A 111,813-nucleotide genomic window follows, 5' to 3' on the forward strand; every position below is an offset into this window, starting at 1 on the left:
TGCGACGCCGCGCCCGAGGAACTGGATGTCGCGATCGCGATCGACCGGTTCGAACAGGTGGTCGACTGGCGCGTCGCGGCGGTCGAGCGCAGCTGGGCGGGGCTGCGCAGCTTCGCGCCCGACCGGTTGCCGGTCTACGGGTTCGATGCGCGGGTGCCGGGCTTCTTCTGGTGCGCGGGGCAGGGCGGCTTCGGCATCCAGACCGCGCCCGCGGGCGCCGCGGTGGCGGCGAGCCTGTTGCTCGGCCGGCCGTTGCCGGACGGATTCGAAGGGGTCGATCCGGAGCGCTACAGCCCGGCGCGGTTCGGGCGGGAATAGGCTGGCGCGCGATCCGGATGCTGCTACCCTCGTGGTATCGCCACGAGAAGGAGCAGGACATGCCGCACAAGTTCGTGATCGAGAAGAACAAGGCCGGCGATTACGTCGCCAAGTTCAAGCACAACAGCGAATTGATCTGGTGGACCGAAGGCTATGAAAGCCGCGCCTCCGCACGCAATGCCATCGCCTCGATCCTGAAGAACGGGCCGGAGGCGCCGGTCGAGGAGGAGTGAGGGGGGCTGGTCGCCCGGGCCCCTTGCCGACCGTAGCCCGTCGTCTCCGAACGGGGCCGGGGTGGGTGAACCCGCCCCTCAGCGGGTAACACGGCTCACAGCGTACCGCGGCCCGCCGCGACGGCGGCGTCGCTCGCCAGCTTGTCGACGCGTTCGTTGTCGGCGTTGCCGGCATGGCCCTTGACCCAGATCCATTCGATATCGTGCTTCTGCGTCTCCGCGAACAGCGCCTGCCAGAGCTCGGCGTTCTTCACCGGCTTCTTGTCGGCGGTGCGCCAGCCGTTCTTGCGCCAGCCGTGGATCCAGCGGGTCAGGCCGTCCATCACATATTTGCTGTCGGTCGACAGCCTGATCTTGCACGGCCGCGTCAGCACGCGCAGCGCCTCGATCGCCGCGGTCAGCTCCATCCGGTTGTTGGTGGTCAGCGTCTCGCCGCCGGACAATTCCTTTTCGTGGCCGCCGAAGCGGAGCAGCGCGCCCCAGCCGCCCGGGCCGGGATTGCCCTTGCACGCGCCGTCGGTCGAGATCTCCACCAGCTGCGGGGCGGGGTCGGTCATGCGAAAACCTCCGGATGCGCGTCGTACCAGTCGAGCCGGCGCAGATAGGCGAGCGGGTCCTTGCGCGTCACCAGCGCGTCGGCGGGGGTGTTGAGCCAGTCCCACGCGCGGGTCAGCAGGAAGCGGATGCAGGCCCCCTTCGCCAGCACCGGCAGCGCGGCGCGTTCCGCATCGGACAGGCCGAACGCCCGCATATAGCCGGCGAGCAGGGCAGGGCCGACGCCGTCGAGCGGCGCGCCCAGCGGATCGAACGCCCAGGAGGTGTGCATCACCGCGACGTCATAGGCACGGATGTCGCGGCAGGCGAAATAGAAATCGATGAGTCCGGTTACCTCTGCGCCGAGCATCAGCACGTTGTCGGGAAACAGGTCGGCGTGGATGACGCTGGCGGGCAAGGCGTGCGGCCAGTTCGCCTCGACCACGGCGAGCGCGCCGTCGATACGCGCGAACAGGCCGGGGGCGATCCGGTCGAGGTCGCTGCCGCAGCGGTCGAGCAGGGGCCGCCAGTCGGCGATGCCGAGGCTGTTGGGTCGATCCCCGGCGAAGTCGGCGAGCGCGGCATGCAGATCGCCGAGTGCAGCACCGGCGGTGGCGGCCTGTGCGGGCGTCGGCTGGGTCAGCGACACGCCGTTGAGGAAGCGGATCAGGCAGGCGGGGCGGCCCTCCAGCTGCTGGATCGCGACGCCGTCGCGGTCCTTGATCGCGGGCGGCACCGGCAGGCCGCGCGCGGCGCAATGGTCGAGCAGGGCGAGGAAGAAGGGCAGGTCGCCGGCATCGACGCGCTTTTCGTACAGCGTCAGGATAAAGCGGCTGGTGGTGGTGTCGACGAGGTAGTTGCTGTTCTCGACCCCCTCCGCGATGCCCTTGGCGGAGACGAGTTCGCCGACGTCGTCATAGCGGCGCAGGAAGGCGGTCAACGCCTCGGCGGACACCTGTGTGTAGACGGCCATGCTGTGTCCTGTCCGGTTGGTCGGTGTTGGGTGTGTTCACGCGAAGACGCGAAGACGCAAAGCAGATGTTCGCGCGAAGGCGCGGAGGCGCGGAGATGTCGGGTCCCAGCGTGGAGCGCCTTTCGAGCCGACGTCCCGGAGGACGATCGAAGATGCTGCGCGACTATCTTCCCAGCGTCCTCGGCGCGCATCCTCTTATCTTCGCGGGACAATCAGTCCTTCAAGCCGCCGCTTCCAGCCCGCGCGGCAGCTTGAAGGCGATCGTCTCGCGCGTCGTCTCTTCCTCGCGCTCGGTCACCGCGAAGCGTGTGGCGAGCAGGTCGACGAGTTCGCGGACCAGCAGTTCGGGGGCGGAGGCGCCCGCGGTGATCCCCAGCGTGCCGACGCCGTCGAGGAACGCCCAGTCGAGATCGGCGGCACGCTGGATCAGCCGCGCGGGGATGCCCTCGCGCTCGGCGACCTCGACCAGCCGCACCGAGTTGGACGAATTGGGCGCGCCGATCACCAGCATCGCATCGCATGCCGCAGCGATCGCCTTCACCGCCGCCTGACGGTTGGAGGTGGCGTAGCAGATGTCCTCGCCACGCGGCGGCTGCATGTTGGGAAAGCGGCGTTGCAGCACCGCGACCACCGCGGCGGTGTCGTCGACCGACAGGGTCGTCTGCGTCAGGAAGGCGAGATTGTCGGGATCGGGCGGCGTGAACCGCTCCGCATCCTCGGCCGTCTCGATCAGCGACATCGCGCCCTCGGGCACCTGGCCGAAGGTGCCGACCACCTCCGGGTGGCCGGCGTGGCCGATGAAGACGATGTGACGGCCCGCCGCGACGAGGCGTTCGGCCTGGCGATGGACCTTGGAGACCAGCGGGCAGGTCGCGTCGAGATAGTCGAGGCCGCGGTTCTGCGCCGCGGCCGGCACCGATTTCGGCACGCCATGCGCGGAGAAGACGACCGGCGCGCCGTCGGGCACCTGGTCGAGTTCCTCGACGAAGATCGCGCCCTGCGCCTTCAGCGTGTCGACGACGAACTTGTTGTGGACGATCTCGTGCCGGACATAGACGGGCGCGCCATGCTTTTCGATCGCGAGTTCGACGATGCGGATCGCGCGGTCGACGCCGGCGCAAAAGCCGCGGGGGGCTGCGATCAGCAGCTCGAGGACCGGCTTCGCGCCGTCCACCTGGGAAAGAGAGGCCATGATGCAGCGCTCCTACGCGATTGGACGCGCGCGCGGAAGTCCGCGATTGGGCAAGCGCGCGGGAGCACGCGATTGCTTGCACCCGCGACAGCCGGTTCCTATGCTGCGTGCCGCACCGTCGGAGCCGTCCGGCGCCGCATCCCGTCCGTTCGACAAAGGTACGCGTCTCCGTGAAAACTCCGCTTCTCGGCCTCACCGCCCTCGGCCTGATCCTCTCCGGGTGCGCCGGCAAGGGCGAGATCGTGGAAGGCGGCATCACCGCCGTGCGCTCGGCCTGCCCGACGGTCGGCGTCGCCGCCGGCACCGGCGACATCACGCTGTTCGATCCCGTCACCAGCCGCGATGCGAGCGCGATCGACGTGGTGGCGAACATGACCAACGTGCGCGGCACCTGCAACGACGCGGGCGACCAGATCGCGACCGCGGTGACCTTCGACGTCGCGGCGCGGCGCGCCCGCACCGACGGTCCGCGCGATATCGTGCTGCCTTATTATATCGCGATCGTCCGCGGCGGGTCGGCGGTGACGGCGAAGCGCAAGGGCCAGATCGCGATCCACTTCGACGCCGGGCAGGCACGCGCGCAGGCGAGCGGCACCGCCTCGACGCAGATCGCGCGGTCGGCGGCGACGCTACCCGACGAGGTGCGCGAACAGCTGACCCGCAAGCGCAAGGCGGGCGACGAGGATGCCGCGACCGATCCGCTGTCGCGGCCCGAGGTGCGGTCCGCCGTCCTGCGGGCGAGCTTCGAGGCGCTGGTCGGGTTCCAGCTGACCGACGAGCAGCTGAAGTATAACGCGCAGCGGTAAGGTCGCGGCGTAAGCCTCCGCGTCGTTGGTCATCCCCGCCTGCGTGGGGATGACGACGGTTACGCGTGGGTGTCCGGCGGGCTGGTGACGCCCGGGCGTACCGCTCGCCTCGCGTTCGACGGCGTCCGTATCGCGCGCACGCGACCCACCCCCGGCCCCTCCCTGCGAGAGAGGGTAGGATGGGCGTCTTTCCCGATTGACTAAGCCATGCTGCGCCGCCACAGATCGCCGGGTCGATGCCGGGCAACCGGCATGGGCGCGCGCGGGAGAGAGCCTCTTCACAAGGAGGCCGCCGAAGGAGCAACCACCCCGGAATCTCTCAGGCACCACGGACCGCGCGCCGCCTCATCGACACTCTGGAAAGCGTTCCTTTGAGGAGCCACCGAAGGGGTAAGCCCGGCGTTTCGCGACATCGGGTCAAAGCTCTCAGGTCACCGTGACAGAGGGGGTATGACGGATCGGATGCGGCCCCCGGCCGCGCTTCGGTCGCGTGCCTTTTTTGGAGACGGTTGATGAGCGATACGCTGCCAGACATTCTCGCTGAGACGTTAGTCGGGGCCGACCCGCTCGACGACCTGAACGAAGGCGACGAGCCCGCGATCCTGCAACTCCCGCTCGACGCCTGGCACCGCGCCCGCGGCGGCCGGATGGTGCCGTTCGCCGGCTATGAGATGCCCGTCCAGTACGACGGCATCATGGCCGAGCATCTGTGGGTGCGCGAATCGGCGGGCCTGTTCGACGTCAGCCATATGGGCCAGGTCGGCTTCACCGGCGACGGCATCGATGCGGCGGGCGTCGCCAGGGCGCTCGAAGCGGTGCTGCCGGGCGATATCGGCGGCCTCGGCCCCACCAAAATCCGCTATTCGCTGCTGCTCAACGACGAGGGCGGCATCCTCGACGACCTGATGGCGACGCGGCTGCCCGAGGAGGGCGCGCATCCCTTCGGCGAGGCGAGCTATTACGTCGTCGTCAACGGCGCGACCAAATATGACGATCTGTCCTATCTGCTCGACGTGCTGCCCGACGCCATCACGATGAACCTGATGGAGGATCAGGCACTGCTCGCGGTGCAGGGGCCGAAGGCGGTCGCCGCGGTCGCGCGGCTGATCCCCGGCGTCGAAACCCTCGTGTTCATGACCGCGGGCGCGTTCGACTGGAACGGCCATGCGCTGTGGATCAGCCGCTCGGGCTATACCGGCGAGGATGGCGTCGAGATCTCGATCCCCGCCGAGGCCGCCGCCGACTTCGCCGACGCGATCTGTGCCGAGCCGGAAGTGAAGCCGATCGGCCTCGGCGCGCGCGACTCGCTGCGGCTCGAGGCGGGGTTGCCGCTGTATGGCCACGACCTCGATCCCGAGACGACGCCGGTGATGGCCGACCTTGGGTTCGCGCTGTCGAAGCGCCGCCGTGAGGCCGCCGACTTCGCCGGTGCGGCGCGCATCCTCGCCGAGCGTGCGGACGGCGCCGCGGTGAAGCGCGTCGGCCTGTCGGTCGCCGGGCGCCAGCCGGTGCGCGAGGGCGCGAGCGTCGTCGATGCGGATGGTGCGGTGATCGGCCGCGTCACCAGCGGCGGCTTCGCCCCCAGCGTCGGCGCGCCGATCGCGATGGCCTATATCCCGACCGCGCTCGCCGCCGCCGGCACGGCCGTGCAGCTGGTCCAGCGCGGCAAGATCCATGCGGCGACGGTCGTGCCGATGCCGTTCGTTCCCCACCGCTACGTCCGGCAGCTTTGAACATCCTGGGAGGCAAGTGAGATGAGCCGTTACTTTACCGAAGATCACGAATGGGTCGACGTGGATGGCGACATCGGCACCGTCGGCATCTCCGAATATGCGCAGGGCCAGCTCGGCGACATCGTGTTCGTCGACGTGCCGGAAGACGGCAAGCAGCTGGCCAAGGGCGACGAGGCCGCGGTGGTCGAATCGGTCAAGGCGGCGTCGGACGTCTATTCGCCGGTGTCGGGCAACGTGATCGAGGGCAATGCGGCGCTGGTCGACGACCCGTCGCTGGTCAATTCGGATGCCGAGGGCGAGGGCTGGTTCTTCAAGATCACGCTCAGCGACCCGTCGGAGCTCGAATCGCTGATGGACGAAACCGCCTACGCGGCGTTCGCCTCGAAGCTGTAAGTCTTTGCCCCTCTCCTTCGGGGGAGGGGTCGGGGTGGGGCCTGTCCGCAGGCGCTGGTCTCGATGAGACCTCCCCCACCCCTTGCTCCTCCCCCGAAGGGGAGGGGTTTAGGGAGTAATTGATGCGCTACCTGCCGCTTACCCAGCCCGACCGTGATGCGATGCTGTCGGTCATCGGTGCCGCCAGCATCGACGACCTGTTCGTCGACGTGCCCGAATCCGCCCGTCTCGACGGCCCCGTCCACGGACTGCCGAACCACGCGTCCGAGCTGGCGGTCGAGCGGCACATGACCGCGCTCGCGCGCCAGAATACGGTCGCCGGCGAGGTGCCGTTCTTCCTCGGTGCGGGGGCGTACCGGCATCACGTGCCGGCCAGCGTCGATCACCTGATCCAGCGCGGCGAGTTCCTGACCGCCTATACGCCGTACCAGCCGGAAATCGCGCAGGGCACGCTGCAGATGCTGTTCGAATTCCAGACGCAGGTCGCGCGCCTGCTCGGCACCGACGTCGCCAATGCGTCGATGTACGACGGCTCGACCGCCTGCTGGGAGGCGATCGGCATGGCGCGGCGGATCACGCGGCGCGGCAAGGCGATCCTGTCGGGCGGGCTGCACCCGCATTACGTCAGCGTCGCCAGGACGATGGCGAAATACACCGGCGACGCGCTCGAAACCGCGCTGCCGACGCTGGGCGCGGACACCGATATCGACGCGCTGATCGCCGCGATAGACGGCGACACGTCGTGCGTCGTGGTGCAATATCCCGACATCCTCGGCCGCATCGCCGACCTGACGCCGCTCGCCGACGCCTGCCACGCCAACAAGGCGCTGCTGATCGCGGTGGTGACCGAGCCGGTCGCGCTGGGCGCGATCCGGTCGCCGGGCGAGATGGACGCGGACATCGTCGTCGGCGAGGGTCAGTCGCTCGGCGTCGGCCTCCAGTTTGGCGGGCCGTATGTCGGGCTGTTCGGCTGCAAGGACAAATATGTCCGCCAGATGCCGGGCCGGCTGTGCGGCGAGACGGTCGACGCCGACGGCAAGCGCGGCTTCGTGCTGACGCTGTCGACCCGCGAGCAGCATATCCGCCGCGAAAAGGCGACGTCGAACATCTGCACCAATTCCGGGCTGTGTGCGCTCGCCTTCTCGATCCACATGACGTTGCTGGGCGAGAAGGGCCTGCGCCAGCTTGCGGCGATCAACCATGTCGGCGCGGCGGCGGCGGCGGCGCGGCTGGCGAAGGTGCCGGGCGTCGAGCTGGTGACGGACACCTTCTTCAACGAATTCACGCTGAAGCTGCCGGTCGAGGCGCGCCCCGTCGTGCGGACGCTGGCGGATCGCGGCATCCTGGCGGGCGTGTCGCTGGGCCGGCTCTATCCGGACCAGGCGGCGCTGGCGAACGGGCTGATCGTCGCGGTCACCGAAACCACCACCGCGGAGGACGTCGAGACGCTTGCCGCGGCGCTCGAGGAGGTACTGGCATGAGCATCAACCAGAGCGGCTGGCGCCCCGAGATGAACGCCGGCACCGGCACGGCCGCCCCGACCTTCACCGGCAACAAGGCGCTGATGCTGGAAGAGGCGCTGATCTTCGAGATCGGCTCGACCGAGACGACCGGCGTGGACTTCGCCGACCGCGGCGAGATCGGCACGGACAACCGGCTGGGTGGCCTGTTCCGCGAAAGCGCGATCGGCCTGCCCGGCCTCGCCGAGCCGGAGGCGGTGCGCCACTACACCCGCCTCAGCCGCCAGAATTACGCGATCGACCTCGGCCTGTTCCCGCTCGGCAGCTGCACGATGAAGCACAATCCGCGGCTGAACGAGAAGATGGCGCGGCTGCCCGGGTTCGCCGACGTCCACCCGCTCCAGCCGGTCGATACCGTGCAGGGCGCGCTGGCGGTCATCAACGAACTGGCGGTGTGGCTCATCAAGCTGACCGGCATGCACGGCGTCGCAATGAGCCCGAAGGCGGGTGCGCATGGCGAATTGTGCGGCATCCTGTGCATCAAGGCGGCGCTGGAAAAGCGCGGCGAGGGGCATCGCAAGGTCGTGCTGGTGCCGGAATCGGCGCACGGCACCAATCCCGCCACCGCCGCCTTCGCCGGCTTCAAGGTCGAGGATATTCCCGCGACCGCGGAAGGGCGCGTCGACACCGCGGCGCTGAAGGCGCGGCTGGGGCCGGACGTCGCGGCGGTGATGATCACCAACCCCAACACCTGCGGCCTGTTCGAGCGCGATCTCAAGGAGATTTCGGACGCGGTCCATGCGGCGGGCGGCTACGTCTATTGCGACGGTGCCAATTTCAACGCGATCGTCGGGCGCGTGCGCCCGGGCGACCTCGGCGTCGATGCGATGCACATCAACCTGCACAAGACCTTCTCCACCCCGCATGGCGGCGGCGGTCCGGGGTCGGGGCCGGTGGTGCTGTCGGAGGCGCTGGCGCCGTTTGGCCCGCTGCCCTTCACCGCGCGGATGGCCGACGGCCATATCCAGCTGATCGAGGAAGAGACCGCCGGTGACGACCATCCCGACACGTTCGGGCGGATGGTCGCCTTCCACGGCCAGATGGGCATGTTCACGCGCGCGCTGACCTATATCCTCAGCCACGGTGCCGACGGCCTGCGCCAGGTCGCCGAGGATGCGGTGCTCAACGCCAATTACGTGTTGCGCTCGCTGGAGGATACGCTCGACGCGCCGTTCGCGGGCGCGGGGCCGTGCATGCACGAGGCGATCTTCTCGGATGCCAACCTCGCCGACGGCTTCTCGACGCTGGATGTCGCCAAGGGGCTGATCGACGAGGGCTTCCACCCGATGACCGTCTATTTCCCGCTCGTCGTCCATGGCGCGATGCTGGTCGAGCCGACCGAGACCGAATCGAAGGCGGCGCTGGACCAGTTCATCGGCGCGCTGCGCTCGGTGGCGGAACGGGCGAAGGCGGGCGATGCGTCGCTGAAATCGGCACCGCATTTCGCGCCGCGCAGCCGGCTCGACGAGACGCTCGCCGCGCGCAAGCCGGTGCTGGTGTGGAAGGACGCGCCGCTCGCCGCCGCGGCGGAGTAAGCAGCCGTCAGCCCCATTCTCGCCGTCACCCCGGACTGGTTCCGGGGTGACGTGTCGATTGGGCAGGGTCTGCGGTTCCCCTTTCGCCCCGAGCGCTGCCGCGTTACCCTCACGCCCGGCGGGTAGGGGGACGGCATATGCAGGTACAGCAGGTGGGCGGATGGATCAGCTATGCGATCCCGCTGGTCGTCATCGCGGTGGTGATGGCGATCCGGTGGAAGCGGATGAGTCGCGTGCGGCCGCTCAAGCTCGAACGGCTGTGGATCCTGCCGACGCTCTATGCGGTGGTGATCGGTTTCACCTTTTCGCGCTTTCCGCCGCAGGGCTGGGGGTGGCTGTTCTGCCTGATCGCGCTGGTGCTCGGCGCGGGGCTGGGGTGGCAGCGCGGCAAGATGATGCGGATCACGCTCGATCCCGACACGCATCGGCTGGGGCAGACGTCGTCGCCCGCGGCGTTGCTGTTCATCCTGCTGCTGATCGCGGTGCGCAGCGGCGCGAAGGGCGCGATCAGCTACGCCGGGCCGGCGGGACTCGACCCGATGGCGCTGACCGATATCCTGATGGCGCTCGCGCTCGGGCTGTTCACCGCGCAGCGGCTGGAGATGTATCTGCGCGGGCGGCGGATGCTGGCGACTGCGAGGTCGGGGGCTCAGGCGACCTCGGCGACCGCCGCCAGCGTTTCCTGACGACGGCGGACGGCCTCGCGCCAGACGATCACCAGACCGCTGGCGATGATGACCGGCGCGCCGATCCAGGTCGCGGCGGCAGGCAGCGTGTCGAACAGCAGCCAGCCGAGCAGCGCCGCCCATAACAGGCTGGAATAATCCATCGGCACGACGACCGAGACGGGGCCGAGGCGCAGCGAATTGGTCATCGCGATCTGCGCGCAGCCGCCGAGCGTGCCGACCGCCGCCAGCGCCGCCCAGCCGATCGGCCCATGCGCCTGCGCGGCGGGCGCGTAGAGGACCGACAGCGGCACGAGGGACAGGACCGAGAACCAGAAGACCGTCGTCAGCGCCGCCTCGGTCTTGCCGATCTGGCGCAACAGGATGGTGACGCAGGCGGTGCCGAACGCGCCCGCCAGCGCGAAGCCCGCGCCACGCAGCGGGAAATGGTCGCCGCCGGGCTGCGCGACGATCAGCACCCCGGCGAAGCCCACCGCCACCGCGCCCCAGCGCCACGCGCCGGTCGGCTCACGCAGCACCGCGGCGCCGAGGATGGTCGCGAAGATCGGCACGGTGAAGCCGATCGTCGTCGCCTCGGCGAGCGGCAGCGCGACGATGCCGTTGAAGGTCATCGCCATCGCCGACAGGCCGACCACGGCGCGGACGATATGCGCGGGCAGCCGCCGCGTCGCGACGGAGGGCAGGCCGGGCCCGGCGAGGATCACGCCGGAGACGAGCAGAGCCGCGCCGAACTGGCGGAAGAACAGGATCTCGACGACGCTCGCGCCCGCCTGTTCGGCAAGCTTGATCGCGGCGTTCATCAGCGCGAAGAACACCACCGACAGCAGGCGCAGGCCGATCGCGGGCAGGATACGGTCGTTCACGCTGTCATCGCCATGCCGGATATGCCCCGGCGTTCACCCTTTCCCGTGCGTCGCATGAGCCGCGCATGCGTGGCAGACCGCCATGGGGCAAGTCCGCAGTGGCGAAATATCCGGAATATGGATATTTGGCCCCCCATGAAGCATGCTCTCCCCGTCACGCGCGACGCCGATTTCGCCGCCTGGTATCAGTCCGTCATCGCGGAGGCCGACCTCGCCGAGGAATCGGGCGTGCGCGGCTGCATGGTCATCCGGCCGTGGGGCTATGGCATCTGGGAGCGGATCCAGCGCCTGCTCGACGACCGGATCAAGGCGACCGGCCACGAGAATTGCTACTTCCCGCTGTTCATCCCGCTCTCCTATTTCGAGAAGGAGGCCGAGCATGTCGAGGGCTTCGCCAAGGAGATGGCGGTCGTCACGCATCACCGGCTGGTGAGCGACGGCAAGGGCGGGCTGATGCCCGATCCGGCCGCGAAGCTGGAGGAGCCGCTGGTCGTGCGGCCGACGTCGGAGACGGTGATCGGCACCGCCTTCGCGCGCTGGGTGCAGTCGTGGCGCGACCTGCCGGTGCTCATCAACCAATGGGCCAATGTCGTGCGCTGGGAGATGCGCACCCGCATGTTCCTGCGCACCAGCGAATTCCTGTGGCAGGAAGGGCATACCGCCCACGCCACCGCCGACGAGGCGCGCGAGGAGACGCTGAAGATGCTCGAGGTGTACCGGTCGTTCGCGGAGGATTGCCTCGCGCTGCCGGTGGTCGCGGGCGAGAAGCCGGAGAACGAGCGCTTCCCCGGCGCGGTCGCGACCTACAGCATCGAGGCGATGATGCAGGACGGCAAGGCGCTGCAGGCCGGCACCAGCCACTTCCTCGGTACGAACTTCGCCAGGGCGCAGAACATCAGGTTCCAGAATGCCGGCGGCGAGTTCGAACTGGCGAACACGACGAGCTGGGGCGTCAGCACGCGCATGGTCGGCGGCGTCATCATGGTCCATGGCGACGACGACGGCCTGCGCGTGCCGCCGCGGATCGCGCCGTGGCAGATCGTGATCGTGCCGATGCTGCGCGACACGCCCGAGGATGACGCGCTGATCGCCTATGCGAAGGATATCCAGTCGAACCTCGCGGGCCTGTCGGCGCTGGGCGAGCCGGTGCGCGCCTTGCTCGACCTCAAGCCCGCCAAGGCGGCGGCCAAGCGCTGGGGCTGGGTGAAGAAGGGCGCGCCGATCGTCGTCGAGATCGGCGGCCGCGACATGGCGGGCGGCAACGTCTCGGTGATCCGCCGCGACCGCCTGTACCGCGAGGACGGCAAGCTCGATTCGCAGGTCATGCCGCGCGGCGATTTCGAGGCGGACGCACCGGGCCTGCTCGCCGCGATTCAGACCGCGCTCCACGAACAGGCGCGCGAACGGCTGCAGGCGAACATCGTGCCGGCGGCCGACTGGGCCGCGGTCGAGGCGCATTTTGCCGAGGGCGTGAAGACCCCCGGCTGGGTCGAGGTGCAATGGTCGAAGCCGACCGGCGCGGCGCTGGATGCGGTGGTCGAGCGGCTGAAGGCGCTCAAGCTGACGATCCGCAACGCACCGTCGGATGCGGGCGCGGCCGAGGGTGCGTGCGTGTTCACCGGTGAGCCGGCGGTGGAGCGGGTGCTGCTCGCGCGGGCGTATTGAGGGCGCGAACCCTTCCCGGGGATGACGGCAGGACATGCCGCATCGACGGGAGGAGCTTGATCCCCCTTCCGGCAAAGCGCATGACGTTCGCGTAAAGCAAGGGAGAGAGCAATGCGCGACTATGACATCATCGTCTATGGCGCGACCGGCTTCACCGGGCGCCTCGTCGCCGAATATCTGGGCCGGCAGGGCGTCACCCGCTGGGCGATGGCGGGCCGCAGCCGCGCCAAGCTGGAGGAGGTGCGCGACCTGATCGGCGCGCCCGCCGACACGCCGCTGGTCGTCGCCGACGCCGACGATCCCGCCAGCCTGACCGCGATGGCGCAATCGACGCGGGTCGTGCTGACCACCGTCGGCCCCTATCAATTGTACGGCGCGCCGCTGGTCGCCGCCTGCGTCGCGGCCGGCACCGCCTATGTCGACCTGTGCGGCGAGCCCGCGTGGATGCGACACATGATCGACGCGCACCATGCCGCCGCGCAGGCGAGCGGCGCGCGCATCGTCTTTTCCTGCGGCTTCGATTCGATCCCCTTCGACCTCGGCGTGCTGACCCTGCAGGAGTGCGCGATCGCCAGATACGGCCACCCCGCGCCGCGGGTGAAGGGCCGGGTCCGTGCGATGCAGGGCGGCTTTTCCGGCGGCACCGCCGCCAGCCTGAAGGCGACGCTGGCCGCCGCGGCGCGCGACCCGTCGCTCCTCGGCCTGCTCGCCAGCCCGTTCGCACTGACGCCGGGGTTCAGCGGCCCGCACCAGCCGACCGGCCTGCTGCCCGAATTCGATGCGACGCTGAACACCTGGGTCGCGCCGTTCATCATGGCGGCGATCAACACCAAGAACGTCCACCGCACCAATTTCCTGCTGGGTCACCGCTACGGCACCGACTTCGTCTATGACGAGATGATGGTCGCCGGGCTGGGAGATATGGGCAAGGCCGCGGCGGACGCGATCGCCCGGATCAACCCCTTCGCCGGCGATAAGGGCCCCAAGCCCGGCGAGGGGCCGAGCCAGGAGGAGCGCGACAACGGCCATTACGATCTGCTGTTCGTCGGCCTGATGCCGGACGGCGCGCGCTTCGACGCGGTGGTGACGGGGGATCGCGATCCCGGCTACGGTTCGACCAGCAAGATGATCGCCGAAACCGCGCGCTGCCTGTTGGAAACCGAAGGCGCGGGCGGCGTATGGACCCCCGGCGCGCTGCTCGGCACGACGCTGCGCGACCGGTTGCAGGACAAGGCCGGGCTGACCTTCACCGCGGGGTGATTGCGGGGTGATTGCGGGGTGACGGCCGGCATCGCGGCGGATAGCGTCGCCGGTGGCATGCTGCCGCCGCCGGAGCCGCCCTTTCCCCGCCCCGGAACGGCGGTTCAGCTCCGGTAGAAGAGAAGCGCGACGGCGGCGACCAGCAGCGCCACCATCAGCAGCACCGGCACGCGCCTCGCCCGTCGCGCCGCGGCGGCGGCCTCATAGGCGGTCATGTCGAACCAGAAGCGCCCCGGCGCCGCCACCCGGATCGACCCGTCCGACAGCATCGCCGCCAGGGCCTTCGCCTCGCGCGCATCCGCCGGCACGAAGGCGATGGCATCGCCCACGGTCACCGCATGCGCCGCGACGAAGCGCGGCGCGATCGATCCGCGTACCAGATAGGAATCGCGCACGCTGCCCTGCGGCTCGACGCGGGTCAGCCGCCTCACCGCCGCCGCCTCACCGCCGCCGCCTCACCGCCGCCGCCTCACCGCCGCTTGCCCTGATGGCGGATGTTCTGCGGACGGCCGCGATGTTTGATGACGCGATCCTTGCGCCCCGATCCGACATGCCGCGGCCCGGGCGCCGCACCCTTGCCGCCGGGCAGTTCGAAGCGCAGCGCGCCCGACACGGGGTTCGCCTCCGCCAGCCGCAGGTCGATGCGCTGGCCGAGCGCATATTCCTCGCCGGTCTGCTCGCCGATCAGCTTGCGCGCCGCCTCGTCGAAGCGGAAATATTCGCCGCCGAGGTCGCGGACCGGCATCAGCCCGTCGCCGCCGATCCCCTCGACCGTGGCGAAGAAGCCGTAATTCTGCACGCCGGTGATCCGCGCCGACAGCGTCTCGCCGACCTTTTCCGACAGGAAGGCCGCGACATAGCGGTCGATCGTGTCCCGCTCCGCCTCCATCGCGCGGCGTTCGAGGCCGCTGATCGTCGTGCCGATCTGCTCCATCGCCTCGGCATCCGCACGGGTCAGCTCGCCCGGTCCCAGCGCATAGGCCGCGACCAGCGAGCGATGGACGACGAGGTCGGCATAGCGCCGGATCGGCGAGGTGAAATGCGCGTACGAGCCGAGGCTCAGTCCGAAATGCCCTTGGTTGGCGGGCGCGTAATAGGCCTGGGTCTGCGTGCGCAGCACCTGCTCCATCACCTGCGGACGGAAATCGGCGTCGCCGACGCGGGCGAGGACATGGTTGAACGTCGCCGGGCGGATCACCTGCCCCAGGGCGAAGGGCACGTCGAACGTCTCGAGATAGTCCTTGAGCGCGACCAGCTTCTCGCGGCTCGGCGGTTCGTGGACGCGGTACATCACCGGCGCCTTCTTCGCCTCCAGGGCCTTGGCGGCGGCGACGTTGGCGGCGATCATGTAATCCTCGATCAACCGGTGCGCATCGAGCCGCTCGCGCGGTGCGACCGACATGATCCGCCCCTGCTCGTCGAGCACGACGCGCCGTTCCGGCAGGTCGAGATCGAGCGGCTCGCGCGCGTCGCGTGCCTTGGCGAGCGCGCGCCAGCAGGCCCAGAGCGGCTTCAGGACGGTGTCGGTCAGCGGATGCGACAGCGTGCCGTCGATCGCCGCCTGCGCATCCTCATAGGCGAGGTTCGCCGCGATCCGCACCCGCGCACGGGTGAAGCGCCAGCTGTCGAGCGTGCCCGATTTGCCGATGCGCAGATGGCAGACCAGCGCGGCGCGATCCTCGCCCTCCTTCAGCGAGCATACCTCCGCGGACAGGATCTCGGGCAGCATCGGCACGACGCGGTCGGGGAAATAGACCGAATTGCCGCGGCGGCGCGCCTCGCGGTCGATCTCAGAGCCGGGGCGGACATAGAAGCTGACGTCGGCGATCGCGACCACCGCCTGCCACCCGCCGGCGTTGCCCGGATCGTCGTCGGGCGCCGCCCAGACCGCATCGTCGTGGTCGCGCGCGTCGGCGGGATCGATCGCGACGATCGGCAGGTGGGTCAGGTCCTCGCGCTCCTCGCCCAGCGGCAGCCGCGACACCCGCTCCGCCTCGTCCAGCGATTCACCTGAAAAGACGTCGGGGATGCCCAGCTTGTGGATCGCGATCAGCGAGAAGCTGCGCGGCGCGAACGGATCGCCCAGCCGCTGCACCACCCGCACGGAAAGCCGCGGCGGCCGCCCGGTGATCTCGGTCATCACCAGATCGCCCGCCTCCGCATCGCCGACGTCGGACACCGGGAATTCGCGCCGGTCCTTCTTCTCGACCCCGGTCAGCCAGAAACGGTCGCCGTCGCGCCGCAGCACGCCGAGCACCTGTTCGGAGGCCTTGGCCAGCACCTTCATCGGATGCGCGATCCAGCCCGCGCCCGCTTCCTCGGTCCGCGCGAGGATGCGCTCGCCGATCCCCAGCGCGCCGCGCTTGCGCTCGCGCACCCGCAGCCGCGGCGGCGGCGTTTCCGCCTCCCAATGCTCAGGCACCGCCCAGACGTTGCCGCCGTCGTCGACGTCGGCGATGCGCAGCACCGTCACCCTGGGCAGACCGCCCATCTTGTGAAAGGCGCGGCCGGGCGCCGAGTCGATCAGCCCCTCGTCCGCCATGTCCTTGAGCAGCGCTTTCAGCCCGATCTTCTCCTGCGCGGTCAGGCCGAACGCCTTGGCGATCTCCCGCTTGCCGGCGGGGACATCGGAATTGGCGATGAAGTCGAGGATCTGCGCCTGCGTCGGCAGGCCGGTTCTGGGTTTCTTTGGCACGGACGGGAGATAGGGACTGCGCGGGGCCGCGTCATGTGCGAACTTTGCGCGCGCGACGGCCAGCGGCTACAGGGCGGCATGTTCCGCGTCTGTGCGCTCTATCGCTTCACCCCCTTCGCCGACCCCGCCGCGCTGAAGCCGCCGCTGCTCGCCGCCTGCGAGGCCGCCGGGGTGCGCGGCACGCTGCTGCTCGCGCACGAGGGGATCAACGGCACGATCGCCGGGCCGGATGCGGGCATCGACGCGGTGCTCGCGCATATCCGCGCGCTGCCCGGCTGTACCGCGCTCGACGTCAAGGATTCGCGCGCCGCGACGATGCCCTTTCACCGGACCAAGGTGCGGGTGAAGCGCGAGATCGTGACGATGGGCGAACCCGCGATCGATCCGCTCGACGCGGGCCATTACGTCGAACCGGCGGACTGGAACGCGCTGATCGCCGATCCCGCGACGGTGCTGATCGACACGCGCAACGATTACGAGGTCGCGGTCGGCACGTTCGCGGGTGCGGTCGATCCCGACACGCGCAGCTTCCGCGAATTTCCCGCCTGGTTCCGCGACCATCGCGACGACCTGCTCGCCGGCCGCACCCGCGTCGCGATGTTCTGCACCGGCGGCATCCGCTGCGAAAAGGCGACCGCTTTCCTGAAAGCGGAGGGCGTCGACGACGTCTTCCACCTCAAGGGCGGCATCCTCAAATATCTGGAGGAGGTGCCGGCCGCGGACAGCGCATGGGCGGGCGAATGCTTCGTCTTCGACGAACGCGTCGCGGTCGGCCACGGCCTGACGCCGGGCACGCACGGCCTGTGCCGCGCGTGCCGGATGCCGGTGTCGGAGGCGGACCGCGGGTCGCCGCTCTACGAAGAGGGCGTCAGCTGCCCGCGCTGCCACGCTACGCGCGACGACGCCGACCGCGCGCGCTACGCGGAACGGCACCGACAGGCGCTGCTCGCAGAAGCGCGCGGCGAGGCGCATGTCGGGCGGCGCTACGGGGACGAGGGGTAGCTCGCCCGGCCCCAAACGTCCGTCGGGGTGAGGCTTACGCCGCTTCGCTGAATTGCAGGCTCGCCAGTCGCGCGTACAGGCCGCGGTGGCCGATCAGGCTGGCGTGCGTGCCCTCCTCGACGATGCGGCCCTGGTCCATGACGACGATCCGCCCGGCGGCGCGCACGGTGGCGAGGCGATGCGCGATGACCAGCGTCGTGCGGTTCTCCATCAGCCGTTCCAGCGCCTGCTGGACCAGCCGCTCGCTCTCCGCATCCAGCGCGCTGGTCGCCTCGTCGAGCAGCAGGATCGGCGCATCGCGCAGCAGCGCGCGTGCGATCGTCACCCGCTGGCGCTGGCCGCCCGACAGGCGCGCACCGCCCTCGCCCAGGTTGGTGTCGAGCCCCTGCGGCAGCGCGCGCAGGAAGTCGGCGGCATTGGCGGCCTCGGCGGCGGCCCACAGCTCGTCGTCGCTCGCCTCCCACTGGCCGTAGCGCAGATTGTCGCGGGCGGACGCGCCGAAGATCACCGTATCCTGCGGCACCATCGCGATCTGCGCGCGCACCGCGGCGGGATCGGCTTCGCGCAGGTCGACGCCGTCGAGCAGGACGCGGCCCGCGGCGGGGTCGTAGAAGCGCTCGGCGAGCTGGAACAGCGTCGACTTGCCCGCGCCCGACGGGCCGACGACCGCCACCGTCTCGCCGGTCCGCACCGCGAGCGAGAAGCCGTCGAGCGCCGCCACCTCCGGCCGGGTCGGATAGTGGAAGCGCACGGCGTCGAACGTCAGCGCGCCGCTGACCGGGACGGGCAGCGGGATCGGCGCGGCCGGGCGCGTGATCTCGGGCTGTTCGGCGAGCAGCTCGGCGAGGCGGCTGGCGGCACCGGCGCCGCGCAGCAGGTCGCCATAGACTTCGGTCAGCGCGCCGAACGCGCCCGCGACGATGCCGCCGGTCAATACGAAGGCGGCGATCGCGCCGCCGCTGATCCGCCCCGCGGCGACGTCGGTCGCGCCCTCCCACAGCACCAGCGTGATCGACCCGAAGATCAGGAAGATCATGATCGCGGTCATGAACGCCCGCAGCGCGATGCGCGTCTTGGCGGCGGCGAAGGTCGCGTCGACCGCGGTGTGGAAGCGCTGCGCCTCGCGCGGCTCCTGGCCGAACGCCTGGACGATCTTCATCGCGCCCAGCGTCTCGGTGACGAGCGAGCCGACGTCGGCGACGCGATCCTGCGAGGTGCGCGACAGGTTGCGGATGCGGCGGCCGAGGATCGTCACCGGCAAGATGATGAGCGGGATGCCGAGCAGCAGCATGCCCGCCAGCTTGGGCGACAGCGCGAACAGGTAGATCATGCCGCCCACCCCGGTGAAGGTGTTGCGCAGCGCGATGCTGACCGTGCTGCCGACGACGCTCTCGATCAGCGCGGTGTCCGACGTCAGCCGCGAGGCGATCTCCGACGGGCGGTTTTCCTCGAAGAAGCGCGGCGTCAGGCCCAGCAGGTGCGCCTGCACCCGCGTGCGGATATCGGCGACGACGCGCTCGCCCAGCCACGACACGAAATAGAAGCGGATCGCCGTCGCCACCGCCAGCACCGCGACGATCATCAGCAGGTAATGGAAGGAGGAGGCCACCGTCTCGCCACCGCCCGGCGCGAAGCCGCGGTCGATCACGCGCTTGAACCCGTAGGGGATCCCGATCGTCGCGGCGGAGGTGGTCGCGAGCGCGGCGAGCGCGATGGCGAGGTGCCGCGGATAGGCGAACACGCGCTCCACCACGAGGCGAAGGTCGCCGAGACGACGATTGCTGGGTACGGGAGGTTTGGCCATCGCCGATGCGCCTAGCAGGCGGGGGAGGCCGGCTCAACGCCAGGCGGGGACGGGGCAGGGGTCCTGTCGGCCGTCTCGGGCGTTCAGACCGATTGAACGGGCCGTGATTTGCGTTACGACCCTGGCAACCTGTCTGATGTAAAGATGCGAACCATGCTCTACGACGCCTATGAAATGCAGCGCTCCATGCTCGCCGGGGCGAGCGCGATGGCCACGTTCGGGGCCGACTGGATGCGCAATCCCGCCAACCCCTGGTCCTATGCCGGCGGCGGCCAGATCGTCAGTTCGGCGCTGGAGGTGTTCGCCCACGCCTCGGCGACGCGCGGCAAGCCCGCCTTCGGCCTGACCCACACGACGATCGACGGGCGCGAGGTCGCGGTGCACGAGGAGATCGTGCTCCAGAAGCCGTTCGGCCAGCTCAAGCGCTTCCGCCGCGACGGCGTCGAGGGCGGTCCGAAGCTGCTGATCGTCGCACCCATGTCGGGCCATTTCGCGACGCTGCTGCGCGGCACGGTCGAGCGCATGCTGCCGAGCGCGGACGTGTACATCACCGACTGGCGCGATGCGAAGCTGGTGCCGCTGTCGGACGGGCGTTTCGACCTCGACGATTACATCGATTATCTGATCGCATTCATGGAGGCGATCGGCCCCAACGAGGGGCAGGGCGGCGCGCACATGCTCGCGGTCTGCCAGCCGTCGGTGCCCTGCTATGCCGCGGTGGCGCTGATGAGCGCGGACCGGCACCCCTGCCGCCCGCGGACGCTGACGATGATGGGCGGCCCGGTCGACACGCGCGAGGCGCCGACCGCGGTCAACACGCTCGCGACCGAGCGGCCGCATGCGTGGTTCGAGCAGAATGTCGTGGTCAAGGTGCCGGCGATGTATCCGGGTGCGGGCCGCAAGGTCTATCCGGGCTTCCTGCAACTCGCCGGCTTCATGTCGATGAATCTCGGCAACCACATGATGTCGCATTGGGAGATGTTCAAACATCTCGTGCAGGGCGACGGCGAGAGCGCGGACGCGACCAAGGGCTTCTACGAGGAATATCGCTCGGTCTGCGACATGACCGCCGAATTCTATCTGCAGACCGTCGATCTGGTCTTCCAGACGCATGCGCTGCCCAGGGGGGAGATGATGCATCGCGGCCGCCGGGTCGATCCCGCCGCGATCACCGATGTTGCGATATTGGCGATCGAGGGCGAGCGGGACGATATCTCGGGCCTCGGCCAGACCCGGGCGGCGCTGACGCTCGCGGCGAACTTGCCCGACGACAAAAAGCGGTACCTGATGGCGGAAGGCGCCGGCCATTACGGCATCTTCAACGGCTCGAAGTGGCGCAACCACGTCGCGCCCGTGGTCGAGGAATGGATGGCGGCGAACGCCTGACACCAAAAGAGCGGCTCCCGACGGGGCCGCTCTTCTGCCTGCTATAAAGGGGCGGCGCGGACCGCCCCTTTTTCGTTTCAGGCGACCGAATCGACCACCGCGTGGCTGCTCGATTCGTCACCGCGGATGGTGCCGCCGAACAGCATCTTGACGCGGCCGGAGATCGAGATGTCGGTTTCCCACAGCTCGGCGCTGTCGATGTCGAAGCGCAGCAGCGCGAGATTGGGATCGTCCTTGCCGTTCGGAAACCAGGCATCGACCTGGTTATTCCACAGCTTGTCGATCTGGGCGCGGTCGTCGTCCCGGCTGACGGTGCCGGCGAGGCAGGCGAAGAAATCGTGCCCCTTGCCGACGAACTGCGCCATCGCGTCGCCGCCCTTGGCGATGCGATTGTCCTTGCCGGCGAAGAAGAACAGCGTGTTGGGCTGATCGTCGTCGATCTGCGCGGTCATCGGTTCGGAATGGCCGCCGTCGTGCAGGCCGATCATCACGAACGGGCTGGATTTCAGCGTGTCGAGAAATTTGGCGGCGATTTCCTGTGGGCTGTCGTGATCGGCCATGCATCGTCTCCTGTGCGGGTGTTGGCGGGAGAACGAGCGCGATGGGGGTTGGTTGCGCGATCGGGCCGCATCGGTCACGATCAACGACGGCGGCAATCCCGCCGTCACCACAAGGAGGATACCGCAATGACGGTGGCCGACTTGTGTCGGATCCTGGGCGTCATCATCGCCTTTGCGGCTCTGACCGTGAAGATCGTCGATAGTCGCAACAGGTAAGGCACACGGGCGGGGCTCGGGTAGCAGCTCGAGCCCCAAACGTTTTGGGCCCCGACCGTAGCAGCGGTCGAGGCCCACACAAGGAGGACACCAATGACAATGTCCGCCGTCTAAATATCCCCGAAAGGGGTGAAGTTCAAGTTCACAGCACCTCGAACAGGCCGGCCGCGCCCATGCCGCCGCCGATGCACATCGTGACGACGACGTACTTGGCGCCGCGCCGCTTGCCCTCGATCAGCGCGTGGCCGGTCATGCGGGCGCCGGACATGCCATAGGGGTGACCGATCGAGATCGCGCCGCCGTTGACGTTGAGCAGTTCGTCGGGGATGCCGAGCGTGTCGCGGCAATAGAGGACCTGGACCGCGAACGCCTCGTTCAGCTCCCACAGGCCGATGTCGTTCATCGTCAGGCCGTTCTTCTCGAGCAGCTTGGGGATCGCGAAGACCGGGCCGATGCCCATCTCGTCGGGCTTGGTGCCGGCGACCGCCATGCCGACGTAACGGCCGAGCGGGGTGAGGCCACGCGCCGACGCGACGCTTTCCTCCATCAGCACCGAGGCGGAGGCGCCGTCCGACAGCTGGCTGGCATTGCCCGCGGTGATGACGCCGTCCGGACCGACGACGGGCTGCAGCGCCTGCAGGCCCTCCAGCGTGGTATCGGCGCGATTGCCCTCGTCCTTCGACAGGGTGACGTCCTTGGTGCTGACCTCCTTGGTCACCTTGTCGACGATGTTCATCGTCGCCGCCATCGGCACGATCTCGTCGTCGAACTTGCCCGCCGCCTGTGCCGCGGCGGTGCGCTGCTGCGACTGGAGGCCATAGGCGTCCTGCACGTCGCGACCGATGCCGTAGCGCTTCGCCACCGTCTCGGCGGTCTGGAGCATCGGCATGTAGATGTCGTTGTGCATCGCGATCAGCTGCTTGTCGGGGGCGACGCGCATCTGCGGGGTCTGGACCATGCTGATGCTCTCGACGCCGCCGCCGATCGCGATGTCCATGCCGTCGACGATGATCTGCTTGGCCGCGGTCGCGATCGCCATCAGGCCGCTGGCGCACTGGCGATCGAGCGACATGCCCGATACCGAGGTCGGCAGGCCTGCCCGCAGCGCCGCCTGGCGCGCGATGTTGCCGGCCTGATGCCCCTGCTGCAGCGCCGCGCCGAAGACGACGTCCTCGACCTCCGCCCCCTCGATTCCGGCGCGCTTGACGGCATGTTCGATGGCATGGCCGCCGAGCGCCTGCGGCGTCGTGTTGTTGAAGGCGCCGCGATAGGCGCGGCCGATCGGGGTGCGGGCGGTGGAGACGATGACGGCGGAGCGCATGGTGATTTCTCTCGGCTGATGATGGAACGGTTAGACGAAGATCTGGCTGATCCATTCGGCGATCATCGCGGGCTTCGGCTGCCCTTCGATCTCGACGGTGAATTCATTGGTCTGCTGGAACTGGCCGGGGCGCTTCTCGTCGAATTCGAGCAGTTTGAAGCGTCCGCGCACTTTGCTGCCGGAGCGGACGGGCGTGAGGAAGCGGACTTTGTTGCCGCCGTAATTGACGCCCATCTTCACGCCGTCGAGACGGGGCGCGTCCGGCACCTTCGACGCGAGCAGCGGCATCAGCGACAGGGTGAGGAAGCCGTGCGCGATCGTGCCGCCGAACGGTGTCTGCGCGGCCGCGACGGGATCGAGATGGATGAACTGGTGATCGCCGGTCGCCTCGGCGAACAGGTCGATCATCGCCTGCGTCACCTCGACCCAGTCGGATACGGTCTCGGTGCCGATCCTGGCCTTCATCTCGTCGAGGGTGATCGTCGCCACGCGTTTCTCTCCTTGGCCTCTGGTCCCGGCTTTTGGCGCCTGCCGTTTGGCGCTAGACGCGGGCCATTCTGTAGGCGCGGGAGGGTGTTCCTCGCAAGCCTCGACCGACCGAAAGCTTGAACATGTCCTCTGCCGTAACGTCTGCCGCCCGTAAATCCATGGCGCAACTGTATCGCGCCAGCGAACCCGATGTTCTAAAATTGCTGCTGGACCGCGCATCCACGTCGCCCGACTCGCGTCAGCGGATCATGGGCCATGCGTCAGGACTGCTGGCGGACCTGCGCGCCGCGCAGAACCGCGGCTGGGTGAACCAGTTCCTGCAGGAATATCGGCTCAATTCGTCGGAGGGCGTCGCGCTGCTCAGCCTCGCCGAGGCGTTCCTGCGTGTGCCCGACCCGGAGACGGCGGACCTGCTGATCGCCGACAAACTCGGCGATGCCGACTGGCACGCGCATGCCGGGCGGTCGAACAGCAAGCTGGTCAACAGCGCGACCTGGGGCCTCGTCGTCGGTCGCGTGCTGGTCGGGGAGGGGCCGTCGGGGCCGCTGCGCCGCCTCATCAGCCGCGCGGGCGAGCCGTTCGTGCGGCAGGCGGTGGGCGCGGCGATGAAGATGATGGGCGAGATCTTCGTGATGGGCCGCACCATCGACGAGGCGATGCGGCGGATGAAGCGCGGTGAGAACAAGGGCTTCACCGCCAGTTTCGACATGCTGGGAGAGGCGGCGCGGACGTTCGACGACGCGGGGCGCTATTTCCAGGCCTATGTCGGCGCGATCGACGCGGTCGGCAGCGATCCCGCCGCGGGGCATTCGGTGTCGGTCAAGCTGTCGGCGCTGCACCCGCGCTACGAGGTGGCGCGGTGGAGCGAATGCGTGCCGGCGCTGACCGAGATGCTGGAGGCGCTGGCGGTACAGGCGGCGGCGAAGAACATCGCGCTGACCGTCGATGCGGAGGAATCCGAGCGGCTGGAGATGAGCCTCGACATCATCGGCGCGGTCGCGGCGCTGCCGTCGCTGAAGGGCTGGGACGGGTTCGGCATGGCGGTGCAGGCCTATGGCAAGCGCGCGCGGCCGGTGGTCGCCTGGGCGAACGGGCTGGACCGGGTGATGAACGTCCGGCTGGTCAAGGGCGCCTATTGGGACAGCGAGATCAAGCGGACACAGGTCGAGGGGCTGGGCGATTACCCGCTGTTCACGCGCAAGGCGGCGACCGATGTCTCCTATCTGGCGGTGGCGAAGGACATGCTGGCGGCCGAGAATATCCGCCCGGCCTTCGCCAGCCACAATGCGTTGACGGTCGCGACGATCCTGGAATGGGCGGGCAACAGCCGCGATTTCGAATTCCAGCGGCTGCACGGCATGGGCGACGGCCTGTACGAGCGGCTGGTGCGCGAGAACGGCTATCATTGCCGCATCTATGCGCCGGTCGGCGGGCATCGCGACCTGCTCGCCTATCTGGTGCGGCGCCTGCTGGAGAATGGCGCCAATTCGAGCTTCGTCCACCAGTTGGCGGATGCGCGGCTGAGCGAGGACGAGATCCTCGCGGACCCGGTGGCGAAGATCGCCGCGGTCGGCGGCACGCGGCATCCGAGCATTCCGTTGCCCAGGGACCTGTTCGCGCCGGGGCATCGCAATTCGAGCGGGCTCGACCTGAGCGATGTCGCGACGCTGGAGGCCGCGGTGGCGGCGGTGAAGGCGCCGCTCGGTCAGGCTGATCCTGCTGCGGCCGAGATCGAGGGCGGGGAGGCGCGCGTGTCCGCCGCTGTCACCCGCGCGCACGCCGCCTTTCCCGCATGGTCCGCCACGCCGGTGGACGAGCGTGCCGCCTGCCTCGAACGGCTCGCCGACCTGCTGGAGGAGAATCGCGACCGGCTGATGGCGATCTGCGTGCAGGAGGCGTTCAAGACGATCCCCGATGCCATCGGCGAGGTGCGCGAGGCGGCCGACTTCTGCCGCTATTATGCGGGCGAGGCGCGGGCGCGGTTGCGGCCGGTCGAGCTGCCCGGGCCGACCGGCGAGCGCAACATGCTGCATATCGAGGGTCGCGGCGTGTGGGCGACGATCGCCCCGTGGAATTTCCCGCTGGCGATCTTCCTCGGCCAGACGGTCGCGGCGCTGGTCGCGGGCAATTGCGTCGTCGCCAAGCCGGCGCCGCAGACGCCGGAGATCGCGCGCTTCGCGGTCGCGCTGGCGCATCGCGCGGGCGTGCCGGCGGATGCCTTGGTGCTGGTGACCGGCGGGCCGGAGGTCGGCGCGGCGCTGACCGGCGACGTGCGGGTGGCGGGCGTCGCCTTCACCGGATCGACCGCGACCGCCAAGCGGATCGCACGGACGCTGGTGGCGGACGACGATCGTCCGATCGTGCCGCTGATCGCGGAGACGGGCGGGATCAACGCGATGATCGTCGATTCGACCGCGCTCCCCGAACAGGTCGTGGCGGACGTCATCACCTCCTCGTTCCGCTCGGCTGGGCAGCGCTGTTCGGCGCTGCGGCTGCTGCTGGTGCAGGAGGATGTCGCCGACACCGTCATCCACATGCTGACCGGTGCGATGGAGACGCTGCGCCTCGGCGATCCGGCCGATCCGTCGACCGACGTGGGACCCGTGATCGACCAGGCATCATACGACAAGCTGATGGCCTATAGGACAACCGTCACGGACCGGACGCTCAAGACGCTCGACGCCCCGGCGAACGGGCTGTTCGTGCCGCCGACGCTGGTCAAGCTCGATGCCATCGAGCAGCTGGATCGCGAATGGTTCGGCCCGATCCTGCACGTCGCGACCTGGGAAGCGGGCAAGCTTGCCGAGACGATCGCCCGGGTCAACGCCAAGGGCTATGGCCTGACCATGGGCCTGCACAGCCGCATCGCGCGCGCGGCCGAGGTGACCGAAGCGGCGGCGGCGGTCGGCAACCTCTACATCAACCGCTCGATGATCGGCGCCGTGGTCGGATCGCAGCCGTTCGGCGGCGAGGGACTGTCGGGCACCGGCCCCAAGGCGGGCGGCCCGCATTACCTCTACCGCTTCTGCGCGGAACGCGCCGTGTCGGTCGACACGACCTCCGCCGGCGGCAATGCGACCCTGCTGAGCCTCGACGAAGGCGGGATCTAGGCGGGTCGGGCGGCCATGCCGTCGGTAAGCGGATGGTCACCGTAGCGCTGCTGACTTGTGCATGTCATCGTATGGGTGGAAGACTGGCGGCATGGACGGCGAAGCGGGGGAAGCATGACGGTCTTGCAGGGGTTTGCCTTGGCAGCTCTGGTATCGCAACAGGCGGTGCCGCCCGTGCTGCCCCAGCCGTCGTCCGCGGTCGCAAGCCAGCAACGCATTGCGCAAGCCGCCAAAATCGGTGGGCTGCTACATCTGTACGATCGTGCGGCTTGGGTGAGTTCGGATGCCCTGGCGGCCAAGGTGGCCAAGGATCAGCTCATCGGAATCGGTGGTTATGTTGTCGAACCGATCGACGGGCAGGGGCTTCGAGTAACCTATTTCCGCGGTAAGGGCGCCGATGCGCGTGCCTTTTTCCACGCGGACGTTCGAAACGGCAAGGTTGTCGACAGTGATCTGGCGGTGACGCCAATACCGCTGACGCCGGTGCAGTCTTTGTTAGCGAAAGCCCGCGAGAATGCGGCTGCAGCAGCCGTAAGGCTGGGTTACAAACCCTGTACCGCTGCTCCGTTCAATACGGTCGTTCTGCCGTCACCTAACGGCGGCCCGATCATCGTCTACTTACTGTCGGCGCAACTGGATTTGAAATCCTACCCGATGGGCGGAAACTATCGCGTGATCGTCGGCACTGACGGCGGAATAGTGGCGAACCGGCCCTATAGCGTTGCCTGCGTCAACGTCCGAATTCCCAATCTTCCCCCGGGGGCTAAACCGGTTGGCGTCATCGTCAATCACCTGCTCGACCCCGTACCCACCGAAATCCACGTGTTCGCATCTTATAACCTCCGCATGCCCGTGTTCGTCGAAACACCGGATCGGCAGATCTGGAAGGTCGCAGGCCAGACGATCACACCAGCGGACGTCAAGCGATGACGCACGGCCGATCGCGCTACGCCGATGCCGTTCGCCCCTCCACCGGCACGGCGTACGGCATCACCAGCGTGCCGTCGGGCGCGGCGGTGTAGGTGGTCTGCGTCGGATAGGGGATGACGATCCCTTCGGCGGCGAAGCGGGTCATGATGCCCACCATGATGCGGTCGCGCATCGGGTGGGCGGTGGCCCAGTCGTCGCCGGGGATGTCGAACTGGAGCGCGAAGTCGAGGCTGGAGGCGCCGAACGTCTCGAATCCGCTGCGCGCGACCTTGCCGCCCTCCGCCTCGACGATCTCCCTGAGCAGCGCGGGGATGCGGGCGAGCGTGTCGGGCGGGGTTTCGTAGGCGGCGCCGATCGTGAAGCTGATGCGGATATGGTCGCGGACGCTGGTGTTCTGGATTTCCTTGTCGAGCAGCTGCTTGTTGCTGATGACGCGCAGCTCGCCGGTGAAGGCGCGGATGCGGGTGCTCTTGAGGCCGATCGATTCGATGACGCCGCTGGTGGTGCCGTAGCTGATCTTGTCGCCGCGGCGGAACGGGCGGTCGAAGATGATCGCGAGCGCGGCGAACAGGTCGCCGAAAATGCCCTGCGCCGCCAGACCGATCGCGATGCCGCCGACGCCCAAGCCGGCGATGAGGCCGTTGACGTTGACCCCCAGATTGTCGAGCACGACGACGAGCGCGATCGCGAAGAGCGCGACGGTGACGAGCAGGCGGATGAGGCCCATCGCCGAGAGCAGCGCCTCGCCGCTGTAATGTTCGCTGCTGGTGCGGTGCTCGATCGCGCCGAGGATCAGCTCGCGCGCCCAGATCGCCGCCTGGAACACCGAGGCGACCGTCCACAGGAAGTCGACCGTGGTCGACACCTGGCTGGGCGCGCCGGCGTAACCGACGACCAGTTTCGCGGCGAGCATGACGATGAAGAAGTTGCTGGTGCGGGTGATCGCCCGGCCGACGATCGTCCCCCAGCCGCGCCGGGCGAGATCGCCCGCGCCGAGCGGCGTGTCGCACAGCCGGTTGCCGAGCCGGCGCAGGCCGTGCAGCGCGATGACGATGACCGCGCCGACCGCGAAGGCGATCAGGATCTGCAGCCAGTGCGTGTGCAGCCACAGCTCGCTGGCGACGTAGAGGTCGGACACCTGGTCCTGGACGTTGTCGGCATCGAAGATCGACGCCCGGGCGGCGGTGGTAGTGCTGTTGGCCATGGATACCCTTGTCAGGCGGCTGCCTTCATATCCGGCAGGGTCGCGGGCGTTCCGGCTTCGAGGAACGCGATGAGGCCGCGTTCGGCGCGGCTGAGATAGCGGGCGGAGCGCGGCAGGCGCAACGCCTTGCGGAAGGTGCTCTGCCCCTTTTTCACGAGCGCGATGAGCGCGGGGTGAACGTAGCTTTTGCGCGCGATCGCGGGGGTGTTGCCGAGCCGGGCGACGACCGGCTCGAGCATCGCCTTGAGGCTGAGGTCCGCCTCCGCACTCGCCAGCGCCTCGAACGCGGTGACGCTGGCGCCCCAGGTGCGGAAATGCTTGGCGGTGAAATCGCTGCCGGTGGTGCGCCGGATATAGTCGTTGACGTCGGACGAGGTGACCGGATGCGCGTCGCCGTCCGCGTCGACCCAGGCGAACAGATGCTGTTCGTCCAGGTCCTGCATCTTGCGGACCGTCGCGGCGAGCCGCTTGTCGGTGATCTTCATGTCCCGCTCCTTGCCGGATTTGCCCCGGTAGCGGAGCCGGAGCGTGTCGCCGCGGACGACGCCATGGTCCTTGCGCAACGTGGTCGCGCCGTAACTGTCGTTCGCCTCGGTGTAAGCTTCGTTGCCGACGCGGATGTGGCCGATGTCGAGCAGGCGGATGATCGCGGCGATCGCGCGATCCTTGGGCAGGCCGCGGGTGGCGAGATCCTCGTCCACCTGCTTGCGGATCTTCGGCAGGCAATGGCCGAAATCGGCGCATTTCTCGTATTTCGCCGCCTCCTGCGCCTCGCGGAAGCCGGTGTGGTAGCGATATTGCTTGCGGCCCTTCTCGTCCCATCCGATCGCCTGGATATGGCCGTTGGGCCGCGGGCAGAACCACGCGTCGCGATAGGCGGGGGGCAGGCCGATCGCATTCAGGCGGTCGATTGCGTCGCGGTCGGTGATGCGGTCCCCGTCGGGTGTGTAATAGGCCCAGCCGTTGCGGACCTTGCGGCGGGTGATGCCCGGTCTCGAATCGTCGCAATAGGTAATCCGCATTGCCACCCGGCGCATCCTTTCAGCAGTTTATCCGAAATGCGCAGGACCGATGGTGTGTTCCGGGAACGGGCGGGTCGATGCGGGGGTTAAGGCCCGGCATTCCCCAATCACAGGAGTTACCCGTCATGGCCGACCTCGCCCAAGCCCGCGTGCTGATGATCGCGACCGACGGTTTCGAGCAGGACGAATTGTTCAAGCCGCGGCAGGCGCTGATCGACGCGGGCGCGACGGTGACGCTGGCGTCGATCGCGACCGATCCGATCCAGGGCGTCGTCAACGACAGCGAAAAGGGCGAGAGCGTCACGCCCGAGCTGACGCTGGAGGACGTCGACACCGACGATTACGATGCGCTGGTGCTGCCGGGCGGCGTCGGCAACCCCGACAAGATGCGGCTGGACGAACGGGCGATCGAGATCGTCACCGAATTCATGGAGGACGACAAGATCGTCGCCGCGATCTGCCACGCGCCGTGGCTGCTGGTCGAGGCCGACGTGGTCGACGGACGGCGCGTGACGAGCTGGCCGTCGGTCCGCACCGATCTGGAGAATGCCGGCGCGGACGTGGTGGACGAGGCGGTCGTGGTCGACGGCAACCTCATCACCAGCCGCAAGCCCGACGATATTCCCGCCTTCAACGCGGCGATCATCGCGGCGCTGGAAGAGGAACTGGCCGAAGAGACCGAGGACGCCTGAGCCCCAGGTGCTAGGCTTTAGCCGGCCGGTACGAACCGGCGGCGGATCGACAGCACGTTGATCCGCCGCTGCGCCGGGCGCTCGACCAGATGGTAGAGCGCGACGGAGGCGGCGAGGACCAGCGCCAGATAGCCGGCGATCAGCCATGGCGGGAGCGTTGCGGCGGCGAGGGGGAGCCGGAACGCCTTCCACAGCAGGAAATGCGACAGATAGGTCGCGTAGCTGATCTCTCCCAGATAATGGATCGCGCGTCCTTCCAGCGGATGGCCGGGCCAGCCCGCGGTGCGGGCGAGCGTCAGCAGCAGGCATGAGAAAGTGGCAGGCGCGGCGAGCGTTTCGGGCGCGCCGAGCGCCCATGCGGCGACGGTCGCCACCGTCGCGAGCACCGGGATCGCGATGCTGCCGCGCCCCTCTGTTCGCAGGAACAGCGCGGCGAGGATCGTGCCGGTCGCGAATTCGCACAGGCAGCGGATCAGGCCGAAGCGGGGAATGTCCGTGCCGAGCGAGGGTGCGCCCTGCATCGCGGCATGCAGCGCGAGCAGGATCGCGGCGGCGATGCCGGTCAGCGCGAGCGTCGGCAGGCGGCGCCAGTCCACCGCCATGACCAGCAGCGGGAACAGCAGATAGGCGGCGAGTTCGCAGCTGATCGACCAGGATGGATCGTTCCAGCGCAGCGCGTCGGTAAGCCCCCAATTGTGGACCAGCAGCAGGTGCAGCGGCAGCTCCGCCAGCGGAAACGCAGGGTCGTCGCGGCCGGTGGCGCGCAACAGCAGTGCGAGCGCGAGGCCGAAGGCGAGCATCACCGCATGCAGCGGCCAGATGCGGGCGATGCGCCGTTGCAGGAAGCGCCACGGCGCACCGGGCGCGCGCAGGCGATCGTGCCACGTCAGCCAGATGACGAAGCCGGACAGCAGGAAGAAGAAATCGACCGCGAGATAGCCCCGGGCGAGCAGCGCCTCGACGCCGGTGGGCAGGCCGGCGATCGCGCCGCGGATATGGTAGAGGACGACCAGCCATGCCGCGATGCCGCGGACGCTGGTGAGGGCGCGAAGCTCGCCGGTCACGCCGCGAGCGCCGCTGCGGGCCTCGGCTTGCGCATCGGCAGCTTCTCTGTCTCCGCGCGGCGACGGGCGAGATAGGAATCGAGCCCGATCTGCGCGCCGATCAGCATGTAGACGAACGGCTGGAAGGCGATGGCGATGAACGCCGCGCCGAGCAGGTAGACCAGATGCGCCGTCTGCAACGCCGCGGCCAGGGGGCCGGCCCAGCCGAATTCACCCTCCGCATCGCGGTAGCGGCGGCGCAGCACCTCCATGCGGAACAGGCCGATCAGGCTGATCGCGAGCCACAGCGCGAGGCCTAGATAGCCCTGTTCGCCGAGCATCTCGAAATAGGCGCTGTGATAGCCGCGCGCCTTGTCGGTCACCGCCTGATCGGCGACCGCGGGGGCGGGGCCGGCGCCGTCGGTCCGCTTGATCTCATAGCGGATGCGGTTGCCGCGATACGCCTCGAACCCGCCACCGAAGGGATGCGCCCGGGCATAGTCGATCGTCCATTGCCAGACGGCGAGCCGGGTCGAGGCGGATTCGTCGGCATCGTGGCTCTTGATCGTGCTCATCCGGTCGGTAAAGCTCGCCGGCAGGAAGGGGATGCTGGTCACCGCCACCGCGCCGATCATCGTCAGATAGAGCAGCTTGCGCTTCGCGTTGCGCAGCGACAGCAGCGCGACGAGGACGATGCAGAGCAGGCCGGTGCGGGTCGAGGTGCCGACCGGGATCAGCAGGCAGGCGAAGATCAGGCACAGGCAGAAGCCCTTCACCTTCCAGTCCGGGCGAAAGATCGTGCCGTGGCGCATGAACCAGGCGATCAGCGGCACGATCGCGATCGCGACGGTGGAGATGGTGCTGCCTTCGTACAGGCCCGAATTGTTGTTCACCATCAGGTCGAGCTGGCCATAGCCGCCGCCGCCCGCCGCGGTCTTGATGCCGCCGACGATGATGATCGACGCGGCGGACAGGATCATGAACAGCAGCAGCGCCTCGATCCGCAGGCGCGTGCGCAGCGTCAGCGGCAGGAAGGCGGCGAAGGCGAGGCATTTCCACACCCAGTCCCATTTGTCCTTCGCGTCGAGCGGGAAGTCGGCACCCGTCGTGGTCGCCCAGCAATAGAGGAGGAGGACGACGATCAGGCCCTGGCGGGGGGTGAAGCGGCTGTCCGACTTGTCGTCCATCAGCAGCCAGCCGCCGACCGCCAGCGCGACCGCGATCAGCGAGATCGGCACGGTGTTGAGCAGGATGTAGGTCAGCCGCTGCGGCGAGACGATGTCGATATAGACATAGGCGAGCACGAGGATGAACGGCCGGCGCAGCCCCATCCCGAAGATCGCGGCGAGGAAGGCGACGAAGACGAGGTCACGCACCGGGCGGCGGGTCCTGCGGCCGCGTCCGTGCACGCCAGTGGCGTGGCGGCGGCGCTTCGGAATCGAGATCGGGGCGCCGGAGCAGCAGCCACGCGGCGAGCAGCATCAGCCCGTGGGTGAGGCCCAGCGACAGATTGTCGATCATGGTGTCGCCGCTCCTTTCCCGCGCCGCCATAGGCGGGGAGGGGTTGATGCGGCGTTAAGTGACGGGGTGGCGCCCCGCCGCGGTCATTTGCGCCGGCACGGGAAGGCGGCGCGCAGCGCGTCGCGGACGACGAAGGCGGGGGCGCCGGTCGCCTTGTTCCCGCGCTTGCGCAGATATTTGCGCACGCCCGCGACCATGTCGTTGGTCGAGAGGCGGGTGGCCGTGGGGCAGATCTGGCGCGTCTGCGACAGCGTGTCGAAGGCGCCGACGATATAGCCGGAGCAGAAATTGGGCGTGGGATCGTCGTCCTTGCCGCGGCATTGCTCGACCAGCTGCGGCGTGGTCAGCGAACTCACCACCACCGGTCGGTCCGCCGCGGCGAGCAAGGCGAGCAACAACGGCATCATCGCGGGGGAATCCTTTTCGGGCGACCTTAGCCGCTGGCGGCGGTGAGATAGGGCAGCAGGCGGACGCGCGGGAAGACGTCGTCGAGCGGCCGCGTGTCGGGCAGGACGTAGACGATGCCACCCTTCCGCCGGAACAGCGGACTCAGCGTGGCGGTGTAGAAGCGCGTGGCGACGTTGATGCAGCCGAAGGTGATGCGATTGTCGTCGGGCGAGGGCGACAGCAGCCGCGCGACCCGGCGTTCCTTCGGATGGGTGGTGATGACCGCGTGCAGCGCGACCGAATTGGCATAATCGACCCAGAGCACGCGCTGGCGGCCGAAGGCACGGCCGAATCTGGCGACGAAGCGGCCTGCGGGTGTCGTCCGCTCCGCCGGTCCGATCTCCGACAGGTCCTTGGCGCCGACGCCCGGGGACGAATCGTCGCCGACGCCGACGCCGAGCAGGATCGGGACCTCCCCGCGCAGCGCGCCGGTCGCATCGAACAGGAACAGCGTCGCGGTCTGCTTGTCGACGACCGCATAGGGCAGGCCGGCATTGTCCTGCGCCGCGGCGATCCAGGCGATCATGCGGCTGGCGGCTTCCGATCGCGGCATCACCGGCGGCACCGGCGGTGGCGCGTCGGCGACCTTGGCGGCCGGCTTGCGCGTGCGCGGCGCCGCCGATGCCGCGGGCGGCACGAGCAGCGCAAGCGCGAATGCGGCGTGGCAGGCGATGCGGAACGGCTCCGCGAACATGATTGTCCTGTTCAGCGGAGCCGTCCGTCCGTGCTGGTGTGCGATGCGGTCAGGCGATCAGCCGCGCGGCTTGCGCTGCCGCTGCTGCGCCTGTTGCTGCAACTGCTGCTCCAGCCCGTCGACGCGGCCGTTGATCTGGTCGATGCGCTGGCCGTTCTGCTGCGCCTGGCCGGCGGCGGCCTGGGCCTGGGCGAGTGCCTGTCCCGACGTGCCCTCGACGGTGCGCAGGCGCCCGTCCATGCCGTCGATCCGGGTGTTCACGGTCGCGATCTGATCGCGGACGAAGCCCTTGGTGGCGCAGCCGCCGAGGACGGTCGAGCCGGCGAGGATCATCGCGACAGCGGCATATCTGGGGAACGTGGAACGCATATACTTACCTCCGAAAACAGGTGCCGCGCAGTCAGCGCGGCGCCGGCGCGGCTGACAATCGATATAAGTCGAAACGTGTGCGTAACGCGGCGGAGGCGCCGGGTTCCGGCCGCCGGCGGCGCGGTTGACGGCCTATTAAGCGGCGGCGTGCGAAGGCATGCGGCATGCGCATCCTCCACGTCCTCGACCACGGACTGCCGCTGCAGAGCGGCTATACCTTCCGCACCCGCGCGATCCTGAAGGCGCAGGAACAGCGCGGCTGGCAGGTCGCGGCGGTGACCGGGCCGCGGCATCACGCGGATCGCGGCGACGCGGTCGAATCGATCGACGGGCTCACCTTCCACCGCACCCGCGCGACGCAGCGCGGCGGCGTGCTCGGCGAGCTTGCGGGCATCGCGGCATTCGCACGCCGAATCGACGCCGCAGTCGACTCATTCCGGCCGGACATCCTGCACGCGCATTCGCCGGTGCTCGATGCGCTGGCCGCGCTGCGGGTCGCGCGACGGCGCGGGCTGCCGCTGGTGTATGAGATCCGGGCGTTCTGGGAGGATGCGGCGGTCGGCAACGGCACGGGCCGCGAGGGATCGGCGAAATATCGCGCGACGCGGGCGCTGGAGGGCTGGGCGGTGCGGCGCGCCGATGCGGTGGCGGTGATCTGCGACGGGCTGCGCGGCGATCTGGTCGCGCGCGGGATGGCGGCGAATAAGATCGTGGTGTCGCCCAACGGCGTCGACCTGACGCTGTTCGGCGAACCGGTGGCGCGCGATGCCGAACTCGCGCGCGAGTTCGGGCTGGAGGATTGCGAGACGATCGGCTTCATCGGCAGCTTCTACGATTACGAGGGGCTCGACGATCTGATCGCGGCGATGCCGGCGCTGGTCGCGGCGCGACCCTGGGTGCGGCTGCTGCTGGTCGGTGGCGGGCCGATGGAGGCGGCGTTGCGAGCGCAGGCGGCGGCATCGCCGGTGGCGGACGCTATCCGCTTCGCCGGGCGCGTGCCGCATGCCGCGGTGGAGCGTTATTATGCGCTGGTCGACGTGCTCGCCTATCCGCGCAAGGCGATGCGGCTGACCGAGCTGGTCACGCCGTTGAAACCGCTGGAGGCGATGGCGCAGGGCAAGCTGGTCGCGGCATCGGACGTCGGCGGCCATCGCGAGCTGATCCGCGACGGCGAGACGGGGACGCTGTTCCGCGCCGACGATCCGGGGGCGATCGCGGCGGCGCTGGCGGGCCTGCTCGCCGATCGCAGCGGCTGGGAGGCGCGGCGCGCGCGGGGGCGGGCGTTCGTCGCGGCGGAGCGTAACTGGTCGTCAAACATTTGTCGTTACGAACCGATTTACCAGCGGCTGAAGGCAGCCGCGACAGTGGATGGATCATGGCAGCGTTCACCAGCCGGAATTTGACCCTTCCCCGGGCGCCCGCATGGATCGCACCGGGCGGCGCGATCGTGGCAGGGCTTGCCGCGGCGGCGCTGTTCGCACTGCTGCCGCAGACGCTGCTGGAGGATTGGGTATGGCAGAGCGGGCTGCCCGGGCTGACCGCGGTGGCGGAACCGCCGCTCGGCACCACGGCGCGGGCGGTGCTGGCGCTGGGGGCGGGGGCGCTGGCCGCGGCGGTAAGCTGGTCGGCGCTGTTCCTGCTGGTCGGTCCCGAGGGCGTGTTCGCGCCGTGGCCGGTCGCGCAGGAAGGCGTGCCGGTGCTGCGTCGTGCCGATGCGCATCCCGATGCGCCCGCACGCAAGCCTCTGTCCGCCGCCGATCTCGGCGTGCCGATGCCGCCCGCGCAGGACGATGCCGATTCGTCGCCGGTGCTGGTGGTGCAGGCGATCCCGGCCGACCTCGACACGCCGCTCGCCGCCTTCCACCCCGAGGCGCTGCCCGCGGTGCCGCGCGAGCCGGTGCGGCCGGTCGCGTCGCTGCGCCCGGTCGCGCTGGTCGAGGGTGAGCGGATCGCCAGCGTCGAGCTGCCACGCGCGCCGACCGAAGCGGCCGGCGCGCCCTCGATCGAATCGCTGCTGCGGCGGCTGGAGCAGAGCACGCGGCGGCCGCTGCGCGCCTGAACGGCCCAGCAACACTTTAGAATATCGGGTATCGTTTTCGGGCTTACCGCCCCATTCGCCGTCTGTTAGCCTTCGCAAAACAGAACGGAGAGGTTGATGGCGCATTCCGCCCCGCAAGGTCTGGCCGCGGACGAGCAACAGGCGTCGCGCTACGCCTGGTACGTGCTCGGCATCCTGTTCCTCGTCTACGTGCTTAATTTCATCGACCGGCAGGTGATCTCGATCCTGGCGGAGGACATCAAACGCGACCTCAACCTGAAGGACGAGGATCTCGGGTTCCTGTACGGCACCGCGTTCGGCGTCTTCTACGCCTTGTTCGGCATTCCGCTGGGGCGGCTGGCGGACAGCTGGCACCGGGTGCGTCTGATGACGGTGGGGCTGGCGCTATGGTCGTCGATGACCGCGCTGTCGGGCTTTTCGCGCACCGGCGGGCAGCTGGCGGCGGCGCGGATCGGCGTCGGGATCGGCGAGGCGACGGCGAGCCCGTCGGCCTATTCACTGATCTCCGACTATTTCCCCAAGCGGCTGCGCGCGACCGCGCTGTCGATCTATTCGGCCGGCCTGTACGTCGGTGGCGGCGTGTCGCTGTTCATCGGCGGACTGATCGTACAGGGCTGGAACAAGGCCTATCCGGGCGGCGGACCGATGGGGCTGGTCGGCTGGCAGGCGGCGTTCCTAGCGGTCGGCCTGCCGGGGTTGCTCGTCGCAGTCTGGATCGCGACGTTGCGCGAGCCGATCCGTGGGATGGTCGAGGGGCTGCCCGAGCCCGAAAAGCACCCCGCGCCGTTCCGCGCCTTCTTTCAGGAGCTGTTGACGATCATCCCGCCGCTGACGCTGATCGGCGCGGCGCGGGGCGGCACGCGGGCGCTGCTGATAAACCTGACCGGTCTGGCCGCGGTCGTCGCGGTGGTGACGCTGCTGATCGGACTGGGCGAGCCGAAGCCGCAATGGTTCGCGGTCGGCATCGGCGTCTATGCGGTCTTTTCCTGGGCCTGTGCGCTGAAGCGGCGCGATCCCGCCACCTTTGCGCTGATCGTCGGCACGCCGGCGTTCCTATGCACGGTGGTCGCCTATGGCCTCAATTCCTTCCTGAGCTATGCAGCGAGCTTCTGGGGCGCGCCCTATGTACTGCGCGAACTGGGCGAGACGCCGGCGCGCGCCGGACTGCTGTTGGGCAGCAGCGGTGCGCTGGCGGGGTTCCTGGGGCTGACGATCGGCGGCGTCGTCGCCGACCGGTTGCGGCGGACCGATCCGGCGGGGCGGCTGATCGTCGTGATCTTCGGCGCGACGGTGCCAGTGCCGTTCCTGATCGGCGCGTTCACCGCGAGTAGCGTCTGGGTATTCTATCCTTGCCTGTTCCTGTCGGGCCTGACCGCGAGCGGCGCGCTGGGATCGGCGGCGGCGACGACACAGGACCTTGTGCTGCCGCGGATGCGCGGCACGGCGACCGCCACCTTCTTCATCGGCACGACGCTGATGGGGCTGGCGATGGGGCCGTATCTGGCGGGGCGAATCTCGACGCTGTCGGGCAGCCTGTCGGTCGGCATGCTGTCGTTGCTGGCGGTGATGCCGATCACGCTGGGCTGCGCGATCGCGGCCTACAAGCTGGTGCCGAAGGCGGAGGCGTCGCGCGAGGCGCGGGCGCGTGCCGCGGGCGAGGTGATCTGAGGGAATGCCCGTGCTCCCGCCCGCCGCGGGAGCACGGGCGGGTGATCAGGCGGGGGCAAACACGCCGCAGGCGATGCGGCCGCCGCTGTTACCGGCGGGGTCGGACATCAGGTCGTCGGGACCGGCATGGACGACGATCGCAGCGCCGTCGGCATCGAGCAGTCCGGCCATGGTCGCGCCCGGGACGGTGGCGCCCAGCGTGCCGCGGCCGTCGGAGCCGATCGTCAGGTTGGGCAGGTCGCCCTCATGCGGGCCCTGCGGGTTCATGCTGCCGTGTTTCATCGTCGTCGGGTTCCAGTGGCCACCCGCGGTGGTGAAGTCGGGGCGGTCGCAGCGCCCGGTGGTGTGGATGTGCGCGCCGTGGATGCCGGCGGGCAGGCCCTTGACGTCGAGCGTGTAGCGGATGCCGCCGGCGACCTCGGTCGCGGTGGCGCGGCCGACGTCCTGACCGGTGCCGGTCCTTAGCGACGCGGTCGCACGCGCGCCGCCGGCGGTGGGCGAACCGACCGCCACCTCCTCCGTTTTGGTACAGGCGGCGAGTGCCAGCGTGGACAGGCCGGCGAGGACGAGGATGGCGCGCATGATTCTTCTCCCTGAAGTGCGTTACGAACCCGGCACTGGCGCCGCCGGTTCCAGCGGCCAGCGGGCCACCGGTTCATAGGCGGCGCCCGACCGGCCGAGGTGGCTGTGATAGAGCAGGATATGCGACATCGGGAAGGCGGCGCTGGCGAGGCCGGCGTGGACCGCGAGCCAGCCCTCGATCTCGCGTGCCATGCCGGCGCCGCGCGACAGGCGGGCGAGAGTGATGTGCGGCAGATAGGCCCGGCGTTCGGGCGGCAGGCCGGCGCGGATACAGGCCTGGTCGACCTTGCGCGCGAGGTGGCGGAGGGCGTCGTGCGGTGCGAGGCCGGCCCAGAGCGTGTCGGTCCGCCCCTTGCGTTCGAAGCGGCCGACGCCGGCGATGCGCACCGTCGGCGCCTCGGTACGTATGGCTGCGAGCGCGGCGGCGACATCCTCGGCCTGCGGGCGATCGACCTCGCCGATGAAGCGCAGGGTGCAGTGCAATTGCGCGTCGTCCTGCCAGCGGGCGGCCGGGACGCCGCCCATCGCCGCGATCAGCTGCTGCCGGATAAGGCGGTGGACGCAGGGCGACGAACAGGCGCATGGCGGGCGGATCATCCTTGTGTAATGTTCTGTTGCCACGGAACGGAAGCCCGCCCGGTTTCGCTTGAAAACCGACGGGCGCAAGCCGATATTTCGAGGAACCGACATCAGGTCGGCAAAGGAGTTCTGGATACCATGGCTAACTGGTCTGACCCCCGGCCGGGCGCCGCGCCGTTCGGGGCCGCGCGCACCGATACAGCGCGCAGCGGCGCATACGACGCGGGTCTGCGCTCGTACATGCTGTCGGTCTACAATTACATGGGCTCGGGCGTGCTGCTCACCGGCATCGTCGCGTTGCTGTTCGCCTGGGGCGGCGCCTCGTCGCCGGCGGCACAGGTGTTCATGGGCGGCGGCATCCTGCGCTACGTGCTGATGTTCGCGCCGCTCGGCATCGTGTTCGCGATGAGCTTCGGCCAGGGCCGGATGAAAACGTCGACGCTGCAGCTGCTGTTCTGGGCGTTCGCCGTCCTGATGGGCCTGTCGCTGTCGACCATCTTCCTCGTCTACAGCGGCAATTCGATCGCGGGTGCGTTCTTCGCCACCGCGGCGGGCTTCGCCGGCCTCAGCCTGTACGGCTATACGACGAAGAAGGACCTGTCGGCGTTCGGCACGTTCCTCATCATCGGCCTCGTCGGGCTGATCGTCGCGAGCCTCATCAACCTGTTCCTCCAGTCGGGCGTGATGCAGCTGGTCATCAGCGCGGTCGGTGTGCTGATCTTCGCGGGCCTCACCGCCTATGATACGCAGCGTACCAAGAGCCTGTATTTCGAGGTGGCGGGGACGGACATGGTCGGCAAGGCCGTCATTATGTCGGCGCTGTCGCTCTATCTCGACTTCATCAACATGTTCCTTTTCGTCCTCCGTCTGTTCGGCGCATCGCGCGACTGACACCCGGAAACGGACGTCATGTGATGGAGAGCCCGGTGGCCGATGCCGCCGGGCTCTTTGTTTTTGCCCGTGTTTGCCGCCTGTTACCCCATCGCTCCTCTCCCCAAGGAATTGACGCTTATGCGGCTCTCGATCGCCGTTGATCTCGACTATGCCATCATCGGTCCGCCCGCCGACGTGCTGATGCAGATCGAGGTCGCGGCGATGCCCGATCAGCGGGTCGAGGCCGAGGCGCTGAACATCTGGAGCGACAATCCGATCGCGGCGGTGCGCGGTGAGGACGGCATTGGCCAGCGCTGCTGGATCCGCGCCGAAAACTGGTTGAAGGCCGAATATCGCGCCACCGTCGAGGTGGTGCGCGACGGCGTCGATCTGGCGGCGCTGGGGGCGACGCCGGCGCGGGCACTGGACGGGGCGCTGGTGCCGTATCTGCTGCCGAGCCGCTATTGCCAGTCGGACCGGCTGGAGGGCTTCGTCCGGCGCGAATTCGGCACCTTGCAGGGCGGGGCGCTGGCGGCGGCCCTGACCGACTGGGTGGCCGATGCGCTCGACTACCGCGCCAATACCAGCAGCGGCGAGACGACCGCGCTCGACACCTTCGCCAGCCGGGCAGGCGTGTGCCGCGACTATGCGCATCTGCTGGTCGCGCTGGCGCGCGCGGGCGAGATTCCGGCACGCTGCGTCGCCGCTTATGCGCCCGGGGTCGATCCGCCCGATTTCCACGCGGTGGCGGAGCTGTGGCTGGAAGGCGCGTGGCGGCTGGTCGATGCGACGCGGATGGCGACCGCAGAATCGATCGCGCGCGTCTGCGTCGGCCGCGATGCGACCGACATCGCGTTCATGACGGTGTTCGGCAACGCGCAGTTCGTCCGGCAGGAGGTGCGGGTCACCCAGCTATGATCGGCGGGGGCAGGAACGGAAACGATACAGCAATCGTTCTGCCCCTGTAATCACAGGAGGGTGTTACTATGACCGGTATCGACGAAATGGCGCTGGACAGCCTGTCGGTCGCGCCGACCGACGGCGATCAGGAGCGCGACCCGCGCCAGGACGCCGGCCAGGACAAGTCGATCAACAAGCGTCTGGAAAAGAACCCGGAAAGTTCGGACGCGCGGCTCGATGCGGGACTCGACGAATCGATGGACGCCAGCGATCCGCCGTCGTCGACGCAGCCCGTGCACAATCACGGGCCGGCGCCGTCATCCGGATATGACGAGGAGGCTGAGCGCGCACGCCAGAAGTAGGGTCCGGATGGACGACGACAGGCGGCGGTCCATTCGCGGGGGCCGCCGTCGTCGTGTGCGGGCATGGCACATGTTGCGTAACTGTCTCACTCGGCGACGTTTGCGACCGGATCCGTTCGGTTCGTCGCAACGCTTGTTGCAGCGCAACAGCTTTCGTGATGCTTTCGTGACCATCGCGGGACTACGGCGTTAAGGCGGCTGTTAACCATCTTGTGCCATGGTCCCGACGGTGTTCACTGGCGGGGGCGGGGTAATGAGCATGGGTGCCAAGATGAGACCGGCCGAGGGCGCGATGACGCTGGCCGAGATGAAGGAATTCGCGAGCTTTCCGAGTGCGACGCAGCGCTACATCCGGCGCAGCCTCGACATCGGCCTCGACCGCGACGATGCCATGGCACGCTGGTCGCGCGATGTCGTCGAGGCGGCGAGCATCCGGGCGCAGGCGCGGCTGTATCGCGCGCTTCCCGAATTGCGCCAACTAGTGCCGGACGATGCCGACCTTGCCGCGGTCGAGCCGTTCCTCGCGCCGCTCGTCACGCTCGTCGGTTTCGATCTGGGGCAGGGGCGGCTGACCAGCTTCTCCGCGTTCCGCTTTCTCTACGAACGGTTGATCGGCGCGGAATCGCGGCCGTGGCTGCCGAGCGCATTCTGTGCGGCGGCGGCGCTGCCGCACCTCCATCCCGAATTGCGACGCAAGCTGCTGCAGTCGATCAGCGAGGCCGCGGCGACTGCGTCGGGCTGGTCGAACCGCCAGCCGGCGTTCTTCCCGCATTGGGTGGAGAAGGTCGACAGCGGATCGGCGGCGCTGCCTAACTGATCCCGGCGAGCTGACTCGATCGGGGCGGATCAGCGGCAGGCGCGCCAGCCCATGCTGCCGCGGTTCGCCTGGTCGAGGTGTAGATGGTCGCGGTGCGCGGCGTTGTAATCGGGCGACAGCGTCGTCGCGAACAGCGTGCAGGCGCCGTCGCGCACCTCACGGAGGAAGGCGGCCTTCGCCGTGTCGCCGCGCCAGTCGCCGACCACCGTGACCCTCGTCCCGTCCGCGAGGCGGAAACCGGCGATATCGACCGCGTCGGCGGTGGAATGCTCGCTCCAGGTACCGGCATCGCGGCCGTAGATGCGGCGGCACGAATAGCTGCCGAAATGGTCGATCGCGACGACGCGGCTGCCGAAATGGCGTTGTGCGGCGGGTTGCACGACGTCCCATTCCCACATCGCCAGCGCCGCCGCGACCGGACAGGCGATGCCGAGGCCGGCGGGGCGGAAATCGATGCGCCGCGATCCGCCTTCGGTGAAGCGAACGGCATCGGCATAGCCGCACTGGCCGCCGTCGCGCCGCTCCGGCAGGGCGGTGTAGCGGACGCCAGCCCGATCGAGCAGCGCGCGGCATTGCGGGAAATCCCCGGTCAGCGCGGTGAGCTTGCGTCCCGTAAACATGCCGACCGGTTCGCCGAGGTTGAGCGGCGTCCATGGCAGGTCCTGCGGCCGCCCCCTTGCGAACGCCCATAACAGGAACGCCGCCGCGCCGATCGCCAGCAGGGCCGTGATCCAGCCGATCGTCCGTCGCAGCGCCCGCACCGCCGGTCAGCCGCGCATCGCCGCGTGCATCGGCTCTGCGGTGACGGGATAGCCGAGGTCGTCGGGGATGCAGAGATGGGGCGTTCCCGCGCGATCCTCGGTGAAGGGTGTGATGGCGCGCACCGGATGCGCCAGCGCCTGCGCGACTGCCGCGTCATAGCCGGCGAACAGCGCCAGCCGTTCGAGATTGCGGCGGGTGGGGTAGATGATCGTCGCCCGCCCCGCATCTGCCTCGGCGAGCAGATCGGCCGCGGTCGTCCAGGTGAGGCGGACGTTCTCGGTCGCGTCGACGGTCGCGTCCGCCCCGTCGGGCGCGCGGGCGAGGAAGAACAACGTGTCGAAGATGCGCATCCGGGGATGGGCGGGCAGCCAGCGGGCGAACGGCACCAGCGTTTCGAGGTCGAGCGCGATGCCCTCGTCCGCCAGGATCGCGCCGAACGCCTCACCGGCGTGCAGGCGTGCGCGCATCGCGGCGAGGCGGTCCGATGCGGGCGGGGGCGACAGGCCGACGGCGACACCGGCCTCCTCGATCGTCTCGCGGATCGCGGCGATCCGGGCCGCCCCGTCCGCGGCCGCGTTGATCGCCTCGGCGAGCGCATGGTCGCCGGGATCGATCCGCCCGCCCGGAAACACCATCGCGCCGCCGGCGAACGCCATCGCCTTGGCGCGCTCGACCATCAGCAGGTGCGGCGGGCCGTCGGCGCGGTCATGGAACAGGACGAGGGTGGCGGCGGGGATCGGTGGGTTGGCCATGGCCTGCTGTAACGCGCATCGGCGTGGTTGGTAGCAGCGGATCGTCAGCCATGTCGCGGGGTGGTGGTGGAGCTGAGGGGAATCGAACCCCTGACCTCTGCAGTGCGATTGCAGCGCTCTCCCATCTGAGCTACAGCCCCGCACCCCGACCGGGCTATGCCCGGGAGCGTCGCCATTAGCGGGCTCGCGAAACGGATGCAACAGGGCGCGCTTCCAGCCGCGCGAAATTCTCCTGCGACGGAACGCCCGCCCCGTGCGGTGCAAAGTCGTTGCGAATCCACAACAATCGGAACGAAGCGAGGGCTTGTCCTTTGTTAGCGCAGGAGCAGGGGCGCGCGAAAAACGACGCGCCCCGCACCCGCAGGACGATCATGCAGGAGACGATCATGGGCTATGAACGCTATCCGCGCGGTACCAATCCGCAGGGCGACGATTACGGGCGCACCGATCCGCAGGACGATGGCCGCGACTACGGGTCCGGTCGCGACTACAGTTATTCGAGCGCGCGCGATTATCAGGCCGCGGGCCGTTTCGGCGACGACGACCGGACCGGCTATGGCAGCCGCGACTATGGCAATCAGCGCTATGGCCAGCGCGACCAGGCGCGCGGCAGCGTCGGCGGGCGTGACTATTACGGCGTCCGCGATGACCAGAACCGCGGTGGCGGCTATGGCGAGCGCAGCCCTTACGGCGCGGATGCCGGCCGCGACCAGCAGCGCGAGTATCACGGCAGCTACGGATCCGGCAGCCGCCGCTTCGAGGATTTCGGCCGGACTGCGCATGCCGACGACGACAATTACCGCGGCAACCGCGATCGCCAGCAGCCGTACGGCCGGTCGCAGCAGCAGGGCTATGGCCGTCAGCCGCAGGGCTATGACTATGAGGATCGTGGTTTCTTCGCACGCGCGGGCGACGAGGTCCGCTCGTGGTTCGGTGACGAGGATGCCGAGCGGCGTCGCGAGTACGATTCGCGAATGGACGATCGCTACGACACCGATCGCGACAAAGACTATCACAGCTGGCGCCGCGGCCAGATTCAGTCGCTCGACCGCGATTATGACGAATACCGCCGCGAGAACCGGTCGAAGTTCGAAAACGAATTCGGCGCGTGGCGCTCAACCCGACAGACACAGCGCGATGCGCTGAACGCGGTCGAGGAGCATATGGACGTAGTCGGCAGCGACGGCGAGCATGTCGGCACCGTCGACAAGGTGCGCGGCGACCGTATCCTGCTGACCAAGAACGACGCCGACGCCGGCGGCCGCCACCATTCGATCCCGTCGAGTTGGTTGCAGACGGTCGACAGTAAGGTGACGCTGAGCAAGTCGGCCGCCGATGCCAAGAAGGCGTGGCGCGACGAGGAGCGCAATCAGGCGATGTTCGGCGACGACAGCGACACGCGTTCGCGGCCGACGCAGGCGTACAGCCAGTCCTCCTCCTCCGCGACCGGCAGCCAGTCGACCGCCGGCGGCACGGCGGGCGACGGCAAGACGCTGAACAAGAGCTTCTCCGGCACCTACTGAGCCGCGAAGCGCGACGCATGACGAAGGCCCGGGCCGAACGCCCGGGCCTTTTTCGTTGCAGTCTGCAACTGACATGGCCAAGCTGTGGCCAAAGCAATCGGGAGAGTGAGTGATGGCACGTGCGTGGAGCCTAAAGTCGCGGCCGCAAGGCATGCCGACGGCGGAGCATTTTGAGCTGGTCGATCTCGGCACGCGCGATCTGAAGGACGGCGAGGTCCGCATCGCCAACAGCTGGCTGTCGGTCGACCCCTATATGCGCGGGCGGATGAACGATGTGAAAAGCTACACGCCGCCATTCGAACTGGGCGCACCGATGCAGGGCGGCGCCATCGGAAAGGTGGTCGAGAGCCGTTCCGACACGTTCAAGGACGGCGATACCGTCCAGCATTTCGCGGGCTGGCGTGACGAGGCGGTGCTGCCCGCCGATCAGGTGCAGGCGCTGCCGCAGCTCGACGTCGATCCGCAGGCCTATCTGGGCCAGCTCGGCATGCCGGGAATGACCGCCTATTTCGGCCTGCTCGAAGTCGCGGGTGCGAAGGAGGGCGATACGGTGTTCGTCTCGGCCGCGGCAGGCGCGGTCGGATCGACGGTGGTGCAGATCGCCAAGGCTAAGGGGTGCCGCGTCATCGGTTCGGCCGGCGGTGCCGAGAAATGCGCTTGGGTCGAATCGCTCGGCGCGGATGCGGTGATCGACTACAAGAGCGGCACGCCCGTGGTGAAGGCATTGGGCGAGGTCGCGCGGACCGGGATCGACGTCTATTTCGACAATGTCGGCGGCGAGCATCTCGACGCCGCGTTCGCGCACGGCAATCAAGGCGCGCGGTTCGCGATCTGCGGGATGATCGACGTCTACAATAGCGGCAAGGCGACCGAACTCCGCTATCTCGCGCGGCTGATCGGCATGCGCATGCGCGTGCAGGGCTTCATCGTCAGCGACTATATGGACAGGGCCGCGGAATTCTACCGCGACATGGGCGGCTGGTTGAAGGACGGCAAGCTGAAGCGTAACGAGACGGTGTTCGAAGGGCTCGACACGATGCCGGACGCGTTCCTCGGGCTGTTCACCGGCGGCAATACGGGGAAGATGCTGGTTCGGGTGTAAGGGAAAGGGGCGCCGTGTGCGGGGATCGCATGCGGTGCCTCCCCGGGAGGCTGCGGCACCCGCCCGTCACGTCTTGATCGGGCGTGCCCCGTCGCGCTAACCGTGCCACATCGACCGAGTGGCAACTAGGGTTCCGGGCGGGCACCGCCGCTGGACCGAGCGTTGCAGAGACCGCGGGCGTTCTGCGGCTGCACCCAAGGGATAGAAGCCCAGGGGAGGAGACGTCGAGACCAACAGCGCGTCTGCGCGAAAGGGGTCTCCATGACGCTTGCCTCGCTGCTCCTCATCGTCCTCGCCGCCGTGATCCACGCCATCTGGAACCTGCTCGCTAAGCGGGCGGCATCGGTCGGCCCGGTCTTCGTCTTCGCCTATAATCTGGTCGCGTGCGTCGGCTACGCGCCTTGGGTGCTGTACCTGCTGTCGGGCGGAAAGGTCGGCTGGACGGCGGAGGGCATCGGCGTCGTGCTGCTCAGCGGTGTGATCCATCTCGCCTACAGCCTCTGTCTCCAGCGCGGCTATCAGGTCGCGGATCTGTCGGTCGTCTATCCGGTCGCCCGCGGTACCGGGCCGATGCTGTCGACGATCGGCGCCATCCTGTTGCTCGGCGAGGCGCCGACCGGCCGGAGCCTCGGCGGGCTCGCGCTCGTCGTGATCGGCATCGGCCTGATCGCGACCCGAGGCGACCTGTCCGCCTTCCGACGGCCCGGCGGTCAGTTCGGGGTGCGATGGGGTGCCGCGACCGGCGGTCTGATCGCCTGCTATACGGTCGTGGACGCCCATGCGGTGAAGGCGCTCGGCATCATGCCCGTGATCCTCGACTGGTTCTCCAACTTGCTGCGCTTCGCTCTGCTGGCGCCGATCGTGGGTGCGAACCCGCGTCGGGCGATCCACGCCATGAAGGGCTATTGGTGGCTCGCGATCGGCGTCGGCCTGCTGTCGCCGCTATCCTATATCCTGGTGCTCGCCGCACTACGGAGCGGCGCGCCGCTCAGCCTCGTCGCGCCGATGCGCGAGATGTCGATGATGGTGGGCGCCGTGCTGGCGATGGCGGTCCTGCGGGAAGCCGTGGGCGTCTGGAGACTGGCAGGATGTGGCGTGCTGATCGTGGGCGTGATCGCACTGGCGGGCGCCTAGCCGCGCTTTCCGATGCCCCTGCGATCGGATGGCGGCCGAAGCGCGAGGACACCGCAGATGGGCTCCGGCCGGACCTGTTGAAGCCCGGTTTCACGCACCGGACGCCTGTGAAAGCGAGCCCTTCGACTGACGTAAGGCGAACGATAGGTTGGGGGGCAGTGCCTCGCCATACCACCGCCGGACGCCGTGCGACGGGATACGTCCCGCAACGGAAAACCCCCTCCCGCTCGGGTGAGCGGGAAGGGGGTTCGTCGTTGCGGCTCAGGCGCCGAAGGTGCGTTGCCACCAGCCGCGGCGGGGGGCTTCGCCGTCTTCCGACGAGGTGTCGTCGGTCGGGGCGGTGCCATCCTGTGCCGCCTGAAGCGTTGCCTCGGGCGGCGGAGCGGGCTCCTCGACCGGGGCCGCTACCGTGTCCGCAGGCGCGGCGTCGGCGGCGGCGGGCTTGCGGGTACGGCGACGCTTGGGCTTGTCCTCGGCCGCGGGGGCTTCGGCCGGAGCCTCGGCGACCACGTCCTCGACCGCAGCGGCCGCAGTCGCCTTCTTGCGGGTCCGCTTCGGCTTGGCGGGCGCCTCTGCTTCAACCGCAGGCACTTCGGCGACGGGCGCTTCGGCAGCAACCGGTGCGTCCGCGACCGGTGCCTCGACCGCCGGGGCGGCGGCGCGGGCGCGGGGACGGCGGCGGGTCTTCGGCGCCTCGACCGGGGCGTCGTCCTCGACCGCGGCCGGGGCGGGCGCGTCAAGGCCGGTGGTCACCGGGCCGGCATCGCCGGCTTCGGCGATCGGTTCGAGCTCAGCGGGCTCGCCGTCGGCATCGTCCGCCGGGAACTGCGGATCGCCCGCAGCTTCTGCCTCGTTGCCCTCGACCTGATCGCCCGCCTGGCGACGGCCGCCACGGCGACCGCGACGGCCGCGACGACGGCGGCCTTCGCCCTGCGGCTGCTCGCCGACGAACTCGCCGCCGTCCGTGCCGTTGCCCTCGACGTCGTCGGTATCGACGTCGCCGGTTTCGACGGTTTCAAGCTCGTCGCCCGCGACCGCGTCACCCTCGACGCCGGCCTCGTCCTGCACGACGTCGCCATTCTCGTCCTTGCGACCGCGACGGCCGCGACGGCGGCGACGGCGGCCACGACCGCGGCCTTCGCCGTCGTCGTCGCTGCGCTCTTCGCGATTCTCGGGACGACGACCGCCTTCGCGCGGTTCGCGACGCGGCTGCTCCTCGGCCTCCTCGACGATCTCTTCTTCTTCCTCGTCCTCGATCTCCTCAGGGACGTCGTCGTAATCCTCCTCGATCAGCGCCTCGATCTTCGGCGCATAGGCGGGCGGCGGGCCGGACACCTCGACCGACATGCGGGCGCCCTCCTCCTCGCGATCGGGGATGATCTCGACCTGCACGCCGTAGCGATCCTCGATCTCGGCGATGTCGGCGCGCTTGCGGTTGAGGACGTAGATCGTCGCTTCCTGGCTGGCGCGCAGCGTCAGCAGCGAGCCGCGGCCGCGTGCGGCCTCGTCCTCGATCATGCGCAGCGCCGACAGGCCCGCCGACGAGGCGGTGCGGACGAGGCCGGTGCCCTCGCAATGCGGGCAGGCGCGGGTGGATGCCTCGAGCACGCCGGTGCGCAGACGCTGGCGGCTCATCTCCATCAGGCCGAACGACGAGATACGGCCGACCTGGATGCGGGCGCGATCGTCCTTCAACGCCTCCTTCATCGCCTTCTCGACCTTACGGACGTTGGAATTGTTGTCCATGTCGATGAAGTCGATGACGACGAGACCGGCCATGTCGCGCAGGCGCAGCTGGCGGGCGATTTCCTTGGCCGCTTCCAGATTGGTCGCGGTCGCGGTCTGTTCGATATTGTGTTCGCGGGTCGAACGGCCGGAGTTGATGTCGATCGACACCAGGGCCTCGGTCGGGTTGATGACCAGATAGCCGCCGGACTTGAGCTGGACGACCGGATGGTACATCGCGGCGAGCTGGTCCTCGACATGCGCGCGCTGGAACAGCGGTACTGCGTCGGCGTACTGCTTGATGCGCCGGCCGTGGCTGGGCATCAGCAGCTTCATGAATTCCTTGGCGTGGCGATAGCCTTCCTCGCCCTCGACGATCACCTCGTCGATGTCCTTGTTGTAGATGTCGCGGATCGCGCGCTTGATGAGGTCGCTGTCGCCATAGATCAGCGCCGGCGCCGCCGAGCCGAGCGTCGCCTCGCGAATGCCGTCCCACAGGCGGGCGAGATAGTCGAAGTCGCGCTTGATCTCGACTTTGGTGCGCTGCAGGCCCGCAGTGCGGACGATGCAGCCCATCGACGGCGGCAGCTGCATGTCGGCCATGATCGACTTCAGCCGCTTGCGATCGGCGGCATTGCTGATCTTGCGGCTGATCCCGCCGCCATGCGACGTGTTGGGCATCAGGACGCAATAGCGGCCGGCGAGGCTGAGATAGGTGGTCAGCGCCGCGCCCTTGTTGCCGCGCTCTTCCTTGACGACCTGCACCAGCAGCACCTGACGGCGGCGGATGACGTCCTGGATCTTGTAGCGGCGGCGCAGGTTCATGCGGCGCTGGCGTAGGGCCTCGACCTGATCGTCGTTCGCGGTGCGCGGCTTCTTCGACGTGCCCTCGCCATTGGCGGCGCCATCGCCGTGGTCGTGATCGCCGCCGTCGTGATCCGCGTCGTCGCCGTGATCGGCGTCGTCGTAATCGTCATGCTCGTCGCCGTCATGGTCGGCATGATCGTCGTCGTCGCCGTCGTGCTCGGCACGCAGGGCGGCTTCCTCGGCGGCGTGCTCGGCTTCCTCGCGGAGCAGCGCGTCGCGGTCTTCCTTCGGGATTTGATAGTAATCGGGGTGGATTTCGCTGAAGGCGAGGAAGCCGTGGCGGTTGCCGCCGTAATCCACGAACGCCGCCTGCAACGACGGTTCGACGCGCGTCACCTTGGCGAGGTAGATGTTCCCCTTGAGCTGCTTGCGCTCAGCACTCTCGAAATCGAACTCTTCGATCCGGTTATTCTTGACGACGGCGACCCGGGTCTCTTCCCGGTGGCGTGCGTCGATCAGCATACGCGTGGTCATTGGATAGTCTCCGCGCGCGTGGCGCTCCTGCGGCTGGTCCGACGAGGGACGGTCCGGAGGGCGCGCATGCGCGTTGATAGATGGCGCCGGGCGAACCGGCGCGGGTGTGTGGCAAAGATGCGTCTGCTCGCCCGGCACATCGGGGGGCTCGGCCCTCCCACACGCCCGACACGCCGCCGGCCGAGGCCGGGCGGTGTCGAACGTTGGAAAAGTGCGTCATGCGAGCGTCAACCTGGTTAAACCCGCCCCAGGAAGGCGCGGGGACCTGTGCTTCGCGTCTTACGGGTAGCGCGCGACGCACGGGTGCAATCCGTCGGTAGCATCGGACCCCGCACACCGCAACTGGCAGGGAATTGCCGCCCCGGCCGGCAAAAACATGCCGAATCGCGGATTAACCCTGCCGGGCAACGCCGCGTTCGTACCCCCGGATCTAGAACAACCCGCGGCGATCGCAGGAGAATCGCCAGAAGGGGTTGGCCATGGCTTTTTGCTGGACCCGCGTACCCTCGGCGCGGCAAGAACGCCGTGTGTTCGTGGTATTCGCCCTGATCGCCGGCTGGCTGACGAGCGCACCCGCATGGGCGGCGACCGCGATCCGCAGCGTCGCTGTCCACGAGGGCCGGATCGTCATCCGCTTCGATGGGCGGGTCGGGGATGCGACCGGCGTGATCCTAGACGGCAGCCGCCAGATCGCGATCGACGTGGCGGGCGCCTTGCCCGGCGTGCTCGCGGCGGCGGGCGGGCCGGTGAGCGGCGTGCGCCAGCTGCGGCAGGGCGGCGGCACGCGGCTGCTGTTCGATCTCGCGCGGCCGGCGATCATCGGGGACGGCGGGTTCGATGCCGACGGCCGGCGCCTGACGCTGTCGCTAGAGCCGGTCAGCGCCGCGCGCTTCGCGGCGGCGAGCGCGGCCGGGCCGCTGAGTTTCATGGCGTTCGACTTCGGGGACTGGGCGGCGCGGCCCAAATACAAGGTATCGATCCCGGTGCCGCCGCCCGCCCGCGGCGTTGCGCTGCCGCGCATCCGCGGCGACGACAGCCGGCCGCTGGTGGTGATCGATGCGGGGCATGGCGGGGTCGATCCGGGCGCGATCAATCCGGAAACGGGGCTGCGAGAGAAGGACGTGACGCTCCGCATCGCGCGGGCGATCCGCGACGAACTGCTGGCGAGCGGGCGGGTGCGCGTGGCGCTGACCCGCGACGACGACCGCTATCTGGTGCTGCGCGAACGCTATGGCATCGCGCGGCGGCTGAAGGCGAACCTGTTCATCTCGATCCACTGCGACAGCGTCGGCAGCGGCGATGCCTCCGGCGCGTCGGTCTATACGCTATCGGAGGTCGCGTCGGACAAGGAGGCGGCGCGTCTGGCGAGCCGCGAGAACAAGGCTGACGTCATCTCCGGCATCAATCTGGGCGAGGCGGGGGCGGACGTATCGTCGATCCTGATCGACCTGACGCAACGCGAGACGATGAACACCTCCGCCAGCTTCGCCCGGTTACTGGGGCGCGAGGCCAAGCCGCGGATCCCGACCAAGCCGCTGTTCCACCGTATGGCGTCGCTGATGGTGCTGAAGGCGCCGGACATGCCATCGATCCTGTTCGAGACGGGATACATATCGAACCCGGTCGATGCGGCGTTCCTCGACAGTCGTGACGGACGCGAGCGGATCGCGGAGAGCGTCACCAAGGCGGTCGAGGTGCATTTCGCCCGGCAGCTCGCGAGCCGGTAGGGCCCCTCCCCGGAGGGAGAGGCGTGAGGTTCGTCAGATCGCGCCGGAGAAGGTGTCGCATTGCGCCGGGTCGCCGGTCCGCAGGCCGCGTTGCAGCCATGCCTGACGCTGGGCCGAAGTGCCGTGGGTGAAGCTGTCGGGGACGACGCGGCCCTGGCTCTGCTTCTGCAGCGTGTCGTCGCCGATTGCCTGCGCGGCGGTCAGCCCCTCTTCCAGATCGCCCGGCTCCATCCGGCTGCGGTTCTGCGCCGCCCATACGCCGGCATAGCAATCCGCCTGCAATTCCAGCCGGACCGAGGCGGCGTTGCCTTCCGTCTCGCTGCTGCTGCGCTGGATGCGCTGGACCTGTTCGGAGGTGCCGAGCAAGTTTTGGATGTGATGGCCGAACTCGTGCGCGATCACGTAATTCTGCGCGAAATCGCCCTTGGCGCCGAAGCGGTTGGCGAGTTCGTCGAAAAAGCTGGTGTCGAGATAGATGCCTTGATCGGTCGGGCAGTAGAAGGGTCCCATTGCCGCCTGCGCCGCGCCGCAGCCCGACTGGCCGTTGCCGCCGTAGAATTGCAGGCTGGGCTTCTGGAACTGCTGGCCCGACTGCTGGAAGATCGCGGTCCAAGTGCGCTGCGCGGACTGGAAGGCGTTGCAGGCCGCCTTGCTCTGCGGATTGGCGGTGCAGGCGGCGGTGACCGCCTGCGGCCCGTCGGCCGATGCCGCCGGGCGGCTGCTGACGCCGCTGCCACTGCCGCCGCCGACGAGGCTACCGAGATTGCCGAGCCCGCCGAACACCGCGAGCAGCAACAGCACGACGATGATCCCGCCGCAGCCGAAGCGGCTGCCGATTAGCGGCAACAGGCCGAACAATAGCCCGCCACCACCGCCGCCGCCACCGAACCCCCCGCCGGATCCGCGCTGGTCGCCGACGTTGATGTCGTTGGGGTCGAAATCGTCGAGGCGCATGGCAGGCTCCGTTTAGCTTGCGTTACGAATGCCCGAACCGACCCCCCGGTTGCAACGTTGTGCACGACGACGCAGGACGAAGGCGTCATCAGGAGAAGAGACGCATGTTCCTCAAGGGCAAGACCGCGATCGTGACCGGCTCCACCTCGGGCATCGGCCTCGCCTATGCGCGGGCGTTCGCGGCGGAGGGCGCGGCGGTGGTCATCAACGGCTTCGGCGACGCCGACACGATCGAGGCGCTGCGTGCCGAACTGGCGGCGACCAGCGGCGCGGCCGCGCTGTACGATGCCGCCGACATGACGCAGCCCGACCAGATCGCGGCGCTGGTCGATCGCGCCGTGCGCGAAACCGGCCGTGTCGATATCGCGGTCAACAATGCCGGCATCCAGCATGTCGCCCCGATCGAGAGCTTCCCCGACGACCGGATGGAGGCGATCATCCGCATCAACCTGCTGTCGGCATGGTATGTCGCCAAGGCGTCGATCCCGCATATGAAGGCGGCAGGCTGGGGGCGGATCATCACCACCGCGTCCGCGCACAGCCTGATCGCGAGCCCCAACAAATCCGCCTATGTCATGGCCAAGCACGGCATCGCCGGGCTCACCAAGACGCTGGCGCTGGAGACGGCGCAGCATGGTGTCACCGTCAATTGCATCTCGCCTGGCTATGTCTGGACGCCCCTGGTCGAGGCGCAGATCCCCGATACGATGGCCGCGCGCGGGATGACGCGCGAGCAGGTGATGAACGACGTGCTGCTCGCTGCGCAGCCGACCAAGGAATTCGTCACGCCCGAGCAGGTGGCGGCGCTGGCGCTGTTCCTGTGCCGCGACGAGGCGAAGGCGATCACCGGCGCGAACCTGTCGGTCGACGGCGGCTGGACCGCGGCGTGAGGGCGACCCGGATCGCCGCGGTGGCGCTCGCCGGCGCGATGCTGGCGACTGCCGCGGTTCGCGCGCAGGACGAGGGCAACGTCGACTGGCGCAAGGTCGCGACGCGGCAGGATCGCGAGCGGCTGCGCAACTGGCGCGATGCCTGGGTACAGGCACTCGCCCGCGTCCGCGCGACGCCGGAGGGGGCGGCGGGGCTTGCCGCCGACCCGGCCCTGTTCGACCCCGATCGGATCGTCCAGGGCGCGGCGCTGCGGCCGGGGGCCTATCGCTGCCGGATGCACCGGCTGGGCGGCATCGGTCCGCATGCCCGCCCGCTGCTGCGCGGCGCGTGGACCGGGTGCCGGGTGGCGGAGAGCGGCATCGTCCGCCAGTTCGTCACCGACGGGGATCAGCGGACCAGCGGCAACCTGTTCGACAGCACCGATTCGCGCACCGTCTTCCTCGGCACGCTGGCGCTCGGCGACGAGGACCGGCCGATGCGCTACGGCCGCGATGCGCGGCGCGACATGGCGGGGCTGGTCGAGCGGGTCGCCCCGGCACGCTGGCGGCTGGTGCTGCCCTATCCGGGCTTTCAGTCGACGCTGGATGTGATGGAGATCGTGCGGGCCTGATCGCCCGCGCGCACCCCCGTCTGCGCCTCACTGCGCCGGTACGAGATCCGCTGCCGTCCGGGTCGACGCCACCGGCATCGTCGCCGGGGACACGACCATCACCGGCGTGGCGGCGAGCGGCGGCAGCGAGGCGAGATAGGCCTTGCCGCGCATGTTGACCGGTGTGACCAGTCCGGGATTGGCCGCCGCCACCGCCTTCAGATAGGAGCGCGGCTTCTTCATCAGTTTCGGCTGGTCGAGCCCCAACAGGCCGATGATCCGCGCGGCTTCCTTGACGAAATGGACGCAGTTGCGGCTGTTGAGGTTGTAGCGGCCGTCGCCGGTCTTTTCGTCCCAGGCGGCGATCAGCGCCATCACCTGTGCATATTGCGCGTCGCTGAGCACGACCGCGAACTGCGCATCGCTGCTTGCGATGTAGAAGGGTTTGGAGACGTCGAGCCGCCCGCCGACGGTGCCCATCAACAGCCTGGGCGTGATCGCCTTGGCGGTGAAGCCGTAATTGACGTCGACCGGGGCGCCGCCGGCATCGGGCGTGCCGCGTAATGTGAAGAAGGCGTGCGGGAAGCTGTTGCCGAGCTCATGGCTCCAGAAGGTGATCGTCACCGCCGCCCAGGCCGGTGCGGCGGCCGTGAGCGATCCGACCAGCAGGAGGGCGGCGAGCAGCGGTCGCAGGAACAGGCGGTGCATGGCGACGGATGGTATCGGCGCGCGCCGGTTTATGGAACCATGTTGTGCGACGGTTCAGGCACTTGGGCCGCTGGTCAGCGTCGCCGCATTCTCCTGCTTTTCTGGGCGGATGTAGATCGAACTCAGCGCCGGCACCGCCGCGCGCAGCGCATCCTCCAGCTGTTCGATCAGCGTCTCGCCTTCGCCGAGCGTGATGGTGTCGACGAAATCGGCGCTGACCGCGACGAAGATTGCATCGGGTGCCGTGTGGATCGTGCGGACATGGTTGACGTGGGTCACCGCCGGATGCGCGGCGATGATACCGCGCACGGTCTCGACCACCTGAGGATTGGCGCGTTCGCCAATCAGCAGTCCCTTTGCCTCCCGCGCCAGCAGCACCGCGACGAGGCCTAGGATCAGTCCGATCAGGATCGAGGCGACGCCGTCGATCCGCGGATCGGCAAGGGCATGGCTTGCCCAGATGCCGATGCCAGCGATGACGAGGCCGGCGAGCGCCGCCGAATCCTCGAACAGCACGATGAAGCCGGCCGGGTCCTTGCTCTGGCGGATCGCGCGCCACCAGCCGGTGTCGCCCTTCGCCTTGCGGAATTCGCGCATGGCGATGAACCACGACGATCCCTCGAGCGCGAAGGCGATGACGAGGACGATGTAATTGACCAGGGGGTCGGACAGCTCTTCGGGGGCGATGATGTGGCGATAGCCCTCGTAGACCGAGACGCCCGCGCCGACCGCGAAGATCAGGATCGCGACGACGAACGCCCAGAAATACAGCTCGCGGCCATAGCCGAAGGGGTGGGCGACGTCCGGCCGCCGTCTGGCGCGGTGCTGGCCGTAGAGGAGCAGGATCTGGTTGCCGCTGTCGACGCAACTGTGCACGCCCTCGGTCAGCATTGACGACGACCCCGTGATCCCGGCCGCGACGAACTTGGCGATACCGATCCCGAGGTTGGCGGCAAGCGCGCCATACAGAACGATATTTTCGCGGATGCGGGCTGTCAGTCCGTGGCTCATGCAGGGTCCTTGTCAGCGATCGTGACGACGCCGGGGGCGATACGCGCGAACGGCTGGTGCGGGTCCGGCGAGGATGTTATAACGGGCGTATGAACAAGCCGGTCGATATCACCGCCGCGCAGCATCTGCGCATCATCAAGATCGGGAATTCGCAAGGCGTGATCCTGCCAAAGGAGATGCTGGCAAAGCTCGGTGTCGAGCAGGGTGACGTGCTCGACGTGGTCAGCAAGCCGGACGGCCTGTTTGTCCGCAAGCATGACGCGGGCTTCGCCGAACAGATGGCGGCGGCGCGCGAGGTCATGCGGCGGCGGCGGGACGCGCTGCGCGAACTCGCCAAATGAGCGACTGGGTGTGGGTCGATATCGAGGTCGCCCTCGCCGCGTATGACGAGCAGTTGCTCGAACACGGCGGGGCCGCGGGAATTCGCGACCGTTCGATGCTGGAAAGCGCGTTGGCGCGGCCGCTCAACCTGATCGCGTACGAAGACCCGGACATCGCCGATCTGGCGGCGAGTTATGCCTTCGGGATCGCCAGCAACCATCCGTTCGTCGATGGCAACAAGCGCACTGCCCTGGTGGTCAGCGAAACCTTCCTGCTGATTAACGGCCATGAACTGACCGCGTCGAATGCGGAGGTGGTCGTCGCAATCCTGGCATTGGCGGCTGGCGAACTCGACGTGCCGGCGCTGGCGGACTGGTTCCGCACGCACATCGCGTGATGCAGGGCATTGGCCCGAAAACGGAATGACCGCCGGCGCACGAAGCGCCGGCGGTCACCTTTCCTCCCCAGGAAACTCTTGAAAAGTCCGTTAGCTAGAGAGTCGGGCGGGGGGCAGTGGGGGGTGACCCCCGGCCGTGGTCATCGTGTACACCCCGCAGACAGGCGCATCAGTCATGCTGTGAAGAATTGACAAACCGCCTTCCATACCTGAACCTCAATCTTCACGAGGAGCGACGATGGCGGAGCGTAAATTGTTTGCCGGCCACGCCGTGCGCCGGTTGCGGCGTCAGGCGGGACTGACCCAGGCGGCGATGGCGGAGGTGCTGGCGATTTCGTCCAGCTATCTCAACCTCGTCGAGCGCAACCAGCGGCCGCTGTCGGCGGCGTTGCTGGTCAAGCTGGCCGAATCCTACGACTTCGATCCGCGTGCGCTGACCGCGGGCGAGCCGGGCGGTGGCGAAGCGGCGATGCGGCGGCGGCTGGCGGACCCGATCTTCGCCGACCTGGAAATCGACCGTAACGAGGTGGGCGAATGGCTCGCCGGTGCCCCCGGGGGCGCGGAGGCGTTCGCGCGCGCCTATGACCGGCTCGGCGCGGGTGGCGGCAGCGGCGAATCGGATGGCGTCGATCCGGTGGCCGCGGTGCGGCGCGAGATCGAGCGGTGGCGCGGGCATTTCGCCGACCTCGACGGTGCGGCGGAGGCACTGGCCGACGAGCTGCGGCTGGGAGCGGGCGACCTGTACGGCGCGATCGCCGAACGGCTGCGGGTCAAGCACCAGCTGACGATCCGCATCCTGCCGGTCGACGTCATGCCCGACCTGCTGCGGCGGCTCGATCTGCATGCGCGGCAAGTGCAGCTGAGCGAGGTGCTCGATTCGGCATCGCGGACGTTCGCGGCGGCGTATCAGCTGGCGCAGATCGAGGCGCGAGCGGAGATCGATGCGCTCGCCAAGGGCGCCGCCTTTGCGGACCGGTCGGCGGAGCGGTTGTTCCGCCGGCATCTCGCCAGTTACTTCGCCGCCGCGGTCATGATGCCCTACGCCCGTTTCCTGCGCGCGTGCGAGACGACCGGCTACGACCTCGAGCTGTTGCAGCGCCGGTTCGGCGCGGGGTTCGAACAGGTCGCGCATCGGCTGACGACGCTGCATCGGGTCGGCGCGCGGGGGTTGCCGTTCTTCCTGATCCGGATCGACCGGGCCGGGCAATGTTCGAAGCGCTTTTCGGGCGCGAGCGCGTCGCCTCTGGCGGAGGCGGAGGGGCGCTGTCCGCTGTGGCGGCTGCACCATGCCTTCGACCGGCCGGGGTCGCTGGCGGTGCAGCTGGTCGAGCTGGAGGATGCGGCGCGCTGGCTGACGATCGCGCGGACGGTGACGCCGCAGCGCCGCCGCTATGGCGGGGTGCTTGCTGAGTTCGCGGTCGGGATCGGCGTCGCAGCGGAACTGGGCGGCGCGCTGGCGGTGGCGCGGGGCGTCGACCTGAAGGGCGACGCGACGCCGATCGGACTCGGTTGCCGTGCCTGCCATCGCACCGACTGCCCGCAGCGCTCGGCACCGCCGGCAGGGCGCGCATTGCTCATCAACGAGCGGGATCGCGGCGTATCGGGCTTCACCTTCGCTGGAGACTGATCCTGTAAATAATAACACATTTATACACGCCACACCGACGAAGTGTGACATGATAACGCGGTTGCTTCCCGGTAAAGGGCTGTCAGGCGTGTCAACATCAGTACAGACCGTCTCATTCGGTACAGAGTGAGGGACGTGACATGACCTACCAACAGCAGATCGGCGCCGCCAGCCAAGTGATCGGCGGCCAGGCGACGTGGAGCGGTATCGATGCGGAGTCGGTTGCGCGGATGCGATTGCAGAACCGCTTCCAGACCGGGCTCGACATCGCGCGTTTTACCGCCGCGATCATGCGCCGCGACATGGCGGCCTATGACGCCGATCCGGCCGCCTACACCCAGTCGCTCGGCTGCTGGCACGGGTTCATCGGTCAGCAGAAGATGATCTCCATCAAGAAGCATTTCGGCACGACCGACCGGCGCTATCTGTACCTGTCGGGCTGGATGGTCGCGGCACTGCGCAGCGATTTCGGGCCGCTGCCCGACCAGTCGATGCACGAGAAGACGAGCGTTCCGGCGCTGATCGAGGAACTCTACACCTTCCTGCGTCAGGCGGACGCGCGCGAGCTGGGGCTGCTGTTCCGTGATCTCGACCATGCACGCGAGGCGGGCAATGCGGTCGAGGCGCAGCGCATCCAGCATGCGATCGACAGCCACCAGACGCATGTCGTGCCGATCATCGCCGATATCGACGCGGGCTTCGGCAATGCCGAGGCGACCTATCTGCTCGCGAAGAAGATGATCGAGGCCGGCGCCTGCGCGCTGCAGATCGAGAACCAGGTCAGCGACGAAAAGCAGTGCGGCCATCAGGACGGCAAGGTCACCGTGCCGCACGAGGACTTCCTCGCGAAGGTGCGCGCCTGCCGCTACGCCTTCCTCGAACTGGGCGTCGAGGACGGCATCATCGTGACGCGCACCGACTCGCTAGGCGCGGGCCTCACCAAGCAGATCGCGGTCAGCAAGACGCCGGGCGACCTCGGCGACCAGTATAACAGCTACCTCGATTGCGAGGAGGTGACCGACCTGTCGACGATCAACGGCGACGTCATCATCAACCGCGACGGCAGGCTGATGAAGCCCAAGCGGCTGCCGTCGAACCTGTTCCAGTTCCGCGAGGGGACCGGGGCCGACCGCTGCGTGATGGATTGCATCGCATCGCTGCAGAACGGCGCCGACCTGTTGTGGATCGAGACGGAAAAGCCGCACATCGAGCAGATCGCATCGATGGTCGATCGCATCCGCGAGGTGATCCCGAACGCCAAGCTGGTCTATAACAACAGCCCCAGCTTCAACTGGACGCTCAACTTCCGCCAGCAGGTGTTCGATGCCTGGGTCGAGGCGGGCAAGGACGTGTCGGCCTATGACCGCGCACGGCTGATGTCGGTCGATTACGACGGCACCGCGCTGGGCGACGAGGCGGACGAGCGCATCCGCACCTTCCAGAAGGATGCGGCGGCGCGGGCGGGCATCTTTCACCACCTCATCACGCTGCCGACCTATCACACCGCGGCGCTGTCGACCGACAATCTCGCCAAGGAGTATTTCGGCGAGGCGGGGATGCTCGGCTACGTCAAGGGCGTGCAGCGCAAGGAGATCCGCGAAGGGATCGCCTGCGTGAAGCACCAGAACATGTCGGGCTCGGACATCGGCGACGACCACAAGGAGTATTTCGCCGGCGAGGCCGCGCTGAAGGCGGGCGGCGCGCACAACACGATGAACCAGTTCGCGGCCTAGGGCCGATCGACATTCGGAAGATGACGTGCCGAAAACGGTGGTTTTGCGTGACCCGGAGCGCAGCGTACTATCGGTACGTAAGCACCGGAAGCACGCGAAACCGCCGTTTGCAGGCCGTCAGGGCTGAATGTCGATCGGTCCCAGGCCGTCTTGCGGCGCAAGCGTCCGATAGATCGGTAATCCCGATCCCCGGCAGAGGCCGCGGTCCAGTGTAGCGAGGTTGGTGACGGGCGTTGCGTGTCACCAACCGGGGATCGCGCAACTGGGCCCCGGCCTTCGCCGGGGAACAGGAACGTATGCGCCTTCCTCGGTCTTCGACTTTTCGAAATACTCACCGGCCTTTGCCGGGGAAGCGAGACCCTACGCCCCGGCGGCGTCCAGCCGGTCGAGCTGGTCCTTGGTGAGTTCCAGCTCCATCGCGGGCAGCAGGTCTTCCAGCTGGTCGACCCGCGTCGCGCTGGCGATCGGGGCGGTGACGCCCTCCTGCGCGATCAACCAGGCCAAGGCGATCTGCGCCAGTGTCGCTCCGGTGTCCTCCGCCACGCCGTCCATCGCTGCCAGCACCGCGGCGCCCTTGCCGTCGAGCAGATCGCCCATCCGGCCGCCGCGCACGCTCTGGCCGAGGTCGTCCTGGCTGCGATACTTGCCGGTCAGGAAGCCGGAGGCGAGGCCGTAATAGGGCAGCACCCCGATATTCTCGGTGACGCAATAATCCTGCAATTCGCCCTCGAACTTGTGGCGGCTGACCAGATTATATTCGGGCTGGAGCGCGTGATAGCGGGGCAGGTCGCTCGCCTTGGCAGCATCGACCGCGGATTTCAGCCGGGCGGCATGGAAATTGGAGGCGCCGAGGACGCGGACCTTGCCGGCGTCGATCAGCTTGCCGAACGCTTCCAGCACCGCCTCCTGCGGCACGTCGTCATCGTCCTGATGCGCATAATGGAGATCGATGCGATCGGTGCCGAGCCGCCGTAGCGACGCCTCCGCCGCGGCGGCGATGCGGGCGGGAGCGAGCTTGTCGCCGCCCTCGCCGGGCAACATGCCGACTTTGGTCGCGATCAGCACCGAATCGCGCTTGCCGCTCGCCTTCAGCCATTCGCCGATCATCGTTTCCGATTCGCCGCCCCGATGACCGTCGACCCAGGCGGAATAGACGTCCGCGGTATCGATCATCGTCCCGCCGCCCGCGACGAAGGCGTCGAGCACGGCAAAGCTCGCGGCACGATCGGCGGTCCAGCCGAATACGTTGCCGCCGAGCACCAGCGGCGCGATCTGCAGGTCGGTGGAGCCGAGGCGGCGCTTGGCGGTCATGGCGCGGTATCCGTGTCGTTGGAGGTGGCGGCGTCGAGGTCGATGCTGTTCGCGTCGAGCATCGCGGCGGCATCGTTCAGCTGCGCGGCTTCGTCCGCGGTGACCGCGCCGGGATCGTCGCCGTCACCGCCGCGCGAACAGGCGGCGAGCAGCAGCAGGGGGAGCGTGGCCGACAGGACGAAACGCGACATGCGACCATACTCCCCCGAACGAACGGCTTAGTCCTTCAGCGTGCGGCCGGCGCGCTCCAGCGCATTGCCGGTCGCATCGGCGGCCCGATCGGCACCGTTGCTGATCGCCGCGCCGGCACGGTCCGCGCTCGCGTCGAGGCGCTCGCCGGTGCGGTCCGCCGCCGCATCGATCCGCTCGCCGGCATTGTCGAGGTTGCGCTCGGCCGAACCGAAGGCGCGGTCGGTCGCGGCGTCGACATCGCTGACGGCGTTGCGCGTCGTCGCCTCGGCATCCGCGGCGATCGCATTGCCGGCTTCGGCGGTTTCGTTCTGCGTGTTCTGGCTGCACGCGGCGAGGCCGATGGCGAGCGGGGCAGCGAGGATCAGCAGGCGCTTCATGATAATCTCCCAGGTGTCACTGACCGGCTGCAAACGCAGCATGGCCGGTTCGGGTCCGCGTTGACCTCATATAAAGATATCTTTATATGTTGATGCGACATGACCCTCGCCCTCGATATCTTTCGTGCCTTAGCCGATGCGACGCGGCTGCGCATCTTTTCGCTGCTGCGCTCGATGGAGCTGTCGGTGGGCGAGCTGGCGCAGGTGCTCGGGCAGAGCCAGCCGCGCGTCAGCCGGCATGTGAAAATCCTGTGCGACGCCGGCCTGGCGGAGCGCCGCAAGGAGGGCAGCTGGGTGTTCGTCGCGCTCGGCCGGCAGGCGGCGACGCAGCCGGTCGCCGCCGCGATCGACCAGTGGCAGAAGAGCGAGCCCGATCACTGGGCGGTGGCTGATGCCGCGCGCCTCGCCGCGGTGCGCGCCGATCGGGCGGCGAGCGCGGCGCAATGGTTCGAAGGCCATGCCGACGAATGGGACGCGATCCGTTCGCTGCATATCGCCGAGAGCGAGGTCGAGGCGGCGATGGCGGGCGTGCTAGGCGATAGCCCGATCGGCAACCTGATCGATATCGGCACCGGCACCGGGCGGATGCTCGAGGTGTTCGGCGGGCAGGCAGAGACGGCGCTGGGCATCGACCGGTCGTCGGAGATGCTGCGGCTGGCGCGCGCCAAGCTGCACGACCGGCCCAATACCGAATTGCGGCAGGCGGATCTCTATGCCCTGCCGATGGCGGACGGCGCGGCGGACGTCGCGATCCTGCATCACGTGCTGCACTTCGCGCAGCAGCCCGGCGCGGCGATCGCCGAGGCGGCGCGGGTGCTGGGGCCGGGCGGGCGCCTGCTGATCGCGGACTTCGCGCCGCACGATCGCGAGGACCTGCGCACGCGCGACGCGCATACCCGGCTGGGCTTCGCGGACGACCAGATCGCGGGCTGGTTCGGCAACGCCGGGCTGACGCTCGCGCGGACGGATACGCTCGAGGGCGGCGAACTGACGGTGACATTGTGGCTCGGACGCAAGTCCGGCGCGCATTTGCGTGAGGTGCCAGTGAAGAGCTTTGAGAAAAGGGTTGGGGCGGCATGACGATCTCGGTGAACCAGCTCGAGGAGGCGCAGATCGCGCTCAAGGCGCCGCTCTATGCGGATGTCGCGGGCGATCTCGACGTGTCGTTCGAATTCTTCCCGCCCAAGAACGAGAAGATGGAGGAACAGCTCTGGGACGCGGTGCGGACGCTGGAGCCCCTGGCGCCCAGCTTCGTGTCGGTGACCTATGGCGCGGGCGGATCGACGCGCGAGCGGACGCATGCGACGGTGGCGCGCATCCAGCGCGAGACGAGCCTTGCCGCGGCGGCGCACCTGACCTGCGTCGAGGCGACGAAGGCGGAGATCGACCAGGTCGCGGAGGAATATTGGGCGGCGGGCGTGCGCCATATCGTCGCGCTGCGCGGCGATCCGCCCGCGAGCGGCGCGAAGTTCGCCAGCCATCCCGGCGGCTACGAGAATGCCGCGGCGCTGGTCGCCGGGCTGAAGCGGCTGCATCCGTTCGAGATTTCGGTGGCGGCCTATCCCGAATGCCATCCGGATTCGCCCGACATGGCGGCCGACATCGACAATCTGAAGGCCAAGCTGGATGCGGGCGCGACCCGCGCGATCACGCAATTCTTCCACGAACCCGAAACCTTCTTCCGCTACCGCGACAAGGTGGCGGCGGCGGGGATCACCGCGGATATCGTGCCGGGGATCATGCCCGTCACCAACTTCGCCAGCGTCGTGCGGATGAGCGCGATGTGCGGCACCGAGGTGCCGGCATGGATGGCGCGTCTGTTCGACGGGCTGGAGGATCATCCGGCGGCGCGGCAGCTGATCGCGGCGACGCTGGCGGCGGAACTGTCCCGCAAATTATATGCGGGCGGGGTGAAGTCGCTCCACTTCTATACGCTGAACCGGGCGGAGCTGGCGTTCGCAATCTGCCATCTGCTCGGCGTGCGGTCGAAGCCGGTGAACGCCGCGGCGGCGGCGTAAGGCAATCAAGCCCTCTCCTGACGAAGGGGGCTTTCAAGGACAAGACATGACCATCCGCGACACATTCCTGGGCGAAGCCGCCAAGCGCATCCTCATCACCGACGGCGCGTTCGGCACCGAGATCCAGAACTGGAAGCTGTCGGAAGCCGATTACGCCGGATCGCTGGGCCTGACCCACGACCAGAAGGGCAACAACGACATCCTCGCGCTGACCAAGCCGGAGGTGCCGGCCTCGATCCATCGCGCCTATTTCGAGGCGGGTGCGGATATCGCGGAGACGAACACCTTTTCCGCGAACCGGATCAGCCAGGCCGATTACGGCGCCGAGCATCTGGTGCGCGAGATCAACGTCGAGAGCGCGGCGATGGCACGGCGGATCGCGGACGAATTCGCCGCGCGTGACGGACGGCCGCGCTTCGTCGCCGGCGCGATCGGCCCGACCAACAAGACGCTGTCGCTGTCGCCCGACGTCAACGATCCCGGCTATCGCGAGATCGACTTCGACTATCTGAAGGGCGTCTATCGCGAACAGATCGATGCCCTGGTCGAGGGCGGCGCGGACTTCATCCTGATCGAAACGGTGTTCGATACGCTCAACGCCAAGGCCGGGATCATGGCGACGCTGGATGCCGCGGAGGATCTCGGCCGCGACCTGCCGCTGATGCTGTCGATGACGCTGACCGATCTATCGGGGCGCAACCTGTCGGGCCATACGGTCGAGGCGTTCTGGCATGCGGTGCGGCATGCCAGGCCGGTGACGATCGGGCTCAATTGCTCGTTCGGCGCGGAGCAGCTGCGGCCGCACGTCAAGACGCTGAGCGAGATCTGCGACACACTCATCATGGTCTATCCCAACGCCGGCCTGCCCAACGAGCTGGGCGCCTATGACGAGGAACCGGCGACCACCGCCGGCCTCGTCGGCGAATGGGCGCAGGCGGGGCAGGTCAACGTGCTCGGCGGCTGCTGCGGATCGACGCCGGCGCATATCAAGGCGATCGCCGACATGGCGCGGGGCGTCGGTCCCCGCCGGATACCGGTGCCGCCGGTGCGGACGCGGCTGGCGGGGCTGGAGCCGTTCACGATGGCGGCGTGACCTGAAGCTCCTCCCGCTCAGGGGAGGGGTTGGGGTGGGGGACACCGCCTCCGCCGAAACGATCGCCTGATGGGACAGGCCCCACCCCGACCCCTCCCCTGAAGGGAAGGGGCTAGAAAGACCGAAATGACCACCACTGCCTCCGCTACCCAGTTCGTCAACATCGGCGAACGCACCAACGTCACCGGCTCCGCGGCGTTCAAAAAGATGATCATGGCCGGGGACTATACCCGCGCCGTCGAGGTCGCGCGCCAGCAGGTGGAGAATGGCGCGCAGGTGGTCGACGTCAACATGGACGAAGGGCTGCTCGACGCCGAATTCGCCATGACCACCTTCCTCAAGCTGATCGCGGCGGAACCCGATATCGCGCGGGTGCCGATCATGATCGACAGCTCGAAATGGAGCGTGATCGAGGCGGGGCTGAAATGCGTATCCGGCAAGCCGATCGTCAATTCGATCAGCATGAAGGAGGGCGAGGAGGCGTTCCTCTACCATGCGCGCAAGTGCATGGCCTATGGCGCGGCGGTGGTCGTCATGGCGTTCGACGAGGTCGGGCAGGCGGACACGCAGGAGCGCAAGGTCGAGATCTGCAGCCGCGCCTACGACCTGCTGATGGGCATCGGTTTCCCGCCCGAGGACATCATCTTCGATCCCAACGTCTTCGCGGTCGCGACGGGGATCGAGGAGCACAACAATTACGGCGTCGACTTCATCGAGGCGTGCAAGGCGATCAAGGCGCGCTGTCCGCACGTCCATATCTCGGGCGGCCTGTCCAACCTGTCGTTCAGCTTCCGCGGCAACGAGCCGGTGCGCCGGGCGATGCACTCGATCTTCCTCTACCACGCCATCCCTGCGGGGATGGACATGGGGATCGTCAATGCCGGGCAGCTCGACGTCTACGACACGATCGATCCCGAACTGCGCACCGCGTGCGAGGACGTCATCCTCAACCGCGATCCCGAGGCGGGCGACCGGCTGGTCGCGCTGGCGGAAAAGTATCGCGGCACCGATGCGGTCGCGGAGAAGCAGGCGGCGGAATGGCGCAGCCTGCCGGTCACCAAGCGGCTCGAATATGCGCTGGTGAAGGGCATCGACGCGCATGTCGTCGACGATACCGAGGAATGCCGCCAGCAGTTCGCGCGGCCGATCGAGGTGATCGAGGGCCCGCTGATGGACGGGATGAACGTCGTCGGCGACCTGTTCGGATCGGGCAAGATGTTCCTGCCGCAGGTGGTGAAGAGCGCACGCGTGATGAAGAAGGCGGTGGCGCATCTGCTGCCCTTCATCGAGGCGGCGAAGGAGCCGGGCGCGAAGGGCAAGGGCAAGATCGTGATGGCGACCGTCAAGGGCGACGTCCACGATATCGGCAAGAACATCGTCGGCGTCGTGCTCCAGTGCAACGGCTTCGACGTCGTCGATCTCGGCGTGATGGTGCCCTGGTCGAAGATCATCGCCGCGGCGAACGAGAACGATGCCGACATGATCGGGCTGTCGGGGCTCATCACCCCCTCGCTGGACGAGATGGTGACCGTCGCCGAGGAGATGAAGCGCGCCGGGATGACGATGCCGCTGCTGATCGGCGGCGCGACGACGTCGAAGGTGCATACCGCGCTGCGCATCTCGCCCGCCTATGACGGGCCGATCGTCCATGTGCTCGACGCCAGCCGCGCCGTCGGTGTCGCCACGACGCTGGTCAGCGACACGCAGCGCGACGCCTATGTCATCGGGATCGCGGACGAATATGAGAAGGTGCGGATCGCGCGCGCCAACAAGGGGCAGAACGACCTGTTGCCGCTCGCCGAGGCGCGAGCGCGCGGGCTTGCCGTCGACATGACGCTGAAGGCGCCGCCGGCGGCGCAGCCGGGGGTGCATCGCTTCGACGACTGGGATCTGGCCGACCTGCGCGATTATATCGACTGGACGCCGTTCTTCCGCGCCTGGGAACTCGCGGGCAACTTTCCCGCGATCCTGACCGACGCGGTCGTCGGCGAGAGCGCGACCGGATTGTACGAGGACGCGCAGGCGATGCTCGACCGGATCATCGCGGAAAAGTGGCTGACCGCGCGCGGCGTCGCCGGCCTGTGGGCGTGCCACCGCCACGACGACGACGTCTGGGTCTATACCGAGCATCGCGAGTCGCATCGCAGCCCGGATGGCGCGAGCATTCCCGAAGGGTTCCACATCCCCAACCTCGACCGCACGCAAGAGGCCACCGTAAGGCTGCCGTTCCTGCGCCAGCAGATCGCCAAGCGCGAGGGCCGGGCGAACATGTGCCTCGCCGACTTCATCGATACCGCCGGCGACTGGATGGGCGGTTTCGCGGTCGGCATCCACGGCATCGACGCGCATATCGCGCGGTTCAAGGCGGACAACGACGATTACAACGACATCCTGCTGAAGGCGCTGGCGGATCGTCTGGCCGAGGCGTTCGCCGAGCGGCTGCACGCGCATGTCCGCACCGACCTGTGGGGCTATGCGCCGGGCGAGCAACTGACCAACGAGGCGCTGGTGCGCGAACAGTATCGCGGCATCCGGCCGGCGCCGGGCTATCCGGCGTGTCCGGAACATTCGCTCAAGCGGACGCTGTTCGACATGCTCGATGCCGAGGCGAACACCGGGCTGGAACTGACCGAGAGCTTCGCGATGCTGCCGACTGCGGCGGTGTCGGGATTCTACTTCGGCCATGCGCAGGCGGAATATTTCGGCGTCGCGCGGATCGGCCAGGATCAGGTGGCGGACTATGCCACGCGGCGCGGCGTGGACGTCAAGCAGGCGGAGCGCTGGCTGCGGCCGAACCTGGATTAACTGCGCAGTCATTGCGAGCGTAGCGAAGCAATCCAGGGCGTCCTGATCCGGCTCTGGATTGCCGCGCTACGCTCGCAATGACGGGGGCGGTGCCTAGAACCCCCGCTTCCGCAACGCCGGGTCGCGTTTCAGCATCGGCGCGACGATCGGGATGGTCAGCATCGTGCTCGCCACCGCCATCAGCAGCAGCGCGGTGAACGTCTCGTTGGTGATGATGTGCTTGTCGAGCAGGATGTTGGCGAAGATGATCATGATGAGCGCCTTGGTCTGGAGCAGCCAGCCGATCGCCCTGGCGTCGCCCTTCGGCCATTTCAGGATGCGGCCCGCCAGATGCACGCCGGCGAGCTTGCCGCCGACCGAGGCGAGCAGCAGCAGCGCGGCGGCGGCGAAGACCGCGGCGCCGCCGACGCCCCATTGCGTCTTGAGGCCGGTCGACAGGAAATAGACCGGCATCACCGCGAGCAGGATGGTGCCACGGAACCGGTCCATCCGCTCCGCGCCGAACCAGCGCGCGTCGAGCACCGCGCCCGCGAGGAACGCCCCGACCATGAAGTGCAGCCCGGCCCAGTCCGCGGCGAACCCGCACGCCGCCAGCCAGATCAGCCCGACATACCAGCGGTCGTTTTCGGAGAGGGCGCGCAACAGCCGCCGGATCGCCCAGGTCGCGAACGCGAAGCCGATCAGGAAGCCCGCCTGCCGCCCGACCCGCTCCCAGTCGAGCAGGATCAGCGCGAGCACGCCCCAGATCGCGATATCGTCGAGGCTGGCATAGCGCAGCACGCGCTGCCCGAGCGGCGCGCGCAGAATATCGAGCTTCTCCATCAACAGCACGAGGATGGGAAGCGCGGTGACCGCGCAGGCCATGCCGATGCCCAGCATCACCTGCCAGTCGGCCCCGTCCGCGCCGCGCCACCCGGGAAAGCGCAGCATGACGAGGGCGGCGAGGCTGCCCGCGAGCAACGGCATGCCGAGCGCGAGGCCGGCGGTGATCCCGGTTTCCCGGCGCCGCTTCCACGCCTCCCCGACGTCGAGTTCGAGGCCGGCGACCCAGACGAACAGCATCACCGACCACCAGGCGATGCCGTTGAGCGCACCCAATGTCGGCGCGGCGAAGACGAAGGCGTAATAATCGGGGAAGAGCGCGCCCAGCACGCCCGGCCCCAGCAGGATGCCGCCGATGATCTGCACCACGACCAGCGGCGCCCAGTAATCGGTGCGCCCCAGCCGCCACACCAGCCAGGGCAGCGTGAAGATGATGAGGATCGCGAGGAGGAAGACCTCCGTCGGTGACATCGCGTGCATCGTCGGCCCTGCTCCCCGTGGCCGACCCCCCGGCCGCCATCTCGTTACGCCGTCGTCTAGTCGATGACGGCAGGGACACGCAATCGCGCGTCATTGTGGGACAGCGGCCCGTCACGGTAACCGATCGGGCCGCGCCGCGCCGGCGTTAACCGCGAAAGCCACTGGTGCCGTCGTCCCTCACCGGCGCACGATCGCGGCATGACCCGCATCCTCCTCGCCCTCGCCCTGATCGCCGCGCCCGCCTTCGCGCAGGGCGGCAAGCCCTTCACCATCGCCGAAACCGGGCAGGGATTCGACGATCTGCAGGAGGCGGTGTCGTCGGTGCGGATGGGGACCGCGACGATCCTGATCGCGCCCGGCGTCTATCGCCAGTGCGCGGTCCAGCAGGGCGGGCGCATCACGTTCCGGGCGGTACAGCCCGGCACCGCGATCTTCGAGAAGGAAACCTGCGAGGACAAGGCGGCGCTGGTGCTGCGCGGACAGGGATCGGCGGTCGATGGGCTGGTGTTCCGCGGCTATAGCGTGTCGGACGGCAACGGCGCCGGCATCCGTGCCGAGATGGGCGACCTGACCGTCACCAATGCCATGTTCCTCGATAGCCAGGAAGGCATCCTCGGCGGCGAGCCGACCGGGCAGCGGATCACGGTCGACCGCTCGACCTTTTCGGGGCTGGGCCAGTGCGACGAGGCGGTGAATTGCAGCCACGCGATCTACCTCGGCAACAAGGGCAGCGTGACGATCACCCGCTCGCGCTTCGAGCGCGGCACCGGCGGCCATTACGTCAAGCTGCGCGTGCCGAACGTCACGATCACCGACAACAGCTTCGACGACACCGCGGGGCGCAAGACCAATTACATGATCGACCTGCCCGACGGCGCACGCGGGCTGATCGCGCGCAACACCTTCGTGCAGGGGCGGGGCAAGGAGAACAGCAGCGGCCTGATCGTGGTCGCGGCGGAGAACCGGACCTTCCCCTCCGCCGGCCTCAGGATCGAGGACAATGACGCGCGGATGGCCCCCGGCGCGCCCGGCAATCCCGCCTTCGTCGCCGATCTTAGCCACCAACGACTGGCGGTGGGCGCCAACCGCCTCGGGCCGGGCATCCGGATGTTCGAGGTGCGCTGATCGACGGATGCCGATACGCGCCTTTCCGCTTTCGCCATCACTGCGGGCGAAACAAGGCAATCCAGCGCTCAGCGCGACGCGCTGGATCGCCTCGTTCCGCGCTTCGACGGCATGACACCGTCAGCGAGCAGCGCGCCGATCACGTGCCGTGGAGGATACGCTGTACCCGGCGGCGGATATAGGCCTTGTGCTCGGACGTCAGCGTGCCGCCGTCCTGCCGCAGCAGCTCGGCGGCTTCCGCGCGCAGCGTGATCGCCCACCGCAGCTTCTGATCGCGCAGGGTCGGCGTGTCGTCATACTGCCCGGGCAAGTTCAAGAACGGCATCGGCGGGTTCACGCCCATCGGCGTCGCGGCGCTGAACCGGATTTCGGGGGATTGCGCCGCGGCGAGTGAAGGAACCGCAAGAGCAAGGATGAGCAACGCCAGTTTCATGACCGATCTCCCGTCGAATGCAGTACAACAAAGCCGCAGTTGTCGTTAGGTTGCAAGGGCTGGCGGTGATGTCACTGACTACCCGCAGGATAACTGGCCGGGCCGGTCCTGTGAACGCTGCTATCGCAGCCGCCGGGGATCGATCACGACATGGCGGATGCGCGTGCGGTTGTGCGTGTAGGTGACGTGGACCAGCCCGTCGCCGGTCTGGATCACCGCGGGATAGGCATAGCCGTCGGGCACCGGCGCGCTTTCCAGCGTCAGCACGTTACGCCAGTGGATGCCATCGTCCGACAGGCCGACGTTGAGCGGCCAGCGCGGGCCATCGCCGGGTGTCTCCGGCCGGTGCGCGCTGTGGTTGTAGACGATGAGCTGGCGGCCGTCCGCCAGCGTCACCGCATCGGTGCCGGCATTGGGGTTGGGCAGGTCGATCGCGGCGAGCGGCGACCAGCTGCGGCCGTCGTCGCGCGACCAGCTCATCGCCAGCGCGCCCTGCCGGGTGCGGGCGACCAGTTCGAGGCGGCCGTCGCGATGGGTCAGGACGCTGGGCTGGATCGCCTCGATTCCCGTCGGCGAGGCGATCTCCGGCCCGACCTGCCAGCTGCGGCCGCGATCCGTCGACCGTTCCATGCGCAGGAACCAGCGGTTGCGCGCCGGCGTGCCCTGCTCGCGGCTGGAGGGCGACAGCCAGCTGCCGGCCGCGGTGACGACCGGCTTGTTCTTGATCGGACCGAGCACGCCGTCGGGCAGGCGGCGCGGCGCGCTCCAGTGGCGGCCGCCATCGGTCGAGGTGACGACCATTCCCCACCAGTCGCGCGGCGACGGGCCGACCTTGTAGAACAGGTGCAGCGGCTGGCCCTTGGGCTGGAACAGCACCGGATTCCACGTCGGATAGCGCCGGTCGCCGTCGCGGCCATCGGCGACGACAACGGGCGCGTCCCAGCCCCGTGCGGTGCGTCTGGCGAACCGGATGGTGACGTCGGGCCGGCTCTCGCCGCTGCCGCCGAACCATGCTGCGGCGAGGCTGCGGTCGGGCAGCTCGACCAGCGTCGAGGCATGCGCCTGCGGATAGGGCGGGGCGGGGTCGATGAACTCCGACGCGACGATCGACGTGGGGCGGTGTTGCGCGATCGCCGGGGTGGCGAGGGTGAGGGCGATGGCTGTGGGCAGGTGCCGGTAGAAGGAGTGTTCACGCGAAGCCGCGAAGCCGCGAGGGGAAGCCGTGGATTGGCGCGCAGAGGCGCAGAGAACACGGAGGGTCGTTTGGCACCCCGGCCGCGTCAGCGGTCGGCCTCGTTCCCGCGGCGGGTTGGTGAGCGGGACGCTCCGCGTCGATCGCGACACCTCCGCGTCTCCGCGCCTCCGCGCGAACCCCTCTTCCTTCTCTTCGCGGCGTCGCGCCTTCGCGTGACCCATCACTTCAGGCACGTATCGCCGGCCCCCGGATCGAGGTCGAGGCAACGCCCGTCGAGCCCCTTCACCGGCAGGCCGGTCGTAGCCGCCCGCATCGAGGTGGCGAGGGTGAAGGCGACGGCTGCGGAGAGGCGGCGGTAGAAAGAGTGTTCACGCGGAGACGCGGAGACGCGGAGGGATATTTGGCATCGCGGCCGCATCAGCGGCCAGCGTCGTCTTCGCGGCACATCGAGGAGCGGGACGCTCCGCGTCGGGCGCGACACCTCCGCGTCTCCGCGCCTCCGCGCGAACCCCTCTTTCTTCCCTTCGCGGCGTCGCGGCTTCGCGTGAACCATTACTTCAGGCACGTATCGCCGGCCCCCGGATCGAGGTCGAGGCAACGCCCGTCGAGCCCCTTCACCGGCAGGCCGATCGTCGCCGCCAGCGTCGGGGCGATGTCCACGGTTTCCACCGACAGCGGCTGTTCGAACCCGGCCATGCCGCGGCGCCAGAACAGGATCGGCACGCGGCGGTCGTAGTCCCATGGGCTGCCGTGGGTCTCGATGTAGCCGGTCGAGGGCTTTTCGATCGTCGTCACCCGCGGCTTGAGCAGCACGAGGATGTCGCCCGACCGATCCGCGTCGAACGAGGCGCGGGCGCGTTCCAGCAGGGTCCAGGTTTCGGGCGGGCTGGTCGGCATCGCCTGCGCGGCGATCTGCGCGCGCGGGAAGGCGGCGGCGACCTGCGGCAGCGCGGCGAAGCGGCGTTGCGCCTCGGCCGACACTTTCGCGCGGGTCGCGGCGGGCAGGCTGTCGGCGATATAGACGTCGCCCTCCGCGCCGAGCAGCACCGGCCCCTTCAGCCCCAACGCGGCGGTGACCGCGGCATCGACCGCCTTGATCGATGCGTCCGCGGAGACATGCTCCTCCATCGGCATCGCATGTTGCTGCTGGCGTTCGGTCATGTCGTGCGCGCCGTGATCGGCGGTCAGCACGACCTCGTAATCGAGGCCCCAGCCGTCGAGCGCCGCGAAGAAGCTGCCGAGGGTCTGGTCGAGCTGCTGCATCTGAATGCACATCTCGGTGCCCTGCGTGCCGAGCGAATGGCCGATATAATCGGTCGCCGACGCGCCGATCGCGATGATGTCCGTGGTTTTGCCCTGGCCGAGCTTCATGTCCTGGATCAGGCCCGCGGCGATCGCGAACACCGCGGCGTCGCTGGCGGGAGAGGCGCGGAAGCCCTTGAGGTCGCCCGCCGCGCGTTCGAACCGGCCCTGTCCGAACACCTTGCCCGCGACGGTGATCGGGCGATCCAGTGACCGGCAGAAGGCGGGGAGGGGCAGTGCCGCCTGCGGCTGCGCGACCAGCGCGGCGACCGCGTCCCGGCCGCGCTGCACCGCCCGCGGCACGGCGCGGCCGGCATAGCTGACATAGGTCTTGCCGTCCCACCACCACAGTTCGTCGACCTTGTGGCCGCCCATCATCACCGCGGCGCGATCCTTGCCCGCGACCGAGACGACGCGGGTGGCGGGGCGCGCCGTCTTCATCATCTCGCCGAGGGTCGGGACCTTCAGATGCTTGTCGCTGACCGTGTAGCTGTCGTGGGTGGAGCCGGTGACGTTCTCGTCCTCCGAGCAATAGACGATCTTGTCCGGGCGGCCGACACGCTGGTCGAGCCAGTTGTTGGCGACGATCCCGGTGTGTGCCGGGCGCATGCCGGTGAGGATCGTCGAATGGCCGGGGCAGGTTTCGGTCGCGGCATGGCTCTGATAGCCCGACGGGAAGACGACGCCGGTCAGCAGCCGCGCGAAGCCGTCGGTGAAGTGATTGCGATATTGCTGGAACAGGTCGGCGGAGAATTGATCGACCGAGATCGCGACGATCAGCCGCGGCGGCGCGACCGGAGCGGGTGTCGGCGCGGGCGTGACGGGGCCCGGTGCGGGCGCGGGCGCGGGCGCCTGTTGTGCCGCGATCGGCGCGGCGGTGGCGAACAGGGCGGCGGCGATCAGCGCTTTCATCGGGGACACTCGTGTTAGTGGGCCGCGACCGCTATGGCGGTGCGCGATGCATGGGGCAAGAATGGCAAATCGGATGACCGCGGCGATGCGCGCGCTGTGTTGCGCGCTGATGACGATGCTCGCGCTGGTTGCGACCGGGACGGGGGCGGCGCATGCCGATCTCGCGCCCGCGAACGGGCCGCCGCACCTCGGCATGACGCTGGTGCCGGACAGTGCGGCACCGCGCGCCGGGCAGACGCTGACCCTCGCGCTGGACACCCGGCCGGAAAAGAGCTGGCACGGCTATTGGCGCAATCCCGGCGATGCGGGCTTCGCGCCGTCGCTGAACTGGACGCTGCCGAAGGGCATGACCGCCGATGCCGAGCTGCAATGGCCGGTGCCGACGACGCTGCTGATCGCCGGCCTGATGAACTATGTCTACGAGGCGCCCTATGCGCCGCTGGCGACGCTGCACGTGCCGCAGGGGCTGGCGCCGGGAACGCGGCTGCCGGTGCGGCTATCGATCAACTATCTGGTCTGCACTAACGCGATCTGCGTGCCGGAGGCGCAGGACCTTGCCCTCGACCTGACCGTCGGCGACGGCACGCCGACCAATGGCGACCGGTTCGACCGCTGGCGCGCCGCCATTCCCAAACCGCTCGATGCGGCCGGGACCTATCAACTGCGCGACGGCAAGCTGCTGCTGGCGGTGCCGTTGCCCGCGGCGGCGACGGTGCGGGACGCGGCTTTCTTTCCCTACGGCCCCGACATGGTCAAATATGCCGCGCCGCAGACGGTGACGCGCGATGGCGACCGGCTGCTGATTGCGACCGACGGGACGCCGAAGGGGCGGATCGAGGGCGTGTTGCGGATCGGTCCCGACCTGGGGCTGAGCGTCCATGCCGTCGCCGGGACGGTGGCGATGCCGACCGATCGCAGCGGCTGGTCCGCGGCCCTGCTGGCGTTCGCCGGTGCGGTGCTCGGTGGGCTGATCCTCAACGTCATGCCCTGCGTCTTCCCGATCCTCAGCCTGAAGGCGCTGCATCTGGCCCGCGGCGGCGAGGACGAGCGCGCGGCGCGGATCGATGCCCTGGGCTATTTGCTGGGCGCGGTGCTGATGTGCGTCGCGCTCGGCGGGCTGATCCTCGGGCTGCGCGCCGGCGGGTCGGCGGTCGGCTGGGCGTTCCAGCTGCAGGACCCGCGGATCGTCGTGCTGCTGATCGCGCTGACCCTTGCGATCACGCTCAACCTCGCCGGACGGTTCGAGGTGCCGGTGCCGCAATTCGCCTCGCATGGCGGTGCGGTGGGGTCGGTGGCGACCGGCGCGCTGGCGGCGTTCGTCGCGACGCCCTGTTCGGGGCCGTTCATGGGCGCGGCGCTGGGCGCGGCGTTGGTGCTGCCGTGGCCGGCGGCGCTCGCGGTGTTTGCCGGGCTGGGGCTGGGGCTGGCATTGCCCTTCCTCGCGATCGGCTTCGTGCCGGCGCTGCGGCGGCGGCTGCCGAAGCCGGGCCTGTGGATGGAGCGGTTCCGTCGCGTGCTGGCGATCCCGATGGCGCTGACGGTGCTGGCGCTGCTGTGGCTGGCGTGGCGGCAGGCGGGCAGTGCCGGGCTGGTCGCAGGCATCGCGACGATGGTGGCGATGGTGCTGCTGCTCGGCTTCGGCGGGGCGCGGCAGAGGCGCGGACAGGGGTTCGGCTGGGCGCTGGCGCTTGCCGCCCTGATCGCACCAGCGGGGTTGGCCGCAGCTCTGACCGGCAATGCGGCGCGCCCCGCCAAGGTCGGCGGCGACGCATTCAGCGAAGCGCGGCTGGCGGCGCTCCGCCGGGAAGGGCGACCGGTCTTCGCCTATTTCACCGCGGACTGGTGCCTGTCATGCAAGGTCAACGAAGCCTCGTCGATCGACACCGCCGGCACGCGGGCGGCGTTCGCCAAAAACCGGGTGGCGGTGCTGGTCGGCGACTGGACCGACGGCGATCCCGCGCTTGGCCGGTTCATCCAGGCGCACAACCGTGCCGGCGTGCCGCTGTACCTCTATTACGCGCCGGGCGCCGCGGAGCCGCGCGTTCTGCCGCAGGTGCTGACGCCGGGGATGCTGGCTGCCTTGCACTGAAACCGCCCTTCCCGGGACGAAATGTCCGGTTCGCGCCCGATCCAGTCATAAAACTGCTCTTGTGCAGCGCAGCGATTGCCCGCAGCATGGAACCTCAAAGTCGTGGAGGGCTTTACCGTTCCGATGGGGAAACGACCGGCGTTCGACGAAATCATGGGGATGACCGGCGATGTTCCGCCGCGTCCCGCATTGGCGGCCTTGGGCAAATGGCTCGAGGATACGCCTGACGACGAACTTCGCCGTCGGCAGGAAGCGGCGGAGAATACCTTTCGCCAGCTCGGCATCACCTTTGCGGTCTATGGCGAAACCGACACGCGCGAACGGATCATCCCGTTCGACATCGTGCCGCGCGTGTTCATGGCGGACGAATGGTCGCGCCTATCGGCAGGGCTGGTGCAGCGGGTCGAGGCGATCAACGCCTTCCTCGACGACATCTACGGCGAACGCCGCATCCTGAAGGAGGGCGTGCTGCCCGCCGACCTGATCCTCGGCAATCCGCAATTCCGGCCGGAGATCGCGGGGATGCGCCCGCCGCACGGCATCTGGGCGCATATCTGCGGCATCGATCTGGTGCGCACCGGACCGGACGAATTCTACGTGCTGGAGGACAATGCCCGCACGCCCTCGGGCGTGAGCTACATGCTCGAGAACCGCGAGGCGATGGTGCGGCTGTGTCCCGAGCTGTTCCGCGAATATCGAGTCGAGCCGGTCGACAGCTATCCCGACCGGCTGCTGGAGACGATGAAGTCGGTCGCCCCGCGCGGGCGCGGCGCGCAGCCGGTGTGCGTCGTGCTGACCCCGGGCCATTACAATTCGGCCTATTACGAACACAGCTTCCTCGCCGATTCGATGGGTATCGAGCTGGTCGAGGCGGCCGACCTCGTCGTCGACGACGATCGCGTCTGGATGCGCACGATCGCCGGGCGCGTGCAGGTCGACGTCATCTATCGCCGGGTCGACGACGATTACCTCGATCCGCTGGTGTTCCGCGCCGATTCGATGCTCGGCGTCCCCGGCCTCATTGCCGCTTATGCCGCCGGCAACATCGCGATCATCAACGCGCCGGGCAACGGCATCGCCGACGACAAGGCGATCTACAGCTACATGCCGGAGATCGTCCGCTTCTATTCCGGTGGCGAAGCAAAGCTGCCGAACGTCGAGACGTGGCGCTGCCGCGAGCCGCAGGCGCTGCAATATGTCCTCGATAATCTCGATCAGGTGGTGGTGAAGCTGGTCGACGGATCGGGCGGCTACGGCATGCTGGTCGGCCCGACCGCCAGCCGGCAGGAGATCGAGGATTTCCGCCGGGCGCTGATCGCCGAGCCGCATCGCTATATCGCGCAGCCGACGCTGGCGCTGTCGACGGTGCCGACGCTGGCGGACAGCGGCCTCAGTCCGCGCCACGTCGATTTCCGCCCCTTTGTCCTCACCGGATCGAAGGGGGTGCAGGTCGTACCCGGCGGGCTGACCCGCGTCGCGCTGAAGGAGGGGTCGCTGGTCGTCAATTCGAGCCAGGGCGGCGGCACCAAGGACAGCTTCGTGCTGATGGCGGAACCCCGGAGCCAGACCCAGAGCCAGACGATCGGCGGCATGACGCAGTCGCAGGGGTTCGGGGCATGATGCTCTCGCGCACCGCGTCATCGCTCTACTGGCTGGGGCGCTACATCGAACGCGCCGATTTCTTCGCGCGGCTGATCGAGGCGACCGTGCGCTTCGACGTGATGTCGTCGCGCCCGGCGGGCGAGGTCGCCTGGTCGTCGGCGCTGGCGGTCACGGATACCGAGGCGGACTTCCTCGCCAGCGGCGGCGCGATGACGCAGACCGACGTGGTCCGCTTCCTCACCGTCGACACCAGCCATCCCGGTTCGCTGATCCGGTGCCTCGACCGCGCGCGCAACAACGCCAAGGCGGTGCGCACCGCGCTCAGCCGTGAGGCATGGACCGCGATCAACCGCGCGTGGCTGGTGTTCGAGAATCGCGGGCAGGTCGGCGACACGCAGGCGACGCTGAGCCTCGTCGAATCGGTCAAGAACGAGACGCGCGGCTTCGAGGGCGCGGTCCACCAGATGCTGCGCAACCAGTCGCACTGGTTCATCCGGCTCGGGCAGGCGGTCGAGCGTGCCGACAACACCGCGCGGCTGCTCGACGTCAAATACCACATCCTGCTGCCCGAAGGCGAAGTGGTCGGCGGTGTCGTCGATCGCGACCAGTGGACGACGATCCTGCAGGTCGTGTCGGCGGTGACCGCCTATCGTTGGCTCTATTCGGACGGGCTGACCCCGGCGAACGTCATCGACCTGCTGATTGCCAGCCGCGAACTGCCGCGCAGCCTCGTCGCCTCGGCGGAGATCACCGTCGACATCCTCGGCCTGCTCGCCGAACGCACCGGTAGCCATGGCGAGGCGGACCGGATGGCGCGGATGCGCGCCGCGCGGCTCGGCAAGACGCGATCGGGCGAGGTGATCGCCAGCGGCCTGCACCAGTATCTGCAGGCGTTCATCCGCGAGAACGGCCAGCTGCACGAGGCGATCGGTCGCCAGTTCAGGTTCGGCTGATGCGGCTGTCGATCGATCACCGCACCGTCTATCGCTTCAGCGAGCCGCAGAGCCGGCTGGTACAGATGCTACGCATGACGCCGGAGGCGAGCCACGACCAGACGGTCGCGCGCTGGCGGATCGACGTCGATTGCGACGCGACGATGCGGCGCGGGCGGGACGGGTTCGGGAATGCGGTGACGATGCTCTATTGCGAGGGGCCGATCGCCGATATCGAGATTGCGGTGCGCGGTGAGGTGCTGACCAGCCATTCCGACGGCGTCGTCCGCGGCGTCGCCGAGGTGTTGCCGCCCGCGGTGTTCCTGCGCGCGACCGAGGCGACGCCGCGCGATCCCGCCATCGCCGCCTTCGCGGTCGAGGCGAGCGCCGGCGCGACCGGCCCGATCGGCATGCTGCACCGGCTCAACCGCGCGTTCAACGGCCGCTTCGGGCTCGACCGGGTCCGCCCCGAACCGGGCCTCAGCGCCGCGGACGCGTTCCTGAAGCCGACCGCGACCTCGCGCGATCTGGCGCAGATGTTCGTCGTCGCGTCGCGTTCGCTCGGCATCCCGGCGCGCTACGTATCGGGGTACAGCATCGTCGAGGGATCGCTGCGGCCGACGCCGCACGGCTGGGCGGAGGCGCATGTCGACGGGCTCGGCTGGGTCGGTTTCGATCCCTGCACCGGCCGCTCGCCGCAGGAGGAGAGCGTCCGCGTCTCTGCCGCGCTCGACGCCTCGGGCGCCGCCCCGGTTGCCGGGTCGCGGCTCGGCGAGGGCGAGGAGGAGATGGACGTCGCGGTGAAGGTGTCGGCGGCGCAATAGCCGGCAAACTAAACTTGTTCCGCCAAGGCACTGCCGTCGTGCCGGATCGTTGAGGGGGGGAAGCATCCTCCGACGCGAGTACCCCCATGACCGATACCAAAGCCCTGAACGCCGGCAACGGCGGCGAGACGCATCAGGTCACCGACGCCGATCACCCGGTGCTGACCACCAACCACGGCACGCCGATCGCGGACAACCAGAACCAGCTCAAGGCCGGCGCGCGCGGCCCCGTCCTGATCGAGGACGAGATCTACCGCGAGAAGATCAACCACTTCGATCACGAACGCATCCCGGAGCGGATCGTTCACGCCCGCGGCTCGGCCGCGCACGGCTATTTCGAATGCACCGAGAGCCTCGCCGACATCACCGTCGCCGACCTCTTCCAGAAGAAGGGGCAGCGCACCGAGGTGTTCACCCGCTTCTCGACCGTCGCCGGCGGCGCGGGGTCGGTCGATACGCCGCGCGACGTCCGCGGCTTCGCGGTCAAATTCTACACGCGGCAGGGCAATTGGGACCTCGTCGGCAACAACATCCCGGTGTTCTTCATCCAGGATGCGATCAAGTTCCCCGACCTGATCCACGCCGCCAAGATGGAGGCGGATCGCGGCTATCCGCAGGCGGCCACCGCGCATGACACCTTCTGGGACTTCATCTCGCTGATGCCGGAATCAACCCACATGATCATGTGGGCGATGTCGGACCGTACGCTGCCGCGCACCTTCGCCAATATGGAAGGGTTCGGCGTCCACACCTTCCGCTTCATCAACAAGCAGGGGAAGAGCACCTTCGTCAAGTTCCACTGGAAGCCGAAGGCGGGCCTCGCCTCGACGATCTGGGACGAGACGGTGAAGATCGCCGGCGCCGATCCCGATTTCCAGCGCCGCAACCTGTTCGAGAGCATCGACCGCGGCGACTTCCCGACCTGGGAACTGGGCGTCCAGCTGTTCGACGAGGAGTTCGCCAACAGCCAGCCCTATGACGTGCTCGACGCGACCAAGATCATCCCCGAGGAAGTGCTGCCGGTGAAGATCGTCGGCCGGATGGTGCTCGATCGCTATCCAGACAATTTTTTCGCGGAAACCGAGCAGGCGGCGTTCGTGCCGAGCCATGTCGTCCCCGGCATCGGCTTCTCCAACGATCCGCTGCTGCAGGGCCGGCTGTTCAGCTACACCGACACGCAGCTGTCGCGCCTCGGCTCGGTCAACTTCCACCAGCTGCCGATCAATGCCGCCAAGGGCCGCGCCGCGGCGGCGGGCTGTCCTTTCATGAACCAGCAGCGCGACGGCCATATGCAGATGGCGGTGCCCAAGGGCCGCGCCAATTACGAGCCGAACAGCCTCGCCAAGGCGGGCGAAGAGGCTGGCGCGCGCGAGGATCCGGAGGGCGGCTACAAGACGTTTCCGTCGGACGAGGAGGGCCAGAAGCTGCGCATCCGCCCCGAAAGCTTCGCCGATCACTACAGCCAGGCGCGGCTGTTCTTCCGCTCGATGGACCCGGCGGAGCAGGCGCATATCGCGTCCGCCCTCGTGTTCGAGCTGTCCAAGGTCAGCCTCGAACACATCCGCGTCGCAGTGATGGCGAACCTGCGCAACGTCGATGAAACGCTGGCGCAGCGCGTCGCCGACGGGCTGGCGATGGACCTGCCCGAGGCGTCGCCGACCGCCGCACCGGTGCTCGACATGGACCCGTCGCCCGCACTGCGGATCATCCGCGGGCCGCTGGAAAAGCACACGCTGGAGGGCCGCACCGTCGGCATCCTGTTCGCCGACGGCACCGACGCCGGCGAGCTCAATGCGGTGAAGGACGCAGTGAAGGCCGCCGGCGGCACGCCGCTGACGATCGCGCCCAAGGTCGGCAAGGTGCCGCTGTCGGACGGTTCGTCGGTCGCGGCCGATGCGCAACTGTTCGGCCAGCCCTCGGTCACCGTCGATGCCTGTGCGGTGATCCTGTCGAAGGAGGCCTGTGCGAAGCTGGTAAAGGAGGGTGCTGCGGTCCAATGGGTCATGGACGCCTTCGGTCACCTCAAGGCGATCGGCCACAATGCCGCCGCCAAGCCGCTGCTCGACAAGGCAGGCGTCGAGCCGGATGAAGGGGTCACCGACCTCAAGGGCTTCGTCGAGGCGGCGAAGCAGCGCTATTGGGACCGCGAGCCGAACGTCCGCACCCTGGCGTAACCCCCGGCCGTCACCCCGGCGGGCCCGGGGTGACGCCACGACAGCATTAACCCTATCATAAGCCGCCCCCGCTACGCCGCTTAGCGTGGGGCGGCTTCGTATTTCCTCTTCAGGGCAGGTGGCCCTTGCGGCGGCGCTGTTCGCCGCATCGTCCTGCGTTCCCCCGCGCGGGCAGGCGACGCGCGTGGGCCAGGCCGTGCCGCCGCCGACGCCACGTCAGCTGCTCCGCGACCTCGCGCTCGACATTCCCGGCGACCTGCCGGGGCTCGCCGGTCTGCCGGCCTCGCTGCGCGCGTCGATCGGCGACGATGCCGCGCCGGCGCTTGCCGCCGCCGCGCCGCCGTTCCTCGCGCAGATGCAGAGCCAGAGCGATGCCGAACGCGCGACCGAATGCCTGACCGCGGCGGTCTATTACGAGGCACGGTCGGAATCGGTCGACGGACAGCGCGCGGTGGCACAGGTGGTGCTCAACCGCGTCCGCGACCGCGCCTTCCCGCACAGCGTCTGCGGCGTCGTCTTCCAGGGTTCGAACCGCCGCACCGGCTGCCAGTTCTCCTTCACCTGCGATGGATCGATGGCCTATCGCCGCGATCCGGCCTCATGGGCGCGCGCGCAACTGGTCGCGCAGGCGGCGCTGGCGGGCAGCGTCTATGCGCCGGTCGGCGGCGCGACCTTCTATCACACCAGCGCGATCCTGCCGTGGTGGGCGTCCAGCCTCGCGCGGATCGGATCGGTCGGCGCGCATATCTTCTATCGCTGGCGCGGCGCGATGGAGGGGGCGCTGAGCTTCCGTGCCGCTTATGCCGGGGTCGAACCCGGCGCGGCGACCTTCGCGCCCGGAGATGCCGACGTGCAGACCGCCGCGCTCTATCGCGACAGCAGCGCCGATGGCGGGGTCAACGTCCACCGCGGCAAGATGACGCCGGTGGCCGTCAGTGCCGACGCGCCGACCGCGGCTGTCGCGCGCCCGGCGCGGATGACGATGGTGTCGGGCGTGCGCGTCCATCTGGGGGCGGAGGCGCCGCGGACGGTCGTCACCGACGGGGCGACGATCGGCGAGGAAACCGATCCGACCTGACCCGGTTCAGGCCGTCAGTTCGACCCGGCGGATCGCCGACGCCGGCGCGTCCTCATCCTCGACGAAGGGGCGCCAGCCGCTCGGGCCGAGCACTTCCAGCGGGCGATAGCGGGTCTTGTACGCCATCCGCGCCGACCCCTTCACCCAATAGCCGAGATAGACATAGGGCAGGCCGGCGGCGCGCGCGCGGGTGATGTGATCCATGATGATGACGTTCCCCAATCCGGGCCGCGCGTCGGTGCCGCCATCGTCGTCGGGGGCGAAGAAACTGTAGATCATCGACAGCCCGTCCGCCTGGCGATCGGTCAGGCAGGCGCCGACCAGCCGCCCGCGCGCGCCGTCGGTCGATCGGGTGCGATATTCGAGGATCATCGAATCGACCGGCGAATGCTCGACCATGTCGGCGTAATCGTCCTCGTCCATCCCCGCCATGCCGCCGCCGGGGTGACGCGCCGCCAGATAGCGGCGGAGCAGCTGGAACTGTTCGTCCGTCGCCCAGGGGCGGCAGGCGGTGACCTCCAGATCGTCGTTGCGGCGGAGCAACTTGCGCTGCGTCGCATTGGGGGCGAATTGTTCGGTAACGACGCGCACCGACACGCAGGCGGCGCAGCCCGCGCAGGACGGGCGATAGGCGACGCCCTGCGACCGGCGGAACCCGATCCGCCCGAGTGCGTCGTTGAGCTCCGTCGCATGCGGGCCGCTCAGTTCGGTGAACACCTTCCGCTCCTGCCGCCCGGGCAGATAGGGGCAGGGGGCGGGCGTGGTGACGAAGAAGCGCGGGAAACGAAATGGCGCGGTCACCGCCGGCAGTCCTCCAGAAACAGGGGCGATCCGCGACGCGGTGCCAGCGACATATGAATAAGCGGATGCAGTCTGAAAAGCGGCATTCCGGCCAAAGAGAGTTAATCTCTTGCACGGGATGTTGATCGGCACGATCATGGCCCCGAAACGGGACGATGTTGCATTGCAGGAACAAATGGTCGAAAAGAACGTTTCCGCAGTCCAATTAGGTGGGAATTGTATATGAAGAAAATCGCAGGTTCCATTGCTGCGCTCGCTATGACGGTTGCGCCGCTGGCGGCGACGCCGGCGTTTGCAGCGCCTGCCAACCCGGCGGCGTCGCTGTCGGTGGCCAAGTCGGTTCGCGCGAGCGCACCGTCGGCCAAGAAGAACAACCTCGCCGGCGGTGGCCTGCTGGCCGCGCTGATCGCTGCTGGCGTCGTCGCCATCGGCGTCGTCGCGATCGTGCAGGACGATAACTCGGACAGCAACTAAGCTGTTCTGACATCGTTTCGAGCGGGGGCTGCGCGCAAGCGCGGCCCCCGTTTTCGTTCGGGCGTTCCCGTCGAGGCGTTGTCGCTTACGCCTGCTCGACCATGCTGGTTTCGTAGCCGCCGTCGCGCAGCGCGGCGATCAGCCGGTTGAGGTGATCGCGGTCGCGCGCCTCGCATTCGATATCGGTGACCAGTCCCTTCGCCGGCAGCGAGGTGAAGATGCGCTGGTGATAGATTTCGATGATGTTGACGCGCTGCTGGTCGAAGATCCGCGCGACGTTGAACAGGGCGCCGGGCTGGTCGCGGAGCCGCACGCGCAGCCGCGCGAGGCGGCCGGAACGGGCGAGGTCGCGCAGCAACACGTTGGCGAGGAGCCGCGTATCGATATTGCCGCCGCACAGCACGATGCCGACGGTACGGCCGCGGAATCGCTCCGGATAGGCCATCAGCGCGGCGAGTCCGGCGGCACCCGCCCCCTCGACCACCGTCTTTTCGATCTGGAGCAGCAGGCTGACCGCTTCCTCGAGGTTGCGTTCGCCGACCAACACGATGTCGTCGACCAGGTCGGCGATGATGCCGCTGGTGATCCCGCCCGGCTCCTTGACCGCGATCCCCTCCGCCAGCGTATCGCCGGCGCAGGGAAGGTTGGTGCCCCGGATCCGGTTGTACATCGACGGGAAGAGCTCGGCCTGCACGCCGACGATCTCGATCGGATGATCCGCCGCGCGCGCGACGACGGCGGTGCCGGAGATCAGGCCGCCGCCGCCGATCGGGATCAGCAGCGTGTCGAGGCCGGGCACGTCCTCCAGCATCTCGATCGCCGCGGTGCCCTGGCCGGCGATGACGCGCGGATCGTCGAACGGATGGACGAAGGTATAGCCGCACTCCGCCTCCAGCACGCGGGCGTGGGCGTAGGCGGCGTCGAACGTCTCGCCTTCCAGTACCACCTTCGCCTTGTGGCCTTCGGTCTGCGTCACCTTCACCGTCGGCGTGGTGCGCGGCATGACGATCGTCGCTGGGATGCCGAGCCGGTTGGCGTGATAGGCGAGGCCCTGCGCATGGTTGCCCGCCGATGCGGCGATCACGCCCTTGGCGCGCGCCTCGGGAGACAGCTGCAACAGCGTGTTGAGCGCGCCGCGCTCCTTGTAGGCGGCGGTGAACTGCAGGTTCTCGAACTTCAGATACACCGTCGCGCCGGTCATATCGCTCAGCGTCTTGCTGACGAGGGTCGGCGTGCGCACGATCGCGTCACGAATGCGCGCATGGGCGGCGCGGACGTCGTCGATGGTGACGGGGATGGCGGAGGATGCTGCGGCGTGTTTGGTGGCCATGGCCAGCCGCTAGACCATCTGGTGCGACGGGGGAACACCGCTTATGCGGGCGACTATGGCAAGAACGGCTTTCACGACGACCGCGATCGCACTGGCGATGACGATGCTGACCGGCCCGATGCTGTCGGGCACGGCATCCGCCGACGGCATCGTCGATAACGTCAACGGCATGACCCTCGACAAGGACGGCAAGGTCGTCCGGTTCCAGGCGCTGCTGGTGACGCCCGATGGCAAAGTGAGCAAGCTGTTGTCGGCGAAGGACAAACGGCCGGAGAAGCTCGACTGGCGGGCCGATCTCAAGGGGCGGACGCTGCTGCCCGGCATGATCGACGCACATGGCCATGTGATGGAACTCGGTTTCCGCGCGCTGGAGCTCGACCTCTCCGACACGAAGAGCCTCGCCGAGGCGCAGGCGAAGATCGCGGCCTATGCGCAGGCCAATCCGGATAAATCGTGGATCATCGGCGGCGGCTGGAATCAGGAGGCCTGGGGGCTGGGGCGGTTCCCCACCGCCGCGGACCTCGACGCCGCGGTCGGGAACCGCCCCGTCTGGCTGTCGCGCGCGGACGGCCATGCGAGCTGGGGCAACAGCGCCGCGCTCAAGGCGGCCGGCGTCACCGGCAAGAGCGTGTCGCCGCCGGGCGGGCGGATCGAGAAGGGCGCGGGCGGGCTGCCCGCTGGCGTGTTCGTCGATGCGGCGCAGGGTCTCGTCGCCCGGGTCGTGCCGCAGCCGCTCGGCAAGGACCGCAACGCCGCCTTCCTGAAGGCGCAGGCGATCCTGCTGAGCTATGGCATCACCGCCACCGCCGACATGGGCACCAGCATCGACGACTGGCTGACCTATCGCCGGATCGGCGATGCGGGCGGCTTGCGCGTGCGGATCATGAGCTATGGCGCGGGGGTCGACACGACGGTGCAGATCGGCGCGGTCGGTCCGTCGCCGTGGTTGTACAACGACCGGCTGAAGCTGGTCGGCGTCAAGCTGTACGCCGACGGCGCGCTGGGCTCGCGCGGCGCGTGGCTGAAGGCGCCTTATGCCGACGCCCCCGGTCAGTCGGGCGCGGGCTTCATGAACGACACCGTGATGCGCAACCTGATGAGCCGGGCGGCGATGGACGGCTATCAGGTCGCGGTGCACGCGATCGGCGACCGCGCCAATGCCGAGGCGCTCGATTCGATCGAGGAGATGGCGCAGACCTACAAGGGCGACCGGCGCTGGCGGATCGAACATACGCAGATCGTCGATCCCGTCGACCTGCCGCGCTTCGGCAAATACGGCACGATCGCGTCGATGCAGCCGACGCACCAGACCGGCGACCGCGTGATGGCGGAGGCGCGGCTGGGGCCGCAGCGGCTGGCGGGCGCTTATGCCTGGGCGTCGATGTTGAAGAATGGCGCGAAGCTCGCGTTCGGGTCCGACTTTCCGGTCGAGAAGCCCGATCCCTGGGCGGGCTGGGCCGCGGCCTTCACCCGTCAGGACGCCGATGGTCAGCCGTTCGGCGGCTGGCGCCCCGAAGAGGCGGTGACGCGCGAACAGGCGTGGTGGGCGTTCACCGGCGGCGCGGCCTATGCCGGCTTTGCCGAGGATCGCATCGGCCGCCTCGCACCGGGGCTGCGTGCCGATTTCATCATCGTCGATCGCGATCCGTTGCTCGCTTCGCCCGCCGACCTGCGCGCGACGAAGGTGCAGGAGACGTGGGTCGGAGGCGAAAAGGTGTGGGAGCGGAAATAGACCTTTCCGCGATCGTCGCCGAGATCGCCGCGGAAATGGCGGCGGCGCCCGATCGCGGCACGCCGGCGGACTATATCCCGCCACTCGCCTGCGTCGATCCCGCCCGGTTCGGCATGGCGGTGATCGAGGCCGACGGCACCTGCCATCTGGCCGGCGATGCCGAGGAAGCGTTCTCCATCCAGTCGATCAGCAAGGTGTTCGCGCTGACGCTGGCACTGGGCCATGTCGGCGACCAATTGTGGCAACGCGTCGGGCGCGAGCCGTCGGGCAGCGCGTTCAATTCGATCGTCCAGCTCGAATTCGAACATGGCATCCCGCGCAATCCGTTCATCAACGCGGGCGCGATCGTGGTCGCCGACGTGCTGCTCGGCCAGCACCAGCCGCGCGAGGCGATCGGCGAAATCCTGCGCTTCGTCCGGATGCTGACCGACGACGAGGATATCGTCATCGACCGCGCGGTGGCGGAGGCGGAGCTGGCGACCGGCGATCGCAACCGCGCGCTGGCGAGCTACATGCGGTCGTTCGACAATATCCGGCATGACGTCGAACGGACGCTGGGCGTCTATTTCCATCAATGCGCGCTGGCGATGAGCTGTCGCCAGCTGGCGCTCGCCGGCCGCTATCTGATGGCAGACGGGATGCTGCCGACGACCGGGCGGCGGATCGTCTCGGCGCAGCGCGCACGGCGGATCAACGCGCTGATGCTGACCTGCGGCCATTACGACGGGTCGGGCGAATTCGCCTTTCGGGTCGGCCTGCCCGGCAAATCGGGGGTGGGGGGCGGCATCCTCGCGGTGGTGCCGGGACGAGCGAGCATCGCGGTCTGGTCGCCCGGCCTGAACGCCCGCGGCAATTCGCAGCTCGGCACGCTGGCGCTGGAACGGCTGGTGCAGCGGACCGGCTGGTCGGTGTTCGAACCGGCGCGGGACCCGCTTTAAACCAGTTCGATATTCGAACGACGACGTGCCGAAAACGGCGGTTTTGAGCGACCCGGAGCGCAGCGTACGTTCGGGGCTGCATGCCGATCGACCCTAGACCTGCGGAAAACGGTCGCTGGCCTCCAGGGTGAAGCCGACGCCGAGGATCGACACCGGAAGCGTGATCGACACCTGCTTGTAGATCAGGCCGCCGATCGGTGCCGTCGTTTCGGTCCGCACCCGGTTGGCCGTCACCATGCCGATCCCGTTGGCGGCGGCGACCTGTAATGCATAGGCGATGGCGGGATCGACGCCGCTGCCCGACGCCGGGACCGTGCAGCGCGGCGAGTCGATCGCGAGGCAGCGGGCGACGGTATGCGCGGTGGACTGCAACGCATTCCAGCGCTGGAACGCGATCCCCGCCTGCACGATCATCAGCGCGATCGCGCAGAAGACCGGGGCGACCAGCGCGAATTCGACGATGGTCGCGCCCTTGGCGTCGCGCGACAGGCGGCGGATCATTTCGCCCGCACCACGACGGTTTCGGTCAGCGGGAACAGGCGCGCGCCGATCGCGGCGACGGGGATGATCGCCACGGGCGTCCCCGTGGTGCGGATCGTCACGAACTTGGCCGACATCGTATCGTCCCCGCAGGCGCTCCTCGTCATGCCGGTTGAGCGCCATCGGATCGGGGCGCCGCTGGTGCAGTAATAATCGTCGGCGGCGCCCGGCCCGGCGACGTTGTTGACCAGCACCGTCACGGTCGGCGCGGTTGCGCCTGCACCCTGCTGGACGATGGTGGCGATCGTCTGGCGGAACGCATCGGCGCTGCCGGCATCGACGTCGCCGCCATTCTCGAAAGCGTACATCGCGCCGGCGCTGACGCCGCGCAGCGCGTTGAGGCGGGCGTTATAGGCAAAGCCGATATCGACGATCAGCGCGACTAGCAGCAGCAGCGGCGGCAGCACGAGCGCGAATTCGATCAGCGCGACGCCCCCGCGGTCGGCCGCCAGCCGCGCGGAGGACCGGGCATGCGGCGTCGTCATTGCACCAGCACCGCGCGCCCGGCGGTATTGCCGGTCAGGCCGGCGCAGGGCGAGGCGTTGATCCGCGCATTCTGGTAGATGTCGAGCACGCCCGACACCACGCCGAAACAGCCCCCCGGTGGCGGCGTGATCGTCTGCGATCCATAGATCGACGCATTGGTGGCGGGCGCATAGACCAGCCCCGACATCGTATCCACCTGCCCCCCGGACTGGTACAGGTTGAACGCGCCGCCCCACACCGCGAACAGCAGGTTGCGATAGCCGAGCGTCGGGTGGGGATCGGTTGGCGCGGTCGCCTCGATCGTGCCGATCCCGAGCAGGCTGAGCGTCCCGCCCTTGAAGCCGAAGCTGGTGCCGATCGCGGTCAGCGAATCCGCCGTCAGCGCGAACGACCCGCCATACATCGCGACCGTGCCGGAGCCGGTCTCCGCCGACCCGCCCGCGCCGAAGGTGACGGACGCGCCCCCCGCGATGACCGTACCGCCATAGAAGCTCATGTCGCCGACCCCGAAGCTGGTCGTCGATCGCGGGTTGAGCGCGAGCGACCCGCCCTGGAAGTCGAACGGGCCGTTGCCCAGCGTCATCGTCCCGGTGTTCGAGACGCTGCCGCCGTAGAAATAGAAGGGACCGTTGCCGAAGGTCAGCGTCGATGTGGCCAGCACGTTGTAGATCGTGCCGCCCCACAGATAGAAGGGGCCGTTGCCGAACGACAGGCGGGTGCCGTAATTGGCGATCGACCCGCCGTTCACATAGACGGTGGCGTCACCGAACGTCAGCGTCGCGCCGCTGGCGACGGTCAGCGTGCCGCCGGCGAAGACGAACACCACCGACGCGCCCGGGGCGACCTCGAGGCGGCTGGTCGATCCCGTCGCTGCATTGACCGCGGCGCCGAAGACGTAGCAGCCCGAGCCGAAGGTCAGCGTGTTGGTGCCGCTGAACGACAGCGTCGCGGCGATCGTGGTCGGCGCGGTGCAGCGCGGATCGGCGCCGCCGCCCTGGAACGACAGGCTGGAATTGGCCACGGCCAGCGACCCGAGGCGCGCGTTGGCGGCGATCGTGGCGGACTGGCCGCTATAGGACTGGCTCGTGCCCGGGGGCGTCGACGGCCGCACCGGGGACAATGTGCCATAGGACCAGCCGCCCGCCATCGCCTTGAGATGGGCCAGCATGCCGGTGACCGGCGCGGTGCCGGCGATCGTATCGGTGACGGTCGCGCTATAGTCGAAGCCTGCGGCATTGGGCTGGAGGCTCGCGGTCGGGCAGAGATAGGGCGCTTCGGAAAGCGGCGTATAGCCGGTCGCGACAGTGGCGAGCACCGTCTCCGACTTGCCGCAGGAATAGAAGAAGGTCTTGGCCTCCGCCGTGCAGGCGGGGGCGGTGACGATCGCATTGTTGTAGATGTTGGTCGGGCCGGATTGCGACCGGAAGCAGGCACCGGTGCCCGACGGTTCGGCCCAGGAGGCGACGTTGACCGTCGGCCGGGCGCCGAGCGACAGCAGGCCGATCGGCAGCGTCACCGTCGTGCCGATCGTCGCCTTGAGCGCCCGCGCGCCGCTGCGGGCCGGGGATTGCGTCACCGTCAGGGTCGTGGCGCCGGCATCGAGGCCGTTGGCGGCGACGATCGCCCGGGCCGTCGCCAGCGCGGTCGCCGACGGTGCCGATCCGGCGATCGGTGCCGCCGTGCTGGTCGCGCCCAGCACCGCCAGATCGCTGACCATCTGGCGCTCCTGGCGGACCAGATAGAGGTTCGACAGGTCCAGCGCGAATGAGGTCGCTCCGGCCAGCGCCGTCAGGAACAGCGCGAACATCACCATCACGCTGCCGCGCCGGCTGTGCGCTATGCCCGCTCCGTCCGCGGGTCCGGGCGATGCGCGATGGTCGACCATGATCCGTATCCCTTGCCTCGGGCCCGGGTCTTTATGTCCACAATGGTCATAAGAAAACGTCAATGACGTACGTGCATGATCCGGCTGGCGGAATCATAACAAAGGCCGCGACACCCCCCGATGTCGCGGCCCCTTTCCCGATACACGGGGAAGATGTGTGACGGTCAGGCGACCGCGGTAATTTCCTCTGGCTCGCGAAGCACATAGCCGCGGCCCCAGACGGTCTCGATGTAATTCTCGCCCTCGCAGGCGAGACTCAGTTTCTTGCGCAGCTTGCAGATGAAGACGTCGATGATCTTGAGTTCCGGCTCGTCCATCCCGCCGTACAGGTGGTTGAGGAACATTTCCTTGGTCAGCGTCGTGCCCTTGCGGAGCGAGAGCAGCTCCAGCATCGCATATTCCTTGCCGGTCAGGTGGACGCGGCTGCCGTCGACCTCGACCGTCTTGGCATCCAGGTTGACCGCCAGCTTGCCGGTGCGGATGACCGACTGGCTGTGGCCCTTGGAGCGGCGGACGACGGCGTGGATGCGCGCGATCAGTTCTTCACGATGGAACGGCTTGGTGACGTAATCGTCGGCGCCGAAGCCGAAGCTGCGCACCTTGCTGTCCATCTCGTTGATCCCCGACAGGATCAGCACCGGGGTCGAGACGCGCGCGACGCGCAGTTTCTTGAGGACGTCGTAACCGTGCATGTCGGGCAGGTTGAGGTCGAGCAGGATGATGTCGTAATCGTAGAGTTTCCCGAGATCGAGACCCTCTTCGCCGAGGTCGGTGGTGTAGCAGTTGAAGCCTTCGGTCCCGAGCATCAGCTCGATCGCCTTGGCCGTGGTCGGCTCGTCCTCGATCAACAACACCCGCATCGCGAAGTCCCCTGTTGGCGAGACCGCAAGCACCCCTGCTTCACGGCTGGCCGAGATTCATTAACCAAAGAACATCTGAAGGCAAAAGGTTAATTTGGGTTTAATCGAGGGTTTCCCGCGAGTCGGGCCGCGAATCAGGCCTCCGGATCGTGCGGCGTCAGGTCGGGGCCGAGCAGCGTCTGGTGCCGGCTGCGCGGGATGTCCTCGCCCAGCACCTCGCGCAGGTAGAGGCTGCGCACGAGCGTGAAGATCACCACCAGCAGGGCGGCGGAAAAGAACAGGCCGAAGATGCCGAAGATCACGCCGATGCCGATGATCGCGAAGACGGTGATCGCCGGCGGGATCGAGATGACGCGGGCCTGGACGTAGGGGGTGATGAAGTTGGTCTGGACCAGACGGACGAACGCATAGGTGACCAGCGTGCCGATCAGCGGCCCCGTTCCCTGCGTCGCGGCGAGGCCGAGCGCCGGGATCATCGCCGCGGTCGGGCCGATATAGGGAATGAACTCCGACAGGCCGGCGAGCAACCCGAGCGCGGCGGCGGACGGCACGCCGGATATCCACAGGCCGAGCCCGATCAGCACCCCCATGCTGGTCATCAGGATCAGCGACGAACGCAGCCACAGCCGCAGCGTCGACCCGACGTCGAACAGCGCATCCTCGATCGCGGGGCGCTTGGTGGGCGGGATCAGGAACAGGAAGCCGCGCTGGTAGATGCCGGGATCGGCGGCGAAGAAGGCCGCGGCGACCAGCAGCAGGATGCAGTTGAGCAGCAGCTCGCCCGCGCCGGTGACGAGGCCGCCGACGTCCTGCGCGACCTTCGATCCCGCATAGGCCTGTTGCACGGCATCGACGATCTTGGCGCCGACCGGGCTTTGCGACGCCCAGGCGGCGAGCTGGTCGAGCAGGGTCGGCAGTTGCGTGACGAGCACGTTGACCTGCTCGCGGAACTGGACGCCGAACAGCCAGACGAGGAAGCCGACGATGCCGAAGGCGGTCGCCATGCCGAGGCCGAGCGACGCCTTTTCGGGGACGCGCAGATGGTCGCGATACAGGTCGGCGAGCGCATGGATCGCGATCGCGCCCAGCATCGATCCGAAGGCGAGGATCAGCAGGTTGCCCGCCTTGAACAGCGCCGCCGCCACCGCGGCGATGACGAGGACGTAGAGGACGCGACGGATGAACCGCGCGTCGTCCGCGTCGGGGGACAGGCGGTTCATGGTCGGGGAATCCTGCGGGACGCGGTCAACCCGCGGCGCCTTCGCGGCCCAGCGCGGCGCCGATCTCGGCAGCGGCGGTGCGCAGCAGGGGCACCAGCTCCTGCATGCGGTCCGCGTCCAGATAGGGCGCGGCGGCGGCGACGTTGATCGCGGCGACGATGCCGCCGGCGGCGTCGCGGACCGGCGCGGCGACCGAATGGATGTGATCGGGGGCGGGGCCGCATTGCAGCACGACGCCGCGCGCCGCCGCCGCGGTCATTTCCGCCAGCCAGTCGGGGCGGCGATGGGGCGCGTCGACCTGCCCGAACAGGCGCCGCCACGATCCCTCGCTATCGTCGAGCAGCAGGGCCTTGCCGAGCCCCGTCTCGCCGAGCCGGCGGCGGGTGCCGGGCTGGGTGGTGACGGCGACCCGCTCGCGCCCGGGGACGCGCAGCATATGGACCGATTCGTCGCCCTCGCGCCGTCCCATGAACGCGCTCATCCCGCTTTCCTGCGCCAGCCATTCCAGCTGCGGCCGGGCGAGCGCGACGAGGTCGGTCTGGTCCTGCACCAGATGGCGCAGACGCAGCAGCAGCCGGCCGCCGCGGACCTGGTTGTTCGGCCCCATCGCGAGGAACCCGCGCGAGGCGAGCGACCCGACGAGGCGATAGGCGATCGCGCGCGACAGGCCGCTGCGCTCCGCCAGCTGGATGACGGTCGCCGGCTCCTGCACGGCAAGCTCGAGCAGGTCGAGCCCGCGATCCAGCGTCTGCGTGCCGGCCTTGGCGGCGCGGCTTTCCTCGGGCGCATCCTCGGCGGCGGGCCGGCGCACAATGGCGGTGGTGGTCACTTCACGGTCTCTCCCAGACGGCCGTTCCGCGTTGCCCGAATCGGCCGTAACCGCAACCGATAACGTACAATGGGGCGGAACGGCAGCGTCCGTCAGGCCAGACGGATGACGTGGAGGAAGCGGGGGCCATGCGCGCCGCGCACATAGGTGCCCTCGATATCGGTCGTGCCCGACACGCCGGTGACCCAGTAATGCGCGCGCGGGTGGCTGCCGGCGAGCAGCGCATCCTCCAGATACGCCACCACCGCCGGCACGACGACGATATGGTGGAGCGCGAGGAAATTGGGCAGCATCGGCGCGTCCGCCGCGGTTTCGAAGACGAGGCTGCCGGTCTCGGCGACGCCGCAGCGCGCGATGGCGAGCGCGGCCGGCTCGTCGGGCGCGGCGGTGTCGTGCAGCGTGAAGCCGCTCCAGTCGCAGGCGGACAGGCGCGGATCGGGCGGCACGCAGAGCGTCTGCGCGAGGGCCTGACCGGCGCAATAGCGGGCGATCGCCGCGGGCAGTTCCGCCATGCCGGCGATGCGGTCGACGGTGGCGGCGACGCTCGGCAGCGTCAGCCGGGCGAGGAACGTCTCCTCCAGCGCGGCCGGGTCGACCGGCGGGCGTTCGGGCGCGACCAGCAGCGTCGCCGCGGTGCCGTCGATCGCCGCGGGGGTGGCCGTGCCGCCGAGCCGGGCGAGGATCGCCTCGCGCGCGGTCATGAGCGGCGCCCTTTGCGATATTGCGCCATGAAGCTCTCCGCGGCGGGTCTGGGCATGTCGCGGTACCTGGTCCAGCCGCCGGCGAGCGGCAGCCGGGTCAGCCAGCCGGTCCGCCCCATCAGCCGCATCGACCGGAGCGCCGCGGCGGTCGCGGCGCGGTACAGCCGCGGCCGGCGCGCGAACCACGCCCAGGCGCCGAGGCCCGATCGCAGCGAGGCAGGTTCCAGCCCCTCGCGCCAGCTCTTCTCGCGCCAGCCGCGCAGCAGCGTCGGCAGCGGGATACGGACCGGGCAGACCTCCTGGCATTTGCCGTTGAGCGTGCAGGCGTTGGGCAGGTCGCGCGACTGTTTCAGCCCGTCGAACGCGGGGGTGAGCACCGCGCCCATCGGGCCGGGATAGGTGCCGCCATAGGCATGGCCGCCGATCTGCCGGAACACGACGCAATGGTTCATGCACGCGCCGCAACGGATGCAGCGCAGCATCTCGGCCAGCCCCTCCTCGCGCATCGTCGTGCGGCCGTTGTCGACCAGCACGATGTGCATCTCCTCCGGCCCGTCGCGGTCGCCCGCGCGCTTCGGGCCGGTGTAGAAGGTGGTATACTGGCTCAGCGGCGCGCCGGTCGCCGATCGCGACAGCATGCGCAGCATATGGACGGCATGGCCGGTCGAGGGGACGATCTTCTCGATGCCGGCGGTGACGATATGCATGCGCGGCGGCACCAGCGACAGCTCGGCATTGCCCTCGTTGGTGACGGTGCAGACCGCACCGGTATCGGCGACGAGGAAGTTCGCGCCGGAGATGCCGACGTCGGCGGCGAGCATGCCCTCGCGCAGGTGCCGGCGCGCGCTTTCCGCCATCGCGGCGATGGTTTCCTCGACATGCGGATTGCGGTGGCTGGTCTTGAACAGCGTCGACACCTGTTCGCGCGTCTTGTGCATCGCCGGCCAGATGATGTGCGACGGGCGCTCGCCGCTCAGCTGGATGATATGTTCGGCAAGGTCGGTTTCGATCCGGCCGATCCCCGCCTCGGCGAGCGCATGGGGCAGGCCGATCTCCTCGCCGAGCATCGACTTGGAGCGCGCGACGCTCTTCGCCCCCGCCGCCGTGCACAGCCGCACGACGATGTCGCACGCCTCCTGCGCGGTGCGCGCCCAATGCACCGTCGCACCGGCGGCGGTGGCGTTCGCCTCGAATCGTTCGAGATAGAAGCCGAGGTTGGCGACGACATGGTCCTTGATCGCGGCGGCGCGGTCGCGCGCGGCGTCGAAATCGGGGAAGGCGTCGACCGCGATCGTGCGCTTCGCCTCGGCGGTGCCGGCGGTGCGCTCGACCGCGAGCTTGAGGTTGCGGTCGGCGAGCGCCTCGTCGACGCGGGCGGCGAAGCTCATGCCTCTTCCCCGATCGCGGGGCCGTCGCCCATGCCGGCGATCAGCTCGATCGCGTGGAAGGCGCGCACCGGCGACCCTTCGCGATGCAGCTTGCCCGCCATGTTCATCAGGCAGCCGAGGTCGCCCGCGAGCAGCAGGTCGGCACCGGTCGCGTCGATCGCGGTCGCCTTCTCCGCGACGATCGCGTTCGAGATGGCGGGATATTTGACGCAGAAGGTGCCGCCGAAGCCGCAGCAGGTTTCCGCGCCGTCGAGCGGTTTCAGCGCGAGGCCGTCGACCGCGGCGAGCAGACGGCGCGGCTGGCGCTTGATGCCGAGTTCGCGCAGGCCGGAACAGCTGTCGTGATAGGTGGCGGTGGCGGGCAGGGCGACGCCCTCGGGTTTCCAGCCGCGCACCTCGTCCAGATAGGCCATGATCTCCCAGGTCTTCGCCGCCAGCGCGGTGGCGCGCGGTCCCCATGTCGCGTCATGGTCGAGGATCTCGGGATAATGGACGCGGATCGTCGCGGCGCAGCTGCCCGACGGAATGACGACATGGTCGTAGGGCTCCAGCGCGGCGATGGCGCGGCGGGCGAGGTCCTCGGCGGTTTTGCGGTCGCCCGAATTGAGCGCGGGCTGGCCGCAGCAGGTCTGCGCTTCGGGCACGATCACCTCGCAACCCGCGGCTTCCAGCGCGGTGATCGCGGCGAAGCCAATCTGCGGGCGGATCAGGTCGACGAGGCAGGTGACGAACAGCGCGACACGGGGGGCGGTCATCGTCCGCCCTTCCGGCAGGGATGGCGTTCGGCCGGGCGCAGGGACGGTGGCGATCGTCGGTTCAACCTCGTTTTCCTCACCTGTCCCGAGTCTCCGTTTGACGCGGCTTTTCTCATCACGTAACGAGCTATCCCATAAAGTGAAAAAAGTAACAAGCTCGGGAGGGATGCTCGTACCGCCATCGGCGGTGTCCGGCCCGGGACTGATACTGGCGACAAACGGGAGTTTCGCGTGGGAATCGTGTCCTTGCCCAAGATCAAGCATGTCCGCGCCTTTACGGTGCGCGGCGGCGGTGCCGACTACCACGACCAGGGCGAAGGCCATTGGATCGACAACCACATCGCGACGCCGATGTCGCGTTATCCCGAATACCGCCAGTCGCGGCAGAGTTTCGGCATCAACGTGCTCGGCACATTGGTGGTCGAGATCGAGGCGGAGGACGGCACGATCGGCTTCGCGGTGACGACCGGCGGCGAGCCCGCCTGCTACATCGTCGAGAAGCATCTCGCCCGCTTCCTCGAGGGGCGCAGCCCGACCGACTATGAGAAGATCTGGGACCAGATGTACTTCTCGACCCAATATTACGGGCGCAAGGGGCTCGTCATCAACGCCATCTCCGGCGTTGACCTCGCGCTGTGGGACCTGCTCGGCAAGCTGCGGCAGGAGCCGGTCTATCACCTGCTCGGCGGCGCGGTGCGCGACGAGCTGCAATTCTACGCGACCGGCGCGCGGCCCGACAAGGCGAAGGAATTCGGCTTCATCGGCGGCAAGATGCCGCTGCACCACGGCCCCGCCGAGGGGATCGAGGGCCTCAAGAAGAATATCGCCGAACTCGCCGACATGCGCGAAAAGTGCGGGCCGGATTTCTGGCTGATGTGGGATTGCTGGATGGCGCTCGACGTCGACTATGCCACCCGCCTCGCCATCGCCGCGCACGATTATGGCCTGAAATGGATCGAGGAGGCGATCAGCCCCGACGATTACTGGGGCTATGCGCAGCTCAAGCAGAACGTGCCCAAGGGCATGCTGGTCACCACCGGCGAGCATGAGGCGACGCGCTGGGGCTTCCGCATGCTGATGGAGATGGACTGCTGCGACATCATCCAGCCGGATGTGGGCTGGTGCGGGGGCGTCACCGAATTGTTGAAGATCAGCGCGCTCGCCGATGCGCACGGCAAGATGGTCGTGCCGCACGGGTCGTCGGTCTACAGCTATCACTTCGTCATCACGCGCCACAATTCGCCGTTCGCGGAATATCTGATGATGCACCCCGGCCCGACCGAGGTGGTGCCGATGTTCCATCCGCAGCTGATCGGCGAGCCGGTGCCGCAGAACGGACGGCTGAAGGCGAGCGCGCTCGACGCGCCCGGCTTCGGCGTCGAGCTGAACCGCGACATCGCGATGCACCGTCCCTACACCCACTGATCCTTCGAGAAAGATCCTCCCCATGAAGCTTTGCCGTTTTGGCCAGCCGGGCGCCGAGAAGCCCGGCCTGATCGACGCACAGGGGCGCATCCGCGACCTGTCCGCGCATGTCGCCGACATCTCGCCCGCCGAGCTGTCGCCCGAGGGGCTGGCGCGTCTCGCCGCGCTGCCGGTCGACGACCTGCCGGTGGTCGAGGGTGATCCGCGCTACGGCGTGCCGTTCAGCGGCACCCGCCAGTTCGTCGCGATCGGCCTCAACTATGCCGACCACGCCGCCGAATCGAACCTGCCGATCCCCGGCGAGCCGGTCGTGTTCAACAAGTGGATCTCGTGCCTGCAGGGGCCGAACGATCCGGTGACGATCCCGAAGGATTCGCTCAAGACCGATTGGGAGGTCGAACTCGGCATCGTCATCGGCACCGCCGCCAACAACGTGTCGGAAGCCGATGCGCTGCGCCACGTCGCGGGCTTCGTCGTCGTCAACGACGTGTCCGAGCGTCACTGGCAGACCGAGCGCGGGCCGACGTGGGACAAGGGCAAGGGCTTCCCGACCTTCGGTCCGGTCGGGCCGTGGCTGGTCACCAGCGACGAGGTCGGCGATCCGCAGGCCCTGTCGATGTGGCTGTCGGTCAACGGCAAGCGCGTGCAGGACGGCAGCACGTCGACGATGATCTTCGGCGTGGCGGAGATCGTCGCCTATGTCTCGAAGCTGATGACGCTGCTGCCTGGCGACATCATCACCACCGGCACGCCGCCGGGCGTCGGCCTCGGCCAGAAGCCCGAACCCTGGTATCTGAAGGCGGGCGACGTCGTCGAACTCGGCATCGAGAAGCTGGGGCAGCAGCGCCAGGACTTCGTCGCCTGGACCGGAACCGCGGCATGACGTTCACGGGACGGTTCGAGGGGCGCCACGCGGTGATCACCGGTGGCGCTTCGGGTCTGGGCAAGGATGTCGCGAAGCGCATCGTCGCCGAGGGCGGCACGGTGGCGCTGTGGGATCTCAACGCCGACGCGCTGGCGGCGGCGAAGGACGAGATCGGCGCGGCGCACGTCGTCGCGCTCGACGTGTCCGACGCGGATGCGGTGGCGCAGGCGGCGGCGGACACGCTGGCGGCGCTCGGCAAGGTCGACGTGCTGGTCTGCTCGGCCGGGATCACCGGCGCGACGGTGCCGGTGCACGAATTTCCGATCGACAACTGGCTCAAGGTCGTGGGCGTCAATTTGAACGGGTTGTTCTACTGCAACCGGGCAATCGTTCCGGCGATGCTGGCGAACGGCTACGGGCGGATCGTCAACGTCGCCTCGGTCGCGGGCAAGGAGGGCAACCCCAATGCGTCGGCCTATTCCGCGACCAAGGCGGGCGTGATCGGCTTCACCAAGAGCCTCGGCAAGGAACTGGCGGGCAAGGGCGTGATCGCCAACGCACTGACCCCGGCGACGTTCGAAAGCCCGATCCTCGAGCAATTGCCGCAGAGCCAGGTCGACTACATGCGCTCCAAGATCCCCATGGGCCGCCTCGGCGAGGTGCATGAATCGACCGCGATGGTCTGTTTCATGGCCAGCGAGGAATGCAGCTTCACGACGGCGTCGGTGTTCGACACGTCCGGGGGGCGGACGACCTACTGACGTTCCCGCCCGTCCTCACCCATCCGCCGCTGGCGCGGCGCCCTCCCTCTCCCGGTGGGAGAGGGAAAGGCGGCGAAGCCGGCGCAGGGTGAGGGCAGGGCGGAACGCTGGTGTTTCCCATATCCCGCAGCCGTCCGGCACGAGACGGCGCGGGCCCTTGCCGGAGAGACGGATGACCGCGATCCCGTTCGTCGATGCCCACATCCATCTGTGGGACCTGAACCACATCCGCTATCCGTGGCTGACCCCGCCGTTCGACGGCGACGGCCCCAACGGCAGCGCCGATGCGATCGCGCGCGATTATGGCGTCGCCGACTATCGCGCCGCTCTCGCCCGCTGGAACGTGGTGGGCGCGGTGCATATCGACGCCGGCGCGGATGCGGCGCACGCCCTGCGCGAAACCGAATGGCTGGAGGGCCTCGCCACCGACACCGGCCTGCCGACCGGCATCGTCGCTTATGCGGATCTCGCCGATCCGGGCGCGGACGCGCTGCTGTCGCAGCAGGCCGCGCATCCCCGCGTCCGTGGCATCCGCCAGATCGTCAACTGGCATGCCGATGCGCAGCGGACCTACACCCCTCGCGACCTGACACGCGACGACGCGTGGCAGGCGGGGTTCGCGCGGCTGGCGGCGCATCGCCTGTCGTTCGACCTGCAATGCTATCCGGGGCAGATGCCGGGGCTGGTGCCGCTGTTCGCGCGCCATCCCGACGTGCCGGTCGTCGTCAACCACCTCGGCATGCCGGTGATGAGCGATCCCGATGGCCTTGCCGACTGGCGCCACGGGATGCGCGCGCTGGCGGCGCTGCCGCACGTCGCGGTCAAGCTGTCGGGCCTCGGCTTCATCTGGCGCGACTGGACGCCGGAACGGGTGCGGCCGATCCTGCTGGAGGCGATCGACCTGTTCGGTCCCGAACGCTGCCTGTTCGCGAGCGATGCGCCGACGGACACGCTGTTCGCCCCGATCGACCGCTATCTCGAAACCTACCACGCCATCGCCGCCGATTTTTCCGATGCCGAGCGCCACGCGATGTTCGGTCGTAACGCGAACCGCCTCTATCGACTGGGACTGCATCCATGACCCCCAATCCGCTGCTCGGCGTCCTGTACCATTGGCTGGGCGGGCTCGCCTCCGCCAGTTTCTACGTCCCCTATCGTGGCGTGAAGCGCTGGTCGTGGGAGATCTACTGGCTGACCGGGGGCATCTTCTCCTGGGTGTTCGCGCCATGGTTCTTCGCGTCGCTCCAGACCAACGATCTGCTCGGCGTGCTCGGCAGCGCGCCGGCACCCGCCTTCTGGTGGCCGATCCTGTTCGGGTTGCTGTGGGGCTTCGGCGGGCTCGGTTATGGCCTCGTCATGCGCTATCTCGGGCTGAGTCTCGGCATGGCGGTGGTGCTGGGGTTGTGTACCGTGTTCGGCACGCTGATCCCGCCGCTGTTCACCGGCGAATTCCACGAGAAGCTGCTGGCGACGACGTCGGGCAACATCGTGCTCGCGGGGATCGGCCTGACGGTGCTCGGCATCGTCGTCGTCGCCATCGCCGGCGCGCAGAAGGACGCGTTGCTCAGCCCCGAACAAAAGGCCGCGGTGGTCGCGGAGTTCGACTTCAGGAAGGGCATCGCGGTCGCGATCTTCGCCGGCATCATGTCCGCCTGCTTCGCCTTCGGCCTCGCCGCGGGCGAGCCGATCAAGGGCCTGTCCGCCGCCGCGGGCACCGGGCCGCTGTGGACCGGATTGCCGGTGCTGTGCCTCGTCATGTTCGGCGGGCTCGTCACCAATCTGGTCTGGTGCTCGATCCTCGTCGTCCGCAACCGCAGCGGCGCGGAATGGCTGGGGCGGACCAAGCCCGGCATCGAACGCCCGCCGTTGCTGCGCAACTACGTGCTCAGCGCGCTGGCGGGCGTCACCTGGTACTTCCAGTTCTTCTTCTACACGATGGGCGAGAGCCAGATGGGGCGGCTCGGCTTCTCCAGCTGGACGCTGCACATGGCGTCGATCATCATCTTCGGCACGCTCTGGGGTTTCGCCTTCCGCGAATGGAAGGATGTCGGCGTGCGGATCAAGGGCATCGTCTGGGGCGGCGTCGTCCTGCTGCTGATCGCGACGGTCGTGATCGGCTATGGCAACAGCATCGCATGACGGGCGCGGCGGCGTGATCCGGCTGGCGCTCGCCGCCGCGCTGCTGACGCTCACCGGCGCGGCGCCGGTGCGGCCCGCGGCGGAGGCGCCGCTGGTGATGACCGCAATGCACCTGCACGATCCGTGGATCGTCGCCGACACCGCGAGCCGCACCTATTATCTGTTCACCCGCAACGAAGCGGCGATGACCGGCGACACCCGGCTCGGCACGATGATGTACGCCAGCCGCGACCTGAAGCACTGGACCCGGCCGAAGCTGGTCTTCGCGCTGCCGCCCGGCATCTGGGCGAAGGCGGGCAGCTGGGCGCCCGAGGTGCATGCGTGGAAGGGGAAATACTATCTCTTCACCACCTTCCACGATCCCGCCGCGACCCTGGGCAAAAGCGGCAAGCGGGCGACCTATCGCCGCGGCACAATGCTGGCGGTGGCGGACCGGATCGACGGGCCGTATCGGCTGGTGCGCGGCGGCGAACCGATCGTCGCGGCCGACCGAATGACGCTCGACGGATCGCTCTACGTCGATCCGAAGGGCAGGCCGTGGCTCGTCTATGCGCACGAATGGTGGCAGACCGGCGTCGGCACGATGGAGGCGGTGCCGCTGGCCGACGATCTGTCCGCCGCCGGCGCGCCGCAGGTGCTGTTCAGGGCAAGCGACGCCCCCTGGGCGGTCGGGCAGAGACAGCCGGGCGGCGACACGGTCTACGTCACCGATGGCCCCGAACTGTATCGCAGCCGGACCGGCAAGCTGCTGATGCTGTGGTCGAGCTACGGCAGGAAGGGCTATGTCGAAGCGCAGGCGCGCTCTGTGTCCGGGGGGATTGCGGGGCCGTGGGAACAGCTCGGCACGCTGGTGGAGCGCGACAGTGGCCATGGCATGCTGTTCCGCGCCTTCGACGGGCGGCTGATGATGATCCTGCACCGCCCGTTCAACTATGCGCTCGGCAAGCTGTACGAGATGCGCGACGACGGCGACCGGCTGTCGGTCGTGCGCGAGGCGACCGAGCTGGATGGCGAGGCCTATCCGACGCACCCCTGCGTCGCCGGCCATTCCTCGTTCGATGGAGCGACACCGGGATGCTGATGCTGGGCGCGGATGCGGTGCTGCCGCTGCGGGGCGAAACGCTGGTCGATGGCGGCGTGACGTTCGAGCCGGACCGTAGCGACGATCAGGCGGTGGTGACCGCGGTCGCGCAGCCGGTGCTGCTCGCATTCCGCCCCGCCGTTCCCAATGGCGCGGCGATGCTGGTGCTGGGCGGCGGCGGGTATGTCGCCTTGATGGTGGGGCGTGAGGGTATTCAGGTTGCCCGCTGGCTGAACACGCTGGGCTACACGGCGTTCGTGCTGATCCATCGCTTTCCGGATGCGCGGCATGGCCCGGCCGCGCCGCTGGACGATGCGGGCGAGGCGCTGCGCATGATCCGGGCGGCGGGGTTCGATGCGGTCGGCGTCGTCGGTCTGTCGTCGGGCGGGCATCTCGCCGCCTGCCTCGCCGCGGCGCGCCCGGCGGACTGGCCCGGCGCTGCGCCCGACCGGCCCGACGCGATGGTCATCGGCTATGCGCCCATCTCGACCAACGCCGCGGGGCGGACGATCGTCGCCGACAAGCCGCCGCTGCCGCCGGCCGAGAAACAGGCGCTGTACGACGCGCTCCAGCCCGACGCGCAATTGCTGCCCGCGCCGCCGCCGGCGTTCATCGTCTATGCCGGCAACGATCCCGTCGTGCCGGTGGAGAATGCGCACCGCCTGCACGCGGCGTGGCTGGCGGCAGGGGGCGCCGCGGAATTGCACGTCTTCGCCGACGCGCCGCACGGCTTCGCGCTGGACACGGTCGGCCTGCCGGTATCGGCATGGCCGACGCTGGCGGCGGCGTGGTTGCGACAGATCGGCTTTCCGCGATCGACCGGCGACGGTCGCCAGCCGACGTAAGACGAACCGATCGTGCCGTCAGGCGCGGGTCGGAACGGCGCTAGCCGGACAGCGGCATGTGCAGCGCCGGACCGGATTCGGGGCCGGCCTCCATGTCCTCGATCATGCGGGCATAGCAGCCGGCCAGTTCGAGGTGGACGCAGCGCCCCTCCGGATGGCGGGCGCGGGCCGCGAGATCGCGCTCCTGCTGTTCGCGGCGGCGGTAGAAAACGAGGTCGGCAGATGTCGGCATGACTCGGAATCCATGATGAACACCAGCTTGCTGCCAACGGGCGACGCGTCGCAAGCCTCTGCCTTGTAACGAAATGATCCGCGCACTTCGCTTAATTGGATCAATGTCCGCGGCGGGTCAGCCAGCGGCGTCGAGCAGGCGCCCTTCGTGATCGAGGTGGAGATAGCCGGGATTGAACATCGCGACCGAGCACAGGCCGGCAAGATCGAGCATCTCGAAATCATGCCCCTTCCAGCGGATCAGGCCGCGCGCGCGCAGGTCCTGCACCATACGGTTGACGTGGACGGGGGTCATGCCGGTCGCCTCGGCCAGATCGGTCTGGGTAAGCGGGATATCGCAGCGGTCGCCGGTGGCCAGCCCGGTCGCGCGCAGGCGATAGACGAGTTCGCAGAACAGATGCGCCAGCCGTTCGATCGCGTCGCGCTGGCCGAGGTTGATCGTCCATTCGCGCTGGATCGACGCGGTGACCGAGGCGTCCCACCATAGCGCCTGCGCGAGGCGGGGACCGAGCACCGCCAGCGCCTCGATCCGCTCGCGCGGCACCTCGATATAGCGGACCTGCGTCACCGCGCCGATCGAATGGTCCAGATGCCGGTGGATATAGCCGTGCGCGTCGCACAGATCGCCGGGCAGCAGGAAGGCGATGATCTGGCGCCGTCCATCCTCCAGCGTCTTGTAGCGGAACGCCCAGCCGTCGAGGATGAGGATCACGCCGCGCGGCCGGTCGCCCTCGCGCACCAGATCGCGACGCTGGCGCACGGTGATCGCGGGACCGGCCGACAGGGCCTCCAGCGCCTGCCGTTCCTCCGCGGTGAACCGGACATAATGCTGCAACCGGGCGAGCAGGGGGTGACCGGTCGGCGCCGAGGACGTGTCGCGGTGTGCCAGCATGCACCGGCTATGCGCGCTCCCTGCGGTTAACGCCATGTAATCCCGTTTATTCCGGCACGATCGGCGTGGCCGTATCGCATCGGCCGACAAGGGGGTGCCGCCCCGGAACGCGAAAGGGGTCCGGCATCGCTGCCGAACCCCTTCCTGTATCAGCCAATGGCCGAGGATCAGTCGCGATCGCCGGTCAGGAAGGCCGGCGCGAACTCGGGCGCGGGGCCGTCGTCGTTGCCGCCACCGTTGCGGGGCGCGCGATCGCCGCCCTCGCCGCGGGGACCACGGTCGCCGCCGTCGCGACGGGGACCACGGCCACCGCCGTCACGGCCGGAACCGTCGCGACGCGGGCCACGGTCGCCACGGCCACCGCCGTCACGATCGCCGCCGCCGCTGCGCGGGCCACGGGGACCACGGTCACCGCCTTCGCGCGGTTCGCGAGCCGGACGCGTGTCCTCCAGCTCGGCACCGGTCTCCTGATCGACGACGCGCATCGACAGGCGGACCTTGCCGCGCGGATCGATCTCGAGGACCTTGACCTTGACGGCCTGGCCTTCCGCCAGGACGTCCGACACCTTCTCGACGCGCTCGTTCTTGATCTCGGAGACGTGGACGAGGCCGTCCTTGCCGCCCATGAAGTTCACGAACGCACCGAAGTCCACCAGGTTGACGACCTTGCCGTCATAGACCTTGCCGACTTCGGCTTCCTCGACGAGGCCCTTGATCCACTTGATCGCGGCTTCGATCTGCGTCGGGTCGGACGACGACACCTTGATGACGCCCTCGTCGTCGATGTCGACCTTGGCGCCGGTGGTGGCGACGATCTCGCGGATCACCTTGCCGCCGGTGCCGATGACTTCGCGGATCTTCGACTTGTCGATCGTGAAGGTCTCGATGCGCGGTGCGTGCGCCGACAGCTCCGAGCGGGTTTCGCCCAGCGCCTTTGCCATCTCATTCAGGATGTGCGCGCGGCCTTCGTGTGCCTGCTTCAGCGCGACCTTCATGATCTCTTCGGTGATGCCGGAGATCTTGATGTCCATCTGCAGCGCGGTGATGCCCTCGCTGGTGCCGGCGACCTTGAAGTCCATGTCGCCGAGGTGATCCTCGTCGCCGAGGATGTCCGACAGGACGGCGAAGTCCTTGCCCTCGAGGATCAGGCCCATCGCGATGCCCGAGACGGGGCGCTTCAGCGGCACGCCGGCGTCCATCATCGACAGCGAACCGCCGCACACCGTCGCCATCGACGACGAGCCGTTGCTCTCCGTGATGTCGCTGGTGACGCGGATCGTGTAGGGGAATTCCTCCTTGGTCGGCAGCACCGGGTGCAGCGCGCGCCAGGCGAGCTTGCCGTGACCGACTTCGCGACGACCCGGCGCACCGAAGCGGCCGACTTCACCGACCGAATAGGGCGGGAAGTTATAGTGGAGCATGAAGTTCTGGTACGACAGGCCGTTGAGGCCGTCGATCATCTGCTCCGCGTCACGGGTGCCGAGCGTCGTCGTCGCGATCGTCTGCGTCTCGCCGCGGGTGAACAGGGCGGAGCCATGCGCGCGCGGCAGGAAGTGGACTTCCGATTCGATCGGACGGACGGTGGTGGTGTCGCGACCGTCGATGCGGCGGCCGGTCTTCAGGATCGCGGTGCGGACGATGTCCGCTTCCAGCTTCTTCACCAGCTTCAGGCTGGCGAGATAGGCCTGGGGATCGCTGTCCTTCAGGTCGGCCATGCCGTCGCGGGCCTTGGTGCGGGCCTCGTTGATCGCGGTCTGGCGCTGCTGCTTGTCGGTCAGCTTGTAGGCCGCCTCCAGATCCTTGCCGATCAGCTTCTTGAGCTTGGCCTTCACCTCGGCCTTGTCGTCCTGGACCTTGAGCTCCCAGGGCTCCTTGGCGGCCTGTTCGGCGAGGCGGATGATCGCCTTGATGACGTCCTGCGATGCCTTGTGCGCGAACATGACGGCGCCGAGCATGACGTCCTCGGACAGCTCCTTGGCTTCCGATTCGACCATCATCACCGCGTCGTGGGTCGCGGCGACCATCAGGTCCAGCTCGCCCTCGGCGACCTGCGTGTCCGACGGGTTGAGGATGTATTCGCCGTTCTGGTAGCCGACGCGCGCGGCGCCGATCGGGCCCATGAACGGCACGCCCGACAGCGTCATCGCGGCCGATGCGGCGATCATCGCCAGCAGATCGGGCTCGTTCTCACCGTCATAGCTCATCACCTGCGCGATGCAGTTGATCTCGTTGTAGAAGCCTTCCGGGAACAGCGGGCGGATCGGGCGATCGATCAGGCGGCTGACGAGCGTCTCACGCTCGGTCGCGCCACGCTCGCGCTTGAAGAAACCGCCGGGGATGCGACCGCTGGCGGAGAACTTTTCCTGATAGTGAACGGTCAGCGGGAAGAAATCCTGGCCTTCCTTCACGTGCTTGGCGGCGGTGACGGCACAGAGCACGACCGTCTCGCCGAGCGTCGCGATCACCGCGCCGTCGGCCTGGCGGGCGACCTTGCCCGTTTCGAGGGTCAGCGTCTGGCCGCCCCACTCGATCTCTACCTTCTTGGCATTGAACATGTATTTTCCTTCACTCCCCGCGCCAGATGCGTCGGGGGGCCTGTCTCGCGGGCTAAACCGGCCCGCGGCGGTGTGGAGCGTCTTGTCGCTCCGGGGGATCGGGGCCGAATTGCCCGTTTCCGCGTACCCGGCTCATGCCGGTATGGGTGAAACTGCGATGGCCGCGTGTAGCACGGCCATAAGAAAAGGGCGACCCGAAGGCCGCCCTCATCGTTACTTGCGAAGGCCGAGCTTCGCGATCAGGTCCAGATACCGCTGGCCATCGGTCTTGCGGAGATAGTCGAGCAGCGAGCGCCGCTTGTTGACCATCATCAGCAGCCCGCGGCGCGAATGGTTGTCCTTCTTGTGACCCTTGAAATGCTCGGTCAGGTTGCGGATGCGCTCCGACAGGATCGCGACCTGCACCTCGGGGGAACCCGTGTCGCCTTCCTGGCGCGCGTGTTCCTTGACGACTTCTGCCTTGCGTTCTGCGGTAATGGTCATGGTTCGGTCCTCGACATCGAAAGGTTGAAACCGCGGACGACGCGGGCCTCTTCGGCCTCGACCTCTACCAGCGCGATCGGGGTGTCCCCCTCGCACGCAAAATATTGGCCATCGTCAGCAGCGATCCCGGTCAGCACGCGCCCCTGGCGGAGCGCCCCTGCCTGATCCGGGGAGAGGGGTAGAGCCGGGATGTCGTCCAGCCCCGCCCTCAACGGCAGGAGTAAGTGTTCAAGGGTGCGCGCCATACCGGCCTCAGCCAATTTGTCCAGCGATATCGCGGGGGCGAGGTCGAACGGACCCGCCTTCAGGCGGCGGAGCATGGTGACGTGGCCGACCGTGCCGAGCGCCAGAGCGATGTCGCGGGCGAGGCTGCGGATATAGGTGCCCTTGGAGACATGGGCGGTGAGGGTGGCCTCCTGCACCTCTCCCTCAGGCCCGGTGGGAGCGGGGACGGGGACGGGGGCGAGGCTGTGGATTGTCACGTCGCGGCTCGCCAGCACCACCTCTTCGCCGGCGCGGGCCAGATCATAGGCCCGCTCGCCATCCACCTTCAGCGCCGAATAGGCCGGCGGCACCTGCGCGATCGAGCCGGTGAAGCGCGGCAGCACCGCTGCCACCTGCGCCGCCGTCGGGCGCACGTCCGACGTCGCGATCACGGGCCCTTCCGCATCCAGCGTATCGGTCTGTGCGCCGAAGCGGATCGTGAACGCATAGACCTTGTCGCTGTCGAGCATGCGCCCGGCGAGCTTTGTCGCCTCGCCCACCGCGACCGGCAGCACCCCGGTCGCCAGCGGATCGAGCGTGCCGCCATGGCCGACCTTGAACTTGCCGTAGCCGCCCTGCCGCAGCGCGCGCTTGACCGCGGAGACGACCTGCGTGCTGCCCAGCCCCAGGGGTTTGTCGATGATGATCCAACCGTGCATCGGGCGCCGTTAGGCGATGGCGGTCGCCAACGCCAGAAACCAGCCGACCACCGCTTCCGCCGGCGGACCGACGATCCGGCCGACGACATTGGCGCCCGGCACGATCATCGGCAGCACGACGAGCACGAGGATCAGCAGCAAGAAGCCGAACCGCCCGATCTTCGCCCATTGCGCCGCGAGCGGGCGGGGGAGCAGCCCCTCGACGACATGCCCGCCGTCGAACGGCGGCATCGGCAGCAGGTTGAACAGCGCAAGGAAGACGTTGACCAGCAGGAAGTTGATGAGGTTCGCCAGCACGAATGCGGCGACGCCCGTGGGCGCGACCCCGCCCGACAGCGCCGCGGCGACGCCGATCGCGATCGCGGCGACCGTCGCCAGCACGAGGTTCATCCCCGGCCCGGCGAGCGCGACCGCGACCATGCCCCAGCGCGGGTTGCGCAGGCGCTGCGCGATCACCGGCACCGGCTTCGCCCAGCCGAACACCGGCGCGCCGGCGATGGCGAGGCCGAGCGGCAGGATCAGCGTCCCGACCGGATCGACGTGGCGGATCGGATTGAAGCTCAGCCGCCGCTGTTCCTGCGCGGTCGGATCGCCGAGCCACTTCGCCATCCAGCCGTGCGCGACCTCGTGAAAGACGATCGCGATGACCAGGGGGATGATCCAGATCGCGCTGCGGTAGACGATGTTGTCGGGGTTCATGGACGGGATATGGCGTGGCGCGGGGTCATACGCCAGCGTTCGTCACGGCGCGGCGCGGTCAGACCGCCAGCGCCTCGGTGAAATGGCGCCGGCACAGCGCGACATAGCGGTCGTTGCCGCCGATCTCGGTCTGCGCACCCTCGGCGATCGCGCGGCCCTCGGCATCGACGCGCAGGTTCATGATCGCCTTCCGCCCGCACACGCACACCGACTTGATCTCGATGAGCGCATCGGCGGTCGCGAGCAGCCGCGCCGACCCTTCGAACAGCCGCCCCTGGAAATCGGTGCGCAGGCCATAAGCGAGCACCGGCACGTTGAGCGAATCGCAGATATGCGCCAGCTGCGCGACCTGTGCAGCGGTGAGGAACTGCGCCTCGTCGACCAGCACGCAGGCGAGCGTGCCGGTCGCCAGCCGGTCGGCGACGCACGCCGCGAGGTCGGTCGCCGCATCGAACGGCGTCGCCGGCGCCTCCAGCCCGATCCGGCTGGTGATCGTGCCCGCCGCGAAGCGATCGTCCACCGCCGCGGTGAACAGCATCGTCTCCATCCCCCGCTCGCGATAGTTGAAGTCCGCCTGCAACAGCGTCGTCGATTTCCCCGCGTTCATGCTGGCGTAGTAGAAATAGAGCTTGGCCATCAGAAACGGCGATACAGGATGTCGCGTGCTTCCCGCAAAGGACCTTCGGCCTTGTCTACCCTGATGGATCGGAAATCGACCTGTCCGGTTCGCACCTCGCCGATCATCCACAGCGGCCACCAGTCACCGATCTTGGCAGTGTCGCTACAGGCGTAGAGCGAGCTGATCGTGACCATCATCAGCCGTCTACTGTCCTTGGACCACCGGATAGCCGACGGAAGAACGTCGGCGGGGTTTAGGCAACGATAGCGACTGACCGCCTGCTGTTTCGCAGACTTCGCCAGCGCGGGTCGCTCAACGATCCGCCGGTTGACGATTTCAAAGATCTGAAGCTCATCCATAAAGGAGCCGACGTGATGATTGACCGCCAGCCAATGCCCGTCAGGCGACCAGAGAACGGTAAATGGCATGTCATCCGACAGGCTGGTCAAGCGGACCAGTATCTTACCGCGACTATCCTGCAATTCGATTGGCGGCTGGCGATCGCGATAGGCGTGCTGAACGATGGCGAATTGGCTATTCGGCGATGGTGCTCGACCCGGGCATGTTGCGACGAACTGATAGGCGGTCTTCCTTGCATTGAATCCGCTGGCTCTACAGTCCGTCGTCAAGGCGCCGATCTGCGCCGACACCGATGCACTAAAGGTCAGGCCTGCGGCAACCAACACGATACGCGACATCGTGGACGGAAGCGTCACGGTAGAGGGCGCCGGATCGGCTTCGACACGGCTTTTAGCAGGATTTTGTCGTCTATGACGCTCACTTCGAGCAACTCATTCGGCACCCACCCCATCGCCGCGATGACCGAAGCTGGTAAAGTGATGCTGCCGTCTGCTTCGATGACAACGTCGGGACACATGTTCCGAAATTGATGTGTTGATGGCGTGGAGTCAATCTTCGCCCAGGTCCCGCGCCACCTCGGGCTTGCGGAGCAGGGCGTCGATATGGCTGCCTTCGTCGAAGCTCTCGTCGGCGAGGAACTTCAGCTTGGCGGCATATTTGTTCTGGATGCGGTGCGCGACCTCGCGTTGCAGATAAGCGGTATTGGTGCGCAGCGCCTTCAGCACCTTGTCCTCGTCCTTGCCGAGCAACGGCTTCACGAACACCGTCGCGTGGCGCAGGTCGGGGGACATGCGGACTTCGGTGATCGACACCATGTGCTTTTCCAGCGTCGCGTCGTGGACGTCGCCGCGGGCGAGGATCTCCGACAGGACGTGGCGC

105 protein-coding genes, 1 tRNA gene, 1 pseudogene and 2 riboswitches (2 of these 109 cut by a window edge) are annotated in these 111,813 nt (G+C 68.5%); of the genes and pseudogenes, 53 read left to right on the forward strand and 54 right to left on the reverse strand.

Annotated elements, in window-relative coordinates; genetic code table 11:
• Positions 1-318, forward strand: partial view of an NAD(P)/FAD-dependent oxidoreductase gene (locus AC1RTO_RS00725; protein ID WP_493159067.1) — the 3' portion only. Its footprint begins 771 nt before the window's first position; only the last 318 of its 1,089 coding nucleotides appear in the window; the start codon falls outside the window, past its left edge; its stop codon occupies positions 316-318.
• A 59-nt stretch (positions 319-377) separates the two neighbouring features.
• On the forward strand, positions 378-551 hold the full coding sequence (locus AC1RTO_RS00730) for a YegP family protein (protein ID WP_493159068.1): 174 nt from the start codon (positions 378-380) through the stop codon (positions 549-551).
• A gap of 95 nt (positions 552-646) precedes the next feature.
• Here the strand turns inward: AC1RTO_RS00730 and rnhA are convergent, their stop codons facing one another.
• The 3 genes from rnhA to ispH all read right to left on the reverse strand — a co-directional run bounded on the left by rnhA (position 647) and on the right by ispH (position 3,250).
• Entirely contained in the window at positions 647-1,108 is a 462-nt protein-coding gene (gene rnhA / locus AC1RTO_RS00735) for a ribonuclease HI (protein ID WP_493159069.1), read from the reverse strand.
• Positions 1,105-2,058: a homoserine kinase gene (thrB, locus tag AC1RTO_RS00740; protein WP_493159070.1), complete on the reverse strand. Its 954-nt coding sequence runs from the start codon at positions 2,056-2,058 to the stop codon at positions 1,105-1,107. The genes rnhA and thrB overlap by 4 nt, the downstream gene beginning before the upstream one ends.
• 220 nt (positions 2,059-2,278) lie before the next feature.
• Positions 2,279-3,250 (reverse strand): 4-hydroxy-3-methylbut-2-enyl diphosphate reductase, encoded by a 972-nt coding sequence (ispH, locus tag AC1RTO_RS00745; RefSeq protein ID WP_493159071.1) that lies wholly within the window; start codon positions 3,248-3,250, stop codon positions 2,279-2,281.
• A 170-nt stretch (positions 3,251-3,420) separates the two neighbouring features.
• Here ispH and AC1RTO_RS00750 point away from each other — a divergent pair, with 170 nt between their 5' ends.
• From AC1RTO_RS00750 to AC1RTO_RS00775, 6 genes are all read left to right on the forward strand, one after another.
• On the forward strand, positions 3,421-4,056 hold the full coding sequence (locus AC1RTO_RS00750; protein WP_493159072.1) for a hypothetical protein: 636 nt from the start codon (positions 3,421-3,423) through the stop codon (positions 4,054-4,056).
• A gap of 253 nt (positions 4,057-4,309) precedes the next feature.
• Positions 4,310-4,402: riboswitch (glycine riboswitch) on the forward strand.
• A riboswitch (glycine riboswitch) is annotated at positions 4,403-4,509 on the forward strand. It abuts the riboswitch before it with no gap.
• 59 nt (positions 4,510-4,568) lie between these two features.
• Positions 4,569-5,789, forward strand: a complete 1,221-nt coding sequence (gene gcvT / locus AC1RTO_RS00755; protein WP_493159073.1) for a glycine cleavage system aminomethyltransferase GcvT — start codon at positions 4,569-4,571, stop codon at positions 5,787-5,789.
• Positions 5,790-5,810: 21 nt separating this feature from the next.
• Positions 5,811-6,182, forward strand: a complete 372-nt coding sequence (gcvH, locus tag AC1RTO_RS00760) for a glycine cleavage system protein GcvH (protein WP_493159074.1) — start codon at positions 5,811-5,813, stop codon at positions 6,180-6,182.
• Positions 6,183-6,304: 122 nt separating this feature from the next.
• Positions 6,305-7,663, forward strand: a complete 1,359-nt coding sequence (gene gcvPA, locus AC1RTO_RS00765; RefSeq protein ID WP_493159075.1) for an aminomethyl-transferring glycine dehydrogenase subunit GcvPA — start codon at positions 6,305-6,307, stop codon at positions 7,661-7,663.
• Positions 7,660-9,237, forward strand: coding sequence for an aminomethyl-transferring glycine dehydrogenase subunit GcvPB (gcvPB, locus tag AC1RTO_RS00770; protein WP_493159076.1), 1,578 nt, complete (start codon positions 7,660-7,662; stop codon positions 9,235-9,237). The genes gcvPA and gcvPB overlap by 4 nt, the downstream gene beginning before the upstream one ends.
• Before the next feature lie 137 nt (positions 9,238-9,374).
• Positions 9,375-9,923, forward strand: coding sequence for a CcdC protein domain-containing protein (locus AC1RTO_RS00775; RefSeq protein WP_493159077.1), 549 nt, complete (start codon positions 9,375-9,377; stop codon positions 9,921-9,923).
• Here the strand turns inward: AC1RTO_RS00775 and AC1RTO_RS00780 are convergent.
• Complete coding sequence (locus AC1RTO_RS00780; RefSeq protein WP_493159078.1) at positions 9,887-10,786, reverse strand: DMT family transporter; 900 nt, start codon at positions 10,784-10,786, stop codon at positions 9,887-9,889. The genes AC1RTO_RS00775 and AC1RTO_RS00780 overlap by 37 nt on opposite strands.
• A gap of 135 nt (positions 10,787-10,921) precedes the next feature.
• Here AC1RTO_RS00780 and proS point away from each other — a divergent pair, with 135 nt between their 5' ends.
• Together proS and AC1RTO_RS00790 are read left to right on the forward strand one after the other, a co-directional pair.
• Positions 10,922-12,451 (forward strand): proline--tRNA ligase, encoded by a 1,530-nt coding sequence (proS, locus tag AC1RTO_RS00785; RefSeq protein ID WP_493159079.1) that lies wholly within the window; start codon positions 10,922-10,924, stop codon positions 12,449-12,451.
• 111 nt (positions 12,452-12,562) lie between these two features.
• The gene (locus AC1RTO_RS00790) at positions 12,563-13,711 is read left to right on the forward strand and encodes a saccharopine dehydrogenase family protein (RefSeq protein WP_493159080.1); all 1,149 of its coding nucleotides are present in this window, start codon (positions 12,563-12,565) and stop codon (positions 13,709-13,711) included.
• 104 nt (positions 13,712-13,815) lie between these two features.
• Here the strand turns inward: AC1RTO_RS00790 and AC1RTO_RS00795 are convergent, their stop codons facing one another.
• A complete protein-coding gene (locus AC1RTO_RS00795) occupies positions 13,816-14,142 on the reverse strand; it encodes a hypothetical protein (protein WP_493159081.1) in 327 nt (108 codons plus the stop codon).
• 38 nt (positions 14,143-14,180) lie between these two features.
• A complete protein-coding gene (locus AC1RTO_RS00800) occupies positions 14,181-16,406 on the reverse strand; it encodes a ribonuclease R family protein (RefSeq protein WP_493159082.1) in 2,226 nt (741 codons plus the stop codon).
• A gap of 78 nt (positions 16,407-16,484) precedes the next feature.
• Between AC1RTO_RS00800 and trhO the strand changes: the two genes are divergently transcribed.
• Complete coding sequence (trhO, locus tag AC1RTO_RS00805) at positions 16,485-17,408, forward strand: oxygen-dependent tRNA uridine(34) hydroxylase TrhO (protein ID WP_493160294.1); 924 nt, start codon at positions 16,485-16,487, stop codon at positions 17,406-17,408.
• A gap of 34 nt (positions 17,409-17,442) precedes the next feature.
• Here the strand turns inward: trhO and AC1RTO_RS00810 are convergent, their stop codons facing one another.
• On the reverse strand, positions 17,443-19,212 hold the full coding sequence (locus AC1RTO_RS00810; protein WP_493159083.1) for an ABC transporter transmembrane domain-containing protein: 1,770 nt from the start codon (positions 19,210-19,212) through the stop codon (positions 17,443-17,445).
• A 153-nt stretch (positions 19,213-19,365) separates the two neighbouring features.
• Here AC1RTO_RS00810 and AC1RTO_RS00815 point away from each other — a divergent pair, with 153 nt between their 5' ends.
• Positions 19,366-20,598, forward strand: coding sequence for a polyhydroxyalkanoate depolymerase (locus AC1RTO_RS00815; RefSeq protein ID WP_493160295.1), 1,233 nt, complete (start codon positions 19,366-19,368; stop codon positions 20,596-20,598).
• 77 nt (positions 20,599-20,675) lie between these two features.
• On the opposite strand, the gene AC1RTO_RS00820 is transcribed toward AC1RTO_RS00815, so the two are convergent.
• The 3 genes from AC1RTO_RS00820 to AC1RTO_RS00830 form a co-directional block, all read right to left on the reverse strand.
• The gene (locus tag AC1RTO_RS00820) at positions 20,676-21,158 is read right to left on the reverse strand and encodes a pyridoxamine 5'-phosphate oxidase family protein (protein ID WP_493159084.1); all 483 of its coding nucleotides are present in this window, start codon (positions 21,156-21,158) and stop codon (positions 20,676-20,678) included.
• A 358-nt stretch (positions 21,159-21,516) separates the two neighbouring features.
• Positions 21,517-22,695: an acetyl-CoA C-acyltransferase gene (locus AC1RTO_RS00825; protein ID WP_493159085.1), complete on the reverse strand. Its 1,179-nt coding sequence runs from the start codon at positions 22,693-22,695 to the stop codon at positions 21,517-21,519.
• 30 nt (positions 22,696-22,725) lie between these two features.
• Positions 22,726-23,160 (reverse strand): MaoC family dehydratase, encoded by a 435-nt coding sequence (locus AC1RTO_RS00830; RefSeq protein ID WP_493160296.1) that lies wholly within the window; start codon positions 23,158-23,160, stop codon positions 22,726-22,728.
• A gap of 182 nt (positions 23,161-23,342) precedes the next feature.
• Between AC1RTO_RS00830 and putA the strand changes: the two genes are divergently transcribed.
• Together putA and AC1RTO_RS00840 are read left to right on the forward strand one after the other, a co-directional pair.
• Complete coding sequence (gene putA, locus AC1RTO_RS00835; RefSeq protein WP_493160297.1) at positions 23,343-26,294, forward strand: bifunctional proline dehydrogenase/L-glutamate gamma-semialdehyde dehydrogenase PutA; 2,952 nt, start codon at positions 23,343-23,345, stop codon at positions 26,292-26,294.
• A 114-nt stretch (positions 26,295-26,408) separates the two neighbouring features.
• The gene (locus AC1RTO_RS00840) at positions 26,409-27,224 is read left to right on the forward strand and encodes a hypothetical protein (protein WP_493159086.1); all 816 of its coding nucleotides are present in this window, start codon (positions 26,409-26,411) and stop codon (positions 27,222-27,224) included.
• Between the two features lie 16 nt (positions 27,225-27,240).
• Here the strand turns inward: AC1RTO_RS00840 and AC1RTO_RS00845 are convergent, their stop codons facing one another.
• Positions 27,241-28,428: a mechanosensitive ion channel family protein gene (locus AC1RTO_RS00845; RefSeq protein WP_493159087.1), complete on the reverse strand. Its 1,188-nt coding sequence runs from the start codon at positions 28,426-28,428 to the stop codon at positions 27,241-27,243.
• An 11-nt stretch (positions 28,429-28,439) separates the two neighbouring features.
• The gene (locus AC1RTO_RS00850; protein ID WP_493160298.1) at positions 28,440-29,450 is read right to left on the reverse strand and encodes a DNA topoisomerase IB; all 1,011 of its coding nucleotides are present in this window, start codon (positions 29,448-29,450) and stop codon (positions 28,440-28,442) included.
• A gap of 125 nt (positions 29,451-29,575) precedes the next feature.
• Between AC1RTO_RS00850 and AC1RTO_RS00855 the strand changes: the two genes are divergently transcribed.
• The gene (locus tag AC1RTO_RS00855) at positions 29,576-30,142 is read left to right on the forward strand and encodes a type 1 glutamine amidotransferase domain-containing protein (protein WP_493159088.1); all 567 of its coding nucleotides are present in this window, start codon (positions 29,576-29,578) and stop codon (positions 30,140-30,142) included.
• Between the two features lie 17 nt (positions 30,143-30,159).
• Here the strand turns inward: AC1RTO_RS00855 and AC1RTO_RS00860 are convergent, their stop codons facing one another.
• From AC1RTO_RS00860 to AC1RTO_RS00885, 6 genes are all read right to left on the reverse strand, one after another.
• The gene (locus AC1RTO_RS00860) at positions 30,160-31,206 is read right to left on the reverse strand and encodes an acyltransferase family protein (protein ID WP_493159089.1); all 1,047 of its coding nucleotides are present in this window, start codon (positions 31,204-31,206) and stop codon (positions 30,160-30,162) included.
• The gene (locus AC1RTO_RS00865) at positions 31,203-32,561 is read right to left on the reverse strand and encodes a putative O-glycosylation ligase, exosortase A system-associated (protein ID WP_493159090.1); all 1,359 of its coding nucleotides are present in this window, start codon (positions 32,559-32,561) and stop codon (positions 31,203-31,205) included. The genes AC1RTO_RS00860 and AC1RTO_RS00865 overlap by 4 nt, the downstream gene beginning before the upstream one ends.
• Positions 32,554-32,706 carry a hypothetical protein gene (locus tag AC1RTO_RS00870; protein WP_293876443.1) on the reverse strand — a complete coding sequence of 51 codons (153 nt, stop codon included), beginning with the start codon at positions 32,704-32,706 and terminating at the stop codon, positions 32,554-32,556. The genes AC1RTO_RS00865 and AC1RTO_RS00870 overlap by 8 nt, the downstream gene beginning before the upstream one ends.
• Before the next feature lie 83 nt (positions 32,707-32,789).
• Positions 32,790-33,113, reverse strand: coding sequence for a Rap1a/Tai family immunity protein (locus AC1RTO_RS00875; protein WP_493159091.1), 324 nt, complete (start codon positions 33,111-33,113; stop codon positions 32,790-32,792).
• A 26-nt stretch (positions 33,114-33,139) separates the two neighbouring features.
• The gene (locus AC1RTO_RS00880; protein WP_493159092.1) at positions 33,140-33,847 is read right to left on the reverse strand and encodes a hypothetical protein; all 708 of its coding nucleotides are present in this window, start codon (positions 33,845-33,847) and stop codon (positions 33,140-33,142) included.
• A gap of 57 nt (positions 33,848-33,904) precedes the next feature.
• Positions 33,905-34,216, reverse strand: a complete 312-nt coding sequence (locus tag AC1RTO_RS00885) for a hypothetical protein (protein WP_293876449.1) — start codon at positions 34,214-34,216, stop codon at positions 33,905-33,907.
• Between the two features lie 164 nt (positions 34,217-34,380).
• Between AC1RTO_RS00885 and AC1RTO_RS00890 the strand changes: the two genes are divergently transcribed.
• The 3 genes from AC1RTO_RS00890 (at position 34,381) to AC1RTO_RS00900 (ending at position 37,943) form a co-directional block, all read left to right on the forward strand.
• Entirely contained in the window at positions 34,381-35,619 is a 1,239-nt protein-coding gene (locus AC1RTO_RS00890) for a TIGR04063 family PEP-CTERM/XrtA system glycosyltransferase (protein ID WP_493159093.1), read from the forward strand.
• Positions 35,592-36,275, forward strand: a complete 684-nt coding sequence (locus AC1RTO_RS00895; RefSeq protein ID WP_493159094.1) for a hypothetical protein — start codon at positions 35,592-35,594, stop codon at positions 36,273-36,275. The genes AC1RTO_RS00890 and AC1RTO_RS00895 overlap by 28 nt, the downstream gene beginning before the upstream one ends.
• Positions 36,276-36,371: 96 nt before the next feature.
• Complete coding sequence (locus tag AC1RTO_RS00900; protein WP_493159095.1) at positions 36,372-37,943, forward strand: spinster family MFS transporter; 1,572 nt, start codon at positions 36,372-36,374, stop codon at positions 37,941-37,943.
• A 45-nt stretch (positions 37,944-37,988) separates the two neighbouring features.
• On the opposite strand, the gene AC1RTO_RS00905 is transcribed toward AC1RTO_RS00900, so the two are convergent.
• Both AC1RTO_RS00905 and thpR read right to left on the reverse strand, forming a co-directional pair.
• A complete protein-coding gene (locus AC1RTO_RS00905) occupies positions 37,989-38,525 on the reverse strand; it encodes a superoxide dismutase family protein (RefSeq protein WP_493159096.1) in 537 nt (178 codons plus the stop codon).
• Positions 38,526-38,546: 21 nt separating this feature from the next.
• Positions 38,547-39,108, reverse strand: a pseudogene (gene thpR / locus AC1RTO_RS00910) (RNA 2',3'-cyclic phosphodiesterase).
• A gap of 134 nt (positions 39,109-39,242) precedes the next feature.
• Here thpR and AC1RTO_RS00915 point away from each other — a divergent pair.
• From AC1RTO_RS00915 to AC1RTO_RS00930, 4 genes are all read left to right on the forward strand, one after another.
• On the forward strand, positions 39,243-39,995 hold the full coding sequence (locus tag AC1RTO_RS00915; protein ID WP_493159097.1) for a Bax inhibitor-1/YccA family protein: 753 nt from the start codon (positions 39,243-39,245) through the stop codon (positions 39,993-39,995).
• A gap of 120 nt (positions 39,996-40,115) precedes the next feature.
• Positions 40,116-40,895, forward strand: coding sequence for a transglutaminase-like domain-containing protein (locus AC1RTO_RS00920; RefSeq protein ID WP_493159098.1), 780 nt, complete (start codon positions 40,116-40,118; stop codon positions 40,893-40,895).
• A gap of 86 nt (positions 40,896-40,981) precedes the next feature.
• Positions 40,982-41,239 carry a hypothetical protein gene (locus AC1RTO_RS00925; protein WP_493159099.1) on the forward strand — a complete coding sequence of 86 codons (258 nt, stop codon included), beginning with the start codon at positions 40,982-40,984 and terminating at the stop codon, positions 41,237-41,239.
• A 259-nt stretch (positions 41,240-41,498) separates the two neighbouring features.
• Entirely contained in the window at positions 41,499-42,056 is a 558-nt protein-coding gene (locus tag AC1RTO_RS00930; RefSeq protein WP_493159100.1) for a hypothetical protein, read from the forward strand.
• A gap of 29 nt (positions 42,057-42,085) precedes the next feature.
• Here AC1RTO_RS00930 and AC1RTO_RS00935 read toward each other — a convergent pair whose 3' ends face one another.
• The 3 genes from AC1RTO_RS00935 to AC1RTO_RS00945 form a co-directional block, all read right to left on the reverse strand.
• The gene (locus AC1RTO_RS00935) at positions 42,086-42,808 is read right to left on the reverse strand and encodes an extensin-like domain-containing protein (protein ID WP_493160299.1); all 723 of its coding nucleotides are present in this window, start codon (positions 42,806-42,808) and stop codon (positions 42,086-42,088) included.
• Positions 42,809-42,823: 15 nt separating this feature from the next.
• Positions 42,824-43,570, reverse strand: coding sequence for an NUDIX hydrolase (locus AC1RTO_RS00940; protein ID WP_493159102.1), 747 nt, complete (start codon positions 43,568-43,570; stop codon positions 42,824-42,826).
• 64 nt (positions 43,571-43,634) lie between these two features.
• Positions 43,635-43,710 (reverse strand) — tRNA-Ala (locus AC1RTO_RS00945).
• 231 nt (positions 43,711-43,941) lie between these two features.
• On the opposite strand from AC1RTO_RS00945, the gene AC1RTO_RS00950 reads away from it, so the two are divergent.
• From AC1RTO_RS00950 to AC1RTO_RS00960, 3 genes are all read left to right on the forward strand, one after another.
• Positions 43,942-45,093, forward strand: a complete 1,152-nt coding sequence (locus AC1RTO_RS00950; protein WP_493159103.1) for a DUF2171 domain-containing protein — start codon at positions 43,942-43,944, stop codon at positions 45,091-45,093.
• A 112-nt stretch (positions 45,094-45,205) separates the two neighbouring features.
• The gene (locus tag AC1RTO_RS00955; protein ID WP_493159104.1) at positions 45,206-46,195 is read left to right on the forward strand and encodes an NADP-dependent oxidoreductase; all 990 of its coding nucleotides are present in this window, start codon (positions 45,206-45,208) and stop codon (positions 46,193-46,195) included.
• Positions 46,196-46,456: 261 nt separating this feature from the next.
• A complete protein-coding gene (locus AC1RTO_RS00960; RefSeq protein WP_493159105.1) occupies positions 46,457-47,329 on the forward strand; it encodes an EamA family transporter in 873 nt (290 codons plus the stop codon).
• Between the two features lie 261 nt (positions 47,330-47,590).
• Here AC1RTO_RS00960 and AC1RTO_RS00965 read toward each other — a convergent pair whose 3' ends face one another.
• The gene (locus AC1RTO_RS00965; protein ID WP_493160300.1) at positions 47,591-50,383 is read right to left on the reverse strand and encodes an Rne/Rng family ribonuclease; all 2,793 of its coding nucleotides are present in this window, start codon (positions 50,381-50,383) and stop codon (positions 47,591-47,593) included.
• A gap of 491 nt (positions 50,384-50,874) precedes the next feature.
• Here AC1RTO_RS00965 and AC1RTO_RS00970 point away from each other — a divergent pair, with 491 nt between their 5' ends.
• Positions 50,875-52,122, forward strand: a complete 1,248-nt coding sequence (locus tag AC1RTO_RS00970; protein ID WP_493159106.1) for an N-acetylmuramoyl-L-alanine amidase family protein — start codon at positions 50,875-50,877, stop codon at positions 52,120-52,122.
• 33 nt (positions 52,123-52,155) lie between these two features.
• Here the strand turns inward: AC1RTO_RS00970 and ypfJ are convergent, their stop codons facing one another.
• Positions 52,156-53,076 (reverse strand): KPN_02809 family neutral zinc metallopeptidase, encoded by a 921-nt coding sequence (gene ypfJ / locus AC1RTO_RS00975; protein WP_493159107.1) that lies wholly within the window; start codon positions 53,074-53,076, stop codon positions 52,156-52,158.
• A 104-nt stretch (positions 53,077-53,180) separates the two neighbouring features.
• Here ypfJ and AC1RTO_RS00980 point away from each other — a divergent pair, with 104 nt between their 5' ends.
• Positions 53,181-53,966: a 3-hydroxybutyrate dehydrogenase gene (locus tag AC1RTO_RS00980; RefSeq protein ID WP_493159108.1), complete on the forward strand. Its 786-nt coding sequence runs from the start codon at positions 53,181-53,183 to the stop codon at positions 53,964-53,966.
• Positions 53,963-54,577 (forward strand): DUF4893 domain-containing protein, encoded by a 615-nt coding sequence (locus AC1RTO_RS00985; protein WP_493159109.1) that lies wholly within the window; start codon positions 53,963-53,965, stop codon positions 54,575-54,577. The genes AC1RTO_RS00980 and AC1RTO_RS00985 overlap by 4 nt, the downstream gene beginning before the upstream one ends.
• A 27-nt stretch (positions 54,578-54,604) precedes the next feature.
• On the opposite strand, the gene AC1RTO_RS00990 is transcribed toward AC1RTO_RS00985, so the two are convergent.
• On the reverse strand, positions 54,605-55,264 hold the full coding sequence (locus AC1RTO_RS00990; protein ID WP_493159110.1) for a hypothetical protein: 660 nt from the start codon (positions 55,262-55,264) through the stop codon (positions 54,605-54,607).
• 54 nt (positions 55,265-55,318) lie between these two features.
• Positions 55,319-56,275, reverse strand: coding sequence for a cation diffusion facilitator family transporter (locus AC1RTO_RS00995; RefSeq protein ID WP_493159111.1), 957 nt, complete (start codon positions 56,273-56,275; stop codon positions 55,319-55,321).
• Positions 56,276-56,364: 89 nt separating this feature from the next.
• Here AC1RTO_RS00995 and AC1RTO_RS01000 point away from each other — a divergent pair, with 89 nt between their 5' ends.
• From AC1RTO_RS01000 to AC1RTO_RS01015, 4 genes are all read left to right on the forward strand, one after another.
• Positions 56,365-56,616 (forward strand): AbrB/MazE/SpoVT family DNA-binding domain-containing protein, encoded by a 252-nt coding sequence (locus AC1RTO_RS01000; RefSeq protein ID WP_293876488.1) that lies wholly within the window; start codon positions 56,365-56,367, stop codon positions 56,614-56,616.
• Entirely contained in the window at positions 56,613-56,993 is a 381-nt protein-coding gene (locus AC1RTO_RS01005; RefSeq protein WP_493159112.1) for a type II toxin-antitoxin system death-on-curing family toxin, read from the forward strand. Before AC1RTO_RS01000 ends, AC1RTO_RS01005 begins: the two co-directional genes overlap by 4 nt.
• A gap of 238 nt (positions 56,994-57,231) precedes the next feature.
• Entirely contained in the window at positions 57,232-58,620 is a 1,389-nt protein-coding gene (locus tag AC1RTO_RS01010; protein WP_493159113.1) for a helix-turn-helix domain-containing protein, read from the forward strand.
• Positions 58,621-58,760: 140 nt separating this feature from the next.
• Entirely contained in the window at positions 58,761-60,353 is a 1,593-nt protein-coding gene (locus AC1RTO_RS01015) for an isocitrate lyase (protein ID WP_493159114.1), read from the forward strand.
• A gap of 360 nt (positions 60,354-60,713) precedes the next feature.
• Here AC1RTO_RS01015 and AC1RTO_RS01020 read toward each other — a convergent pair whose 3' ends face one another.
• Genes AC1RTO_RS01020 through AC1RTO_RS01030 form a run of 3 tightly spaced genes read right to left on the reverse strand, consistent with a single transcriptional unit; the run spans position 60,714 to position 62,233 of the window.
• Positions 60,714-61,664, reverse strand: coding sequence for an aldo/keto reductase (locus AC1RTO_RS01020; protein WP_493159115.1), 951 nt, complete (start codon positions 61,662-61,664; stop codon positions 60,714-60,716).
• Entirely contained in the window at positions 61,661-61,855 is a 195-nt protein-coding gene (locus AC1RTO_RS01025; RefSeq protein ID WP_493159116.1) for a hypothetical protein, read from the reverse strand. Before AC1RTO_RS01025 ends, AC1RTO_RS01020 begins: the two co-directional genes overlap by 4 nt.
• Before the next feature lie 27 nt (positions 61,856-61,882).
• Positions 61,883-62,233, reverse strand: a complete 351-nt coding sequence (locus tag AC1RTO_RS01030) for a hypothetical protein (protein WP_493159117.1) — start codon at positions 62,231-62,233, stop codon at positions 61,883-61,885.
• A 99-nt stretch (positions 62,234-62,332) separates the two neighbouring features.
• On the opposite strand from AC1RTO_RS01030, the gene AC1RTO_RS01035 reads away from it, so the two are divergent.
• The 4 genes from AC1RTO_RS01035 (at position 62,333) to metH (ending at position 68,149) form a co-directional block, all read left to right on the forward strand.
• Complete coding sequence (locus AC1RTO_RS01035) at positions 62,333-63,313, forward strand: ArsR/SmtB family transcription factor (RefSeq protein ID WP_493159118.1); 981 nt, start codon at positions 62,333-62,335, stop codon at positions 63,311-63,313.
• Entirely contained in the window at positions 63,310-64,251 is a 942-nt protein-coding gene (gene metF / locus AC1RTO_RS01040) for a methylenetetrahydrofolate reductase [NAD(P)H] (RefSeq protein WP_493159119.1), read from the forward strand. The genes AC1RTO_RS01035 and metF overlap by 4 nt, the downstream gene beginning before the upstream one ends.
• Positions 64,252-64,297: 46 nt before the next feature.
• On the forward strand, positions 64,298-65,344 hold the full coding sequence (locus AC1RTO_RS01045) for a homocysteine S-methyltransferase family protein (RefSeq protein WP_493159120.1): 1,047 nt from the start codon (positions 64,298-64,300) through the stop codon (positions 65,342-65,344).
• Between the two features lie 126 nt (positions 65,345-65,470).
• Positions 65,471-68,149, forward strand: coding sequence for a methionine synthase (metH, locus tag AC1RTO_RS01050; protein ID WP_493159121.1), 2,679 nt, complete (start codon positions 65,471-65,473; stop codon positions 68,147-68,149).
• A 93-nt stretch (positions 68,150-68,242) separates the two neighbouring features.
• Here metH and AC1RTO_RS01055 read toward each other — a convergent pair whose 3' ends face one another.
• A complete protein-coding gene (locus AC1RTO_RS01055; protein ID WP_493159122.1) occupies positions 68,243-69,451 on the reverse strand; it encodes a cation:proton antiporter in 1,209 nt (402 codons plus the stop codon).
• 198 nt (positions 69,452-69,649) lie between these two features.
• Between AC1RTO_RS01055 and AC1RTO_RS01060 the strand changes: the two genes are divergently transcribed.
• Positions 69,650-70,576 (forward strand): right-handed parallel beta-helix repeat-containing protein, encoded by a 927-nt coding sequence (locus tag AC1RTO_RS01060; RefSeq protein WP_493159123.1) that lies wholly within the window; start codon positions 69,650-69,652, stop codon positions 70,574-70,576.
• Between the two features lie 139 nt (positions 70,577-70,715).
• On the opposite strand, the gene AC1RTO_RS01065 is transcribed toward AC1RTO_RS01060, so the two are convergent.
• From AC1RTO_RS01065 to AC1RTO_RS01075, 3 genes are all read right to left on the reverse strand, one after another.
• A complete protein-coding gene (locus tag AC1RTO_RS01065) occupies positions 70,716-71,009 on the reverse strand; it encodes a hypothetical protein (protein WP_493159124.1) in 294 nt (97 codons plus the stop codon).
• A 120-nt stretch (positions 71,010-71,129) separates the two neighbouring features.
• Positions 71,130-72,425 (reverse strand): sialidase family protein, encoded by a 1,296-nt coding sequence (locus tag AC1RTO_RS01070; protein WP_493159125.1) that lies wholly within the window; start codon positions 72,423-72,425, stop codon positions 71,130-71,132.
• Between the two features lie 331 nt (positions 72,426-72,756).
• On the reverse strand, positions 72,757-74,418 hold the full coding sequence (locus tag AC1RTO_RS01075; RefSeq protein ID WP_493159126.1) for an alkaline phosphatase family protein: 1,662 nt from the start codon (positions 74,416-74,418) through the stop codon (positions 72,757-72,759).
• A gap of 85 nt (positions 74,419-74,503) precedes the next feature.
• On the opposite strand from AC1RTO_RS01075, the gene AC1RTO_RS01080 reads away from it, so the two are divergent.
• From AC1RTO_RS01080 to AC1RTO_RS01105, 6 genes are all read left to right on the forward strand, one after another.
• Positions 74,504-76,507: a protein-disulfide reductase DsbD family protein gene (locus tag AC1RTO_RS01080; RefSeq protein ID WP_493160301.1), complete on the forward strand. Its 2,004-nt coding sequence runs from the start codon at positions 74,504-74,506 to the stop codon at positions 76,505-76,507.
• A 123-nt stretch (positions 76,508-76,630) separates the two neighbouring features.
• Complete coding sequence (locus AC1RTO_RS01085; RefSeq protein WP_493159127.1) at positions 76,631-78,127, forward strand: circularly permuted type 2 ATP-grasp protein; 1,497 nt, start codon at positions 76,631-76,633, stop codon at positions 78,125-78,127.
• Positions 78,127-79,062, forward strand: a complete 936-nt coding sequence (locus tag AC1RTO_RS01090; protein ID WP_293876816.1) for an alpha-E domain-containing protein — start codon at positions 78,127-78,129, stop codon at positions 79,060-79,062. The genes AC1RTO_RS01085 and AC1RTO_RS01090 overlap by 1 nt, the downstream gene beginning before the upstream one ends.
• The gene (locus tag AC1RTO_RS01095) at positions 79,062-79,865 is read left to right on the forward strand and encodes a transglutaminase family protein (RefSeq protein ID WP_493159128.1); all 804 of its coding nucleotides are present in this window, start codon (positions 79,062-79,064) and stop codon (positions 79,863-79,865) included. Before AC1RTO_RS01090 ends, AC1RTO_RS01095 begins: the two co-directional genes overlap by 1 nt.
• Positions 79,866-79,951: 86 nt before the next feature.
• Positions 79,952-82,039: a catalase gene (locus tag AC1RTO_RS01100; protein ID WP_493159129.1), complete on the forward strand. Its 2,088-nt coding sequence runs from the start codon at positions 79,952-79,954 to the stop codon at positions 82,037-82,039.
• Positions 82,040-82,223: 184 nt separating this feature from the next.
• Entirely contained in the window at positions 82,224-83,117 is an 894-nt protein-coding gene (locus tag AC1RTO_RS01105; protein ID WP_493159130.1) for a cell wall hydrolase, read from the forward strand.
• 6 nt (positions 83,118-83,123) lie between these two features.
• Here AC1RTO_RS01105 and AC1RTO_RS01110 read toward each other — a convergent pair whose 3' ends face one another.
• Positions 83,124-83,918 (reverse strand): arginyltransferase, encoded by a 795-nt coding sequence (locus AC1RTO_RS01110; protein WP_493159131.1) that lies wholly within the window; start codon positions 83,916-83,918, stop codon positions 83,124-83,126.
• Between the two features lie 222 nt (positions 83,919-84,140).
• On the opposite strand from AC1RTO_RS01110, the gene AC1RTO_RS01115 reads away from it, so the two are divergent.
• Complete coding sequence (locus AC1RTO_RS01115) at positions 84,141-84,392, forward strand: hypothetical protein (RefSeq protein WP_493159132.1); 252 nt, start codon at positions 84,141-84,143, stop codon at positions 84,390-84,392.
• A gap of 85 nt (positions 84,393-84,477) precedes the next feature.
• Here the strand turns inward: AC1RTO_RS01115 and AC1RTO_RS01120 are convergent, their stop codons facing one another.
• Positions 84,478-85,722: a threonine ammonia-lyase gene (locus AC1RTO_RS01120; RefSeq protein ID WP_293876535.1), complete on the reverse strand. Its 1,245-nt coding sequence runs from the start codon at positions 85,720-85,722 to the stop codon at positions 84,478-84,480.
• Positions 85,723-85,777: 55 nt separating this feature from the next.
• On the opposite strand from AC1RTO_RS01120, the gene AC1RTO_RS01125 reads away from it, so the two are divergent.
• On the forward strand, positions 85,778-87,454 hold the full coding sequence (locus AC1RTO_RS01125) for an amidohydrolase (protein WP_493159133.1): 1,677 nt from the start codon (positions 85,778-85,780) through the stop codon (positions 87,452-87,454).
• Positions 87,451-88,392 carry a glutaminase gene (locus tag AC1RTO_RS01130; protein WP_493160302.1) on the forward strand — a complete coding sequence of 314 codons (942 nt, stop codon included), beginning with the start codon at positions 87,451-87,453 and terminating at the stop codon, positions 88,390-88,392. The genes AC1RTO_RS01125 and AC1RTO_RS01130 overlap by 4 nt, the downstream gene beginning before the upstream one ends.
• A 93-nt stretch (positions 88,393-88,485) precedes the next feature.
• On the opposite strand, the gene AC1RTO_RS01135 is transcribed toward AC1RTO_RS01130, so the two are convergent.
• The 9 genes from AC1RTO_RS01135 to AC1RTO_RS01175 form a co-directional block, all read right to left on the reverse strand.
• Positions 88,486-88,893 (reverse strand): TadE/TadG family type IV pilus assembly protein, encoded by a 408-nt coding sequence (locus AC1RTO_RS01135; protein ID WP_493159134.1) that lies wholly within the window; start codon positions 88,891-88,893, stop codon positions 88,486-88,488.
• On the reverse strand, positions 88,890-89,417 hold the full coding sequence (locus tag AC1RTO_RS01140) for a TadE/TadG family type IV pilus assembly protein (protein ID WP_493159135.1): 528 nt from the start codon (positions 89,415-89,417) through the stop codon (positions 88,890-88,892). The genes AC1RTO_RS01135 and AC1RTO_RS01140 overlap by 4 nt, the downstream gene beginning before the upstream one ends.
• Positions 89,414-91,303, reverse strand: coding sequence for a hypothetical protein (locus AC1RTO_RS01145; protein ID WP_493159136.1), 1,890 nt, complete (start codon positions 91,301-91,303; stop codon positions 89,414-89,416). The genes AC1RTO_RS01140 and AC1RTO_RS01145 overlap by 4 nt, the downstream gene beginning before the upstream one ends.
• A 164-nt stretch (positions 91,304-91,467) precedes the next feature.
• Positions 91,468-92,163, reverse strand: coding sequence for a response regulator transcription factor CtrA (gene ctrA, locus AC1RTO_RS01150; RefSeq protein ID WP_293876543.1), 696 nt, complete (start codon positions 92,161-92,163; stop codon positions 91,468-91,470).
• Positions 92,164-92,297: 134 nt separating this feature from the next.
• Positions 92,298-93,383 (reverse strand): AI-2E family transporter, encoded by a 1,086-nt coding sequence (locus tag AC1RTO_RS01155; protein WP_493159137.1) that lies wholly within the window; start codon positions 93,381-93,383, stop codon positions 92,298-92,300.
• A gap of 25 nt (positions 93,384-93,408) precedes the next feature.
• The gene (locus tag AC1RTO_RS01160; protein ID WP_493159138.1) at positions 93,409-94,212 is read right to left on the reverse strand and encodes an IclR family transcriptional regulator; all 804 of its coding nucleotides are present in this window, start codon (positions 94,210-94,212) and stop codon (positions 93,409-93,411) included.
• Between the two features lie 92 nt (positions 94,213-94,304).
• The gene (locus AC1RTO_RS01165; RefSeq protein ID WP_493159139.1) at positions 94,305-94,913 is read right to left on the reverse strand and encodes a LutC/YkgG family protein; all 609 of its coding nucleotides are present in this window, start codon (positions 94,911-94,913) and stop codon (positions 94,305-94,307) included.
• A complete protein-coding gene (locus AC1RTO_RS01170) occupies positions 94,910-96,301 on the reverse strand; it encodes a lactate utilization protein B (RefSeq protein ID WP_493159140.1) in 1,392 nt (463 codons plus the stop codon). The genes AC1RTO_RS01165 and AC1RTO_RS01170 overlap by 4 nt, the downstream gene beginning before the upstream one ends.
• The gene (locus AC1RTO_RS01175) at positions 96,298-97,056 is read right to left on the reverse strand and encodes a (Fe-S)-binding protein (protein WP_493159141.1); all 759 of its coding nucleotides are present in this window, start codon (positions 97,054-97,056) and stop codon (positions 96,298-96,300) included. The genes AC1RTO_RS01170 and AC1RTO_RS01175 overlap by 4 nt, the downstream gene beginning before the upstream one ends.
• Before the next feature lie 240 nt (positions 97,057-97,296).
• Here AC1RTO_RS01175 and rhmD point away from each other — a divergent pair, with 240 nt between their 5' ends.
• The 7 genes from rhmD to AC1RTO_RS01210 all read left to right on the forward strand — a co-directional run bounded on the left by rhmD (position 97,297) and on the right by AC1RTO_RS01210 (position 104,172).
• Entirely contained in the window at positions 97,297-98,481 is a 1,185-nt protein-coding gene (gene rhmD / locus AC1RTO_RS01180) for an L-rhamnonate dehydratase (RefSeq protein ID WP_493160303.1), read from the forward strand.
• Between the two features lie 22 nt (positions 98,482-98,503).
• Positions 98,504-99,364 (forward strand): fumarylacetoacetate hydrolase family protein, encoded by an 861-nt coding sequence (locus AC1RTO_RS01185; protein ID WP_493159142.1) that lies wholly within the window; start codon positions 98,504-98,506, stop codon positions 99,362-99,364.
• Complete coding sequence (locus AC1RTO_RS01190) at positions 99,361-100,107, forward strand: SDR family NAD(P)-dependent oxidoreductase (RefSeq protein WP_493159143.1); 747 nt, start codon at positions 99,361-99,363, stop codon at positions 100,105-100,107. Before AC1RTO_RS01185 ends, AC1RTO_RS01190 begins: the two co-directional genes overlap by 4 nt.
• A gap of 172 nt (positions 100,108-100,279) precedes the next feature.
• Positions 100,280-101,188 carry an amidohydrolase family protein gene (locus AC1RTO_RS01195; protein ID WP_493159144.1) on the forward strand — a complete coding sequence of 303 codons (909 nt, stop codon included), beginning with the start codon at positions 100,280-100,282 and terminating at the stop codon, positions 101,186-101,188.
• Positions 101,185-102,246 (forward strand): L-rhamnose/proton symporter RhaT, encoded by a 1,062-nt coding sequence (rhaT, locus tag AC1RTO_RS01200; RefSeq protein ID WP_493159145.1) that lies wholly within the window; start codon positions 101,185-101,187, stop codon positions 102,244-102,246. The genes AC1RTO_RS01195 and rhaT overlap by 4 nt, the downstream gene beginning before the upstream one ends.
• Positions 102,227-103,327, forward strand: coding sequence for a glycoside hydrolase family 43 protein (locus AC1RTO_RS01205; protein WP_493159146.1), 1,101 nt, complete (start codon positions 102,227-102,229; stop codon positions 103,325-103,327). Before rhaT ends, AC1RTO_RS01205 begins: the two co-directional genes overlap by 20 nt.
• Entirely contained in the window at positions 103,321-104,172 is an 852-nt protein-coding gene (locus AC1RTO_RS01210) for an alpha/beta hydrolase (RefSeq protein ID WP_493159147.1), read from the forward strand. The genes AC1RTO_RS01205 and AC1RTO_RS01210 overlap by 7 nt, the downstream gene beginning before the upstream one ends.
• A gap of 40 nt (positions 104,173-104,212) precedes the next feature.
• Here the strand turns inward: AC1RTO_RS01210 and AC1RTO_RS01215 are convergent, their stop codons facing one another.
• From AC1RTO_RS01215 to rbfA, 9 genes are all read right to left on the reverse strand, one after another.
• Positions 104,213-104,404, reverse strand: a complete 192-nt coding sequence (locus tag AC1RTO_RS01215) for a hypothetical protein (protein ID WP_493159148.1) — start codon at positions 104,402-104,404, stop codon at positions 104,213-104,215.
• Positions 104,405-104,521: 117 nt separating this feature from the next.
• A complete protein-coding gene (locus AC1RTO_RS01220; protein WP_493159149.1) occupies positions 104,522-105,295 on the reverse strand; it encodes a Crp/Fnr family transcriptional regulator in 774 nt (257 codons plus the stop codon).
• A 167-nt stretch (positions 105,296-105,462) separates the two neighbouring features.
• Positions 105,463-107,850 carry a polyribonucleotide nucleotidyltransferase gene (gene pnp / locus AC1RTO_RS01225; protein WP_493159150.1) on the reverse strand — a complete coding sequence of 796 codons (2,388 nt, stop codon included), beginning with the start codon at positions 107,848-107,850 and terminating at the stop codon, positions 105,463-105,465.
• Positions 107,851-108,063: 213 nt separating this feature from the next.
• Positions 108,064-108,333, reverse strand: coding sequence for a 30S ribosomal protein S15 (gene rpsO / locus AC1RTO_RS01230; protein ID WP_293876573.1), 270 nt, complete (start codon positions 108,331-108,333; stop codon positions 108,064-108,066).
• Positions 108,330-109,256 carry a tRNA pseudouridine(55) synthase TruB gene (gene truB / locus AC1RTO_RS01235; RefSeq protein WP_493159151.1) on the reverse strand — a complete coding sequence of 309 codons (927 nt, stop codon included), beginning with the start codon at positions 109,254-109,256 and terminating at the stop codon, positions 108,330-108,332. Before truB ends, rpsO begins: the two co-directional genes overlap by 4 nt.
• A 9-nt stretch (positions 109,257-109,265) precedes the next feature.
• Entirely contained in the window at positions 109,266-109,955 is a 690-nt protein-coding gene (locus tag AC1RTO_RS01240) for a site-2 protease family protein (protein WP_493159152.1), read from the reverse strand.
• 58 nt (positions 109,956-110,013) lie between these two features.
• Complete coding sequence (locus AC1RTO_RS01245) at positions 110,014-110,592, reverse strand: thymidine kinase (protein ID WP_493159153.1); 579 nt, start codon at positions 110,590-110,592, stop codon at positions 110,014-110,016.
• Positions 110,592-111,260: a hypothetical protein gene (locus tag AC1RTO_RS01250; RefSeq protein ID WP_493159154.1), complete on the reverse strand. Its 669-nt coding sequence runs from the start codon at positions 111,258-111,260 to the stop codon at positions 110,592-110,594. Before AC1RTO_RS01250 ends, AC1RTO_RS01245 begins: the two co-directional genes overlap by 1 nt.
• Before the next feature lie 222 nt (positions 111,261-111,482).
• Positions 111,483-111,813, reverse strand: partial view of a 30S ribosome-binding factor RbfA gene (gene rbfA / locus AC1RTO_RS01255; RefSeq protein ID WP_493159155.1) — the 3' portion only. It continues 56 nt past the right edge of the window; 331 of the gene's 387 nt are visible here — the last part of the coding sequence; the start codon falls outside the window, past its right edge; it ends in the stop codon at positions 111,483-111,485.

The organism is Sphingomonas sp. GW821-FHT10F09 (assembly GCF_058809195.1).

Excerpts from the sequence above, each read along its gene's own strand:
- AC1RTO_RS01245 (WP_493159153.1), bottom strand. The coding sequence starts at position 110,592 with ATGGCCAAGCTCTATTTCTACTACGCCAGCATGAACGCGGGGAAATCG.
- AC1RTO_RS00875 (WP_493159091.1), bottom strand. The coding sequence starts at position 33,113 with ATGATGCCGTTGTTGCTCGCCTTGCTCGCCGCGGCGGACCGACCGGTG.
- AC1RTO_RS01240 (WP_493159152.1), bottom strand. The coding sequence starts at position 109,955 with ATGAACCCCGACAACATCGTCTACCGCAGCGCGATCTGGATCATCCCC.
- AC1RTO_RS00895 (WP_493159094.1), top strand. The coding sequence starts at position 35,592 with ATGGCAGCGTTCACCAGCCGGAATTTGACCCTTCCCCGGGCGCCCGCA.
- AC1RTO_RS01060 (WP_493159123.1), top strand. The coding sequence starts at position 69,650 with ATGACCCGCATCCTCCTCGCCCTCGCCCTGATCGCCGCGCCCGCCTTC.
- gcvT (WP_493159073.1), top strand. The coding sequence starts at position 4,569 with ATGAGCGATACGCTGCCAGACATTCTCGCTGAGACGTTAGTCGGGGCC.
- AC1RTO_RS01025 (WP_493159116.1), bottom strand. The coding sequence starts at position 61,855 with ATGTCGCGTTTCGTCCTGTCGGCCACGCTCCCCCTGCTGCTGCTCGCC.
- AC1RTO_RS00845 (WP_493159087.1), bottom strand. The coding sequence starts at position 28,428 with ATGGCCAACAGCACTACCACCGCCGCCCGGGCGTCGATCTTCGATGCC.
- AC1RTO_RS01185 (WP_493159142.1), top strand. The coding sequence starts at position 98,504 with ATGAAGCTTTGCCGTTTTGGCCAGCCGGGCGCCGAGAAGCCCGGCCTG.
- AC1RTO_RS01080 (WP_493160301.1), top strand. The coding sequence starts at position 74,504 with ATGCGCGCGCTGTGTTGCGCGCTGATGACGATGCTCGCGCTGGTTGCG.
- pnp (WP_493159150.1), bottom strand. The coding sequence starts at position 107,850 with ATGTTCAATGCCAAGAAGGTAGAGATCGAGTGGGGCGGCCAGACGCTG.
- AC1RTO_RS00820 (WP_493159084.1), bottom strand. The coding sequence starts at position 21,158 with ATGGCCGATCACGACAGCCCACAGGAAATCGCCGCCAAATTTCTCGAC.
- AC1RTO_RS00940 (WP_493159102.1), bottom strand. The coding sequence starts at position 43,570 with ATGGCCAACCCACCGATCCCCGCCGCCACCCTCGTCCTGTTCCATGAC.
- gcvPB (WP_493159076.1), top strand. The coding sequence starts at position 7,660 with ATGAGCATCAACCAGAGCGGCTGGCGCCCCGAGATGAACGCCGGCACC.
- AC1RTO_RS00840 (WP_493159086.1), top strand. The coding sequence starts at position 26,409 with ATGACGGTCTTGCAGGGGTTTGCCTTGGCAGCTCTGGTATCGCAACAG.
- AC1RTO_RS00870 (WP_293876443.1), bottom strand. The coding sequence starts at position 32,706 with ATGATCGACAATCTGTCGCTGGGCCTCACCCACGGGCTGATGCTGCTC.
- AC1RTO_RS00980 (WP_493159108.1), top strand. The coding sequence starts at position 53,181 with ATGTTCCTCAAGGGCAAGACCGCGATCGTGACCGGCTCCACCTCGGGC.
- AC1RTO_RS01015 (WP_493159114.1), top strand. The coding sequence starts at position 58,761 with ATGACCTACCAACAGCAGATCGGCGCCGCCAGCCAAGTGATCGGCGGC.
- AC1RTO_RS01145 (WP_493159136.1), bottom strand. The coding sequence starts at position 91,303 with ATGGTCGACCATCGCGCATCGCCCGGACCCGCGGACGGAGCGGGCATA.
- AC1RTO_RS01140 (WP_493159135.1), bottom strand. The coding sequence starts at position 89,417 with ATGACGACGCCGCATGCCCGGTCCTCCGCGCGGCTGGCGGCCGACCGC.
- AC1RTO_RS00810 (WP_493159083.1), bottom strand. The coding sequence starts at position 19,212 with ATGGCCAAACCTCCCGTACCCAGCAATCGTCGTCTCGGCGACCTTCGC.
- proS (WP_493159079.1), top strand. The coding sequence starts at position 10,922 with ATGAAGCATGCTCTCCCCGTCACGCGCGACGCCGATTTCGCCGCCTGG.
- AC1RTO_RS00900 (WP_493159095.1), top strand. The coding sequence starts at position 36,372 with ATGGCGCATTCCGCCCCGCAAGGTCTGGCCGCGGACGAGCAACAGGCG.
- AC1RTO_RS01190 (WP_493159143.1), top strand. The coding sequence starts at position 99,361 with ATGACGTTCACGGGACGGTTCGAGGGGCGCCACGCGGTGATCACCGGT.
- ispH (WP_493159071.1), bottom strand. The coding sequence starts at position 3,250 with ATGGCCTCTCTTTCCCAGGTGGACGGCGCGAAGCCGGTCCTCGAGCTG.
- AC1RTO_RS00790 (WP_493159080.1), top strand. The coding sequence starts at position 12,563 with ATGCGCGACTATGACATCATCGTCTATGGCGCGACCGGCTTCACCGGG.
- AC1RTO_RS00955 (WP_493159104.1), top strand. The coding sequence starts at position 45,206 with ATGGCACGTGCGTGGAGCCTAAAGTCGCGGCCGCAAGGCATGCCGACG.
- AC1RTO_RS01070 (WP_493159125.1), bottom strand. The coding sequence starts at position 72,425 with ATGGGTCACGCGAAGGCGCGACGCCGCGAAGAGAAGGAAGAGGGGTTC.
- AC1RTO_RS01035 (WP_493159118.1), top strand. The coding sequence starts at position 62,333 with ATGACCCTCGCCCTCGATATCTTTCGTGCCTTAGCCGATGCGACGCGG.
- rnhA (WP_493159069.1), bottom strand. The coding sequence starts at position 1,108 with ATGACCGACCCCGCCCCGCAGCTGGTGGAGATCTCGACCGACGGCGCG.
- AC1RTO_RS01000 (WP_293876488.1), top strand. The coding sequence starts at position 56,365 with ATGAACAAGCCGGTCGATATCACCGCCGCGCAGCATCTGCGCATCATC.
- AC1RTO_RS00825 (WP_493159085.1), bottom strand. The coding sequence starts at position 22,695 with ATGCGCTCCGCCGTCATCGTCTCCACCGCCCGCACCCCGATCGGCCGC.
- AC1RTO_RS00905 (WP_493159096.1), bottom strand. The coding sequence starts at position 38,525 with ATGCGCGCCATCCTCGTCCTCGCCGGCCTGTCCACGCTGGCACTCGCC.
- AC1RTO_RS01045 (WP_493159120.1), top strand. The coding sequence starts at position 64,298 with ATGACCATCCGCGACACATTCCTGGGCGAAGCCGCCAAGCGCATCCTC.
- AC1RTO_RS00885 (WP_293876449.1), bottom strand. The coding sequence starts at position 34,216 with ATGCGTTCCACGTTCCCCAGATATGCCGCTGTCGCGATGATCCTCGCC.
- AC1RTO_RS00890 (WP_493159093.1), top strand. The coding sequence starts at position 34,381 with ATGCGCATCCTCCACGTCCTCGACCACGGACTGCCGCTGCAGAGCGGC.
- ypfJ (WP_493159107.1), bottom strand. The coding sequence starts at position 53,076 with ATGCGCCTCGACGATTTCGACCCCAACGACATCAACGTCGGCGACCAG.
- AC1RTO_RS01175 (WP_493159141.1), bottom strand. The coding sequence starts at position 97,056 with ATGACCGCCCCCCGTGTCGCGCTGTTCGTCACCTGCCTCGTCGACCTG.
- AC1RTO_RS00850 (WP_493160298.1), bottom strand. The coding sequence starts at position 29,450 with ATGCGGATTACCTATTGCGACGATTCGAGACCGGGCATCACCCGCCGC.
- AC1RTO_RS01210 (WP_493159147.1), top strand. The coding sequence starts at position 103,321 with ATGCTGATGCTGGGCGCGGATGCGGTGCTGCCGCTGCGGGGCGAAACG.
- metF (WP_493159119.1), top strand. The coding sequence starts at position 63,310 with ATGACGATCTCGGTGAACCAGCTCGAGGAGGCGCAGATCGCGCTCAAG.
- AC1RTO_RS01135 (WP_493159134.1), bottom strand. The coding sequence starts at position 88,893 with ATGATCCGCCGCCTGTCGCGCGACGCCAAGGGCGCGACCATCGTCGAA.
- AC1RTO_RS01220 (WP_493159149.1), bottom strand. The coding sequence starts at position 105,295 with ATGCTGGCACACCGCGACACGTCCTCGGCGCCGACCGGTCACCCCCTG.
- AC1RTO_RS01215 (WP_493159148.1), bottom strand. The coding sequence starts at position 104,404 with ATGCCGACATCTGCCGACCTCGTTTTCTACCGCCGCCGCGAACAGCAG.
- AC1RTO_RS01075 (WP_493159126.1), bottom strand. The coding sequence starts at position 74,418 with ATGAAAGCGCTGATCGCCGCCGCCCTGTTCGCCACCGCCGCGCCGATC.
- AC1RTO_RS01030 (WP_493159117.1), bottom strand. The coding sequence starts at position 62,233 with ATGAAGCGCCTGCTGATCCTCGCTGCCCCGCTCGCCATCGGCCTCGCC.
- AC1RTO_RS01165 (WP_493159139.1), bottom strand. The coding sequence starts at position 94,913 with ATGACCGCGCGCGAGGCGATCCTCGCCCGGCTCGGCGGCACGGCCACC.
- putA (WP_493160297.1), top strand. The coding sequence starts at position 23,343 with ATGGCGCAACTGTATCGCGCCAGCGAACCCGATGTTCTAAAATTGCTG.
- AC1RTO_RS00880 (WP_493159092.1), bottom strand. The coding sequence starts at position 33,847 with ATGTTCGCGGAGCCGTTCCGCATCGCCTGCCACGCCGCATTCGCGCTT.
- AC1RTO_RS00930 (WP_493159100.1), top strand. The coding sequence starts at position 41,499 with ATGGGTGCCAAGATGAGACCGGCCGAGGGCGCGATGACGCTGGCCGAG.
- rhaT (WP_493159145.1), top strand. The coding sequence starts at position 101,185 with ATGACCCCCAATCCGCTGCTCGGCGTCCTGTACCATTGGCTGGGCGGG.
- AC1RTO_RS00995 (WP_493159111.1), bottom strand. The coding sequence starts at position 56,275 with ATGAGCCACGGACTGACAGCCCGCATCCGCGAAAATATCGTTCTGTAT.
- AC1RTO_RS01020 (WP_493159115.1), bottom strand. The coding sequence starts at position 61,664 with ATGACCGCCAAGCGCCGCCTCGGCTCCACCGACCTGCAGATCGCGCCG.
- gcvPA (WP_493159075.1), top strand. The coding sequence starts at position 6,305 with ATGCGCTACCTGCCGCTTACCCAGCCCGACCGTGATGCGATGCTGTCG.
- AC1RTO_RS01095 (WP_493159128.1), top strand. The coding sequence starts at position 79,062 with ATGCGGCTGTCGATCGATCACCGCACCGTCTATCGCTTCAGCGAGCCG.
- AC1RTO_RS01120 (WP_293876535.1), bottom strand. The coding sequence starts at position 85,722 with ATGGCCACCAAACACGCCGCAGCATCCTCCGCCATCCCCGTCACCATC.
- AC1RTO_RS00775 (WP_493159077.1), top strand. The coding sequence starts at position 9,375 with ATGCAGGTACAGCAGGTGGGCGGATGGATCAGCTATGCGATCCCGCTG.
- AC1RTO_RS00920 (WP_493159098.1), top strand. The coding sequence starts at position 40,116 with ATGCGGCTCTCGATCGCCGTTGATCTCGACTATGCCATCATCGGTCCG.
- AC1RTO_RS00950 (WP_493159103.1), top strand. The coding sequence starts at position 43,942 with ATGCAGGAGACGATCATGGGCTATGAACGCTATCCGCGCGGTACCAAT.
- gcvH (WP_493159074.1), top strand. The coding sequence starts at position 5,811 with ATGAGCCGTTACTTTACCGAAGATCACGAATGGGTCGACGTGGATGGC.
- AC1RTO_RS01065 (WP_493159124.1), bottom strand. The coding sequence starts at position 71,009 with ATGAAACTGGCGTTGCTCATCCTTGCTCTTGCGGTTCCTTCACTCGCC.
- AC1RTO_RS00915 (WP_493159097.1), top strand. The coding sequence starts at position 39,243 with ATGGCTAACTGGTCTGACCCCCGGCCGGGCGCCGCGCCGTTCGGGGCC.
- AC1RTO_RS01100 (WP_493159129.1), top strand. The coding sequence starts at position 79,952 with ATGACCGATACCAAAGCCCTGAACGCCGGCAACGGCGGCGAGACGCAT.
- AC1RTO_RS01090 (WP_293876816.1), top strand. The coding sequence starts at position 78,127 with ATGCTCTCGCGCACCGCGTCATCGCTCTACTGGCTGGGGCGCTACATC.
- AC1RTO_RS01125 (WP_493159133.1), top strand. The coding sequence starts at position 85,778 with ATGGCAAGAACGGCTTTCACGACGACCGCGATCGCACTGGCGATGACG.
- AC1RTO_RS01155 (WP_493159137.1), bottom strand. The coding sequence starts at position 93,383 with ATGAACCGCCTGTCCCCCGACGCGGACGACGCGCGGTTCATCCGTCGC.
- AC1RTO_RS00990 (WP_493159110.1), bottom strand. The coding sequence starts at position 55,264 with ATGCACCGCCTGTTCCTGCGACCGCTGCTCGCCGCCCTCCTGCTGGTC.
- AC1RTO_RS00970 (WP_493159106.1), top strand. The coding sequence starts at position 50,875 with ATGGCTTTTTGCTGGACCCGCGTACCCTCGGCGCGGCAAGAACGCCGT.
- AC1RTO_RS01115 (WP_493159132.1), top strand. The coding sequence starts at position 84,141 with ATGAAGAAAATCGCAGGTTCCATTGCTGCGCTCGCTATGACGGTTGCG.
- AC1RTO_RS00925 (WP_493159099.1), top strand. The coding sequence starts at position 40,982 with ATGGCGCTGGACAGCCTGTCGGTCGCGCCGACCGACGGCGATCAGGAG.
- AC1RTO_RS01085 (WP_493159127.1), top strand. The coding sequence starts at position 76,631 with ATGGGGAAACGACCGGCGTTCGACGAAATCATGGGGATGACCGGCGAT.
- AC1RTO_RS01195 (WP_493159144.1), top strand. The coding sequence starts at position 100,280 with ATGACCGCGATCCCGTTCGTCGATGCCCACATCCATCTGTGGGACCTG.
- AC1RTO_RS00815 (WP_493160295.1), top strand. The coding sequence starts at position 19,366 with ATGCTCTACGACGCCTATGAAATGCAGCGCTCCATGCTCGCCGGGGCG.
- truB (WP_493159151.1), bottom strand. The coding sequence starts at position 109,256 with ATGCACGGTTGGATCATCATCGACAAACCCCTGGGGCTGGGCAGCACG.
- ctrA (WP_293876543.1), bottom strand. The coding sequence starts at position 92,163 with ATGCGGGTGTTGTTGATCGAGGACGAGCCGACCACGGCCAAGGCGATC.
- AC1RTO_RS00730 (WP_493159068.1), top strand. The coding sequence starts at position 378 with ATGCCGCACAAGTTCGTGATCGAGAAGAACAAGGCCGGCGATTACGTC.
- trhO (WP_493160294.1), top strand. The coding sequence starts at position 16,485 with ATGTTCCGCGTCTGTGCGCTCTATCGCTTCACCCCCTTCGCCGACCCC.
- AC1RTO_RS01205 (WP_493159146.1), top strand. The coding sequence starts at position 102,227 with ATGGCAACAGCATCGCATGACGGGCGCGGCGGCGTGATCCGGCTGGCG.
- metH (WP_493159121.1), top strand. The coding sequence starts at position 65,471 with ATGACCACCACTGCCTCCGCTACCCAGTTCGTCAACATCGGCGAACGC.
- AC1RTO_RS00855 (WP_493159088.1), top strand. The coding sequence starts at position 29,576 with ATGGCCGACCTCGCCCAAGCCCGCGTGCTGATGATCGCGACCGACGGT.
- AC1RTO_RS00830 (WP_493160296.1), bottom strand. The coding sequence starts at position 23,160 with ATGAAGGCCAGGATCGGCACCGAGACCGTATCCGACTGGGTCGAGGTG.
- rpsO (WP_293876573.1), bottom strand. The coding sequence starts at position 108,333 with ATGACCATTACCGCAGAACGCAAGGCAGAAGTCGTCAAGGAACACGCG.
- thrB (WP_493159070.1), bottom strand. The coding sequence starts at position 2,058 with ATGGCCGTCTACACACAGGTGTCCGCCGAGGCGTTGACCGCCTTCCTG.
- AC1RTO_RS00965 (WP_493160300.1), bottom strand. The coding sequence starts at position 50,383 with ATGCTGATCGACGCACGCCACCGGGAAGAGACCCGGGTCGCCGTCGTC.
- AC1RTO_RS01170 (WP_493159140.1), bottom strand. The coding sequence starts at position 96,301 with ATGAGCTTCGCCGCCCGCGTCGACGAGGCGCTCGCCGACCGCAACCTC.
- AC1RTO_RS01005 (WP_493159112.1), top strand. The coding sequence starts at position 56,613 with ATGAGCGACTGGGTGTGGGTCGATATCGAGGTCGCCCTCGCCGCGTAT.
- AC1RTO_RS00960 (WP_493159105.1), top strand. The coding sequence starts at position 46,457 with ATGACGCTTGCCTCGCTGCTCCTCATCGTCCTCGCCGCCGTGATCCAC.
- AC1RTO_RS01010 (WP_493159113.1), top strand. The coding sequence starts at position 57,232 with ATGGCGGAGCGTAAATTGTTTGCCGGCCACGCCGTGCGCCGGTTGCGG.
- AC1RTO_RS01055 (WP_493159122.1), bottom strand. The coding sequence starts at position 69,451 with ATGCACGCGATGTCACCGACGGAGGTCTTCCTCCTCGCGATCCTCATC.